Origin of the sequence: Ktedonospora formicarum (assembly GCF_016587355.1) — a bacterium.
In the GTDB taxonomy this organism is placed as follows: domain Bacteria; phylum Chloroflexota; class Ktedonobacteria; order Ktedonobacterales; family Ktedonobacteraceae; genus Ktedonobacter; species Ktedonobacter formicarum.
This window is the reverse complement of record NZ_BNJF01000001.1, coordinates 2,988,719-3,102,944: the sequence shown is the minus strand read 5'-3', so window position 1 is coordinate 3,102,944 and position 114,226 is coordinate 2,988,719. Positions and strand designations below refer to the sequence as shown.

115 protein-coding genes, 8 tRNA genes and 2 pseudogenes (2 of these 125 cut by a window edge) are annotated in these 114,226 nt (G+C 49.8%); 46 read left to right on the top strand and 79 right to left on the bottom strand.

Annotation, left to right across the window (positions count from 1 at the left end; all coding sequences use genetic code 11):
• Positions 1-413, top strand: the 3' portion of a protein-coding gene (locus K3T82_RS13420; RefSeq protein WP_220193945.1) for a DUF4352 domain-containing protein. It extends 121 nt beyond the left edge of the window; the window shows 413 of its 534 coding nt (coding positions 122-534); the start codon falls outside the window, past its left edge; it ends in the stop codon at positions 411-413.
• A gap of 246 nt (positions 414-659) precedes the next feature.
• Here K3T82_RS13420 and K3T82_RS13415 read toward each other — a convergent pair whose 3' ends face one another.
• The 18 genes from K3T82_RS13415 to K3T82_RS13330 all read right to left on the bottom strand — a co-directional run bounded on the left by K3T82_RS13415 (position 660) and on the right by K3T82_RS13330 (position 13,202).
• Entirely contained in the window at positions 660-1,685 is a 1,026-nt protein-coding gene (locus K3T82_RS13415; protein WP_220193944.1) for a hypothetical protein, read from the bottom strand.
• Between the two features lie 56 nt (positions 1,686-1,741).
• Positions 1,742-2,002, bottom strand: coding sequence for a hypothetical protein (locus K3T82_RS13410; protein ID WP_220193943.1), 261 nt, complete (start codon positions 2,000-2,002; stop codon positions 1,742-1,744).
• A 2-nt stretch (positions 2,003-2,004) separates the two neighbouring features.
• Positions 2,005-2,973, bottom strand: a complete 969-nt coding sequence (locus K3T82_RS13405) for a PD-(D/E)XK nuclease family protein (protein ID WP_220193942.1) — start codon at positions 2,971-2,973, stop codon at positions 2,005-2,007.
• Entirely contained in the window at positions 2,974-3,207 is a 234-nt protein-coding gene (locus tag K3T82_RS13400; protein ID WP_220193941.1) for a hypothetical protein, read from the bottom strand.
• 24 nt (positions 3,208-3,231) lie between these two features.
• On the bottom strand, positions 3,232-3,432 hold the full coding sequence (locus K3T82_RS13395; RefSeq protein ID WP_220193940.1) for a hypothetical protein: 201 nt from the start codon (positions 3,430-3,432) through the stop codon (positions 3,232-3,234).
• Entirely contained in the window at positions 3,429-3,707 is a 279-nt protein-coding gene (locus K3T82_RS13390) for a hypothetical protein (RefSeq protein ID WP_220193939.1), read from the bottom strand. Before K3T82_RS13390 ends, K3T82_RS13395 begins: the two co-directional genes overlap by 4 nt.
• Complete coding sequence (locus K3T82_RS13385; protein WP_220193938.1) at positions 3,708-3,908, bottom strand: hypothetical protein; 201 nt, start codon at positions 3,906-3,908, stop codon at positions 3,708-3,710.
• The gene (locus tag K3T82_RS13380) at positions 3,889-4,734 is read right to left on the bottom strand and encodes a toprim domain-containing protein (protein WP_220193937.1); all 846 of its coding nucleotides are present in this window, start codon (positions 4,732-4,734) and stop codon (positions 3,889-3,891) included. Before K3T82_RS13380 ends, K3T82_RS13385 begins: the two co-directional genes overlap by 20 nt.
• 220 nt (positions 4,735-4,954) lie before the next feature.
• On the bottom strand, positions 4,955-5,224 hold the full coding sequence (locus K3T82_RS13375; RefSeq protein WP_220193936.1) for a hypothetical protein: 270 nt from the start codon (positions 5,222-5,224) through the stop codon (positions 4,955-4,957).
• An 11-nt stretch (positions 5,225-5,235) separates the two neighbouring features.
• Complete coding sequence (locus K3T82_RS13370; protein ID WP_220193935.1) at positions 5,236-7,383, bottom strand: DNA polymerase; 2,148 nt, start codon at positions 7,381-7,383, stop codon at positions 5,236-5,238.
• Positions 7,384-7,400: 17 nt separating this feature from the next.
• On the bottom strand, positions 7,401-8,246 hold the full coding sequence (locus tag K3T82_RS13365) for a metallophosphoesterase (RefSeq protein ID WP_220193934.1): 846 nt from the start codon (positions 8,244-8,246) through the stop codon (positions 7,401-7,403).
• A gap of 133 nt (positions 8,247-8,379) precedes the next feature.
• Positions 8,380-8,997 carry a P-loop nucleotide/nucleoside kinase family protein gene (locus K3T82_RS13360; RefSeq protein ID WP_220193933.1) on the bottom strand — a complete coding sequence of 206 codons (618 nt, stop codon included), beginning with the start codon at positions 8,995-8,997 and terminating at the stop codon, positions 8,380-8,382.
• Positions 8,998-9,345: 348 nt separating this feature from the next.
• Positions 9,346-9,708, bottom strand: a complete 363-nt coding sequence (locus K3T82_RS13355) for a hypothetical protein (RefSeq protein WP_220193932.1) — start codon at positions 9,706-9,708, stop codon at positions 9,346-9,348.
• Complete coding sequence (locus K3T82_RS13350) at positions 9,692-9,913, bottom strand: hypothetical protein (protein WP_220193931.1); 222 nt, start codon at positions 9,911-9,913, stop codon at positions 9,692-9,694. The genes K3T82_RS13355 and K3T82_RS13350 overlap by 17 nt, the downstream gene beginning before the upstream one ends.
• 291 nt (positions 9,914-10,204) lie before the next feature.
• The gene (locus K3T82_RS13345) at positions 10,205-11,200 is read right to left on the bottom strand and encodes a DnaB-like helicase C-terminal domain-containing protein (RefSeq protein WP_220193930.1); all 996 of its coding nucleotides are present in this window, start codon (positions 11,198-11,200) and stop codon (positions 10,205-10,207) included.
• Entirely contained in the window at positions 11,190-11,597 is a 408-nt protein-coding gene (locus tag K3T82_RS13340) for a hypothetical protein (protein ID WP_220193929.1), read from the bottom strand. The genes K3T82_RS13345 and K3T82_RS13340 overlap by 11 nt, the downstream gene beginning before the upstream one ends.
• Before the next feature lie 58 nt (positions 11,598-11,655).
• Positions 11,656-12,396 (bottom strand): Rad52/Rad22 family DNA repair protein, encoded by a 741-nt coding sequence (locus tag K3T82_RS13335; protein WP_220193928.1) that lies wholly within the window; start codon positions 12,394-12,396, stop codon positions 11,656-11,658.
• 104 nt (positions 12,397-12,500) lie between these two features.
• Entirely contained in the window at positions 12,501-13,202 is a 702-nt protein-coding gene (locus K3T82_RS13330; protein WP_220193927.1) for a helix-turn-helix domain-containing protein, read from the bottom strand.
• A gap of 152 nt (positions 13,203-13,354) precedes the next feature.
• On the opposite strand from K3T82_RS13330, the gene K3T82_RS13325 reads away from it, so the two are divergent.
• On the top strand, positions 13,355-13,789 hold the full coding sequence (locus K3T82_RS13325) for a hypothetical protein (protein WP_220193926.1): 435 nt from the start codon (positions 13,355-13,357) through the stop codon (positions 13,787-13,789).
• On the opposite strand, the gene K3T82_RS13320 is transcribed toward K3T82_RS13325, so the two are convergent.
• The 15 genes from K3T82_RS13320 to K3T82_RS13250 all read right to left on the bottom strand — a co-directional run bounded on the left by K3T82_RS13320 (position 13,763) and on the right by K3T82_RS13250 (position 21,977).
• Complete coding sequence (locus tag K3T82_RS13320) at positions 13,763-14,332, bottom strand: hypothetical protein (RefSeq protein WP_220193925.1); 570 nt, start codon at positions 14,330-14,332, stop codon at positions 13,763-13,765. The two genes, K3T82_RS13325 and K3T82_RS13320, sit on opposite strands and share 27 nt — an antisense overlap.
• The gene (locus K3T82_RS13315; RefSeq protein ID WP_220193924.1) at positions 14,329-14,661 is read right to left on the bottom strand and encodes a hypothetical protein; all 333 of its coding nucleotides are present in this window, start codon (positions 14,659-14,661) and stop codon (positions 14,329-14,331) included. The genes K3T82_RS13320 and K3T82_RS13315 overlap by 4 nt, the downstream gene beginning before the upstream one ends.
• Before the next feature lie 69 nt (positions 14,662-14,730).
• Positions 14,731-15,111, bottom strand: a complete 381-nt coding sequence (locus K3T82_RS13310) for a DUF2958 domain-containing protein (RefSeq protein ID WP_220193923.1) — start codon at positions 15,109-15,111, stop codon at positions 14,731-14,733.
• A gap of 129 nt (positions 15,112-15,240) precedes the next feature.
• Positions 15,241-15,591, bottom strand: a complete 351-nt coding sequence (locus K3T82_RS13305; RefSeq protein ID WP_220193922.1) for a hypothetical protein — start codon at positions 15,589-15,591, stop codon at positions 15,241-15,243.
• Positions 15,592-15,701: 110 nt separating this feature from the next.
• Positions 15,702-16,031 (bottom strand): hypothetical protein, encoded by a 330-nt coding sequence (locus K3T82_RS13300; RefSeq protein WP_220193921.1) that lies wholly within the window; start codon positions 16,029-16,031, stop codon positions 15,702-15,704.
• Between the two features lie 966 nt (positions 16,032-16,997).
• Positions 16,998-17,327: a hypothetical protein gene (locus K3T82_RS13295; RefSeq protein WP_220193920.1), complete on the bottom strand. Its 330-nt coding sequence runs from the start codon at positions 17,325-17,327 to the stop codon at positions 16,998-17,000.
• Between the two features lie 19 nt (positions 17,328-17,346).
• Positions 17,347-17,535 (bottom strand): hypothetical protein, encoded by a 189-nt coding sequence (locus tag K3T82_RS13290; RefSeq protein WP_220193919.1) that lies wholly within the window; start codon positions 17,533-17,535, stop codon positions 17,347-17,349.
• Positions 17,536-17,802, bottom strand: coding sequence for a hypothetical protein (locus tag K3T82_RS13285; protein ID WP_220193918.1), 267 nt, complete (start codon positions 17,800-17,802; stop codon positions 17,536-17,538).
• Positions 17,802-18,161 (bottom strand): hypothetical protein, encoded by a 360-nt coding sequence (locus K3T82_RS13280; protein ID WP_220193917.1) that lies wholly within the window; start codon positions 18,159-18,161, stop codon positions 17,802-17,804. The genes K3T82_RS13285 and K3T82_RS13280 overlap by 1 nt, the downstream gene beginning before the upstream one ends.
• Positions 18,161-18,832: a hypothetical protein gene (locus K3T82_RS13275; RefSeq protein WP_220193916.1), complete on the bottom strand. Its 672-nt coding sequence runs from the start codon at positions 18,830-18,832 to the stop codon at positions 18,161-18,163. The genes K3T82_RS13280 and K3T82_RS13275 overlap by 1 nt, the downstream gene beginning before the upstream one ends.
• 79 nt (positions 18,833-18,911) lie before the next feature.
• A complete protein-coding gene (locus tag K3T82_RS13270) occupies positions 18,912-19,175 on the bottom strand; it encodes a hypothetical protein (RefSeq protein WP_220193915.1) in 264 nt (87 codons plus the stop codon).
• Positions 19,176-19,247: 72 nt separating this feature from the next.
• The gene (locus tag K3T82_RS13265; RefSeq protein ID WP_220193914.1) at positions 19,248-19,511 is read right to left on the bottom strand and encodes a hypothetical protein; all 264 of its coding nucleotides are present in this window, start codon (positions 19,509-19,511) and stop codon (positions 19,248-19,250) included.
• Positions 19,512-19,514: 3 nt separating this feature from the next.
• Positions 19,515-19,691: a hypothetical protein gene (locus tag K3T82_RS13260; protein ID WP_220193913.1), complete on the bottom strand. Its 177-nt coding sequence runs from the start codon at positions 19,689-19,691 to the stop codon at positions 19,515-19,517.
• Between the two features lie 33 nt (positions 19,692-19,724).
• A complete protein-coding gene (locus K3T82_RS13255; RefSeq protein WP_220193912.1) occupies positions 19,725-19,868 on the bottom strand; it encodes a hypothetical protein in 144 nt (47 codons plus the stop codon).
• Between the two features lie 1,386 nt (positions 19,869-21,254).
• On the bottom strand, positions 21,255-21,977 hold the full coding sequence (locus K3T82_RS13250) for a hypothetical protein (protein WP_220193911.1): 723 nt from the start codon (positions 21,975-21,977) through the stop codon (positions 21,255-21,257).
• 387 nt (positions 21,978-22,364) lie between these two features.
• On the opposite strand from K3T82_RS13250, the gene K3T82_RS13245 reads away from it, so the two are divergent.
• The 21 genes from K3T82_RS13245 (at position 22,365) to K3T82_RS13145 (ending at position 38,384) form a co-directional block, all read left to right on the top strand.
• Positions 22,365-22,433: transfer RNA gene (locus K3T82_RS13245), tRNA-OTHER, on the top strand.
• A 107-nt stretch (positions 22,434-22,540) separates the two neighbouring features.
• Positions 22,541-22,612, top strand: a tRNA-Glu gene (locus K3T82_RS13240).
• Positions 22,613-22,846: 234 nt separating this feature from the next.
• Positions 22,847-22,919, top strand: a tRNA-Pro gene (locus K3T82_RS13235).
• 4 nt (positions 22,920-22,923) lie between these two features.
• Positions 22,924-22,996 (top strand) — tRNA-Asp (locus tag K3T82_RS13230).
• Positions 22,997-23,000: 4 nt separating this feature from the next.
• Positions 23,001-23,324 (top strand): hypothetical protein, encoded by a 324-nt coding sequence (locus tag K3T82_RS13225; RefSeq protein WP_220193910.1) that lies wholly within the window; start codon positions 23,001-23,003, stop codon positions 23,322-23,324.
• A gap of 63 nt (positions 23,325-23,387) precedes the next feature.
• Positions 23,388-23,459, top strand: a tRNA-Asn gene (locus K3T82_RS13220).
• A 124-nt stretch (positions 23,460-23,583) separates the two neighbouring features.
• A complete protein-coding gene (locus K3T82_RS13215) occupies positions 23,584-25,029 on the top strand; it encodes a terminase large subunit domain-containing protein (protein WP_220193909.1) in 1,446 nt (481 codons plus the stop codon).
• Positions 25,030-26,496 (top strand): phage portal protein, encoded by a 1,467-nt coding sequence (locus K3T82_RS13210; RefSeq protein WP_220193908.1) that lies wholly within the window; start codon positions 25,030-25,032, stop codon positions 26,494-26,496.
• Positions 26,465-27,091, top strand: a complete 627-nt coding sequence (locus K3T82_RS13205; protein ID WP_220193907.1) for a hypothetical protein — start codon at positions 26,465-26,467, stop codon at positions 27,089-27,091. The genes K3T82_RS13210 and K3T82_RS13205 overlap by 32 nt, the downstream gene beginning before the upstream one ends.
• 3 nt (positions 27,092-27,094) lie before the next feature.
• Positions 27,095-27,445, top strand: a complete 351-nt coding sequence (locus K3T82_RS13200) for a hypothetical protein (RefSeq protein ID WP_220193906.1) — start codon at positions 27,095-27,097, stop codon at positions 27,443-27,445.
• A 62-nt stretch (positions 27,446-27,507) separates the two neighbouring features.
• On the top strand, positions 27,508-28,461 hold the full coding sequence (locus K3T82_RS13195) for a phage major capsid protein (protein WP_220193905.1): 954 nt from the start codon (positions 27,508-27,510) through the stop codon (positions 28,459-28,461).
• A gap of 14 nt (positions 28,462-28,475) precedes the next feature.
• Positions 28,476-29,060 (top strand): head-tail connector protein, encoded by a 585-nt coding sequence (locus K3T82_RS13190; RefSeq protein ID WP_220193904.1) that lies wholly within the window; start codon positions 28,476-28,478, stop codon positions 29,058-29,060.
• The gene (locus tag K3T82_RS13185) at positions 29,057-29,476 is read left to right on the top strand and encodes a hypothetical protein (RefSeq protein WP_220193903.1); all 420 of its coding nucleotides are present in this window, start codon (positions 29,057-29,059) and stop codon (positions 29,474-29,476) included. The genes K3T82_RS13190 and K3T82_RS13185 overlap by 4 nt, the downstream gene beginning before the upstream one ends.
• A complete protein-coding gene (locus K3T82_RS13180; RefSeq protein WP_220193902.1) occupies positions 29,476-29,916 on the top strand; it encodes a hypothetical protein in 441 nt (146 codons plus the stop codon). The genes K3T82_RS13185 and K3T82_RS13180 overlap by 1 nt, the downstream gene beginning before the upstream one ends.
• Positions 29,917-29,930: 14 nt before the next feature.
• On the top strand, positions 29,931-30,902 hold the full coding sequence (locus K3T82_RS13175; protein WP_220193901.1) for a phage tail tube protein: 972 nt from the start codon (positions 29,931-29,933) through the stop codon (positions 30,900-30,902).
• Entirely contained in the window at positions 30,902-31,321 is a 420-nt protein-coding gene (locus tag K3T82_RS13170) for a hypothetical protein (protein ID WP_220193900.1), read from the top strand. Before K3T82_RS13175 ends, K3T82_RS13170 begins: the two co-directional genes overlap by 1 nt.
• A 107-nt stretch (positions 31,322-31,428) precedes the next feature.
• The gene (locus tag K3T82_RS13165; protein WP_220193899.1) at positions 31,429-31,569 is read left to right on the top strand and encodes a hypothetical protein; all 141 of its coding nucleotides are present in this window, start codon (positions 31,429-31,431) and stop codon (positions 31,567-31,569) included.
• Complete coding sequence (locus tag K3T82_RS13160; RefSeq protein WP_220193898.1) at positions 31,569-34,532, top strand: phage tail tape measure protein; 2,964 nt, start codon at positions 31,569-31,571, stop codon at positions 34,530-34,532. The genes K3T82_RS13165 and K3T82_RS13160 overlap by 1 nt, the downstream gene beginning before the upstream one ends.
• Positions 34,533-34,535: 3 nt before the next feature.
• Positions 34,536-36,080, top strand: coding sequence for a hypothetical protein (locus tag K3T82_RS13155; RefSeq protein WP_220193897.1), 1,545 nt, complete (start codon positions 34,536-34,538; stop codon positions 36,078-36,080).
• Between the two features lie 686 nt (positions 36,081-36,766).
• Positions 36,767-37,891 (top strand): hypothetical protein, encoded by a 1,125-nt coding sequence (locus K3T82_RS13150; protein ID WP_220193896.1) that lies wholly within the window; start codon positions 36,767-36,769, stop codon positions 37,889-37,891.
• A 196-nt stretch (positions 37,892-38,087) separates the two neighbouring features.
• A complete protein-coding gene (locus K3T82_RS13145; RefSeq protein WP_220193895.1) occupies positions 38,088-38,384 on the top strand; it encodes a hypothetical protein in 297 nt (98 codons plus the stop codon).
• Here K3T82_RS13145 and K3T82_RS13140 read toward each other — a convergent pair.
• The gene (locus K3T82_RS13140) at positions 38,381-38,557 is read right to left on the bottom strand and encodes a hypothetical protein (RefSeq protein WP_220193894.1); all 177 of its coding nucleotides are present in this window, start codon (positions 38,555-38,557) and stop codon (positions 38,381-38,383) included. The two genes, K3T82_RS13145 and K3T82_RS13140, sit on opposite strands and share 4 nt — an antisense overlap.
• An 89-nt stretch (positions 38,558-38,646) precedes the next feature.
• Between K3T82_RS13140 and K3T82_RS13135 the strand changes: the two genes are divergently transcribed.
• Together K3T82_RS13135 and K3T82_RS13130 are read left to right on the top strand one after the other, a co-directional pair.
• The gene (locus K3T82_RS13135) at positions 38,647-39,690 is read left to right on the top strand and encodes an N-acetylmuramoyl-L-alanine amidase (RefSeq protein ID WP_220193893.1); all 1,044 of its coding nucleotides are present in this window, start codon (positions 38,647-38,649) and stop codon (positions 39,688-39,690) included.
• A 30-nt stretch (positions 39,691-39,720) separates the two neighbouring features.
• Positions 39,721-40,050, top strand: coding sequence for a phage holin (locus K3T82_RS13130; RefSeq protein ID WP_220193892.1), 330 nt, complete (start codon positions 39,721-39,723; stop codon positions 40,048-40,050).
• 20 nt (positions 40,051-40,070) lie between these two features.
• Here the strand turns inward: K3T82_RS13130 and K3T82_RS13125 are convergent, their stop codons facing one another.
• Both K3T82_RS13125 and K3T82_RS13120 read right to left on the bottom strand, forming a co-directional pair.
• On the bottom strand, positions 40,071-40,514 hold the full coding sequence (locus K3T82_RS13125) for a helix-turn-helix domain-containing protein (RefSeq protein ID WP_220193891.1): 444 nt from the start codon (positions 40,512-40,514) through the stop codon (positions 40,071-40,073).
• Between the two features lie 356 nt (positions 40,515-40,870).
• Positions 40,871-40,943: transfer RNA gene (locus tag K3T82_RS13120), tRNA-Arg, on the bottom strand.
• Positions 40,944-41,307: 364 nt separating this feature from the next.
• Here K3T82_RS13120 and K3T82_RS13115 point away from each other — a divergent pair.
• Positions 41,308-42,522 (top strand): IS110 family RNA-guided transposase, encoded by a 1,215-nt coding sequence (locus K3T82_RS13115; RefSeq protein ID WP_220193890.1) that lies wholly within the window; start codon positions 41,308-41,310, stop codon positions 42,520-42,522.
• Positions 42,523-42,530: 8 nt separating this feature from the next.
• On the opposite strand, the gene K3T82_RS13110 is transcribed toward K3T82_RS13115, so the two are convergent.
• From K3T82_RS13110 to K3T82_RS13100, 3 genes are all read right to left on the bottom strand, one after another.
• Positions 42,531-42,704 carry a hypothetical protein gene (locus K3T82_RS13110; protein ID WP_220193889.1) on the bottom strand — a complete coding sequence of 58 codons (174 nt, stop codon included), beginning with the start codon at positions 42,702-42,704 and terminating at the stop codon, positions 42,531-42,533.
• A 311-nt stretch (positions 42,705-43,015) separates the two neighbouring features.
• On the bottom strand, positions 43,016-43,381 hold the full coding sequence (locus K3T82_RS13105; protein WP_236031298.1) for a CHAP domain-containing protein: 366 nt from the start codon (positions 43,379-43,381) through the stop codon (positions 43,016-43,018).
• A 647-nt stretch (positions 43,382-44,028) separates the two neighbouring features.
• On the bottom strand, positions 44,029-44,319 hold the full coding sequence (locus K3T82_RS13100; protein WP_220193888.1) for a hypothetical protein: 291 nt from the start codon (positions 44,317-44,319) through the stop codon (positions 44,029-44,031).
• Positions 44,320-44,591: 272 nt separating this feature from the next.
• On the opposite strand from K3T82_RS13100, the gene K3T82_RS13095 reads away from it, so the two are divergent.
• The 5 genes from K3T82_RS13095 (at position 44,592) to gcvPB (ending at position 50,840) form a co-directional block, all read left to right on the top strand.
• Positions 44,592-45,485 (top strand): DUF6585 family protein, encoded by an 894-nt coding sequence (locus K3T82_RS13095; RefSeq protein ID WP_220193887.1) that lies wholly within the window; start codon positions 44,592-44,594, stop codon positions 45,483-45,485.
• Positions 45,486-45,750: 265 nt separating this feature from the next.
• A complete protein-coding gene (gene gcvT / locus K3T82_RS13090; RefSeq protein ID WP_220193886.1) occupies positions 45,751-46,875 on the top strand; it encodes a glycine cleavage system aminomethyltransferase GcvT in 1,125 nt (374 codons plus the stop codon).
• An 89-nt stretch (positions 46,876-46,964) separates the two neighbouring features.
• A complete protein-coding gene (gene gcvH / locus K3T82_RS13085) occupies positions 46,965-47,360 on the top strand; it encodes a glycine cleavage system protein GcvH (protein WP_220193885.1) in 396 nt (131 codons plus the stop codon).
• 640 nt (positions 47,361-48,000) lie between these two features.
• Entirely contained in the window at positions 48,001-49,353 is a 1,353-nt protein-coding gene (gcvPA, locus tag K3T82_RS13080) for an aminomethyl-transferring glycine dehydrogenase subunit GcvPA (RefSeq protein WP_220193884.1), read from the top strand.
• Entirely contained in the window at positions 49,350-50,840 is a 1,491-nt protein-coding gene (gcvPB, locus tag K3T82_RS13075; RefSeq protein ID WP_220193883.1) for an aminomethyl-transferring glycine dehydrogenase subunit GcvPB, read from the top strand. Before gcvPA ends, gcvPB begins: the two co-directional genes overlap by 4 nt.
• A 48-nt stretch (positions 50,841-50,888) precedes the next feature.
• On the opposite strand, the gene K3T82_RS13070 is transcribed toward gcvPB, so the two are convergent.
• Complete coding sequence (locus K3T82_RS13070) at positions 50,889-51,746, bottom strand: putative RNA methyltransferase (RefSeq protein ID WP_220193882.1); 858 nt, start codon at positions 51,744-51,746, stop codon at positions 50,889-50,891.
• A gap of 353 nt (positions 51,747-52,099) precedes the next feature.
• Here K3T82_RS13070 and K3T82_RS13065 point away from each other — a divergent pair, with 353 nt between their 5' ends.
• The 4 genes from K3T82_RS13065 (at position 52,100) to K3T82_RS13050 (ending at position 56,753) form a co-directional block, all read left to right on the top strand.
• Positions 52,100-53,404 carry an NAD(P)/FAD-dependent oxidoreductase gene (locus K3T82_RS13065; RefSeq protein ID WP_220193881.1) on the top strand — a complete coding sequence of 435 codons (1,305 nt, stop codon included), beginning with the start codon at positions 52,100-52,102 and terminating at the stop codon, positions 53,402-53,404.
• 353 nt (positions 53,405-53,757) lie between these two features.
• A tRNA-Pro gene (locus K3T82_RS13060) sits at positions 53,758-53,834 on the top strand.
• Positions 53,835-54,270: 436 nt separating this feature from the next.
• Positions 54,271-54,816 carry an HNH endonuclease gene (locus K3T82_RS13055; protein WP_220193880.1) on the top strand — a complete coding sequence of 182 codons (546 nt, stop codon included), beginning with the start codon at positions 54,271-54,273 and terminating at the stop codon, positions 54,814-54,816.
• A 455-nt stretch (positions 54,817-55,271) separates the two neighbouring features.
• Positions 55,272-56,753 carry a DUF3536 domain-containing protein gene (locus K3T82_RS13050; RefSeq protein WP_220193879.1) on the top strand — a complete coding sequence of 494 codons (1,482 nt, stop codon included), beginning with the start codon at positions 55,272-55,274 and terminating at the stop codon, positions 56,751-56,753.
• 87 nt (positions 56,754-56,840) lie between these two features.
• On the opposite strand, the gene K3T82_RS13045 is transcribed toward K3T82_RS13050, so the two are convergent.
• The 4 genes from K3T82_RS13045 to ffh form a co-directional block, all read right to left on the bottom strand.
• Positions 56,841-57,632 (bottom strand): DUF6585 family protein, encoded by a 792-nt coding sequence (locus K3T82_RS13045; protein ID WP_220193878.1) that lies wholly within the window; start codon positions 57,630-57,632, stop codon positions 56,841-56,843.
• A 274-nt stretch (positions 57,633-57,906) separates the two neighbouring features.
• Positions 57,907-58,974 carry a DUF6585 family protein gene (locus K3T82_RS13040; RefSeq protein ID WP_220193877.1) on the bottom strand — a complete coding sequence of 356 codons (1,068 nt, stop codon included), beginning with the start codon at positions 58,972-58,974 and terminating at the stop codon, positions 57,907-57,909.
• A gap of 230 nt (positions 58,975-59,204) precedes the next feature.
• Positions 59,205-60,869, bottom strand: coding sequence for a L,D-transpeptidase (locus K3T82_RS13035; protein ID WP_236031137.1), 1,665 nt, complete (start codon positions 60,867-60,869; stop codon positions 59,205-59,207).
• Positions 60,870-61,413: 544 nt separating this feature from the next.
• Complete coding sequence (ffh, locus tag K3T82_RS13030) at positions 61,414-62,910, bottom strand: signal recognition particle protein (protein WP_420799303.1); 1,497 nt, start codon at positions 62,908-62,910, stop codon at positions 61,414-61,416.
• 479 nt (positions 62,911-63,389) lie between these two features.
• Here ffh and ubiG point away from each other — a divergent pair, with 479 nt between their 5' ends.
• Complete coding sequence (ubiG, locus tag K3T82_RS13025) at positions 63,390-64,127, top strand: bifunctional 2-polyprenyl-6-hydroxyphenol methylase/3-demethylubiquinol 3-O-methyltransferase UbiG (RefSeq protein WP_220193874.1); 738 nt, start codon at positions 63,390-63,392, stop codon at positions 64,125-64,127.
• A 57-nt stretch (positions 64,128-64,184) separates the two neighbouring features.
• Here ubiG and K3T82_RS13020 read toward each other — a convergent pair whose 3' ends face one another.
• From K3T82_RS13020 to K3T82_RS12935, 18 genes are all read right to left on the bottom strand, one after another.
• Complete coding sequence (locus tag K3T82_RS13020) at positions 64,185-64,778, bottom strand: helix-turn-helix domain-containing protein (protein ID WP_220193873.1); 594 nt, start codon at positions 64,776-64,778, stop codon at positions 64,185-64,187.
• A gap of 108 nt (positions 64,779-64,886) precedes the next feature.
• Positions 64,887-65,630, bottom strand: coding sequence for an RNA polymerase sigma factor (locus K3T82_RS13015; protein WP_220193872.1), 744 nt, complete (start codon positions 65,628-65,630; stop codon positions 64,887-64,889).
• A gap of 467 nt (positions 65,631-66,097) precedes the next feature.
• A complete protein-coding gene (locus K3T82_RS13010) occupies positions 66,098-67,051 on the bottom strand; it encodes a PfkB family carbohydrate kinase (protein WP_220193871.1) in 954 nt (317 codons plus the stop codon).
• Positions 67,052-67,158: 107 nt separating this feature from the next.
• Entirely contained in the window at positions 67,159-68,112 is a 954-nt protein-coding gene (gene jag / locus K3T82_RS13005; protein ID WP_220193870.1) for an RNA-binding cell elongation regulator Jag/EloR, read from the bottom strand.
• A 181-nt stretch (positions 68,113-68,293) separates the two neighbouring features.
• A complete protein-coding gene (gene yidC, locus K3T82_RS13000; protein WP_220193869.1) occupies positions 68,294-69,346 on the bottom strand; it encodes a membrane protein insertase YidC in 1,053 nt (350 codons plus the stop codon).
• A gap of 26 nt (positions 69,347-69,372) precedes the next feature.
• A complete protein-coding gene (gene yidD, locus K3T82_RS12995) occupies positions 69,373-69,603 on the bottom strand; it encodes a membrane protein insertion efficiency factor YidD (RefSeq protein WP_220193868.1) in 231 nt (76 codons plus the stop codon).
• A complete protein-coding gene (gene rnpA, locus K3T82_RS12990) occupies positions 69,600-70,043 on the bottom strand; it encodes a ribonuclease P protein component (protein ID WP_220193867.1) in 444 nt (147 codons plus the stop codon). The genes yidD and rnpA overlap by 4 nt, the downstream gene beginning before the upstream one ends.
• 23 nt (positions 70,044-70,066) lie before the next feature.
• A complete protein-coding gene (gene rpmH / locus K3T82_RS12985) occupies positions 70,067-70,201 on the bottom strand; it encodes a 50S ribosomal protein L34 (protein ID WP_220193866.1) in 135 nt (44 codons plus the stop codon).
• Between the two features lie 230 nt (positions 70,202-70,431).
• Positions 70,432-71,082 carry an FHA domain-containing protein gene (locus K3T82_RS12980; RefSeq protein WP_220193865.1) on the bottom strand — a complete coding sequence of 217 codons (651 nt, stop codon included), beginning with the start codon at positions 71,080-71,082 and terminating at the stop codon, positions 70,432-70,434.
• Positions 71,083-71,339: 257 nt separating this feature from the next.
• Complete coding sequence (locus K3T82_RS12975) at positions 71,340-72,578, bottom strand: vWA domain-containing protein (protein WP_220193864.1); 1,239 nt, start codon at positions 72,576-72,578, stop codon at positions 71,340-71,342.
• 191 nt (positions 72,579-72,769) lie between these two features.
• A complete protein-coding gene (locus K3T82_RS12970) occupies positions 72,770-74,716 on the bottom strand; it encodes a PP2C family protein-serine/threonine phosphatase (RefSeq protein WP_220193863.1) in 1,947 nt (648 codons plus the stop codon).
• Positions 74,717-74,728: 12 nt separating this feature from the next.
• Positions 74,729-76,765, bottom strand: a complete 2,037-nt coding sequence (locus K3T82_RS12965) for a protein kinase domain-containing protein (RefSeq protein WP_220193862.1) — start codon at positions 76,763-76,765, stop codon at positions 74,729-74,731.
• Between the two features lie 174 nt (positions 76,766-76,939).
• Positions 76,940-77,803 (bottom strand): PP2C family protein-serine/threonine phosphatase, encoded by an 864-nt coding sequence (locus K3T82_RS12960; protein WP_220193861.1) that lies wholly within the window; start codon positions 77,801-77,803, stop codon positions 76,940-76,942.
• Between the two features lie 425 nt (positions 77,804-78,228).
• Positions 78,229-79,644, bottom strand: coding sequence for a ribosome biogenesis GTPase Der (gene der / locus K3T82_RS12955; RefSeq protein ID WP_220193860.1), 1,416 nt, complete (start codon positions 79,642-79,644; stop codon positions 78,229-78,231).
• A 265-nt stretch (positions 79,645-79,909) separates the two neighbouring features.
• Positions 79,910-80,860, bottom strand: coding sequence for a ribose-phosphate diphosphokinase (locus K3T82_RS12950; protein ID WP_220193859.1), 951 nt, complete (start codon positions 80,858-80,860; stop codon positions 79,910-79,912).
• Positions 80,861-81,088: 228 nt separating this feature from the next.
• Positions 81,089-81,571: a YggT family protein gene (locus K3T82_RS12945; RefSeq protein WP_220193858.1), complete on the bottom strand. Its 483-nt coding sequence runs from the start codon at positions 81,569-81,571 to the stop codon at positions 81,089-81,091.
• 220 nt (positions 81,572-81,791) lie between these two features.
• Complete coding sequence (locus tag K3T82_RS12940) at positions 81,792-83,531, bottom strand: DUF2079 domain-containing protein (protein ID WP_220193857.1); 1,740 nt, start codon at positions 83,529-83,531, stop codon at positions 81,792-81,794.
• 127 nt (positions 83,532-83,658) lie between these two features.
• On the bottom strand, positions 83,659-84,261 hold the full coding sequence (locus K3T82_RS12935; RefSeq protein WP_220193856.1) for a metal-dependent hydrolase: 603 nt from the start codon (positions 84,259-84,261) through the stop codon (positions 83,659-83,661).
• A gap of 307 nt (positions 84,262-84,568) precedes the next feature.
• Between K3T82_RS12935 and K3T82_RS12930 the strand changes: the two genes are divergently transcribed.
• The gene (locus K3T82_RS12930; protein ID WP_236031135.1) at positions 84,569-86,440 is read left to right on the top strand and encodes a chloride channel protein; all 1,872 of its coding nucleotides are present in this window, start codon (positions 84,569-84,571) and stop codon (positions 86,438-86,440) included.
• Positions 86,441-86,719: 279 nt separating this feature from the next.
• Entirely contained in the window at positions 86,720-87,634 is a 915-nt protein-coding gene (locus tag K3T82_RS12925) for a PhzF family phenazine biosynthesis protein (RefSeq protein ID WP_220193855.1), read from the top strand.
• Positions 87,635-87,689: 55 nt separating this feature from the next.
• Here K3T82_RS12925 and K3T82_RS12920 read toward each other — a convergent pair whose 3' ends face one another.
• From K3T82_RS12920 to K3T82_RS49890, 9 genes and pseudogenes are all read right to left on the bottom strand, one after another.
• A complete protein-coding gene (locus K3T82_RS12920; RefSeq protein ID WP_220193854.1) occupies positions 87,690-88,013 on the bottom strand; it encodes a Rieske (2Fe-2S) protein in 324 nt (107 codons plus the stop codon).
• A gap of 3 nt (positions 88,014-88,016) precedes the next feature.
• The gene (sufU, locus tag K3T82_RS12915) at positions 88,017-88,430 is read right to left on the bottom strand and encodes a Fe-S cluster assembly sulfur transfer protein SufU (protein WP_220193853.1); all 414 of its coding nucleotides are present in this window, start codon (positions 88,428-88,430) and stop codon (positions 88,017-88,019) included.
• A gap of 44 nt (positions 88,431-88,474) precedes the next feature.
• Complete coding sequence (locus tag K3T82_RS12910; protein ID WP_420799266.1) at positions 88,475-89,752, bottom strand: cysteine desulfurase; 1,278 nt, start codon at positions 89,750-89,752, stop codon at positions 88,475-88,477.
• A gap of 199 nt (positions 89,753-89,951) precedes the next feature.
• Positions 89,952-91,409: a Fe-S cluster assembly protein SufD gene (gene sufD / locus K3T82_RS12905; RefSeq protein ID WP_220193852.1), complete on the bottom strand. Its 1,458-nt coding sequence runs from the start codon at positions 91,407-91,409 to the stop codon at positions 89,952-89,954.
• Entirely contained in the window at positions 91,402-92,226 is an 825-nt protein-coding gene (gene sufC / locus K3T82_RS12900; RefSeq protein WP_220193851.1) for a Fe-S cluster assembly ATPase SufC, read from the bottom strand. Before sufC ends, sufD begins: the two co-directional genes overlap by 8 nt.
• Before the next feature lie 334 nt (positions 92,227-92,560).
• Positions 92,561-93,076 carry an RrF2 family transcriptional regulator gene (locus K3T82_RS12895; protein ID WP_420799265.1) on the bottom strand — a complete coding sequence of 172 codons (516 nt, stop codon included), beginning with the start codon at positions 93,074-93,076 and terminating at the stop codon, positions 92,561-92,563.
• Positions 93,077-93,383: 307 nt separating this feature from the next.
• Positions 93,384-94,100, bottom strand: coding sequence for an alanyl-tRNA editing protein (locus tag K3T82_RS12890; RefSeq protein ID WP_220193850.1), 717 nt, complete (start codon positions 94,098-94,100; stop codon positions 93,384-93,386).
• 138 nt (positions 94,101-94,238) lie between these two features.
• Complete coding sequence (locus K3T82_RS47685) at positions 94,239-94,499, bottom strand: hypothetical protein (RefSeq protein WP_236031133.1); 261 nt, start codon at positions 94,497-94,499, stop codon at positions 94,239-94,241.
• Positions 94,500-94,612: 113 nt separating this feature from the next.
• Positions 94,613-94,948 (bottom strand): annotated as a pseudogene (locus tag K3T82_RS49890) (class I SAM-dependent methyltransferase); the annotation flags it as partial.
• 449 nt (positions 94,949-95,397) lie between these two features.
• On the opposite strand from K3T82_RS49890, the gene K3T82_RS12880 reads away from it, so the two are divergent.
• Positions 95,398-95,649, top strand: coding sequence for a helix-turn-helix transcriptional regulator (locus tag K3T82_RS12880; RefSeq protein ID WP_236031131.1), 252 nt, complete (start codon positions 95,398-95,400; stop codon positions 95,647-95,649).
• A gap of 154 nt (positions 95,650-95,803) precedes the next feature.
• On the opposite strand, the gene K3T82_RS12875 is transcribed toward K3T82_RS12880, so the two are convergent.
• Together K3T82_RS12875 and K3T82_RS12870 are read right to left on the bottom strand one after the other, a co-directional pair.
• On the bottom strand, positions 95,804-97,564 hold the full coding sequence (locus K3T82_RS12875; protein ID WP_220193848.1) for a DUF2079 domain-containing protein: 1,761 nt from the start codon (positions 97,562-97,564) through the stop codon (positions 95,804-95,806).
• Between the two features lie 602 nt (positions 97,565-98,166).
• Positions 98,167-98,595, bottom strand: a complete 429-nt coding sequence (locus K3T82_RS12870) for a PPOX class F420-dependent oxidoreductase (RefSeq protein WP_220193847.1) — start codon at positions 98,593-98,595, stop codon at positions 98,167-98,169.
• Positions 98,596-98,789: 194 nt separating this feature from the next.
• Here K3T82_RS12870 and K3T82_RS12860 point away from each other — a divergent pair.
• The 3 genes and pseudogenes from K3T82_RS12860 to K3T82_RS12850 all read left to right on the top strand — a co-directional run bounded on the left by K3T82_RS12860 (position 98,790) and on the right by K3T82_RS12850 (position 102,447).
• A pseudogene (locus K3T82_RS12860) lies at positions 98,790-100,213 on the top strand (amidase).
• Positions 100,214-100,521: 308 nt separating this feature from the next.
• Positions 100,522-101,433 carry an IS982 family transposase gene (locus tag K3T82_RS12855; protein WP_220193845.1) on the top strand — a complete coding sequence of 304 codons (912 nt, stop codon included), beginning with the start codon at positions 100,522-100,524 and terminating at the stop codon, positions 101,431-101,433.
• 138 nt (positions 101,434-101,571) lie between these two features.
• The gene (locus K3T82_RS12850) at positions 101,572-102,447 is read left to right on the top strand and encodes a DUF2785 domain-containing protein (RefSeq protein WP_220193844.1); all 876 of its coding nucleotides are present in this window, start codon (positions 101,572-101,574) and stop codon (positions 102,445-102,447) included.
• A 95-nt stretch (positions 102,448-102,542) separates the two neighbouring features.
• Here K3T82_RS12850 and K3T82_RS12845 read toward each other — a convergent pair whose 3' ends face one another.
• Entirely contained in the window at positions 102,543-102,995 is a 453-nt protein-coding gene (locus K3T82_RS12845) for a response regulator (protein WP_220193843.1), read from the bottom strand.
• Between the two features lie 212 nt (positions 102,996-103,207).
• Between K3T82_RS12845 and K3T82_RS12840 the strand changes: the two genes are divergently transcribed.
• Positions 103,208-103,278 (top strand) — tRNA-Thr (locus K3T82_RS12840).
• A gap of 149 nt (positions 103,279-103,427) precedes the next feature.
• Here the strand turns inward: K3T82_RS12840 and K3T82_RS12835 are convergent.
• The 3 genes from K3T82_RS12835 to K3T82_RS12825 all read right to left on the bottom strand — a co-directional run bounded on the left by K3T82_RS12835 (position 103,428) and on the right by K3T82_RS12825 (position 105,389).
• On the bottom strand, positions 103,428-104,066 hold the full coding sequence (locus tag K3T82_RS12835; RefSeq protein WP_268886658.1) for a tyrosine-type recombinase/integrase: 639 nt from the start codon (positions 104,064-104,066) through the stop codon (positions 103,428-103,430).
• A 486-nt stretch (positions 104,067-104,552) separates the two neighbouring features.
• Positions 104,553-104,810 carry a hypothetical protein gene (locus tag K3T82_RS12830; protein ID WP_220193841.1) on the bottom strand — a complete coding sequence of 86 codons (258 nt, stop codon included), beginning with the start codon at positions 104,808-104,810 and terminating at the stop codon, positions 104,553-104,555.
• A 237-nt stretch (positions 104,811-105,047) separates the two neighbouring features.
• Entirely contained in the window at positions 105,048-105,389 is a 342-nt protein-coding gene (locus K3T82_RS12825) for a hypothetical protein (RefSeq protein WP_220193840.1), read from the bottom strand.
• 323 nt (positions 105,390-105,712) lie between these two features.
• On the opposite strand from K3T82_RS12825, the gene K3T82_RS12820 reads away from it, so the two are divergent.
• Positions 105,713-106,987 (top strand): lactate racemase domain-containing protein, encoded by a 1,275-nt coding sequence (locus K3T82_RS12820; RefSeq protein WP_220193839.1) that lies wholly within the window; start codon positions 105,713-105,715, stop codon positions 106,985-106,987.
• Positions 106,988-107,031: 44 nt separating this feature from the next.
• Entirely contained in the window at positions 107,032-109,626 is a 2,595-nt protein-coding gene (locus tag K3T82_RS12815; RefSeq protein WP_220193838.1) for a metallophosphoesterase family protein, read from the top strand.
• A gap of 61 nt (positions 109,627-109,687) precedes the next feature.
• On the opposite strand, the gene gyrB is transcribed toward K3T82_RS12815, so the two are convergent.
• Both gyrB and K3T82_RS12805 read right to left on the bottom strand, forming a co-directional pair.
• Entirely contained in the window at positions 109,688-111,718 is a 2,031-nt protein-coding gene (gene gyrB / locus K3T82_RS12810; RefSeq protein ID WP_236031129.1) for a DNA topoisomerase (ATP-hydrolyzing) subunit B, read from the bottom strand.
• 614 nt (positions 111,719-112,332) lie between these two features.
• Positions 112,333-112,911 (bottom strand): zinc ribbon domain-containing protein, encoded by a 579-nt coding sequence (locus K3T82_RS12805; protein ID WP_236031296.1) that lies wholly within the window; start codon positions 112,909-112,911, stop codon positions 112,333-112,335.
• A 762-nt stretch (positions 112,912-113,673) separates the two neighbouring features.
• On the opposite strand from K3T82_RS12805, the gene K3T82_RS12800 reads away from it, so the two are divergent.
• Positions 113,674-114,226, top strand: the 5' portion of a protein-coding gene (locus K3T82_RS12800) for a glucosaminidase domain-containing protein (protein WP_220193836.1). The gene runs 410 nt beyond the window's last position; only the first 553 of its 963 coding nucleotides appear in the window; the start codon lies at positions 113,674-113,676; the stop codon falls past the right edge of the window.

Here is a 114,226-nt window from a genome sequence, read left to right as displayed (position 1 = left end):
ACCAGCAACAACCAGCAAAACATTTTAAGGTGGGTGAGACGGTAAAGGTTGGGGATACATGGGAGATAACAGTTAATAAGGTATCGACATCTAGTGGTGCTGACTTTATAACACCCCCTGCCGGAAAGAAATATTTGCTGGTTAATGTGACAGTAAAGAACATCAGTAACAAAGAGCAGGTCATCAGCAGTATCGCAAACTTCACATTGAAGAACGCCGATGGAGAAAAGGCAAATAATTCGATCCTTGTTGGTGGTAACACGACCCCCGCCCCTGATGGCAAAGTAGCCGCAGGCGACAAGGCGAAAGGTGATTTAGTATACGAAATTAAGCAATCAGATAAGAATTTCACCCTCGCGTTTGAGGCGGATATCATTGCTTCTGGTCAAACGATTTGGGATTTGAAAGCGTAGCAGCATCCCAGGAGGGAAAGATGAGAGGGAGATTCGACCTCACAGATTATCTTATCCTCGCGTTCGTTGGTATCGTTTGCTTGGCTTTAGGCGTCCTTATAGGTACGGTGATTATCGGCCCTCATTGGTTCGTCAGCCAGAATTGCGCATATTATCCATTTTTATTAGTAAATCCAAGTCAATATGTAGCTTGTAAATTACCATAAATAAGAAAGGGCGCTCCCTTCGGGGAGACGCCCATTTATTTTATATGCTCTCTTGCATTGCCTCTGTCAACTTCTCCACCCATGATACGAATGTACGTTTATCCATGCCATTCCTTTGCGCGAAGTCTGCTTTCCTCTCAATCAAGTATTCAGAGTCATGCTTCTTGAGCAACTTCCAGACTACGACCGCTTTCGGGTTGTCCTTGTACGGGTTAGGCATTGGTAACATCTTCTGCTCATTCGGCACTTCTGTAACCTTCACACCCAGACGCTCATTCTCAAGCTGCTTCTTCAGGCTACCACTACCACCACCCACAACCTCGTCAAGAATGTTTTCATAGTGGATACGCGCCGCAATCTTGAATTGCTCAGACTTAGCAGCTTCATCGGCCTCTGAGTGTACATGCTCGTCATACTCTGCTATGGCTCTGCGCTTCACACTCTCCGTTCGGATTGCTGTCTCAACCTTGTTCACCGACAAAGCGCTCGCAACATCCTCAATGTTCATCGTCTCACCAAGCTGGAAGAATACCATTACGAACGAGGGAACGAACGCCAGTGCAACCGAGAGCACCTCGTTATAGGGGCTAACTACATCCTTGAAAAGCATAGACCAAAACAAGTGACCGACGATCATTGAGAGGGCAGACGTTACCAGGATAGAACCGATTGAGACCAGAACCATAAGCTTGCCAGCGTTCCGCTTTGACTTGAGCCGCTTATCTAGTGCGTCAATGTCTGCGTTGCGCTTCTCCTTCTTGGCCTCAATCTCTGCTTCCAGTTCCTTACGCCTAGCCCATACTGCGCGCGCGCGGTTACAGGCCATGATGGTAGAAGTCTCGACCAGGATAGCAAGCAGAGTACCAACCAGCCCGAACACAGCCAGGAACGGGGTAGAGTAGTGAGCAGCATAGCCAGCAGAGACCAGACCCGCGCCGATAGCGAACGCTGAGAGAGACACCGCAATAAGAGCGCCGCCACTCGTGAATGCCGCCACGTACTGAAAGTAGAAGCGGTTTATCTTCAAAATAAAGTTATCCAGGCTCAAGCCTTTATTCTTGCTCATTGTATTACCTCCCTGTAATTGATCCGACCCCCTCGAAAGGGGGCCGGGTGAACGCTTTATTTCTTGAGTGTCGGTCTATCTTTAAGCAGTACAACAATGACAATTCCCAGGACCAGGAAACCAACAACCCCGCTCGCGCTTATCATGTCCATTGGTCGCGCATTGAATAGAGGGGGCATACTGGCATTCCAGAACAGCATGATAATGGCGCTCAGTAGGGCGACAGCTCCCAGGCCAACGACTAACGCCCCCAGGCCGATGCCTGCAAGGTACGCCAGTCGCTTGAGTGACTTCAAGAGTCTCGCGTTGTCAATCATTTTTATCCTTCCTTATGGCAGGCATCGTAAACGGGGCAACGCTCACAACGCCAGTAATCATCTTCATCTGGCTCAAACGGCTTTGGCAGGTTTTCCTCTGCCGCTATCAGTTCCTCAATCTTGGCTTGCACGTAGCTGTACGTGGTGTGTAGCGGTAGAAGGGTGATAGCATCGAGTACTATGTCCTCCCACTCTTGCGGCCTGCTCCGCTTGGTCATCTTCCCCTTATCGGATAACTCACCCTCGCTGACAAACCTCCGAGCTTTCTCCATAGCCGCATAGCCGACCTCCAAGCCAACTACATTGACAATCACCGATTTACCGACCAGTTCGGGAAGATACTTGTGTATCTTCTTCACCGATCTACGTGTTACCAGGTCAAGCTTCTCGTCCTCTGGGTCAGCGAGCAAATAGAGCGGTATACACTGAGCGGCTACTAGCCCGTACATGTTCACCTGCATCTGATGCTCTCGGTCGGCCTTGAGCTTGCTGTGCTCAATCTTGGATGTACTCTTGTAGTCCAGTACACGTATGTCTAGCTCGGTCACTTCGTCGCCGGGGCGTGTGTCAATCACCTGGATACAATCAGACTTTGCTCGAAACTGCATCGTGCCGTACCTGGTTTTGATAGGAATGCTCATACGGACCTCGCGGATTGCACCGAGCCAGCCAGGAACAGGGGGCGCACCCTCCATCAGAGCATGAAACATGTGTCCTCGAACCATCGGATACTGATTTTTCATGATGATGTAGTAGCCATGCTGCTGCATCAATACCCGTTGCCTGGAACATCCCAGGATACGCGAGGGGCTAAACGTCTGTTCATCCGGCTCATTGAATCCCTCACCGCGCATCATCGCAACGAGGTCGCTAGGCCAAGGGCAGGGGTGCAACGGCTGAGCCGCGCACTCCCTACAATCGTCGAATGACACCTGACCCCTCACGCACTCCACACCCAACGCTCTGCCCATTTACGACTCCTTTGGTAGTGCCGAGAATTGCCCCCGGCTATAGATCCACATAAGTTCTAGGTTCTGCTTATCCGCCTGCGTCTTCAGTTCGTCGAGTTGCCCCTCTAGCTCCGTTACGTTGTAGTCGTCTGACCCGTATGCGAACGAGAGGAGGTTAATTTCTTGTTTCAGCTTCGTGGCCTGTTGGAGTAGGCTAGCAGTGTCGTTTACAAGCGTCGTTTTCTTTATCGGCATTCTATAACTCCTATCACGGAAAGTTTACTCACAGGATAAAAGATAAAACCCTTTACTTCCGTACTCAACCGCGAAACCTAAGTCCTCTAGCTCCGCGTCAATGAATGCTAGGCGTATCACAGGGTCGGGGATGGCGGCAAGCTGGTCGCTTTCGGCGAGGGCTTTGTACTCTGCGAGGAGTTTCGTCGCCTGCTCGATTTCTTGTGCTGTAAAGACTTCTTTCATACGGGTGTCCTCTGAATCGGGTTCTTTATACCCTCCCTGTCAAATTCGGCTTGTAGCTCGTCCATCGCTACCTTTATCTGCTTCAGCTTATCGTGAAGTGTGTAGGAGGCCGCAACTAAAGCATCTTTATGATCGAAGTACAGATCGTGACCAACGACCAGCATTTGACCCTCTTCAGAGTAAAACACCATCTCATGCGGCCCCTCGTCCACAAACACCGTTTTAAGGCGGAAGTCCGGCCCAACAGTGTACCCTCTCCGTCTCATTCCTTCCATCTATAGCTCCTTTCGAATAAGCGCGATGATTGCCTTACCAACCAGGACATGACCACTAGCGGCTATCGCATACGCGAACGTCTGAGCCGCCATCCGACCCGGTTGGGTGTCCATGTCAAGCACTAGCTTGCGCCCCTGAACACACCATCCGAGCAGGTCAAGTTCCTCCTGTTCTTCACTACTAAGCTGCAAGTCTTCCATATACGTACCTATCTATATCAAGCGTGTACCCGTGTTGGTGGTACTCCGTTACATCTTTGCCTTGTTCGAGTTCCCAACGTATCCGCTCGGTGGTAAACCCCTGTTCTGGTGCTGCTTCTGCCAGTTGTCTCGCACCCGCTTCCCCTGGTTCGTCCATATCGCTACAGATGAAAAGCCGTTTGAAGTGAGTGGTGAAATCGAACTGTCTGAGCAGCTTCGGGACTTTCCACAAGTTACCCGCGCCGTTCGTTGGGCTGACTGCTGGTATACCTTTCTGGATTAAGAGCAGAGCATCAAGCTCGCTCTCGACTACCACCAAATAATCCTCTTTCCAGTGTGGCAGCCAGAACTCCCCATACAAGAACAATCCGTTTCGTCCATGTGTACCGCTATACTTTGATTTCTCCCGGCGCGTACCCTCGATCTCATCGCCATCTTCATCTTCCTTCCACGTCTCTGTACCGTAGTAGTCGTCTCTGCGATGCCTGATCGTGAGTAGCTTCCCTGTATGATCGAATAGCGGTATAGTGAACGTTGTCACTGCATGACCGAGACCAGCCCGGTATATCGTATCTCGTGTGAGACCTCGCTCTAAGAGCCATACAAGCCTATGCTCGCGTGTAGTAAAGAGTACCTCTCGGTACATCTTAGCCACCTCTATGTTCATCGGCTCTTTACGAACGTTGATCTCGACACGCTGACGGTAGGCATCAATGTTCTCTACCGTGTACTTGCTGGCTACCTTAATAGCCTTGTTTACTGCCGCTTGTGTGTGCTCGCCCTCTTTCCCATCCCACAGCTCTAGCAGGTACGCAAGAGTTTCCATTCGTCGCTTAATGTGAAAGCCGCAGGCCATACAATGAAGGTGGTCGGGGTAAACGGCTAGGCTAGCGGTGCTATCACTGTGTTTTCCTGTCCTGCATTGAGTGTGAGCGGGAAGGTCGGATACTGGCGAGTCAGTGACCGCAAGCCTGCAATCTACTTTCTTTGTATCGACTCTTCCCATAGCTATCTATCTACATGATAACACAAAGTGTACTAAAAAGCTAGCCTAGTAGACTCTTTATCCAGTAAAGAACACCAACCAGGACTACGAGACCGATCACCGTCGAGGTTATTCTGTAGCCTGCTTCATGGTATGACCTGCTTGTACGATCTCCACCATTGAGTACCCAGATTATTAGGTTGTTTACGAAGGTAAACAGTACACCAACCATGAGCAGCCCCGGTTGGGAAACGTGGTACGAGAGGTACACATAGAACGCGATTGAGATAAGAGTGCCAATGATGTAGGCCCCAGGATAATAGCTTTTCATGATGTACTCCTTTACTTGACCCAATGATCCGCTTTTTCAACATGTGTAGGAGGAACAACGACCGTCTTCAGGAACAACTTGCACGCCTTATCCATCGCTTCAGCCTGGATTCTAGCCGCTTCCTCTGCGTAGTCCTCAGTCGATTCGATCACGATTTCATCGTGTACGACCGCCACAACCGCCGCACGGGTGTAGTCGAGATGCTCGTGGATGAACACAAGCGCCCATTTCGTAATGTCTGCTGAGAGGCCCTGAATGGGGCTGTTACCAAGCTGGCGCTTGATTGATTCGAGTCTGAACTCCCACGACCGTTTCGCGTCTCTCCATTCCTTGATTGCCTGTGGTGTCCGGTTGTTGACCGGGAAGACAGGCTCAGGCCCGATTTCGTCGATATAGCGCTTACGTCCAAACTTGGTGAGCGAGTAGCCGTACTTGAGGCCATCACGTTTGACCTTCTCAAGCCATGCCGCTACCCCTGTATAGGTATCGAAGTACAGCTTGATAATGTTTGCTGCTTCCTCGGTGCTAACGCCAAGCTGATCGGCTAGACCGTATTCCGTCGTGCCATACACGAGCGCAAAGTTCAATGTCTTAGCAGCAGAACGGTAGGGCATAGTAGTGCCAGGTATGCAGGCTGTTTTGACATCTACCGACCTGTCCAGCTTCCACATGTTATATGCGGTTTCTGAGTGAAGGTCGAGACCGTCAGCGAACATCTTCAACAGAAGCTTATCCTGGGAGAGTTCCGCTAGAATGCGAAGCTCGATGTTACTGAAGTCAGCCGTGAGCATCACCATTCCAGGCATCGATTTGACCAGTGAGCGGAGTATCTGACCAATACCCTTGCTAGGTATCTGCTGCCAATTCGGATCTTTGCAGCTCATACGGCCTGTAGACGCACCAATCTGTACGTACTCCGGGTGAATGCGACCAGTAGCCGGGTCGATCTTTTCGAGCAGTGTATAGCCGAATGACTGAAGAAACTTCTCGGCCTTGCGGTACTTCAGGAATATCTTGATGAACTCGTGCTTACCTGTGAGCTTCTCAAGCGTCTTCTTATCAGTGCTCTTTACCTTGATACCGAGTTCCCATAATGCCATCTTTACCTGTGGCGCACTATTCAGATTCGGCTCTGAGTTGTCCTCGTGTGGCACTGGGATGGTTGGGTGCTTTTCCTTCCAGGGGCTACCCTTACCCATGTGTTTCTTCTGGTACTGCTGCCATTTCAAGCCCTCCGGGTCTATCGTGTACTGCTCTCGCAGGTACGCCTCCCGTTCGGCTTTCGCGGCCTTAAACGCGGCCCACTCCTCTAGCTCCTGGTCGTAGATGCGCGCGCGCGCTTTCATCAGAGGTATTTTCATTGTCTTGACGACCTCTGTATAGAGCGCCTCCGCTTCTGTCTTCTGCCCCTCGATCACTACCGCCCACTCGTCTCGATCTACCGAGATACCAGCCAGTTCGACGTGCGCGAGCACCGGGGAGACCTTCAATTCTAGGTCTAGCACCTGCATCATTTTCCGTCGCTCAAGCTCCGCTTTCTGGCTTTCCATAATCTCGCAGAGCTTAGCCACGTCACGCGCACCGTACTGGACAATGTTCTCAGGGTAGGGGGCGTTGTACTCATCCTCTCGCTCAGTGAGCTTCACGAACCAACTACGCTCTTTCTTATCCATTGGTACGCCGTAGTAGCGGTGCATGATACCCTTCAGGCTCATCGGCTTGCCTTTGTCGTCTGCGTCCGACTGCCCTAGCCCCTCGATCACTTGATCGGCGAGAATGACATCCCACATCTGATTTATCTTGATACCGCACTGTTCGTACAGCATCTTATAATCGAACTTCAGATTTGCGCCTACGGCTAGACAACGCTCGAATAACGGAAAGAGTATTTTCCCGACAGCTTTAAGGTTCCCACGATGCGGCCTACAGTCGAAAATGACGACCTTTTCGCGGTCTGCCTGTAGGAACTGCATCATGTGAAGCGAGTCGTGCCTGGGATTGAAACCATCCGTTTCTGTGTCGAACGCGACCGGACTACCATCTTTCGCGTATACTGCCACCATCCACTTGAGCGTTTTCAGGTCGCTCGTTACCATCACAGGTACATCGGAAAGTGAGAGAGCCGAAGCTCTCTCATCAATCTGATAAGCTACAGCCATGTTATCCTCCCTGTTGGTTAAGCCGATAGGTTTCCGAGCGCCCACAAGCGTCGAATACTGTCGCCTTTCTGGAATCCGATAGGTTGACCGTCGATGATGAACCAGTAGCCTTGACTCATCTCTTGACCCGGCATTGGCTTGGCATGAATGTACTCGATGAAATCGGTATTGAAGAATCCGCCAGTTTCCAGCACAGTGTACTTGTTGTTCACGCTTCTGCCCATTGCGAACTGATGGCTGTGTCCGGTTGCTACCGAGCATTCCCATTTCGCGGAGAACTTTCGAGCTTGTGCGAGAGGTTGAGCGGAGTAGACGCCGGGATGAGTAAACTTCCACCTGCCATCAAAGGCGCTTATTGTTGGGTTGTCTAGTGCAAATAATCTCTTGTCGTCGAGTCCTTCGAACCACTCATCTTCCGGTACATCATCACCGAGCCACTTACCCAGGCGACAGAGCCGAGCCAGATCGGCCTGTGTGGTCCTGTAGTCAAGCTTAGCTTTCATTCGGCGGTCGTGGTTTCCCTCTGTCCAGTACTGATGATTAACCGCCTTAAATCCCTCCTCCACAATAGTTTTAATCATATTATGTTCAGTATCTACATTCAGGTTGTGCTCCGTCACGCCCCAATGTGACCAGAAATGACCGTCAGCCAAGTCGCCAAGCCATACAATAGCTTCGATATGCGCAAGTTCACAGTTCTCAAATGCCTGCGCAAGCAACTCAACGTCGTCGTATGGTGCGTGTACATCGGAAAAGAGCGCGATTCTTTTCCAGGGGATTGCATGGATAAGTCCGTAGTTCGTGCGGGTAACGCCATTTAATGCCGCCGACAACCTGAGTTGATATTCGAGTGCTCTACTCATATGTGTACCCCTTTGAGGCGTTGTGTGTGCTGGCTCAGCGAGGCCAGCGAAATCATAGGATATTGCGCTAGTATGTGTCTGATAAACCCGCGCCGCTTCTGGCGCTTATATTCAATTACGATTTTTAATACCTCTATCCAACATCCCACGCATAACTTTGCGTTTGCACACCCCGATCCTGTAAGTTCCGCGTCACAGTTCTGGCATCGGTACATATGCGTATCACCTCGTCTACCAGGAGATTAATCTGTCCGACACACTTCAATCGGTACTGACCAACATCCCCTATACCTGCCTCCGTCGAATGTTTCGAACGTTCCAAGAACGTTTCTAGTGGCAAGCCTGCGCGTCTCGCTCTAACATCATCCGGCACAATAAGCTCGATCACTGTAAAGCCCCTGCGTTGAGCTTCGCGTGCTTGAACTTCTGTTCGAACGTTATCAAACACGATGCCCCTGTACCACTCAATTGCGGTCTCGTCGATACATTGGGAAACATACGTGGGGTCGGTCTGCCATTCAATCATGTCGGCAAAGTGCTGTAGATGTACTCGGTAGTTTTCCTTGTTAGCAAGGATCTCTTCAACCGTTACGCTGTAGCCGATTGAGGAAAGCGCCCTACTGTACAACTCCTTGAGCCAGCCCGTAAAGTTGACAAGAACGAAACCGCGAGCTTCAAGCGCATGAGCCAGCGTCGTCTTCCCACTTCCCAGGCCCCCGGCGAGCGCTACCTTTATGGGAGAACCATTCATGCAGCACCCCCGTTCATGATTGACGTGAGTGAGAGCAATGCTCCATGATACAACCGGGTAGAGTTCCCGGCTATACCTTGAGCGCGTATTATCGAGGTGACTGTTTTACCTTGTGTAACACCTTCCAGTAAAAGACGATGCGCCCGTGATAGGCGCAACATTGCGGTTTCAATATCAAGCTTTGTATCCGCGTCAGCATTATCAAGGTCAGATAAAGCGGCGGCTACTTGGTGAGGTGTATAGTCCATCTACGCCCCTAGCTTACTTGTAGTATATGTTCTGATCGGCAACCTGTCAAGCCGAACGACTAGTAAAGATTAGAATCTGATTAAAATTCTAATCTTTCGATCAATTCCTCTCTGATTCGCTTAATAATTTCAACAACAGGTCATAATCGATCACTGCATATACCTGCTGCTGACCTTTCGGCTGGAAGAGTACAGCCCAACGCATACCAAGCTGTTTCGCATGTTTACACACGTTGTCAATCCACGACTTTTCTAGCGTGAAGCACTTCTCTCCCTTTGCGTTAAAGTGATAGGCACGAACTTTGCACTCTCCCAACATATCGCCGTTTAGTATTATGTCGTTGGGAAACTCCTTGAATACTCCACTACCCGGCTGTTTACTCGCGTCAACTCCGGCCTCATTCGCAAGCCTTACCGCTTTCCGTTCGAAGCTCGAACCGAGCGCCTTAGCTCTGTTTGACAAGTTCTTGCGCCTCCATTCCATCAAAGTAGTCCTCATAGGCAACCACATCAGGCAGAGCCGCAATGAGTGTAGACTTGACCCCCGGAGCACCACACGAGAGCGAGAAACCTAGATCTCCACCGACCGCTTTCAGTTCCTTCTTATACTTAGCGACCAGAGCAAGCGTATCCTTATCCGAGCCGGGATAAACGTGATAGAGTTTCATCTTTCTGCTCCTTCATTCCGTACTTGAATGTGTACTGCAACACCATGTCGTTAGCGGCCTGCGCGACTGCTGGACATCGCATAATAAGTTCAAAGGTCTCTGATTCTGTCTTGATAAGTCCGTTGTCTGCGAATATGCACTCCATATCGAACTGCTGAAAGATCGGCTCGCACTCCGAGCGGTTCAGGCCAAGCGTCTCAAGCTCCCTCCACTTGCCACGTCGGTAGAGTATCCATACAGCCCGTATAGCTGTGTCGAATCGCATACATGCCGGGTCGTAGAGTTCCCTGTTCATGCTGCTTCCCTCTCGAAGTCTGCTGCTTCTGGCGGAATATCGATATACCGGGCGTACCGCGCATCAAAGGCCAGTGTGATAGTCGCTAGCTCTCCCTCGCGTGCCTTACGGATAAGCAGTTCCACCACTTTCGGCTTGTCCCTCATATCCTCCGAGACCTGGACATACATATCCTCTCGATAGAGCATGTACACATTGTCTGCATCCTGCCCTATCCGATCCGCGCTCGAAATGTCTGCCAAAATTGGCCGTTTATCGTTGCGTAGCTCGCAGTTGCGGTTCAACTGTGCCAGGATTAAGCCCGGAGCAACCTCGAAACAAAGTTTCTTGATCTTTGTCGATATAGTAGACAGGCTGTTCGTCCTGTACTTCGGGTCGCCATCATCCGGCACAATGCCGATGTGGTCGAGCGCCCACCAACCACAGTTACTATCTACATAGCCCCTCTGACCGGGTTTGAGCTTGTTTTCTGAGTCAAAGCGTACCCATGTGTCAATCAGGTTGTAGTTCTGTGCTGCTGAGTAGTACTCAATCGGCAAGCTTGCTAGCTCCTGGTTGGCCTTAATGACCTTCTGTAACTCTCCCGGTCCGTAGTCGTGCTCCTTCAGTCGCCTCATCGATACACCGCTCATCCAGCTAACCATGCGCCTCTGAAACGTCTTCTCATGCATCTCTAGCAAGACAAACCGCACCACTTTCCCAGGCCGATGCACCTTGAACCACCGGGCCACATTAACGCCTGCGAACGCCGCGAATGCGCTCTTACCAACGTTAGGCCGAGCCGCCAGAACCGTCATTTCACCACTAGGGTTGTTCTGGATACCCATAGTAAGAAGGTCTAGCTGGCTCATCGATTCTTTAATCACGCGACCGTTCGCGTTGTACTCGACAGGAAACCAGGGGATACCTGTAAGCGGTGTGGGATTCTTCGCACCCTCCTCCGCCTCTCTGATGAGTTCCTGCGCTATCTCATAGCTGTTACTAACGCCCATTCGACTTCTCCCATTTCTTCATCGCTAACTCAGCCGCTTGTAGCTGTTTCAGGTAGCTCTTAGAGGGTGGCTTGAGTTCGAGAGCCTCTACTTCCCTCGATGCAGGACTTGAGTAAGCCGTTTGAGTACTAGCTTCTTGTTGTGGGGCTTGCTCCTCTCGCGTTGGCAATCCGAGCAGCTTGATTACTTTGTCCTCGACCTCGATCACTCCGGCCTTTACTAGCTCCTCTTTGGCGCGGTAGATGGACGACCGTGCGTTGAATCCGCAGAGGCCTACAAGCTCATCCACCTTATACTCACGCTCGGTAACACCATCTACCAGGGCGTTAATCAAGAGGACATTCATCAACGCTTGTGCTTTCGGGGTCAGTTCACGCACTACGTTTAAGCTCAACATGAGCGGGTCTCCTTTAGGTGAAAGAGTGAAGGGGCGCTTTTACACGCCCCTAGGTTTCTTAGAGTGGCATCGGTACGCGCTCGGTCGCGTCCTCGAACGAGATTAGATCGGCGTAAGGCGCGAGAGCCGTGTCTTTGTCCTGCATGTGGGAGAACAACCATTGCACATCCACATTCGTCATGCGGGGATCGTTGACCAGGGCGCTCGGATAATGTTTCGCCAGTGTGGGAATCTGAGCACCTTTCGGCTTGAACCTGCCGGAGAATGGTACGAAGTCCTCATCACTGATGGCTGGATCTGGTTCTGGCTTTTTGCCGTTCACGTTGCTTGATCGCTCATCACGTAAAGAGGACTTTGAAGACGCAGAACTACCTTGAGATTTCTTCTCTTTCGCCTCACGACCAATGTACAGGCCGAACGCATCACCCAACTGAGACAGAGCACGGACCAATGCCGAAGATGGAGCACCCTTGAGAGCGGTCTCGATCTGAGCCTTGCCCTCACGTGTAAAACCCATATCGTTCCAGCCAACACCGTCACGGAAGAAGGTTCGACCGTCAGCAGTATGCACCGTCACCCGAACCGTAGCAGTATAACCGTAGTCCTCACCGATCTGTACCAGCATTGGCCCCTCGCGTACCTCCACATCCAGGCCGCTAGGTCCGAAGATTTCGAGGGCACGAGTCATGGCGAACTCCCAAGGAATGTACGTAAATTTTCCATTCAGTTCCTCGGTAAAGCCGTCGTACTTCTCGTTAAGGGCCTGGGTGATTTCACTGATAGTTTTCAAGCCTTCCATTCGGCTATCTTCCTTTCTCATAACACATAATGAACTTCACATACATGAGTATATCACCGCATTCAGCTACCTGTCAAGCCGATCACGTTGACAAACTCAAAGTGCTAGATGAATTCGTACTCTTCCATAAGAGGCAACATAAAGTAGATATTTAGAATCTCTTGAACGAGTTCTTTCTGATGTGGAGAGACATACACCGGATAACCTAATACCTTGAACGAGAATGACATAGCCCGATCACAGGCATAAGCGAGGTGCGCGGCTGTATACACTGTAGGCTCTGTAATATCGCCCCTCTCGATGCGCGAGATGAGATTCTTCCCTATATGACCCGACTGCCTTGCTAGTTCCGGCTGGTTCCATCCAAGTTCTTCACGACGCTTCTTGAGAGCAGCACCAAAGTTTGAGAATGTTCTGTGCTCCAACCGATAAAACGGGTCTAGTTCGTCTCTTGGCTCTCCGGCCTCAACAGTAAATTGACGCCAAAGCTCTAGCCCTCTATCACGCTTCTCACGTAACTCTCTATCTGATAGCTTCTCAAGCTGCTCATGCTTATGTTGTAGGGTTCGCACTGGAAGCTTTAACTGTTGAAACATCTCTTCAGGGGTCACACGTAAAGCATACGCAACGATTGCCACTGTACCAATACGAGGGCGCTTCTGCGCATTCTCCAACCTGGACAAGTCCATTGTGTTTAAGAAGCCATTGACAGACGCAACAAGATTCTGTTGTGAGCCGTATAGTTTGATTCGCCTATCTCGTAGCCAGTCGCCCGATTCGGGTGGCTGTACATAGGCTCTCTCCATATCATCATCCTCCGTGTAGTTTCTCGTATAGTAACACGGAAGATGTAATTTTGACAGCAGTTTCAAGCTATAATTAGTAGTAGATACCCCCATAAACCCCCCTTTTATTCGGGAAAACTCCCCGATCAGGTAAAGTATAGGACAAACGTACTATGTCAGACAAACACCTCAAAGTAGTTCCCCTGGACAAAGCCCTCGAACGTGAGAAGAAATCAGGCCGACCGAAGAAGCTGGAGATGCCAGCGTTACCGCAGGCGCTTTTCGATGGAATGACCGAGCTTGAGAGAGCGCACTTCTTCTACTTCGTCGATGCCTACAGAGAGGAATACCCGGACTTAACCCCGACCGACGTGTTAAATCTGCATATGGCTGGACTTGAGTACATCTCGTACTTGCGTATCCAGGCTCAGCAGATCAGTACAGGCGAGGTCATATCGCAGGCAAGGCAACATCCAGGGGTACAAATGCGAGCGTTGCTCGATCAGCTTTCCGTGACCAGGAAGCAACGCCAGCAGCAGAACAAAGGTCAGGACGACCGAGACAAGCAGGCAGCACGCGAATTATTCGCTAGCCTCTCGCATGGTTGATACCAGGAACGACCAGTCAACCGCCTGGAAATACGAGAACAGTACCGCGTCAGCCATCCGAGCGAGCGGCCCCTCCTGGGTCCGTACATCGCGCTTCTCAACCCATTGCATTGCAAGGTCTATAACAAAAGACATCAATGCACAATCAACGTCGTCCATATCTAGCGCGGCTGTCCACTCCACTTGACCCAGGACACAGGCAGCTATGTATTCTAGCGTCCGGTCGTTGGGGTTGTTGCTTGTAGAGAGCCTGGTAAAGACATCATCCCAACTGACACCTGTTAAGCCGTGTACGATCACTCGGCTAGCTATCTCAGCTATCATATCGAGCATGAACACACGACGACCGACGCGCCAGTTTGCAAGACTGCCCTCGACAAAGCGCCGAATGAAGATAGTGGCTGTTTCATGCTCTGTCTTATCCACGATGGAATATGCTATGCACCGGGCGGCATGGTTGGTAATAACCGAGTGATACACCGCATACGTCGGATGATTGGGAAACCCGGCATGTGGTTGGAACTCTACGAGGGCCTTTTTCACCTTACGGTCCTTCCTGGGTTGTTGAGCATTGTTGCTGTAAGTTCACTTACAATGGCGTCAAGCCTGCGAGCTAAGAACGTGCGTAGTTCGGGGTCTGTGTTCTGTTTCGTGGAGGCAAGTCTCGCGCTCTGCTTCTGTAGACACTCGATGAGATACAGCACACGCCCCCGCGCCCGTTCCGGTTTCGTATCGCGTACAGCGAGGAAGAGACCAGCAACAGCACGCTCGTATGCTGCCATGTCTGCCTGCGCCTGTTTGTCGGAGAGAGGCCGCTTTTCGGCGGCCCCTTTCGCTTTCTGATACCGTGTATACAGTGTGTTGATGTCCATTCAATCACCTTTATGTTATCAACTAGCTATCTCCTTCATCACACAAATGTAACTTTACAGCCAGAACGATTAGTTGTCAAGGTGCTCCGCCTCCTCGTGCATTTGCTTAACTTCTGACATCCGTGTAGGTTTGAACGATGCGTCTCTAGCTACTCGTATGATGTGCGTAAAGCTATCTACAACCGCCTCTGTAGCCGGGTCGATCAATTGGATTTTTTGCGGTATCTTGATGTGTTCAAGCTCTGCGAGCGAGAAGTAACCAAACTCCTTTTCGAACCCAACGACCCAACCGAAGAATAGACACTGCTCCGGGTCGAACTCGTAGCCATACCACACCCAATCACTGCTAGGCAGTACAAACTTTACGTATACAATCGGGTCCGTCTCGTGTTCCTGGGAATAGAGAGCAGGCAGTTGAGCGCGTACAGAATCAGGTAAAAGCTTAGACATGAGTAATCCCTTTCCTTGCGTCTGAGAGCCACGTAGCACCGCATTCGGCTATGTAGCTGTGTGATTGGCTAGGGGCCATTTAAGAGACCCCTAGATTTCGTTTATAGCGTTCTAGATAGTCGATAACGTTTAGTTGACTTCAGTGTCATAGTTAGGCAAACCTAGTAGCCCCTTACCTATCACCTTTTCAATCTCCGGTAGTAGCTCGCAATAGCCAGCACACAACGTCATATGCCGCTCGTAATCCACAACCCAATCAGCATCGCGCTTGATGTCCTCTACTTGCAGCAGGTTATAGACTGCGTAGTATTCCAGGCTGAGACCGCTTTGAAAGTCAGTAAACGCGGCTACAATCGGGTAGCCATCACGCAAGTTGTACAGAGCGTTGCTTAACCGGAGAAGCTGATAATGGTTCTTACTCCCCTTTTCCATCCGGTCGTTTACGGTTTCGAGTAACTTCTCAACTTTGCTTGTGTCCATCGAATACCCTTTCTTGCGTCTGAGACGCGATTTTTAGATGTGGGGTTATGGTTGTACCCTTGCTTACTTTTAGAGGCTCTGGCGTGTCTCTGAACGACGTAAACTATACGTTATGCGCTAGCTTGGTAGTCAAACGGCGTAAGTTCAGCGACTTTCCGTACTCTGACCTCAACGCGAACGTGGTATGCAGTGATGAGGTTGTAGTTCGAGATGTAGAACTCACAGCACCCACCATCTGACGTGTATATGAAAAGCTTCTGCTGCTTCCACATGTGAAACATCACCGGGATACCAGGCACTAGCGTTATTTTCCGATTGACACCGGAGGGGAATTCTAGTACGCCTGAGAACTCCTCGTCTACCGTTTCGAGCATGACAGTCAATGCATAGGAGTCCTCGCCCCTGGTGACTTTCCGAAGATACTGGACGTGTAAGGACATGGTGATACCTCTTTCTAGCTCATCAGAGCATCTACAAGTGGGGGGTTGCTTGGTAGGTAGGGTTAAATTTTCAGCCGATTGAGAGAGGTGCCGATAGGCACCGATAGAGAAGAAAGAATTAAGATTAATAGTAACCTTAATTTGAATAAAGATATTAATTAATATTTATTATTATTAATATATAGGGGTGTTTCGGAAAAAATTCCTTGAAAAGTTGCCGTATAGCTACATTTCGGGGTGTTTTGTTGCAGGGTGGCTACACTTTGTTGCCGTATGGCTACAACCTAGTTGCACAGTAACAACCGACTGTTGCCACACAGCTACACTTGTTGCCGTATAGCAACACCTTTGTTGCCACACAGCTACACTTTTGTTACACAGGATAGCTTACGTGTCGGCTATGCGGTAACTTTTTCCTGAGTACCCGCGCATTGCTCACAATGGCATAGTCCAGGTGTGCTGCTTCCATCTCTGTACGTCTAAGCTTCGGCATGTTCGACGCCCTTACCAGCCAACGAGGTCTATCTCTTACCTCTGCATAGGTAACTTGCCCGTTTGCGTTGTCTCGGTAGACGATCAGCACCGATTGACCATAGAAAAACCAAGCAACGACCGCCCCATTAACCATGACATAGGTGATTCTTCCGCCCCTGTTCATAGCCTGTACACCCTTTCTGAGTAATAAAAGGGGCCTCCACTTCACAGCAGAGACCCCCAGGAAGATTAGAATTGTTCGGCTAGCCAGTCGTAAAATACCGGGTATTCCTTTTTCACCTTATCGACTGCCGTTATAGTGCCGCGTACATCGAATGAGCCGTTCGGACCTCGGATCGTCCACCATGCAGGTTTCGTGTGCCAGTTGTAAAGGCTGTACTCTCCAAAGTGAATTGTTTGCATCTTTGCACGTTCGACCCTGTTTTCGAGTGCTGCATAATTCATTGCGAAAACCTTTCTACTCAATCGGCTTTACATGTGGCGGTGATTTAGCCAGTTATCGACTCCGAACAGGTAGCGCGAAATGTCGCTTACAACCATGTAGTGGTCACTGGTCGTTGCGATGCCAGCCGCAGTATGTTTAGTTTCTTTAATCTTGTAACCGAGCAAGGCAGCTATGGCCCAATCAATCCGGTATAGTTCACCACGAACAATCACATAGAAGCTATAGGTGCGTGTGCCATAGCCGTTTGAGTAGTTGAGCATCGAATAGACGGTGGTTCCAACTTTGCAGTACTCCATAAGCTTCTCGTGTGCGTATCGTTTCGACTCTTCCGCAAGTTGTTTTTTCGTCATTGCCATTTTCTCTATCTCCCTCTATTTATGCGTGTTTTTTCAGGTATCCGAGCAGAACGTTTTCGACTTTTCGCGCTTTTTCGCGCTCTTTTGGGGTTAGGTGGGGGTCATTTACGCGCCTACTGGCGACGATCAGGGCATTATGGATAGTGTTATGGGTAGCCTTGCGACTACCCAATTTTTCAGCTTCCGTTATGATTTCGAATGCTCTCATCTATGCTGCTCCTGTCACGAGGTCAATCATTTTATCAAGAAAGGCGTCGATCTCTGCTATAGCTCCCTGGTCGTCTTCTTGTTTGTATCTCTTTCTCTCAGCCATCAAATACACTTCGATGCTTTCCAGGTTATGAGCGCGGCCCAGGAGGTCTAGAACCAGTTCGGTTACATCCTCCGCAGTCGTGAATAGTTCGGCATCTTCGTACCGCTCTTTTGCGAATGCATAAAGTTGACCGTATACACTTGGTTGTATGTATTTACCCATTAGTCGTTTACCTCCCTGTAGCACTCATCACAGCAGTAGAATAGATAGTTTTCATAGATGCAGTTGTCAGCATCGAACACGCCACCACAGCCAGCACACACAGCCGGGTCAATATCTTTCAGGGCCAATTCTTCCATCTCTAGGCAAGTTTCACAGTCGCACGATTGGTCATGACCGAATATCAGAGTCAGCAATTCATCGCTCACAATAGGCTCATCACAGCCGGGGCAAATAGCGTGCTGGACGAACGGGGTGGAGGGCGTACACGTGGTACGCGCCTCACAATTTGGGGTACATTCGGGGTGGAACATTGCGCCTTCGACCTCGATGGCTAGTACAGCATCTTGACGTAGCAGCATTACGCCACCTCCTCTAGTTCTTCGCAGGCAGCAGAGATAGCAGTAAGTACCGCGTCAATATCTCGCAGATTGACATTTAAGCCGAATGAGAACCAGCGTTTATACTTGTTTCGGAGATGCACCCGGTACGTCTCGACAAACTTTTCAACCTCGTCCATATTCTTAGCCTCAGTGATTGCGATATGGGCGCGTTGCCACGCTTGGCGCTTGCTCACAGATACCGCATTCAACAAGACTTCTTGTTCGTGCTTCCACTTCTTAGCCGCGCAAGTCTCACAGAGCCTATCTTCCCATTGCTTCTCTTTTTCGAGCTTGAGAGCCTCATCACCATAGATCTCGTTTGTACAATCTTCGCCAGCACACACAATCGAGTAAGGTTCGACGATTTCGTTATTACACCACCCGCAATTTTCGCCGTTCGTGCTGTCTAGCCGATCCTCAGTGTAGAATGTTATTTCGTTGCGGTATTCGTCCTCTAGGGGTCCGTGCCAGAACTTCACAACGTCGCGTTGTAACGTGCTATCCCACTTGATTTCTGCCTGACGAGTTTTACCCGTGCGTATCAATTCCAACATGCGTTCGTAGCTGTACTTACCGCCTATCGCGTTTTCAACACAGTCAAGGCACACAATGTCACCATTCATCGCAGCAGCAATAACTTCGTAGCTCATTTTCGGGACTCCTTTTCAGTGTGGGGGTGTGGAGGGGTTAGCCCTCCACTTACTAACTAGCCGATAACGTTTAGAGGATTTAGCACACAGCCAGGAATTGACGGTAAACCTCGCACATCGCGTTGCCATACTCGAATGCTTCCAGGTCGCCAGCCGCGAAACAGTTCGCAGTGCTCTTTTTCTTAGCTTGCAGCTTGTTTGTAATGGCTACGCCGGGTTGATACATGTAGTCATTCATCGCGTTTACGATGTCGGTTAGTGCCTCACGTTCGGGGGTGTTCGGGGTGGATTGTGCGAGACGGTTCGAGAATGTGAAATAGAGGGTGTCGGAAACAAACAACATGATTAGACCTCACTTTGTAAGGGTGTGGGGATTGAACCAACTACCCAACTAGCCTATAACAGTAAGTGAACTTTAGTAGCGAGAAGAACCGACCATAGTATTTAAGAACTGGCGAACCGTGTTCTCACGTTGAGAATCTTCGATGCTTTGTGCATACATGCGGCTTTTCGACATGATTTCGGTCAGCCTGCGTTCGGCTTGCCTCTGTACATCAGTCTCGTTTGTCGCGTGACTCACGATTGACTTGAGTTCGGTTATCTCCTGAAAAATAGCAGGAAAGTAGCGAGACGGTTTCAAGTCGTCAATGATTGTATGCAGGCGCTTTTTCCAACTCATGTGCTACTCTCCTAAAATGTCAGATACTACAGCGTGTATAGCCTCAACCTCATCATCGAATGGCAAACCATCATTGATAGAAATCCAGAGGTTGTTGAGTACCCGCATCTTAACGTAATACCCGTTCGGTGTCTCGACAACTCTGTACGTTCCATCGTCGAAAACTATTACCTCAGTCATGTTTGTAACTCCGTGAAATTAGATTTCGAGCGTTTACCCACTCGTCTCTACCAGCCAGCAAGCCGATTGACAGAGACCAAGGGGTAAAGAGGAAGCACCCGCTAATCCGCCCAATCTGTCGCCAGGTTCTAACGAATAGTCCTTCTTGCGCAGGCCCCGACCGTGAATGCTGCTCATATGAGTGTGTCATTGACGGTTAGCAGTGCGTTTATTCGGTTTTTAATGTGCTACCAATCCGATCCGCCCGTGTCACTCGACTACGTGACTGACTAGCAATCTTACTAGCCTCTAACACTAAGTACACTGCAAGGTTAAAATTTTTTGAGTCTTGCGACTCGCTTTTGCGTTCGGCTATCTGTCTAGCCGTTCGCGGGTTCATCATCTCACAGTCGCCTGATTCTGTCAAGCCCTTTTTCGACCAGTTTTTGAAACTCGTTTGAAACTCGCTTATCTCTGTTTCTCTTGATACCTCTACCGAGTAAAAACCCGATAGCAGGCGAACGTTTTTCGTTTATGGTGCTTGCACCCGACACTACCACAGAAACCTGTTGCTTACCGCGCCTCTTCAGCCTCACAAGCGTCTAGTTGCCTTGCACGTGCTAGGGATTAGTGACCGTGCCCCATATTCACCCGTGCAAGCTCTCTTGTGTTGCCTTGCCCTATCGCATACGCGGTAGTAGGTACGCTGGCGTTCAAACGATATTCAATTTTTAAAGTCTACTCTGTGTGATTGGCTATGTGTCTAGCCGTTCGATGGGCGTATCATATTACAACCCTTAAATCTTGTCAACACTTTTTCGAGGAAGTTTAAAAAATTGGTGGGGTTCGGAGTGGTGTAACACGGCTCTGCAAGCGCTCGGAATGAGTTTCTAAAACACGTAAAAACTCGTTAAAATTGGTGTATCTTGCCCTTATGCCTGCTTACTCTGTACTCTGTTTCTATGCCAGGGTGGTATGTAAATTTACTTTGTTCTAACTCACAAAACACTATTCTTGTGTGGGGGTGGAATAAATAAGGGTAAATCTAACCCGATCCAATCCGGTTTATTTTTGTTGCCATATGACTACACGCTGTAGCTATGTAGCACTATGTTGTAGCTGTGTAGCAACACACTCCTATAGAGGGAGGGTATACACAAAGATGTGTGTATGTAGGGTGTGTATATGACACTGTGTATTACATGTATGTATATGCTATATGCATTGTTATATGTATGTATGATGTATGTATATTAATACATATTAATAATAATGATAATTATGCATGATGATAATAAAGATGCATAGTATTTAATGGTTTACTATCGTGTTTCATTATGTGCCATGGTGTTGCTTCATTGCGCGTGCGCGCTCACGGGGCGGCGAGGTAGTTGTCTCTAAAATTAGTACGGAGTCAGAAATGGTTTCCTTATTTACATGTTTTTCCCATCTTGCAGGTAAACATATTCTGATTTCACGGTAATAAAGAAACCATTCCAGGCCAATATAGTAGCAGTTTCCCCGCACTTTCGCAACAATTTCACTGCCCCCGCGAGAATTATTTTCCCCCCAAGCCCCCCATACTCAAACGGCCTCATGATCACGCTTCATCTGCCTCAACATCTGCCATCCGAAGTATAGCAACCCAATCAGGCCTACAGCATATAAAACATCGCCAATGATTCCATGAATTGAGATGGTTATAAACAAACCTATAACCATAAGAAGAAGTGCAAATACTGAACCCAACGTATAGTACAAACTAATACGTTTATAACTTGTGATAAAATCGCTATAAAGAATGTTTCCACCTATGATTCTCCCTCTTTGCTTAATGTTATCCCAAGCTCCACTAGTTAGAACACTCACACGAATAGATTCACCTTTATTTAGCAGATATTCAGGGAAAATAACTGTATTGTTTTGTAGTCTAAGGAACACCTTCTGTATATCTGGTATCATAAGATCTTCAGGTTCAGTTGATAGTACCTCACCACTTATCACATCTCTATTTAGAAACTCAAAACTTACAGGTGTATCGTAGTCCTCTTTGGTTATTTCTCTATTTCCTGAGTTCCAAACTTTAATTACTACTACACGAGCATCCTTTACGGGCTTACCATCTAAAGTAACCTCAATAGTGCCTTTAGTGATTTTACTTACACTTACAACCGGAATATCGTAAACAAACTGGTAGGTCAGTTCTTTTTTGGTTTTCTCTTTAAAATATACCCAAACAGCGACGAGTATAGTAGAGAAAATACCTATAACTCCAATAATGTTTGATGGACTTAGCCAGTCGCTCATAGTGAATCCTCCATTCTTTTAAATCCTCTTATGCAGATAAACGAATAAGCACATGATTATTAAACCCATAAAATTCGTCGAATATCTGTAAATCAATCATATCTAGTATGTTATACTTTTAATAGAAGATAAAAATTCTTCCTTTCTCTCCCACAGATCAGTATTCCCACGACGCTACCCTCTTTGCGGCCTGTACTGGTCTGTATTTTTATCTCTTGTGCTGGCAAGTAGCAGTGTGGTCATGCTCTCTGAGACACGTGCGCCAAGGGGCGTGAGCGGATCAGGGCGATGAGGTTCGATTCCTCCGTGCCAGATGCAGGTTCAGAAGCGGATACCGGGCAAACCTCGTCGTCACTGACGGTCTGAATGTAGCAAACTCCGCTTGTTCCGTGTGTAGCTTAGTGGCCTAGAGCAGTGCCAGGGGCACAGACACAGGTTCAAATCCTGTCTCACGGTTATTTGTCTGGTTCTTAAAGGTATGTGGTAAGTGGTCCTCGATGAAGCTGCTAAGGCCATGCAGCAGAGAGGCGGCGAGGGGGCCGAGACCAATCCCCCGAATATTTGGCCTTATGGTGTAGAGGTAAGCATAGAAGACTTTCAATCTTCTGACATGGGTTCGATTCCCATTAAGGCTATATCAGTAGCAGGGTGTTTGTCAGAGAAGGGTTTAATGATGATCTACGGATAGACGACTGCCGAAATCCGCCGTAGACGGTTATGCAGTCGCCAGAAGTTCGAATCTTCTAACGCCTGAGTATGTAGCTTCAACTAGGGATGGACATACGAGCAACTGAAGCAACCCGGCTTAGTTCAACGGGTACATACTTGGCTAGTGCAGCCCGACCGGGACACGTCGTTAAATTGTCCGATGCGGAGTAGCGTAGCGGTCAACGCGCCCGGCCTGGGACCGGGAGTTCGTGAGTTCGAGTCTCACCTCTGCAACTATGCTCTCGTGATGTAGCGGCTAACATACCCGGCTGTCCACCGGGAATTCGAGGGTTCGAGTCCCTTCGAGAGCGCCGTTTGAATAGCAGAAAGGTTAACCGAGTGGATTACGACATCAATGCCCCTGTATGTATCGGTGATACTGTTCTTTACAACTATCATTACGAGTGGGATAGCTACGTGGGAGATGATATATACGGTAACCCCATTTACGAACATGTCGTTGAGGATCACCAAAGCGTCGGACTAGTAGTTAGTTTGCCTGACCAAGACACAGCAACGCTATTCTTCACCACAGGCACTAGTATGGGGTCTGCTGTCAACGTTACCAGGGGAACAGGGCCAGGCCAATGGAGACCCCGCGAGCAGCAAGGTAATGTCCCGGTTATCCAACCAGCATAATTATCCAAGTGAACTGTAGGCGACTACTTGAGCGCGAGTACAGACGAAGAAATGCCGCTACATTGTCAAGTAGCTCAGTGGTAGAGCGGGAGATTGTTAATCTCTAGGTCGGTGGTTCGATACCACCCTTGACAGCCTATTTCTTAGTGACCTGGGCAAGTCGTTAAAAGGCCCCCTCCCTTACTATGACGAAGCTCCTCATAGCCTCCTCAATCATCCTCATCTGTGAAATCATCATTATCCTCATTGACGGTCGAATATGCTCAAGAAAAACGCTAAACCACCTGCTTTATCCGAAGAAATTAAGAACGATCCGGTGGAGTTTGGTCGTAAGTTCTTGCGCAATCTGGATGGTTCGCCATTTGAGCCGCATGATGGTCAGATTGAGCTTCTTCGCAATATCACTAGTACGACTTGTGCTTGCTGTGGTCGTCAGTGGGGTAAGTCGGTCTCGATGGCAGTATACGCCGTCTGGTACATGGTTACGCACCCCAACCGACAGGTGTACATCATCGCGCCGACCCTCGACCAGTCGAAAATCATATTTAATGAGATAGCGCGGCACTTTCAATCTGGTCCTCTCTCCGTGCTGGTTGAGGGGAAAATCATTGAGACCCCCTTCCCTCGTATCACCCTTTCCAACGGATCACAGTGTCATGGACGTGGCGCTAACTCACCTGCCTACATTCGTGGTAAACCTGCTCACCTTATCATCCTCGACGAAGCTGCTTTCTTTAAGCAAGGAGTTATCCCCAATGTCATAGAGCCTATGCTCACTGTTACAGGTAAGATGCTGCATTCTGGCATCATTATGATCTCCACCCCATTCGGGCGCGGTGACTTCTATGACTACAGCGAGGCTGCCAGGAAAACCACAGACGGAACGATGAACTTCTTCCGGTATTCCTCCGAGAGCAACCCACACGTAGATCGCAAACGCCTGAACGCTATCAAGAAGCGGTATGGTGAGCAATCCCTTATCTGGCTGACTGAGTACATGGCTCAGTTCGTTGACGCAGACCTCGCGGTATTCAAATGGGAGGATATTAAAGCAGCTTATGAAGCATACCCAGGATACAGTAACGACGACGGTGCTAGTGTGCGATTTCCGCTCGCACCAACAGAGGGCCACAAGTACGTTCAAGGTGTCGATCTTGCCAACGTCAGGGACTTTTTTGTTAGCACTATTCTGGACATTACGAACCGCGAACGTCTTACTCTGTCGAGAATGGATCGTTTACAGAAGCGCGGTTACAGTGCCTATAAGGGCATCATCCGGTCGAACCATAAGGCATACAATTTTGCTCAAACGCTAGTAGATGCTACCTCGCTCGGTGAGTCGGTAGTAGAAGATTTGGCTGACATTCGAGCACAGGGCTACAAGTTCTCCAACCAATCAAAGTACGAAATCGTTCAGGAACTTTCCCGACTCTTCAATGAACGCCGTATCGCTATCCCCTACAACCGAGACATCATCGACGAACTTCGATACTTCCAATACGAATTCACTGATAGCGGCAACGTGAGGATGGAGGCCAGCCAGGGGCATGACGATATTGTTATGAGCTTAGCCCTCGCTGCGCATTTAGCTGCTATTCCTAACTCAATCGGCGTATTTCGTGGCGTCGATCTCACACCCCAACCACAGAGAGTTACACTTCCCCCGAATTATGACCCCTGGGCAGAACTGTTTAAGGACGATTAAATGCCAACACTCATCACTAAGGCGTTCACGGCTCTGGCGGAGCAGGTACGCAAAACAACGGCATCGCGGGGGTCAATATCCGAGTACTCATATGGTGCGCCTCATGTCTATGGTCAGCCTCAAAGCCGAAATGTAGACGGTCTAGGAGTTATCACCCCTGAGCGAAAGCGCGAGATAGCAATAAAGACGCCCACGCTGGCGGCATGTATCAACGCTATCATCGACTACGCCTCACCTGTAGAGCTACTCATCAGGAACATCGACCCTTCAAAACCTGCCAACAAAGCCAAAGTTCAATACGTCCGTGATTTCTTTAATAAGCCGAATGAGCGAGATACAGGAAAGCACTTCCTTGAAGCTCTTTATCGAGACCTGATCGTACTTGGCTACGGTGCTATCGAAATCGAGCGCAGTGCGAGCGGTAAAGCCGCAAATCTCCGTGTTCTCGATGCTGGAAAGCTCAAAGTAGACTACGACCAGCACGGTACAGTGCTCGGTTACAACATGCTTAACGCGCTCGGCTTTCCGATCATTGGCGAAGATGGTGTACATACATGGCTACCCAAAGACATCATTTTCTTCAAGCGTGACGCGAAATCGAGCAGTGTTTACCCTGAGTCGCGCTTAGATCAACTCTTTGTCTGCGCCGTTATCGAGTCCCTGATGCTCGCGTTCATCGGTGAGAAGTTCACAAGCTCGAATGTTCCCTATGGCGTGTACAATCTTGGCGACATCTCTGAAGAAGAGTTAAAGATTGCCGTATCGCAGTGGAACGAGCAGGCGAAAAGTAACCACCGCATTCTCTTAACAGGCTCGCGTGGCACGGCAACCTGGACAGAGTTCGGTTATGCACTCAAAGACCTGGAAGCGAAAAGCCTGCTAGCCGATGTACGCTCGAAAATCATGTCGATCACAGGCGTCACTGACAACGAGCTAGGCAATAGCGGCGACGTTTCGAAAGCAAACGGTTTCAATCTCTCCTATACCTTTAAAAAGCGTGGTGTTGAGCCAGTACTCCGCGAGACCGTCACCACTCTTACCAGGCGCTTCATATGGGATGAACTTCTTTTCAACGAGCTAGAAGCGTACTTTGACGAAATTGATACCCGTGATGCTCTCCTCCAAGGTCAAATTGATGAGCTGAATTTCAAGAATGGCTTTGAAAGCATCAACTCTATCCTCAACAGACGCGGTATGCCAAGCATCCCAGGCGGAGAAAAGCACTACGTAACCATCGGAGCAATGATTCTCCCGGTCGATATGATCGAAGCATACGCGAAAGCACAACTTGAATCATTGAAACCGCCTCCACAACCCGATCAAGCCCCAGGAACTAATCCCAACGGCATGAATCTGCGAACAGACACCCCTCAATCACCTCGCGGAGCCGTTCAGAAGCTCCGTAACACCGGATACCGCAAGGAAGACACCCACAATGAACCCAAGGCTACTAAAAGCAGTGGTTGAGACGGTTCGAGACCTGTATCTAGAGCAAAACACGGTCATTCAGAAGTCGTTTAACCCTATCGCGAAAGAATTCCGCATTGAAAAAGCCTGGAAACAGGACAATACGACCTTTGTGGAAGGTTGGGTAAGCACTGAAGACGAAGACTTGCAGAAGGATACAGTACCACCCGAATCGTTTCTAGGGGCCATCGACGACTACTTTTCACGCTCTGCTCCCCTCTCAATGAACCACGACCTTACCAAACTCCCCGTAGGCCATGCACAGAAAGCCGTACTCGTGCGAGATGGCAATATTCTTCATACGGCTCTCCATCCACGCGACCCCGCAGAGTTCGAGAACTTCGAAGCGAAAGGTACAGGACTTTACGCGAGGTTTGCAGTCACCGACCCCGATGCTGCTGATGCAGTTTTGAGCAACAACATTGGTGCTTTCTCGTGGATCGGTAACGTCACCCACTACACCCGAAAAGCGAATGGTGGCAAGCACTTCCTCAAAGTCTCTCCCTTCATTGAGAGCACACTTGCCGCGTATCCAGTCAATCAGAAAGCGGTTATCACTGCCGCGAAAGCATACGGCTTAGTGCCGGAGGAATAACACATGGAATTGAACGTTGAAGAGTTTTTGAACAAGCTGTCCGAGAAGCTCGAAACCCCTACCCCTGCCCCTGAGCCAGTTGCAAAAGGTATCACTGCTGACGAACTCAAGGCTACGCTTGGCGAATTCATACAAACAGTAAACGAAAAGATCGAATCTGTAACTGCTCAGAAGGCGCAGGAATTGACCCGTGAAGAAGGTACTGGCAGTAAAGCCGTTGTTACCAACCCTATGACCGCCGACCCCATTAAATACATTGTCGAAAAGGCGCAGAGTGGTAAAGAACTGAGTCATCAGGACAAAGAATTGATTTGGGGCTTGACAAAAGAAGTCATTGGTTACGGTCTCGAATAGTTTTCCACATAGTTTTCCACACTCTTCTCCACAATACCCCCACATAAGAAGGAATCCCCCGAATGCTCCCTACAGATGAAATTGTCCAGAAAGCCCTTACGAATACCACGACTGCCAATCTAGCGCCTATCATCCCCCAACTTTGGTCTGCTGAACTGGAAAAGAACCTCCGGCGCAATGCTATCTTCGAGCAGTTACTTGTCGAGAACACCGAACTGCTTGGCACTCCTGGCGACACTGTTTATATTCCTATGCTGCCTGACCTTGCAGACGCCGACGACCTGACTGAAGGCACAGATATGAACGTTATCGCGCTTAACAACGCGACCAGCGTACCAATCAAGCCGAATGAAGTCGGTAAGGCTGTCTCGATCACGCGTAAAGCACTCGACCGCATGAAGTACGACGGTATGAGCGAAGTCCTCGACCGCCTTGCCTACTCCATGAGCCGAAAATTCCAGGGTACTGCCGCGAAGCTGTACACAAAGGCTGTCCCAGGCACCGCTAACAAGATGGCTGTTATGTACCCGAATGGTAAGACATCTACCACCGTCACCACAGCCGAAACCTTCAGTGCAAACACCATCATCGACGCTATTACACAGTTGAAGCTTCTGGATAATAGCCCCTGGGAAGACGGTCTATGGCGTATGGTTATCTCAAACTACCAGTATGCCGATCTCATCAAAGATAGCTCTGTACGCCAAGACTTGCAGTATAGCGCCCCTAAGATTCTCTTACAGGGTGAGGTTGGTATCTTCCGTAACTGTCGCCTGATTGTCTCGAACTACGCCGATGAGGTGTTGGAGGGTTCCGGTAACACCACAAAGGTTTCCGTTGGCTACATCCTCGCCCCACGTTGGGCCTTTGTCTCTTGGAAGCGCCGCCCCGAACTAGTTGTTGACCCAACCTTATACGACTTCGGGCGTCGTCGCCAGATGGGTGTTACGGCTGATTACGCTATGGAACTTGTACATCCAGAACGCGCTATCGCTATCAAGACTGCTCACGCTTAGGAAGGAGGCCGCGTATGGCTATTGAGTATTGTACCTTACAGGACGTAAAGAACGCCCTAGACCTGCGCGGCACTTCTGACGATGCTTGGATTCAGACACTCATCACCCAGGCACGCAGCGCTATTGATACCTACATAGGCTATAACTTCCAGGTATTTACCGGAATGAAGCTATTCTCTGGTAAAGATAGCGCCCTTCTCATGACTGGCTACATTCAAAGCATCGACAAAGTAGAGGAAGTGGTATGGAATCCGGCCTACGGTAATTTTAGCTCAAGCGGCGTATTCGATATTACTTCCGAATGCTTCATAGGCCCCGATGATACTGACCCAGGATTTTACATCAGTCGCTACTCAGAACTTCCCTTCTACCGAGGTAACAAGAACTACCGCGTAACCGGAACGTTCGGCCTGCCTGAAGTACCGTTTGAAATCCAAAGAGCTGCTACGCGCCTTGCGGTTCACTACTTTAAGATGCGCGATGTCTCGTATGCCGATACCGTCTCGGAGCAAGGATCTATCCGTCAGAAGTATTCCAAAAACATGCCTGAAGACGTGATTGAGCTTTTAGAGCTACGCCGAAGGAGGTCGTTCTATTGATCGGCATTATTGCAGAGACAGCCTCCTCGATCTTTAGCGTGGACTTTGACAAAGAGATACGGCGCGGCCTGCATATGGGTGCTGGTGTGCTGAGAGACATGATGGAGATTCGCGTGCGCGTGAACACTCCGCAACTCACTGGCGCTCTTATTCAAGACATCAAAGGCACCTACGCAACATCAGTTAGTAGCGATACCCTCGCAGAAGTCCATGCAGAAAGCGAGCATCAGCTTGATACCTGGAAGCGTGTCTATGTCCAGTACGTTGAAGGCCCCCCACTTGGCTTAGCCACATACACAAATCCGCCCCGGCAAATGTTTAACCACATAGCCAACGATACCGGATTCATCGAGGATTGGGCAGTGCAATACACGCAGCTTACCCTCGATAACATCGTAAACGGAACTATCGTTTAATGTACTCCCCTCAAGATACCCTCATCGGGCCCATTGTTGACGAACTCGCAGATATCATTGAGAACCAGATCGAAGGAGTATCCCGCGTTTATCGGCTCGTGCCAGATAACAACCCCGAAAATAACTCTGCTGTCATTCCTCTGACTAAGTACGACGTTATCTCAGACACTAATGGGAAACTCTACCTCAAGATGCTGTTTGGCATTCGTCACCTTGTACGCCGCTCGCGCTTCGAAGACAACATACAAGACTGCTACATGTACCTCGCGCCTTACCTCCTCGCATTCTCAGCCTGGGATAACCAGACATTGAACGGCAAGTCCATGAGTGTAGAGGTCACACAGGGAGGCGTTACTCAGTACGTTGAATCTGGTCAAGTCTACACGGCTCTGGTCGTCAACGTCGCGGTCCTCACAGAATTCAATATCCCCACATCTTAGGAGCATCCCCTCACATGCAAGCTCTCTCTAAAAAGTCATGGCTTGCGCTCAATTTTGAACCCGTTCCTGGTACAGCTCAACTCACTACCCCCGTTTTTCACCCAACGAAAAGCGTCTTGAAGGGTACGAAGAAGACTGAGTACATGGACGATGAGCGCGGCACTCGTGACGCTAACTATAACTTCGTTGAAACGACCCGTGAAGGAGGTTGTGACCCGAAAGGTAATTGGTACAACGACACATCCCCCTACTTCCTCATTGCTGCTATGGGTGCTATTACAAGCTCTCAGCCTGACGCGACAAACGCCCCAACTGTCTACAAGCATAATATTGAAATGGCTGATACTCCGCCATCCCTCACGCTGATTAAGAGCTACCATAGCAAAATTTACTACATGGCATATAGCGCAGTCGAAAAGCTGACGCTGAAGTTTAGCTCAGACGGCAAATTACTAGAGTGCGATACGTCGATCAAGGGTCTTTTCCCCATTGAATACACGGGAGCATCTTTTACTCCTACCTTCTCAACCGTGCGCCCGTTCGCAGGCTACGCCCCAACGATCACCCTCAATGCTGCTGCATCGAAGGACATTTCAGAGTTTCAGCTTGAACTAAGCCAGAAGCTTGACCTGTGGCACGCGATTGATGGTAACCCTGACTTCGATGTCATTTACTACGGTGAACGTTCGGTCTCGCTGGACTACACGGCACGATTCGATACAGACGTGATTTATCAGAGGTTCTTACAGGGGCTCACCGATAGCATCAACATCAACATCAAAGGCGACAGGATCGCGCAGAACGGACCTACGAACTACTACCAGGAATTAGACCTCACCATCCCCAATGTCCACTACGACAGCATGGAGCACGATTTAGGCAAAGAAAATGTCTTGGTCAAAGCCAAGGCAACAGCCCTCGCACTACCAGGCGACCCGGTTTTATCTGCGTATGTGCAGAACACAGTTCAGAAATACATTAACTAATGAGCGAACAGGAAAATTTTTACTTTGACGAGTTTTTTGACGACGAGGACGATCCCGGCGTACCAGTTGAGTTAGACATTAAGGGCCGCAAGGTCACGATCTACATTGCTCGTGGTGTCTCGTTCCACGATAAACAGGCCGCGAAGAAGCAAGCCGTTCGAATGAAAGTCCATCCTGACGGAAAGATTTCAATTCTTGGTATCGATGAAGAAACGTTTGCGGTTGAAGTCCTCGCACGCACGATTAAATCGTGGCCGTTTAAATACCGCCAATCTGGTAAGACTGTTCCTATCACAAAAGATACCATTCGTAAGTTCCTCTCTGATGGCGCGGAGCAGCTTCAAGCTATTGTCCTCAACATGGTTCAGAAGCAGGAAGAAGCTCTCGATTTTTTCGAGAGTCCCTCAGAAGAGGGCTAATAGAGCAATCCTCAACCCCTCGTGTTCCTGCTGGTAGTTTTGCGTGGCGCATAGCCTGTTACGAGCAATTCGGTTGGTCCCCCCGGCAACTTAAAGAGCTTTCAGATATGGAAGCTGAGCGCCTAGCGATTTACTTCGAAGAAATCGGAGCATACCAGCAGAAACAGCTTAAAGAGCAGAATAGCGCCGCACCCTCATCCAGTGGTAGCCGCGAGACGGTCGAGATAGAAATAGGAGATGATGAATAATGTCGGTTGCATCAATCGGCTTACGAGTCTATCTCGAAGATACTGCATCAATTGGCCTGGGTGGTCTCACTGCCTCTATCGGAAACCTCAACCAAGTCGTCAACATGCTTGGCTCTAACTCAAAACAGGGTCAGGATAGTGTGAAGCAATGGGCGGCTGTAGCTGCTGGCGGCGCTATTGACTTCAAAGTATTCTCCGATGCACTTGGCTTTGTCGTCGATTCGTCGTCCGAACTCGAACAGGCGATGCTCAATGTAACGCTCTCCGTTGACGGTGCTCGTGAGCATTCCGATGAGATGCGCGCTACGCTGACAGAGCTAGACAACCAGTCGATCTATTCCTCCACCGAAATCTCGCAAGCTTTCGCTGCTCTCGGTCAACATGCTTTTACTGCTGAGCAAATCATCGGCGGTATGGGCAAGGCTGTAGTTGATCTAGGTGAAAGTATCCAGACAGGCCCGGTTCCTGCTGCTAACTTGCTTGGTTCTGCAATGGATATGTTCAAGGCTAAGACAAGCGAAGCAGGCGACTATGCCGATATGCTCTCGTATGCCTTGCATCATGGTATTCCAAGCACAGCCGAAATGACGCAAGCGTTAGAGGCCGCAGGCGCGCAGGCTCATACAACTGGTTTGTCATTTCAAGATTTCGTTGTTACCCTTGATATTCTCGGTCGTGCTGGTCTCTCTGGCTCTCAAGCTGGTACAGCGTTGCGCTACATGCTTGGTGCTCTGGCCTCGCCTACGAATAAGGCGGCTCAAGAACTGGCGAACCTGGGAATCATCACTGTACAGAACGTCACCCCGGCATTCCAAGAGTTTGAGGACAAATTGAATGCGGCGGCATGGGCGGCTGGTCAAGCTCCGATGCAGTTTGATGGTTCTACCCGGTCGTTGCAAGCCATGTACAAGCAGGCCACAGAACTCCATGTCATTAAAACGGACGAGTCTTTCATGGAATGGGCAGTCAAGGCTGGAATTCTGAAGAACGCCCTGTTTGACGCCAACGGTGAATTTAAGGGCATGAAGGGCATTCTTGACATCCTGTTACCTCAGATCGAGAAAATTGGCGACTCCCAGGACCAGCTAAATGCCATCAACAACCTCATGGGTGTGCGTGGTGGTAAGGCTCTGCAAATCTTCGCAGACGACCCGGAAAAAACAAAGCAAATTTTCGAGCAGCTTTCGAAGGGTGTAACAGATTTTAGGGATATGGACGGAGCGGCGCGTGATGCGAACGAAGCAACACATACCTTCCAAGGTACGCTTGAAGCTCTGAAATCGACACTGACCTCAATAGCTGCTGGCGCAGGTAAGCCGTTCACGGATGGATTAAAGGGTATGATGTCCTCCTTGAATGACTTTCTTGGCGTGGTTCGACAAACAAACCCAAATCTCACGCTCGCTGTAGGCGTATTCATACTCATCGGCTTAGTGTTGTCGAGTCTCGCGGTTGTAGTTGGTGTGGTAGGTGCTGGATTGGCAGCAATCGCTACAGCTACAGGTGCCGCGTTAGGTCCGTTGATTGGAATTATTGCGGCGGTCGCTGGCGGTATTATGCTGCTGGCTGGTGGAGGAGGTGTAGCTGCTCTTAACTGGACTACTCTTCAGGGAGCATTTCAGCGAGTAGGGCAAGCGCTTCAGCCTATCATCACCTTCTTTGCTCCGTTGTTCGCAATGCTCCGAGATACAGCCGTTCAGTCATTTTCAACTGCGTGGCAATCCTTAACAAAAATCTGGACATCATCAGTAGTACCCGCATGGAATGAACTTCTCTCAGCACTGAAGGATGCACAACCAGCATTTCAGGTTATAGGTGCGGCTCTCGGAATTCTGGCTGCCATTATTGTAGGCGTCCTCATCGGCCTGCTTAAAGGTGGCATTCTGGCGCTCGCTGTCCTGTTCGGAACGGTCGGAGCAGTAATAACGGGCGTTATTCACATAATCATCGGTGTAGTCAATATTCTCACTGGCAGCTTGCTTTTCTTCCAAGGCATCATCATGGCTGTCAAGGTTTTATTCACCGGAGGAGATTGGGGGCAAGTCGGTGCAACATTCGTAGCTGCATTTAAGGCTATGGGTGCGGGTGTCCTTGGTGTTTTTGGTGGCTTGGTTGGATATATCGCCGCGATACTTGGCGGCTTGGTTGGAGTTGTGTTTGCCTTCATAGGCGGCTTCGTTTCTGGCTTCATTGATTTCTTCAGGCATCTTTACGATGTACTCGTAGGCCATAGTATTGTACCAGAATTATGCGATGCCATCGTGAAGTTCATCTCTCAGCTTCCAAGCCGAGCACTTGGTTTCATCCGGGGTCTAGTCAATAGCGCTATATCGAATTTTAACAATCTGCTCAACCAGGGACGATCAATACTTGCTGGCTTGCCTGGAATTGCGGTCAATGCCTTTAACTCGATGATGAATAGCATTCGTAACGCTGGCGGAGGTTTGAAAAATGCCGCATCGAGCGCAATCGATAGCGCGAAGAGTGCTCTGACTGGTCTAGGGTCGTGGGCGCTTTCCTCTGGTCAGAACCTTATGTCCATGCTCGCGCAAGGTATCAAGAACGGTGTGTCCTGGGTCAACGATGCAATCAACTCGACGGTTGCGAGCATCAAGGACAAAATAGGTTTCCACTCTCCTACGAAAGAGGGGCCACTCTCTGACTCGGATACCTACATGCCGAACATGATGCGAATGTTTGCGCAAGGTATTCACGACAATGAATATCTCGTAACTGGCGCTATGGGCAATGTCGCTACTGGCATGAAGAACCAGGCACTTGTCACTCCTACAGTCAATCGGCTACAGGCTCAAGCAGCACAAGCCGGGGCTTACGGAACAAACCCGAACGCTGGTCAGACGGTTATTAACCTCAACGTCGAGGGCAAGACGGTCGCAAGCGCAGTTATGGATGCCATCACTGGCGAATTGAAAATGAACGGTCTCAATAGAGCATGGAGGTAACAAATGGGCTTACGAGTAACCCTCGCAGGCGTAGACATCACCAAACAGGTCGATGAATCCACCATCTCTATTAGCAATACATTGGGTCAAGGGGCTGGAACGGGAGGCGGCGGCTCCGGTAGGGCTGCTACCTGTACGCTCCGGTCCACACTCGGCCCGATCTCGCAGGCTGTTGGTGCTGGCACGAAGGTAACGACTCCTACGCTTGTACGGCAAGGCGAAATTCGCATCTATGACAGTAGCAACAACTGTATCTTCGGTGGATTTGCAACCAAGTTCACAGACGCTACGCTAAAAACGACCATCTATACCACAGTAGAATGTCACGACTACTGGCAGTCACTAGCGCGCGTCGTTATCAATGAGAACTTCGAGAATGTGACAGACATTCAGTTCATCCGGATAGTGCTGACTAAGTACGCGCCTTGGGTTGACCTGTCCAATCTTCCAACTAAAGCGAACTATCTGTTTCCGATCAGAACGACCAGGAACGACACCCTTCAGAAAGCCCTTCAGGATATTGCAGACATCACAGGCTTTCAGATGTGGATTGACCCGAACAAGAAGTTTTACTATCAATCCCCCTACCAGAACACTACGGCACCATTCTCTCTCTCAAATACGCCGAACTTCTTCAACAGCTTTAACCTCGCAGTAGACGACTATGAGTTCGATGATAACTCGATCATAAACCGGGTCTACTTCTATGGCGGCAAGAGGCCGACTGACGACTACCTACAGGACTTGAGCACACAGGTAAACGGTACGAACAAGACGTTTGTGCTCGCATACTACCCGCGCCGCGCCTCTGACCAGAAAATACACTGCTATCGCAATGGTCAAGAGATTAACATGGGTGTCGTCCTGGGTGATGGCCCGGAGAATACCTACAAGAGTAAAGGCGGCACTGCTGACGCTCTAATGAACGCTGACGCGAAAACAATCGAGTTCGATGTTGCTCCGCCTGCTGGCTCTACAATCCAGGCCAAGTACAGATATGAGCTTCCCCTTGTAGTTGTCCTCTCAGATAACAAATCAGTCGCGTACTTCGGAAACTTCTACGATGGCGTTATTAGCGACGAAAACGTTATCGATCCTCAAACGGCTGTGCAACGTTGCCGTATCCTCCTCCTACAACAATCTTATGGCCTTGTAACAATGAAGGTTCGATGTTGGAAACCAGGAATACAAGCAGGTCAAACACTGCGCATCGACCACGACATACGACAAATCCATAGCACATTCGTTGTTCAACAGGTAGACGTTGCTCCGCTCGGTGCTGGCAACTTTGTATACACGATTTCGCTCGGTGCATGGAACTGGAATCTCGTTGACATCGTGAAGCTTGCCGTTGCACACACCACCCCCATAGACACCCTCTCAGTTGAGCAAGTTGCTCCGGTGATTGCAGAGACAGACAACGAAAACTTCAATGTCTCATTCACAGTCACAACAAAGTCACAACCATTTGGCGGCTACTATGCAAGAGACACCCCACAGAATGATGGACACGACGCCTACCCCGGATTCTTCTCGATCACGTCTTGATCTCGCGTGCAACTGGCGTGTTAGAGAACGGCATGGTGACGAGTGGCACACAGTAGTAGAGAACCACAACCTTTTCACGGAGTACGGTCTAACAGGCTTAGCTAGCGCGGTGAGCGGTGGTTATATTGCAAATAACCTCGTTATCAATACGACACATGCTGTTATATCTGGCATAGACGCGCTTGGTGGTACATCTCTGGTATCTGTGGACCAGCCGATTGACCAGAATGGTGATACACAGCTTGTTCTTTCCCCGGAACTGCTTCGCAAGAGGTTGTCACTTTTACCTCTGTCGCGTTCGTCTCTCCCTACTATGTATACACACTCTCCGCGCCGATGATCTACAATCACTTAGGCGGTGACACTGTATGCAGACAAGTAACAATTAACGACACGCTCGCATCAATCGCTTCTGAAGCACAATACGACCCCATTGGAGACCCAGGAAACCGGGCTACGTCTGTAGCTGGCTATTCCCCTGGTCCTGGTCAATGGACGATTCAGTTTTATCTCACTGCGACTATGGCGCAAGTCTACATCGCATCAATCGGCCTAAGTGAAACAAACACAGTAGGCACGGGAAACCTCCACAACCACCTCGTTATCGGCTACGATCACACATCCGTTAACTCTGACCTCGCAATAGACGCCACTATCACCATCGTAAACATCTAGAAAGACATATCATGCCTCTCACTCGAAGAATAAACGGAAACGACCCTCAGAATTTAGTTAAGGCATCCTGGTTTAATGACTTTCTTGATTTATTGACTGGTCTCATGTCCGATCAGGTCGTAAAGATCAAGCACAATCTCAATCTCACACCAATATCAACCACACTTCCCGCCGCGCCTGTGCTGACGCTTATTACTGCTAGTACGGGGCTAAACCAGGGGACATATCAGTACGGTGTATCTTTTGTATCTGGTGATGGTGGTGAGATTATAGGCAACTTTTCAACCGTCAACACAACTTCTACACAGAAGCAGGTAGCTCTATCAGCCATTCCAATAGGACCAGCAGGAACGGTACAACGCAAGATTTACCGTACACCCGTAGGCGGCAATGGCACGAACATGGGTTTAGTGACTACGCTCAACGATAACACGACCACGACCTACACAGACGCCTTACCTGATACCTCTCTCGGTGCGCTTATTCCAACTCATAGTTCATTCGGTGGTAGCCTGATGCTTCCCGGCGCAAACGGCGCGGTTATGTTCAATGGAACATCGTCACAGGGAGAAGCACCTAATACCTTGTGGATGGGCGCGGTTGCTGGTGGAACTGGCCCCGATCTATATATTACCAACCAATCATCAGGCATCATTGTGATGCGTGCAGCAGGCGAGCGAATCAACCTCAGAAACGGCAATAACACACAGTTTGGAGAATTTACCAGAAGTAGCTCTGTGTTCGTTATCAAGAACACTGGCACGGGCGGTATCGGACTGAGAAATAACGGTGGTAGGCTTGCCGAAGCTCGCGCTAACGGTAACTTCACTATCGGAGGTCTAACGTATGACAACAATGGAACGGGTTTCGATGGTTTCGACGTTGCAGAATGTTATCGCGTAGACCAGGAGTATGAGCCGGGTACTATTGTCTGTCCTGTAGATGCTGCATACAACTACCCACTTGATTCCTCTGACCCCGAATCTACCCCGGCAGTACAGAGATGCACACACGACGCCTGTAACATGGCTATGACTATCTCAAACATCCCTGGTTTCTGTATGGGAGCAAGGAACGTACCGAGCATGGGGAAGATTACGACCCTGACAAACCCCTCGCGCAAGCAACGGCTCTAGCCGGACGAGTATTCGTAAAGACTGATTCTGACATCAAGGCGCGCGCGTATGTGTGCTCTGATGGAAAAGGCGGAGTGAGAGCGGTCGCTACAGGCGAATCTGTACTGTCAATCGGCGTGGCTCTGGCAGCATCGAATCAAGGTGTGGTCCCTATAGTCGTTCGTCCAACATTCGTGAGCCTTTAAGGAGTAAAGCAGTGTCACCACAAATAAACGACTATAACGACTTTCGCCAGATCGTACAAGACGTTGTAAGTCCACTCAAAGACCAGCTAGACCGCATCTACGAGAGTCTTAACAATGACTTTGCTCGAAAAGAACGAGTAGAGTTACTTGAAAAAGACCTTGAGCGCGAGCGAACCGAACGTAAGCAGGCACAAGACAAGTTAGAGGCGCAAGTCATGGGTACAACGCAGAAGATTGTACTCTACATCACGACCGGGTTAAGCATCCTTATCTCTATCCTCTCCCTCCTTGATCGCCTCCCACATTAATCTTTTTCATAGATTGCTGTAATTTGCTTGGCTCTCCCTAGAAATGCATCGGTTATGGTGCTGCTAACCAGCCTCCAACCCTCTTTTAGTTTCTTGTCGCAATCCTTCCGAAACTTTTGCGGTGCTGTCTTCCAGAAATCCGTGCGATAGTGAATGACTTCCTGGGTTGTCATAACCGACTCCTTCTATGCTTAGTTGCTTGCTTGCAATTATAGCACAGCAATTCAATCCCCCTCAGTCTCCCCTCAAGAAAGGTTTCCTCATGGCTATCTGGATTCCTAGCCCGAACTATATGTCTCGAAACGGCTGGAAACCGAAATGGATTATCTGTCATGGCACGGCAGGCTTCACCACCGCTCAGCAGGTTGGTAACTACTTTGCTCAGTCTTCCTCACAAGTTAGTTCGCACTATGTTGTGGGTCAGGATGGCACGGTAGTTCAGTGTGTTGATGAGCAATACGCGGCATGGGCAAATGGCCCGATCACTAGCGGCGCAGACTCATGGTGGTATTCAGTCGGTAACCCAAATTGGGCAACGATCTCAATCGAACATGTTAAACCACACACGGATAACTCAGACCAGCTTACCGACGCACAAAAAGCCGCTACCTTCAAACTCATTAAAGAAATCTGTGTGCGTTGGAACATCCCCTTTCACCAAGCCAACTCAAACGGTGGTATCACTGGTCACTTCAGTACCGACCCCGTAAACCGCTCACGATGCCCCGGACCCTTCCCCTGGAATGAACTTTTTGCTTTAGGAGTAGATGACATGCTTGATCTTACCGACGCCTTTGCAAGTGCTCACTTTGAGCAGGCTGGTAACAGTTGGAAATGTAAATCAAATGGTATCACTATCGGAGAGCCGTTTCTCAGTTACTATAGGCACTCAGACGGCGCTCTACGCCTGCCTGTGACGGTTGTACACACAGAAGACAATGGTGTTAGGTGGCAGCGATTTGAGAGCGGTATCCTCGCGTATGACCCGAAAAACGTAGACGATAATCCTGGTGTCAAAGATAGCAACGGTGTCTACGTTATAAAACTCACCTCTGACCTTGCGAAGAAATTGCTCTTTCAATCCTACCTCGATCAGATCAAAGTTGCTCAGGATGTTGTGACGCAGGCGCAGACGGATAACAAAGCCCTCAAAGATCAAGTTGCCGCACAGCAACAGAGTGTAGCCACACTGCAACAGCAATTAGCCGCTCTGCAACAGCAGCTTACCCAGGCGCAAGGTATTGATCATGCCCCCCCTCAAAGCGGCCCTCGAACAAACCGTCGCCTCTCTTCAAACGGCAATTAATACCCTCTAATTACGAAAAGGAAACCATACATGAACTTTCAACTAACTGATGCTGAGATTCAACTTATTGCGGCTATCGTTGTCCCGTTCGTCATTTCGGCGGCTGGCGCACTGTTCAAGCTCTTAATTGAGAAGCTGCCAAGTGCTCAGAGAGCAAATGCTGAGAAGCTTGTTGAGGTGGCTGTGAAGCAGGTAGAGCAGCAGTGTAAGGGGCTGGAAGGCCCGGAGAAGAGAGCAGAAGCAGTTGCACTATTGCAGACTCTTCTCAAGGCCGCACACATCAATGTACCTAGTTCCATCGTCGAATCCCTGATTGAAGCAGTTGTTTTTGAAATTAACAAAGACAAGCCTCAAGCGTAACTTAAACGATTTTTGTCCTCTTACTTCTGCGCTCTGCGGCGGTAGGAGGACTCACTTTTTGTTACGCCAGCGAGGTAGCCCCGGAGAACGTTTATAATGCTGTTATAATCCTCATCCGGCAAGGACATAACGGTAGGTGCGAGCATATCAAGTTCCTGCAAACGCGGGTCGTTCAAGTCATATCTGCCGTTTGACTCAAGTTCTTCGGGTCTATATCCAGCAATCTGCAACAACTTATTTACATCCAGATTCAAGGCATCGCACACTTGAGCGGTGTCAAATAAGCCAAGACGCTTATACGGACCCTGGAAGAAGCTATAAATAAAAGTCTGAGACTTTTCTAGCTCCTCCGCGAGTTTCTCTTTTGTAATGCCGCGCTTCTGAAGTCCGGTGTTAAGGTAGCTCTCCCAAGCATTGTTTACCTCTTCAGAAAAATTACGCGACGACTGTGGTATAACTCCCATGTACTTCTCTTTCTCTCTCCCGATATGATAAGATTGGTGAGGTGGTCTTACTGTGGAGTCATTTCGTTGAGCTATTTACCTTGCTCATCACGGACAATTGTACCTGATAAGGTAACGACATGTCAACAGTAGACTAACCGTACTTCAGTGAGTTCTTTTAGTGTGCTAAAAATTCGGAAAGTGGTACACTAAAAAGTGGAAAGTCCGTTTCTAGTTGATCGGTTATACCCTATGCGGCTATGAGTTATGATGTTCCGGCGATGAGTTATGAGTCATTTTAAGGGGTGTAGATCAAAAGTCGGTTTCGTAGGGGTAGTTACTGAGCAGACTCTACAGGCGGTTTTAGGTAGGGAAAGTGGGGATGAGAGGACTCGAACCTCCGACGCACGGTTTAGGAAACCGACGCTCTATCCACTGAGCTACACCCCCAACGCTCCAATCATACCATACTCGTCAATCATACTTCAATCCCCTTTGCACCTCCCATCACAGCTGACCATGTATCTAATCCTGTCACTAGCTTTTCCCCTTTTACAGTAAACTTTTACAGTAAACTACTAGCAGGCCTTCTCGACACAAGGCCACAGCAAGCAGTACACTTGCTGATATGAACGCTCGAATCTGGAAGGCGAAAGACTCGTTTCCCCATGTGGCTTGACCAATTGAGAAAGATCGCTCTTCGCCTTCCTGGGTTCCTGGAAAACGAATCATTGGAGAGTCGCGCCGTGAGCGCCGCAGTAAAAGGACCCTCTCGCCTCACCAGGAGCCGTTGTTTCAGCAGGAGGGCCTGCGTATGTGGTTTGCAGGAATCGATTGGGCAGATACCCATCATGACATTCTTGTCCTCGATGAACGAGGGCAAAAACTCACTTCGTTTCGGGTCATGCACACCTCGAAAGGCCTCGACGAGCTGACCAACCGCCTGACAGCCATCTGTGGTCCAGAGCACAAGGCCGAACTGGCCTGCATTGTTGAGACCACTCGTGGCTTGTTGATTACGTACTTGTTGGAAGCTGGGTTTACCGTCTATCCAGTCAACCCCAAAACGGTGGATCGCAAACGCTCGGCATCGGGAGCCAAGACGGACCAGATTGATGCCTATCTGCTGGCGAAACACGGCCGATCGGAGTTGGCTGATCTGCGGCGACTGGAACCCGATAGCCCCTTGATTGCCGAACTCAAAGCCTTGACGCGCGATCAAGATGGCTTGATCCAGATGCAAACCCGCCTGGTCAATCAACTGACCGCTTGTCTCAAAGCCTACTATCCGGTTGCGCTCACCCTGTTTACCAAGGTGCAGCAACCTTCGACCTTGCACTTCTTGCTCGCCTATCCGACCCCGCAGGAGGCGATGAACGCTTCGTGTGAAGCGATTGCTGAAGTGTTGAAAAGCGCTGGGCATCCAACGCCAAAGAAGACCGCGGCCTCGATTGTGAACCAGGTGCATCAACCCCAATTGGCTGCCGATGACGTGACATGCAGGACCAAATCGCGTTTGTTGATCGCTCTGATTCGTCAATTGCAGCCTGTGATGGAAGCGATTGCCGCCTATGATCAGGAGATCGAGCGTCTTTTTTTGATGCATGCTGACAGTCATCTCTTTCTCAAGCTGCCTCGTGCAGGCAAGCGGATTGCCCCACGACTGTTGGCAGAAATTGGGGATGATCGCTCGCGCTATCAAGGTGCGGCCAGTTTGCAAGCCTTGGCTGGGACCTCGCCAGTCCCCTATGAAAGTGGCAACTATGCCAAGCCGCATCGGCGCTATGCCTGCATCAAGCCGTTGCGCAATGTGCTGCAGCAGTTTGCCTGGCAAAGCATCCAGACCGAAACCTGGGCTAGCGAGTACTATGAGCGCAAACGTCGGGAAGGCAAAAGTCACAGCGTTGCTGTCCGTGCGCTGGCCAATGTCTGGGTCCGCATTCTCTTTGCGCTGTGGCTCAAAAGAGAAGCCTACCAGCCTGCGATCTTTGAACACGCTAGACATCAGCATGCGCCTCGTGCGGCATGAGGGCTGAATCAACCACAGAGAAACGAAACACTCGCGCCTCCCAGGCAAAACAGGGCCTGTTTTTGCCTTTCAACTCGGCATGCCTTTTTTTGACCACGCAAGCTCAGGCGTGTCAAGGAAAGCGCAGCGGCTTGACGCGCCTGAGCGACGTGGTACACTCCTTCATGCCGTGTTGGAAGCATCGTTCTTCCTCCTGTTCTCAATTGTTGCCTGGTTTCACATTGATCATTTGAGGACTTGACATAGAGAGTCTTTCTCTCAGGGGGGTTCTTTCTGCCATCTCATCCCTTCAACATTCGGGATGTTCCATGTTCTCTGGCCTTGGATAGTAAAACAAAAAACGTTCAATCCTCTAGCACAAGTGAAGAAATCCATTATAATATCGCTATCAAAGTGACGCTTTGGAGGGAAGCGGGATCGCGTGATAAAGGCTCATGCGATCCCTGATTCATAGATGCATGGGGTCTCATTTCGACATAATAAGGTATGGTCATTATGAAGGCTTAGCGAATGATACTCCCTGGCCCGTTTGATAGCGCTGATAAGATACGGCTGCAGGATTGGGCCACCAGTTCATAGAACTGGCAATGACTGATCCATCATCAAGCACTCGCTCCACTATCCCAACATGACCCGCGCTACCCGCACCTTGTACACCACTCTGAAGTATAATTATAGATCCTACTGATGGTGTAGCGGAGACGTCCCAGCCATATTCAGCCGCGCGAGTAGCCCACTGCCAGGCCATCGCGTTATTATGCCAGGGAACAAAATAGCCGTAGAGTTCGTGAAAACGATTATCGGCATACCAGGTACATGTGCCAAAGGGGAAGCTGTTATAATCCTGAAAGTCATCGATATCTGGCTTGTTTGGGCGCTCAATTTGGGGGGATGGGGTCTCTCTATTCCAAAATCTCCATCCTCATGATCCAGGTCCAGAGATTGAAAATATGGCTGTTCACTCGATTGTGATTTAGTTTGAGCGATTTTAGCAATTCCAGGTTGATATGGGGAAGCAGTAGTGGCTTGAGCGTCTTGCATATTTAGACACAGAGCCACAGCTATTGAACAAACAACCAGTAACGCCGTCGCTCCTACTTTAACCATTATATGTATCATAGATGACCGGGTAATATCCCAGTTTTTCCGCTGTAATTGCAATGTATCCTCTTTTCTTTAGGCAATTTGCAGACCCCTGCAATAGTTTGTAGATCCCTTCAAACGCGTTATATGCAGCTGCATATTTTTAACCCGCTCAGGTTGGAATTCTCTGCCTAAAAATACTATACATCGCAACTTGTAAAAATAAATACCGATATGCCGACGTGCCAAAAGAAGCACGTCTATTCCTCGCTCATTTTTCCCAGGAATACGTATTTATAGGGGATCTCGAACTTTATACATACTTGCACACATCAGCAATAAAAATATCGCCTGCCTATTATGCTCGATAAGCTATAAAAGACAAGCGATTTTTTCTGTTTAAAGGATCTTGAGCACGCTCAATTAGAGACGCTGCTTGGGCTTCTTATGTATGAAAGGTGAAGCTTTCTCCTCGGAAGTAGGACGAGATTCAGGCTCACCGGTTTCCTGATTGTAAGCAACCTCTGCAACTTGCTCTCGGCGCAGCGGATTGACGGGCTTCATACCTGCAAGTGGGGGCGTTGAACGGGGACCCGGACGGGAGCTCGGCCAAGCAGGATAAATAGCTTTGACGCTCTCGGTGAGTACTTTATCACTGTCTGAGGCCTGTTCTTGCAGTGCGTTGGTAACGTTGGTAACTTTTTGTTTCGGCATGTGCATCCCTCTAATAAAGCGCAATTTCTCTTGATTATAAGGCCTTTTGCTACCCATGACAACAATGAACACAGCAAAATATTCGCTCCCTTCTATTGTACAATGCATGATCCAGACGTAGCACGGTTCATATCATAGCCTCTTTCTATAAGTGGCATGAAAAGGGGTGTTTTTGGGGCGCTAATCCATTTCAATGGGTAGAAATACATGTTACGATATACCTATTAATAGCAGCCGTATAACTGTGGCAATAAAGGACAATGGTACAATCTATGGTCCAACAAACACACAATCGGGGCTCAGGTCAGAGCGATCTCTCTGATCTTGGCACGTTACGCGCGACCTATTACCATACGATGCTTTCTAAAACTATCTTAACTCTTATAATCTGCTTCGTCGTGCTGGCTCTACTACTGTTTGGTTCGCGCTTCCTCTCACTTCCCCTTCTTACACTGACGCTAGCGGGGATCTTCTCTCTCATCTTTCTAATTGTCCTCATCTCTTGCCTGGTTCTTTTCTTACGCTATCGCTATATCACGGTACGCGTATATGAACATGGACTGGTGGCAACTAACCGCGAGGGCTGGACAGCTATGCGCTGGCGAGAGGTTGAGTATGTCTGGCACAAGGTCGATCTGCAGACGCCAGATCCAAATTTCGAGATCGATACGAACCGCCTGGCATACATCGCATATGATCATCCTCACTCGGCGTCGTGGAGTAATCTCGATTATGTAACCCACACAGAGGCCACCAAAGGATCAAGCATATTAAAACATGCCTATGTTTTACGCGCGTATAGCGGGCTCTCAATCAGTATTCCCTATCACTTTAGGCGCTGGACACGGCTCTGTGAGACCATTGATGAGGAGACAGCTCGGTGCCAGTTCCCAGCGGCTCGGTCGCTCTTTCAACAAGGAAAGCCTGTCTCCTTCGGCCCTCTACTGCTACATCGAGATGGAATGTACTACGGGCAAGATCTGCTCCCCTGGCATCTCTTTGGCGGCTTTTCTGTGGATGAACATTGGGGACTCATAACGATTACCGTGCGTGGCTATGCTAGACCCTGGGCATGGCTACTGCTAGCTCGCGTCCCTAATGTAGCACTTCTTAAAGGAATGCTCGCAACTATACGTGATACACTGGGGCGAATGCGCTTATCATGAGCATCATTGTCGCGACTTATAAAATCTGATATAGTGAGATTAGAGCTTTGCATGCCTGGATTTTCACTATATGTTTAGTCCTTATGCGAAGACTTAAGTATGCTAGGGTTAATACGAAAACCAGTGTCACTATCGTTACTGGCACTCTTTTTGCATAGGGAGGTCACTCTGGTCTTGATAGAGGCATTGCGATGGGTAGCAGTCCTAGTTCATAGAAGACCTTAGCCAGCAGCCCACAATAGTGCATGCAATGGGAGATTTTTGTATGACCACACATGACAGTGCGACCCCTAGTTTAAAACGAACTCCGCTCTATGAGCAGCATCGTGCATTGGGCGCACGATTAGTAGAGTTCGGCGGCTGGGAAATGCCTGTACAGTATAGTAGCATCATTGAGGAGCATCAAAATGTTCGCGAGCGGGCCGGGCTCTTTGATGTGAGCCATATGGGCGAGTTTAAGGTCGAGGGAAGCGATGCCCTGGCTTTCCTCCAATATCTCGTACCAAACGATGTGGCGCGGCTGGCGCAACAACAGGCGCTCTACACACAGCTTTGTAAACCAGACGGTACAACCATTGATGATTTGCTAATCTACTATCTGGCAGACAATCACTACATGCTCGTTGTCAATGCAGCCAACATTGATAAAGATTACGCCTGGATTGAGAGCCATGCGCAGAAGTTTGCTAACGTGACCCTCTCCAATCAGTCGGAAACTACAGCCCTACTGGCCTTACAAGGACCTCTGGCACATTCCATCCTTCAGCCCTTGACCCAGATACAGTTGGGTGAGATTCGCTACTATCACTTCGCGCCTGGTGAAGTGGCTGGTGTTCATTGCATTATTTCGCGCACTGGCTATACGGGCGAGGATGGTTTTGAGCTTTATGCCCCCTCCATAGACGCAGCGCATCTCTGGAACACGCTGCTAGAAGCAGGGAAAGCACAGGGCATCCGACCAGCAGGTCTGGGAGCACGCGATACTTTACGTCTGGAAGCCGCTTACTGCCTCTATGGGCATGAGTTGGATGAAGAGACAAATCCTCTGGAGGCTAATCTAGGCTGGACCGTCAAGCTCAAGAAAGATGCCGATTTTATCGGACGGGCGGCGCTCCAGCAGGCAAAAGAGCAGGGCTTGAAAAAACGCCTGGTAGGTGTAATGTTGCAGGAGCGGGGTGTGCCTCGTAGTGGTTACGCCCTCTTTGCCGATGGGCAGCGCATTGGCATCCTGACCAGTGGTACCCACGGCCCAACGATCCAGAAGAGTATCGGCCTTGGTTTCGTTGATATCGCACACGCGAAGGTGGGAACACTAATTCAGGTGGAGATCCGTGGCAAACAGGTTGCGGCTCAAATTGTGTCGCTGCCCTTTTATAAGCGTGCACAATAGAATTACGCAAGACAATCATATGTCAGAGCTTTCACATATAAACACGGGCACATACATAGGATATTCATATGAAGGGAGAATAACTTACGATGGCAAATCTCAACCATCCAGATAATCTCAAATATACCAAAACTGACGAATGGGTACGTGTAGAAGGCGACCAGGTCGTCATTGGCATCACCGATTACGCTCAGGACCAGCTGGGCGATATTGTTTATATTGAACTTCCCTGGGACGCAGGCCAGAGTCTCGCAAACGAGGATAAATTTGGCGATATCGAGTCCGTTAAAGCTACCTCCGAGCTTGTAGCACCTCTTAGTTGCGAGGTCATCGCCTCCAATGAGGATTTAAAAGAGCGTCCAGAGCTGATCAACGATAGCCCTTACGATGAGGGATGGATGCTCAAAGTTAAACTCGCCAACACAGCAGAGCTTGACCAGTTGATGAGCGCCGAAGAGTATTTACAATACCTGGAAGGTCGCTAGCGCTTCTCGCTAGTGCTCATGAGTGGTCATCTAGCTACACAAACCTGCCACTTCACAGCGCTCAAGCGCTTCGTATGAACATGGGATGAGGGCATTGCTATCTCGCAACCAGGCACAACTTTCATGCCTGCCTTACTCAAAGGGCGATTTGCAATGCTCCCATCCCATGATGCTAGTGAGTCATAGTAGGTGACGAAAATTCCTGAGTAGGTACAATCAGACAATAACCAGGAAGACCACTTTTTTACGCACCTATCCATTTTGGCTATCGTATCCATCGATGCGGTATAATCAGGATGTCTAAAAAGAGTATTAGCTCTTCCGTACAAATGTCTGTGGTTGTTGTGGCTTCTCTGCGCGCAAGCCGATAGAGAAGTGTAATAACACAGCGGTAATGAGGGGAGAGTTTTACCTTGTTACTCCGGGATGAGCAAAACCTATTTTGCGCGCCTCCAGGCCCCTTCATCCTATTTTTATAAATTTCGATTTTTATTATGCCTTTGGCTGTAACTTGCATGTCCTTCGGACGCGACTTGCATGTTATTGTTATCCGAAAACTTGAGCGCGCCAGCGCTAGCCACGGCAGTGGCTTTGGTTTTCGTAATAACCCTTTTAGATCTCCAGGGAGAAATACAAATCCATGAGTTATGTGCCTAATACTCCTGAAGAGCAGCAGGAGATGCTAGCAAGCATGGGCCTCTCTTCAATAGAAGACCTGCTGGCTCCCGTTCCTGAAGATGTTCGGCTGGGTCATCCACTGGACCTGCCACCGGCTCTTGCAGAACCGGATCTTCGCCGCCTGGTCTCGCGCATGGCAGCCCGTAATAAGAGCCTCGATACCACAATCTCATTTTTAGGTGCTGGTACATACGATCACGCTATTCCTAGTGTGGTCCCACATCTCCAGCGCCGCTCTGAATTTGTGACCTCCTATACCCCCTACCAACCCGAGGTGAGCCAGGGAATTCTCCAGGCAACATACGAGTTCCAGACGATGGTTTGCCAAATTACCGGCCTGGACATCGCCAATGCCTCGCTCTATGATGGCGCGACCGCAATGGTAGAGGCTGTCTTTATCGCCCTTGGTCCTGGCGGACGCGGCGAGGTAGTCATTTCGCAGGGAGTTGATCCCCAGTATAGACGTGTCCTTCAGACGTACGCCTTCGCACGCGGCTTTACCATCAAAGAGGTTGCTACTGAAAATGGTGTGACCTCACTAGAAGAGCTTGATGCTGCCGTTACGCCTTCCACTGCGGCAGTTATCATACAACAACCAAACTTCTTGGGTTGCGTTGAGGACGCTCACGCCATTGAAGCTATCGCCCACAAAGGCAAAGGCATCTTTATTACGACGATTACCGAGCCAGCCTCCCTTGGCGTCCTGGCTTCCCCTGGAGAATACGGGGCGGATATCGCCGTTGGTGAGCTCATGAGCTTCGGGAACGCGATGAGCTATGGCGCACCCGCACTGGGTTTTATGGCTGCAAAGCAGAAGTTCATGCGCCTGCTGCCCGGACGTCTCGTCGGGCAGACAGTAGAGGAAGGTGGGAAGAAGCAGACCGGGTATGTTCTAACGCTACAGACGCGTGAACAGCATATTCGCCGCGAGCGTGCAACATCCAATATCTGCACCAATCAATCACTTCTTGCCATTGGCGCAACAATCTATATGGCGGCAATAGGTAAGCAGGGCTTCCGAGAACTAGGAGAACTCTGTCTACGCAAGGCCCATTACGCCTTCCGCCAAATTACGGCAGTCCCAGGATTTGAGCCAGTCTTCCAGAGCCCATTCTTTGATGAATTTGTGGTGCGATCTCCCATCCCTGCCTCCAGGCTTGAACGACATCTCGCACAGGCTGATATCATTGGTGGCTACTCTCTGGCAGAGAGCTATCCAGAACTAGAAAACTGCATACTCTTCTGCGTGACAGAGACACGCACACGAGAAGAAATTGATACCCTGGTCGCAGCGCTGAAGGAGGTACAGGCATGAGCGTCGAGAAGCTGATTTTTGAAAAGGGTGCCCCAGGTCGGCGCGCTACGAATATGCCTGCGCTGGATGTGCCTATGGAGGAGTTGGACGAACTCTTGCCATCTAAGATGCTCCGTAGTGAGCCAGCACCACTGCCCGAGGTAAGCGAAATCGAAGTGGTACGCCACTATACCCACCTCTCGCAACGGAACTTCGGGGTCGACAGCGGCTTCTATCCGCTCGGCTCCTGCACAATGAAATATAATCCCAAGATCAACGAAGATATGGCAGGACTACCCGGTTTTGGGCATATCCATCCTTTACAGCCTGATACAACTGTTCAGGGCGCGATTCAACTTGTCTATGAGCTGGAACGCTACCTGGCGGAGATATCCGGCATGGTCCGCGTGACCCTGCAACCATCAGCAGGCGCACATGGTGAGCTAACCGGTCTAATGTTGATTAAGGCATATCACCAGAGTCGCAATGAAGGCTCACGCAATCTGGTTCTGATTCCCGACAACGCACATGGCACCAATCCTGCCAGCGCGACCCTCGCAGACTACAAGGTCGTTGAGGTAAAGACGAACCCCCAGACAGGAGGCGTGGATCTTGAGCACCTGCACACACTCCTGGAAAAGCATGGTCCCAGCGTCGCCGCCATTATGTTGACAAATCCAAATACCCTGGGTCTCTTCGACTCCAATATCTTGGAGGTCGCGCGCCAGATCCATGAGGTTGGTGGGCAACTCTATTATGATGGAGCGAACGCGAACGCCGTTATGGGCATTACGCGCCCCGGCGATATGGGTTTTGATGTCGTTCACTTCAATCTACACAAAACATGTAGCACACCACATGGTGGTGGTGGTCCTGGAGCCGGCCCTATTGGAGTCAAGTCACATCTCGTCCCCTTCTTGCCCGGCCCACTGCCAGCGAAGCATGGAGATGGCACCTACTCCTGGGAGGATGCGGGTCCACAATCTATTGGCAAGGTGCGTGCGAATAAGGGCAACTTTGGCGTTCTGGTTCGCGCATACACATATATTCGCTCCAATGGTCCTGATGGTCTGCGTAGCGTCTCGGAAAGCGCCATTCTCAACGCCAACTATGTGAAGCATGGTCTCGCCGAGGAGTATGAGATCGCCTATCCGCTTATCTGCCAGCACGAGTTTGTGGCAACGGCTCGCCGTCAAAAACAGGAGGCAGGAGTTACAGCGACGGATATCGCCAAGCGCCTGCTTGACTTCGGGATGTATGCACCTACGACCTACTTCCCACTGATCGTTCCAGAGGCGCTAATGATCGAACCCACCGAGACTGAGACACGCGAGACTCTTGATGAGTTCATTCAGGTCATGAAGCAGATCGCCGAGGAGACACGAACCACTCCTGAAGTAGTGAAAACGGCTCCGCACACTACAGTCATCGGACGCCTGGATCAAGCACTGGCAGCCCGTAAACCCAATCTGCGCTGGGAACCCGGACAGGAGGTCACTCACGCTTAATTAAAGCATGCGTACAAGCGGCGGGACTGTATCTCGCCGCTTGCCTCGTTATTTCTTGCGCAAGAGTAAGCAGTGAAACTCAACATCGCAAGGCTGCCTCTCAATCGCGCTCAGACGCTCCTCAATAGCATCCGTCATATGCCAGTAGTTGGGAGTCATACGCACCAGTTGGCGCAACGCCTCCTGATCCAGGTCAAGCGTATACGCAACATCATGCTGTTCCAGCAAATCAAAGTTTGCGGTAACCTGTGAGAGAACGTGCTGCCGCTTATTCTCCTCCAAATTCAGTAAACCCAGTTCTGCACGTGCTTGCGCCAAATGATGCTCTCCAGGGATGACTATAAGCAGTTCCCCCTGTGATACCAGCACACGCGCGAACTCGGAGATATTGCGTGGAGCAAAAACATTGAGGATAGTCTGAACGCTGGCATCGCGCAGGGGCAGGTGCTCCTTAAGATTAGCAACGATAAACTGGGCCTGGGGATAGCTTTTTGCCGCCATCCGGATCGCATCTTTCGAGATATCGAATCCCAACGCGCAGGTATACGAATTGGCTTCGAGCTGTGCCAGTAGATAACCAAGATAATAACCGTTTCCACAGCCCGCATCAAGAATAGTAAATGGAGAGGCGTTCTCTACCGACCTCTCGCGTAGGCGGGCCATCAGCAGCTCGGTCAATCTCTGTGCCAGAGGAGCGTAGTACCCTCGCTCCAGAAAGGCCCGCCTAGCCTCTAACATCTCCTTCGTATCCCCACTGGCCTTCTTACGCAACAGATAAAGATAGCCCTCGCGCGCGATATCAAAGGTGTGTCTCTGCTCACAGAGCAGGCTTCGAGCCTCAACATGAAAGCTACCTTGACAGAGGGGACAGGTTAAAAGGTTCAGGGCGCATGTCTTAATGGTCACAGCTTCTCCCATTCGCTGGCATAACAAATAGATACGCTCATAGAGCGGAACATGTCCAGAGCCATAGTATAACTATCTCATAGCAACACAACAAGGGCCCAGTTAGTCCCCCACAGTAATCAGAAATGACTATCTATGTTAGAATAAGGCAGGCTAAGCGCTATTGAAGCACACGCCCATGAAGGCCGATATATTTGGCTAGACCTCTTGTTTGTCTAGGCCCATGTTGGCCCGAGAATCGAAGCCATTCGTTTTCCAAACATCATTCACAAAACGAGTAGTGTTCGCTTTCCAAGACGAGCAGCAATAATGCATGCGTTGCACACAAGAATATATTGTTGAGGAGAATACACATGGAATATGCGGTCCTTGGAGGGGGCGCTTTAGGGCTGATGACGGCCTATCGTCTGGCTCAGGCCGGGCACTCGGTCATGCTCTTCGAGAAGGAACCAATGGCTGGCGGATTAGCCTCAGGCTTTCGCGTTGGCGACTCCTGGCTAGATAAGTTTTATCACCATATCTTTCGCTCTGATACGACCGTCATTCGCATCATCAAGGAGTTAGGGTTAGAGGACCAGCTTGAATGGCTACGACCCCGCACGGTTAGCCTGATCGACAACAAAATCGAGCAGCTTGACTCTCCTCTCACTCTGCTCAAGTTCAAGCCCTGGCGGCTGGATGAGCGGCTGCGCGTGGGCGCGGTTCTGGCATTTCTCAAGATCGCTCCTCCCTCGTGGTTCGAGGGTAAAACCGCTATCCCCTGGCTCAAGCGCTGGATGGGGAAGCGTCCCTATGAAGTGCTCTTTGAGCCACTCTTCACCGGTAAGTTTGGCGACCTGCGCGATAAAATTGCCCTTCCCTGGATCTGGGCCCGACTCCATGATCGCACAACTCAGCTTGGCTACCTGCGAGGTGGCTTCCAGTTGCTCTATGATCGACTTAGTGAGCGTATTCAGGAGCTAAGTGGCAAGATACTTCTGGGAACCAGTGTAGACCAGGTTCAGCATGACAACGGACGCTGGCATGTACATACCAACCAGGGTTCATGGGAGTTTGATCAGGTGATATCAACGCTACCCACGCGCCTGACCTGCCAGTTAATACCAGAGCTTCCTTCTGACTATCGCCAACAATATGACGGGGTGCAAGCATACGGAGCCCACTGCCTCATCCTGGCACTGGATCGTCCTCTGACAGATATCTACTGGATGAACATCTGCGATCCAGGTTATCCCTTTATGGCCCTGGTTGAACATACCAACTATCGACCAATTGAGGAGTACGGTGGACGCCACCTGATCTACCTGGGCAACTATCGCCCAATGCATGACCCTCTCTTCACTCAAAGCAAAGAGGAGGTCCTGGCAGCCTTCCTTCCACAGGTCAAACGCATTCAGCCTTCCTTCGATCCTTCATGGGTCACCGAGAGTTGGATATTTCATGCCCCCTTTGCTCAGCCAATCGTAACCGTTGATTATCGTGAGCATATTCCACCTCACCGGACACCATTGCAAGGTCTCTGGCTGGCGAATATGTTCCAGGTCTACCCTCATGACCGAGGTCAGAACTACTCACTTGCACTTGCCGAAGACCTGATCCAACAGGTCCTACATGAAGCAAAATCGCACACAGAGGAATCAGGCGCTGCAGGCGAATAGCCTGTGCGCTGGCTCCCCGGGCTGAGATCAATTTGATCGATCCATGCTAAATTCAGCCATAAACCTATTGTCAAATAGCAAGAGGTATGCTATACTAGCCGTTGAGCAGTATAATAATTCGCTCCGGCTACTTGGGCCGGGAAGAAAGAAAGATTGTCGGTTTCGTAGGTTACAGCTTCGTAGTCGGATATCATACCCGTCTACTCCTTATGTAAAAACCTGAGCGCGTTAGCGCTAGACACGCCAGTGGCGTTGGTTTTCTTATAAGGTTTTAGTGGTCGAACCTGGAAATTGAGTAAGCTTGCTCAAAACGGATAAGTGCGGTGCGATAAAGCATTTGCATGGAAGACTTTCGGGGTGTGGCGCAGTCGGCTAGCGCGCAGCGTTCGGGACGCTGAGGTCGGAGGTTCAAGTCCTCTCACCCCGACCAGGTAAGGCACATACTCTTCCCCTTAGGTGATAAGGGGAGCGAAGGAAGTATCGATGTATAAGGTCGATAAAACAGAAAACTGTTCCTTCAGTGTGATGAGTATGTGCCGCTTTTTTTTTGCAGGCACTAAGGAGTTTTCCTAACATGCGGGTTCTCAGGTTGTGTACAATGCAGACCGATTCTATGGTCTGCACCATCACTTCCCCTCATGCCATTTCGGGTATCATGCATACCAGGGATGGTATAGGTGAGATACACCCTGTTGTGCCTGTCCTTCCTGGACATGCAAGATTTCTTCACCCCTATCCGCTTGGTCGTCATAGACGGCGGTAGAAGCGAAAGGGACTGGAAGTATTCTCCATCACTTCCATAACCTTTCTGCCTCTCCTCGCTGTCTGTGTATGTGTCGGCTCTGACAGAGAGGAAAGGAATATTCATGCCTGTTCTTGTATTGAACTCCTCGCTACAGCCTCTCTCGGTCATTCCAGAGCGCCGCTTAATTGTCTTGTTGTCGAAGCAGAAAGTTACCTTCGTCGATGAGAGTGTGCGCTCCCTGATCGAGGAAAGCATTAGCGCCCGTCGCCTGGAGCTCGAACGCCCTGTTATCGTTCAGCTACTTGCCAACGTGCGCATTCCGCGTATGGCTCTCCAGCCAACACGCGCGAATATTATGCTACGCGATGAAGAGACTTGTCAGTACTGCGGCAAGCGCACGCGCGAATTGACGCTTGATCACGTCATTCCACGCTCTCGCGGCGGACAGAGCACTTGGGAGAATCTTGTCGCGTGTTGCCGATACTGCAACGGCAAAAAGAGCAACCACCTGCTGAAGGACGTCAACATGCGTCTGCTGCATCAACCTCGTCCGCTGACAACAGAATACGCAGGAGTCTTCCTGTTGCGCTATCCGAAGCTACGCGCCGCATATGAGGAGTTTCTTACGACATTTCATGGAGGATCTGCTAAAGCATTTAGCGCCTGAGTAGGGTATCCTAATACATTTGCGTGATGTAGCAATGCATACATGAATGTAGTCTGCGTTTATTACTACGATCTTATTCGTCTTCTTTGGTAGGGAAGAAAAGCTTATTGCTCTTCCCCCTACCCAATCAATCTGCATCTACCAAGACTCTTCAATACGTATTTGCTATGAGGGCAAACACAATCATTGGTGAAGATGGGCGACCCATTTAATAGTTATCCGGGTCGCCCAAAACGCCGATTAGCCTCCCAATATTGGTAGATTGATTGTCCCATTGTTCTTGACTCTGCTACCATTATTGATGAGTGACGTTATTGTAGAGTAAGTCCAGGTAGACGAACGCTGTTTCGGCTCTGGACCAGTAGTTCTTATGCGAAAACTTGGCATGCTAATGCTAGTGACGCCGTTCCCACAAATAGGGATAGGTTTTCGCCTGGGACCTAAAAGGTGGTTGCATGATCGAGAAAACACTTCCCAATGGTTCAATATCGCGTTCCAAGCTGGGTTCCACTTACCTCTGCTTACATGGCCATTTCTATCAACCCCCTCGCGAAAACCCTTTTACACATGAAATACCTATAGAGTCTGGTGCTGCTCCATTTCTTAACTATAACGAGAAAATCACTGCGGAATGCTACCGTCCTAATGCAGAAGAGGGGAATTTCGCTGAGATCAGTTATAATCTAGGTCCCACGCTCGCAGCCTGGCTCGAAGCACATGAACCTGATGTCCATCAATTGATTATTGATGCGGACCGAAAGCATATGGAACGCTATGGTGTTGGCAATGCCATGGCACAGGCCTATAATCATACAATCTTGCCCCTGGCAACAACGCGTGATAAGCACACCCAGATCCTCTGGGGCCTGCAAGACTTCCGCCACCGCTATGGACGTGATGCTCATGGGATGTGGCTGGCGGAAACAGCTATCGACCTGGAATGTCTCGATATTCTAGCCCAATATGGAGTAACTTACACGGTACTAGCTCCCTGGCAGGCAGCCACAGCAATTGATCCGACAGAACCCTATACTGTGCCGCTCAAGAGTGGGCGCTCGATGACGGTCTTCTTCTACAATGGCCCACTCTCAGGTGGAGTCTCCTTTGATTCGGCCTCTACCAGTAATGCCGATGTCTTTGCGTCTTCCTACCTGCCTGGGCATCTTGTACGCGAGAAGATCGATAACGGAGAGCCGCAACTGATTCTCATAGCGACTGATGGCGAGCTCTATGGACACCATAAGCCCTGGCGTGACAAGTTTCTCTCACATCTGATCCAGCATGGAGCACCTGAAGAGGGCTTCGAGATCTGTACTCTTGAACGCTATATGCTATTGCAGCCCCCAACAAAAGAGGTTCAGTTACGGGTGCCGAGCGCCTGGAGTTGTGAGCATGGAGTAGCACGCTGGGGTACAGGTTGCTCTTGTACCGAGGGAGAGAGCAATTGGAAACCCGTCCTACGGCGTGCCCTCTCACGCCTGGCTGAACGCGGTGATCTGCTCTTCGAGCAATATGCTTCCGAGATTCTAGAAGATCCCTGGGCGGCGCGTAATGATTATCTGGCGCTCCGCAATGGCTGGGAGAGCGAAGAGAGCTTCTGGACGCGGCACGGGAAGGGCGGTCAGCGTCCCTCAGCCTTGCTCGAATATCGAGCCCAACGGCTATTGGAGGCTCAGTACTATCAACAGTATAGTTTCACCAGTTGCGCCTTCTTCTTTGAGGATCTTGATCGCATTGAGCCCCGCAATGGAATCGCTTTCGCACGTCGCGCGATTAGCCTCATCTGGCAGGCTATCGATGTTGATCTCCAATATGATTTCTTGCAAGATCTCCTTCCAGCACGTAGCTGGCGCACCCAGAAGAATGGTGTCGATCTCTACAAGGAGTTACCAGCCGTCGAAGATGGCCTGCTCCCCCCTTTCCCTCTTCACTTCTAAGCACTTAGAGACACATAGAAGGGAGCTATCCCTATGGGGTAGCTCCCTTCTATGTGTCTAGCTCTTATAGGACGTCCCAGCGCGATATTAGCGCATCGGCGGCACGCTACGTAACCCATTCGCCACCAATTGCATCATCACAGGCAGATTGGGGACATCAGCAACCTGGACCGTCGCGAAGTTAATCATGTTCCCTTGCCTCTTGACCTGCACCTGTCCATTCACAATCACTACATCTTTAACTTCCGGCCAGGGTAATAGTTTGTCTCTGAAACCAATTCCCTGCATACCAATGCTCAAATTGCCAAAAGGAACAGGGGCGCCACTATTGTACACTTGCTGAGCCAATGGGAGATGGCGTTTCGTCACCTCGTTCAGAATTGCATCACCCAATTCCCGCACCTTATGTACATGGCTGCTAATAACCACCTGAGCACCATCTGGGCGCTTAACAGTATAGGTGCTACGCGTGGACCAGATAGAGTAGCTCACCTGCTTCTGCCAAACAGCCTCTACATGGTCCCAGCGCACAGCATGAAGTTGTGAGCCGTTAGCATAGATGAAACCTTCCTGGTAGAGATAGGCTTTATGATTGTTGCTTCTAATAGCGTTCACAACATAGACAATCAAGAATATAGGTACGATGAGTAGGTATATGCTTATCCGGTCGGCCAACCACAGCGCGAACATCAGCCCAAGATCTAGAATCAGGACACCAGCGGAAATTGCCAGAGCCACCCAGATACTAGTAGGTTTGAATACGCGAATAAGCGATCCAAGACGCTGCATTTCGGCCTGTTGATACACCTCGCCAGGCACTGCTCCCTCAGTTGCGCCGGGAGCCTGTGCGTAAGGCTGCTGGTACATTTGATTAGACATAATAATTCCTTACTCCTCTAAAAAACACTCTCTTACCAAGATAGGCAATAAACAGATTCATCCAGAAAGCAAATATGCACATATGAGGAAACCCCATGTGCGGCCTTTCAGTCGTCTGGGCGATGTTAGCCGCCTACTGGCGGCGTTGATGACTGTCTTACAACATGTCTTCAGTTGCCTGAGCGATGCTAACCATCACTGACAAATAATCTTACAAGTTATAGATTATTATAATATCATGTGTGTCAGATCGATATGAATTGCATCACATATTTTACCGAGGCCCATTTTGGAGCACATATGCCACCACATCGCGCAACTGCTCAAGATTGGTTATCTCCCACAATGAGACGACATACCATTCATATGTTTGCTGCTCCCTCTGACGCGCTATCATCAGTTCGCTCGCTCCAATACCAATCGCTCCAATCTCTTGCCAGGGGAGAGTAACTGGCTGTTCCTGCTCAATCTGTATACCTTGCTGACTTATTCTTAGCTTACCAAAGGAAAGCGGTCGACCAGATATATAGGCGGCAACATATGGTTTAGCACTTAGAGCGCGTTCCTGGCGTGCATAGGCTACAAGTTGGCGAAGAATATGCATATTGGGAACACGAAACGCCTTGATGCGCGCTGCTGGTTTGCTTAAGTGCTGTTCGTGAACTATTATATTTTGCGGGTCTATAACCAGTTCGCCCAGATTTTCCCAGAGGAGCATCCGCTTGCTAGCACTCAAGCGCAGACCACGCTTGCTCACAACAATCTCGTCAAAAGAGACGTTCGCGCCCACGCGGTACGCGGCTAGCGCGCGTGGTAAGAGGCGCCGTGTAAGCTCTTGTTCGATTGCTTTTACTAGATACTCAACTCCAGCAAGCTCACTACCAAACGACAGTAAGGTCTCATCACTCCGACGCACTATATAACGACGCCTGCCCTGGGCTTTCCCATCACTTTCCTGCCACAATCGCTCCAATTGATCCCACCTCACTACCTCAAGTTTATCGGAAATGAAAATAAGCCCCTCAGGACACATATAGACATGAGGTTGGGGATAGACATGAGGAGCCAGCAAGACCCAACCACCGAAGATGAACCACGACACACCTATAAGGGGAATAAATAATGCCTGCCAGAGCAGCCACCAGCTAAAGAGTTGCCCATATGCCACAATAAAGATCAAGATGATGAGGCAACCAATGAAGAGGCTAGCAAAGCCGATAAAACGAAAGATCAACGGCTCTCCACGCGTCTCAAACACTTTTTCTGGTATGCCAAGACGATACGCTATCGCCGCGCCCAGGATATCAAGCGGCACCTGTTTCTGAGATGTAAGATGGCGCATACGTGGGCGGCCTCCCGGAGGAACAACCAATCTTTCCAAGGTCTTCTGCGAAAATCAACGCCGCTCTCGCTGCGCATTGTGAGAAGACACGCTTCGCTCAGTCCACCCTATATTAACGCAACAAAATATACAAAAATGCAAGAGTGACAAAGAGTCGCCGAGAATGCGCATTCTCAGCGACTCTTCCAAAGGAAAGGACCTGTAATGTTTTTTAAGAAACAAGTGGCCCGCTAATAGATCACGATACTGGTATTCCAATCGCTATTCGCCAACACCCAATCGGCTTGTTCTGGTGGCATGTTGATACAGCCATGCGTGCCATTCGACGCGCTTTCATTCCCACTCCCATCAGTATGAGGGAATTGAGTTCCAGGTCCGTAATTCCAGCGCCACGGAGAATCATGGAGGAAGTAGCCGCCTGCATGATAGCCAATAGCCACCTTGATTGGTGTATCTTCATACCAATAGGGAGAACCCTTAGGATAGGGCGACTTAAACACAATATCAGTCTGCCGACTGAGCACAGTCCAGAGTCCGGGTAGCGCGGGAAGCTCCTGCCGCCCAGACGTAATGAGGAAGGAATAAATCAGTTTGCCATTCTTGTAAAAGCGGAGCGCTTCCTCAGTGAATGAAACTACTATCGCGGTTGAGTTATTCAACTGGTAGCGATTGAGTAGTTGCATATCGGTCTGATGGACCTGATCAGAAGGAGTCTTATCGTTATAATTCTGCTCTAGCATCTTATGATGGAAGATAGCATTCTGGATATCATTCAGCGCGGTCTGATATTCTTCTGTTGTCGAAGCATTCGCCAACTCAGCATCAAGATCCTCGCCAATGCCTTGAGCCATGTAGCCAACATTCAGGTAATAGGCACCAGCGACTAGATGGCTATTGCCCCACTTATTGACCTCGTTATGGAAACTCTTGAGCAACTTGCGTGCCTGGACCATCACCAGATCCTTCTGCATCGCGCTCAAGTCCTTCTCTATTTGTGTGCTCAATTTCTTGTAATCATCAAGCGTTTTCGTCTTCTGCTGAAGCTCGCGGGCACTCGTCAGGTTCTTCTCATACTTGCTGACATCTACGCCCTCGCCTTTCAGCTGCTTAATTTTGGAATCTAAATCATCGACTTTCGATTTCGCGATATACGGGATGGCTTGCGTGAAGCTCGTCGCAGCCTGCTGATACTGGGCTTCAATCGTTTTGTTGATATCCTGAAGATCCCCAGGCTTTGTGGCCTTCGCCATTTCATCCTGATCGCTCTTATATTGTGATTGGAGCGTCGTCACATCCATTTTGCCTTCGGCCATCAGATCTATCGTACCCTTAAAGGTCTTCAACTTATCGCTGGTCGTAGGCATCATATTAAGGGTTTGCGTAGCGTCGTTTACCTGGCGACTAACCGCAAAGAAATCCTTGGGGAGCTTAGCGGTATGCATTGTATTGACATTTTGCTCATAGAGCTTCTGGATGGTATCTACTGGATAGCCTTTGGAGCGCTGCTGCGCAATGGTAATTTGCAGCTTTTGCAGATCATTTTGGGCCTGGTTATCCGAGCGCTCGGTAGTAGCGCTAATGAGTCCTTGCAATTGTAACGTTAGCTGATCATAACGGGTCGCGGTATTGGTATAATAATCATTCACAAGTTGAGCATTAAAAGGGTTCCAGGGGGCTGAAGATGTATCGAGGGCATCTTTCTGCTTCAAAACAGGCTGTAATGTCGTGGCAGGAATACCTATGCTTTTCGCATGTTGCACGAGTTGATTGAGTTTGTTGCGGCTCTGGCTGCTCTCTTGCTGCACCCGGGGGTCAGAACCACAGGCACTCAGCAACGATAAGAGCGAGGCTAGTAAGACTATCAGCAAACCCAGATGCGTTACGCGCTTACTCAAAGTCTGCGCTCCAGTCCGTTTTCTCGTAACAAAAGGCGAGAAAGACACCGGCGCAATATCATCAGGCGAATGTGGAGGTTGCATGGGGAACTCGCCCTTTCTCTGTGGTATACATTGCATCTTGTGTGTCCTTGAAAAAACAATAGAACTTTATATATTTATTTGGTCGCGAGACCAGGCAAAAACATAAAAACATTTCGATATAGCGTAGAGATTGAGCACAGAATATCTATGTTTGGATATGTTCCTGACATAGAGACGATACATAACTGAGTTTTTTGCGGTACTCAGTACTTTTATATATTACAATTCGTCGAGAAAGCTAAGAATATCACAAAGTCCGCTCGCAGAGAAGCGTCTTTCTCATCCTTTCTATCTATTACATCGCGATATCTCTCAAATCATAACACGAAAAGCCCTGAATTTCTTTCAGCACGACAAATTCAGAGCTTTTCGCCATCTAAGGCAATTTGAGAATTCACAAAGAGAAGCCGATCAGGATGCTCATTCCTGACCGGCTTCTCTCTAGCATATAATGAGGCTCTTAGCGCCTGCCTCCGCGCGCCTTTTGCTTCTTGTGCTTCTCTTTACGCGCAGCCTTGCCTGTCTTCTTGCCACGAGGCAGCTTTGGCATCTCTGGCATACCGGGGAAGCCACCCATACCATCGGGGAGGCCGGGTATTCCCTGGCCTCCCGCGCCTCCAAACTGGCGCATCATTTGCGCCCAGGGTCCTTTACCAGAGCTCATCTGACGAATCATAGTTCGCATCTCATTAAATTGCTTGAGCAACTGGTTCAGCTCTTCCACTTTGGTACCACTACCCAGAGCGATACGCTTGCGGCGGCTACCATTAATAATCTCTGGGTTTCGTCGCTCCTCTTTCGTCATTGAGAGAATCATCGCCTCAACGTATTTGAGCTGATCGCCCTCAAGCGCCTCGTCCATCTCCGGCATCGAGGTGAGCTTATTAAAGCCTGGCATCATCTCCATAATCTGGCGTAGCGGTCCCATCTTCTTCAGGCGGTGCATCGCATTTAAGAAGTCTTCCAGATCGAACTTACCCTGCTGCAGTTTCTGCTGCGTCTGAAGCGCTTCCTCTTCATCGATGGCATCGCGTGCCTGATCAATGAGGGTCATAACATCGCCCATACCCAGGATACGCTGTGCCAGGCGATCGGGATAGAATGGCTGGATAGCATCCAGCTTCTCACCAAGGGCCATAAATTTCACTGGTACACCCGTGACAGTGCGAATCGAGAGCGCGGCGCCTCCACGTGCATCGCCATCCATCTTAGATAAGATCATACCAGTTAGCGAGACGGCATCATTAAAGTCCTGCGCGACGCGCACAGCCTCCTGACCAGTCATGGCATCAGCGACCAGCAAGACCTCGTGCGGGCGCACGCGGTCACGGATATTGACCACTTCTTGCATCATGCGCTCATCGATGTTGATACGACCAGCAGTATCTAGAATGATCGTATTACACGCCTGTTCACGCGCATAGTCGAGCGCATGTACACAGATATCAACAGGATCAGAGCCAGCAGGCTCTGAATAGACGGGAACTTGAATCTGTTTGCCCAACGTCTTTAACTGATTGACAGCAGCGGGGCGATACATATCCGCCGCGACCAGCAGAGGGCGTGAGCCATGCTGCTTACGCAGGTAGTTAGCCAGTTTGGCAGCGGAGGTCGTCTTACCGGCGCCATTTAGACCAACCAGCATAATAATATTCGGGTTACCACTTAAATCAAGCTTATTCTTGTCATCCGACCCACCCAGGACCTCAACGAGTTCTTCCTGAACGATAGAAAGAACCTGCTGCGCGGGCGAGAGGCTTCCCATGACATCCGCACCGATAGCTTTCTGCTTTACCCGATCAACAAACTGTCGTGCTACTTTTAAATTGACATCCGCCTCAATCAGGGCGATACGCACCTCGCGTAGGGCGGAGTTAACATCATCTTCCGTTAGTTTTCCCCGACCCTCAAGGTTTTGAAAGATACCCTCAAGGCGCTTGGTTAAGCTTTCAAACATTGCCATATGCTTTATTTGTTCCTCTCTCCGCCGAGCAGATAATGCCTCTGAGACGATTCCAGTGCCGCAATTGTGAAATGAAATTGGTAAGATCGTTAGAGTTCTGCGACTCGTTTCTGCTATCTATAGTTCTGGCAAGATTATACTCTATTTTACAGGATTATGAATGATTGTAAAGCCTCATAACTACTCAAGACCCTTGTTACACTCTGGAGGCTTCAGATTTGAGTGACTCAGGACATTATCAAGAATGGTAAAAGGGAAAAATTTGCAATAGGAAATCTGATATCTCATGAGCAATCTTCCCACATCCCCGAGCCACAGACTCCAAATAAGCTCTTGGCACTGCAAATTGGAGTCACCAGCGTATTTCACTACTCTTCTTCATCGACCATTGAATACACTATATAAAGGCTAATTTAGCGCCTATATATGATACAATAAGCGGAATATGTAGTTCAGAAGCAATAAGAGGTATTATGCGGATATTAGGTTTCAAAACGGCACCTAAACAAACGCAGGAGAATATCTTTTCTGCGTACAACTGGTGGGGCAAGGGCTCTTTGCTCCTCCACATCACGCAAGAACGCTGTGACTATATCCAATCCCGTGTGGAGCGCATTTTTGGGCGTGAGGCCCTCAAGCAACAAGAGGTTCTGGAAATTGGCTGTGGTGGCGGCTTGATCTGCCTGAACCTAGCACAGCGAGGCGCGGTTACCTTTGGTATTGATCCATCTGTTGGGGCATTACAGATAGCACGCGAGAAAGCGCACCTGGAAGGTTTGGGGCAACAAACCTTCTTCGAGCAAGGCTACGGTGAGCAGTTGCCATATGCCAACAACAGCTTTTCCGTGATCGTGTGCCTAGATGTTTTGGAACATGTACAAGATTTAGATACGACCATTGGTGAGATTGAACGTGTGCTGGCTCCTGGTGGTATCTTCATCTTTGACACAATTAACCGCACACTGCTAGCTCGCCTGACACTTATCTGGATTGGCGAGCGCTTCTTCCATGAGAGTGGGCTTGTACCCGGTCTTCACGATTATCACAGCTTTATCAAACCGCATGAACTCCAGGCGGTTCTGACCAAACACCATTTGCGAATCCATGAAATGGTTGGCTTCACACCCCGTCTCGTCAAAGGGCGCCTGACGCTGGGTGTGGGTGGGCCAAAACTGGTTTCTTATGTCGGGTACGCAACTAAGGGACGTTAATCAATCACACAACGCGTAAAGGAACTTTTGGGCTGGAAGCCTGGAAGGGTAAGAGACTCAATCTTCCTCTTCCAGCCAGAAGTGCTGATCTTCGCGAGACATAGTACTACGAGCTACAGCCTCGGCGAAACTCTGCCTCTGCGGCCCCTGCTCCGGCTGACTTGCGCCATGCGAGGTCTGACGACGATTGGCGGTCAACACGGGCTGGCTATTCCCAAGCAGATTAGAGAATTGGTCAAAGGTGATCTGAAAGTAGTCCGCGAAACGCTCAAGCTGGCGTTGGCTTAGACTCGCCAGTTCGATAGCTCCCGCCTCAAACTTATTCCAGACATCAACTGAGAGACGAAGGGCCTTTGCGACCTCGATTTTTTTGAGGCTTTTCTGCTTTCGTAACTCACCCAGGGTTGCCACCTGCGCTTGAGGCGCGAAGACCCGTTCAAGCGCAGACTGATAGGCACGCCTCGTAAGGGGCAGGAGAGTCGCGTTTTCCTCTAACTCACTTACGCTGGTAGCATAATAGCCAGCAATGAAATCGGTTAACGCAGCCTGTTCTTCAGGGTGATCTTTTAAGAGCCGGAGTTGCCCTTCAGCATCACCAGCCTCCTTCGCGGCCAGCCAGGCCATTTTCAACTGTTGCAACGTCGTGTTCATCTTATAACATCCTTTCGCGCCTTGCTCGACCCTGCTCTTTAATGCGAAAATCTGGGCGTATGAGCGCCAGCCACCATCCAGGCGGCATTGTTTTTCATAGAAACCTTCTTATTGCGAAATCATTGGTGGATATGCAAGTTGGTGTTCACGCGCAATACATTCGCGTAAATAGCCCCGAGCGCGCTCATAACGCAAGCGTACGGTACGCTCAGTGCGCTTACAAACGACGGCGATATCATCCCACTTCATCCCCTCTATCGCGCGCAAGACCATAATCATGCGATCCAGGGGATCACTCAGGTAGGTTAAAATGCGCTGGCTCTCATCAATAGCATGCATCTGTTCATACTGGTCATGTGGATCGGCCACGTCAGCATTGGGTGAGCTTTCATCATCAGATGCGGCAGGGCGTAGCGATTCCACCAGTGAGCGCGGGACGTGCTGGGGTCGACCAGATGGACGCCCTTCTTCATCACGGCGATAGTAGAGACCTTCCTGGCGCAGGACACGATTGAACTCATCAACGCAGAGACAACGCAAATAGTGAATGAAGTTCTGGGTAATAAACACCTCTTTCGGATCGAGGGCCTCTCTCAACAGATGCTCACTCATGTTCGAGATCACCTCTTCACGCAAATCGGGACGATGGCGCAACCCCTGAGAGTGGCGCTGAAAGAGTGGAGCACAACGCTGTAGTAAGACTTCCGCCAGCAGGTGCACACCGGTGGTATTGCCCGCCGACTGAAGGGCTCGCATACTCTTTACCAGTTCGATCTCGCTGATTTCATAGCGCCCTTCCGGAGTGCGGCGCAACAGACGCTCTTGAAGCGTAGGATCATTCAGATCGATCATCCGTCTCCCTCTACTTTAATAATCCTGGCAGGCTAGCACGTACCAGGTGTATCTATCACTCTATTCCTCTAGCAGTGAAAAAAGCGGTAATGATTTCTGGCTGATAGGCACAAACTACACGACAAACATCACTTCGGCCTTCCAGTCTCATGAATCTCTCGTCTAAGCATACCAGAATCCAGAAAGGCTGAAAAGCATATTCACACAGCAATCAGATCTTCACAATCGGTTCAGACAATAGAATCGGTTCGCTTCGGGGAGAACAAATTGATTGAGCCGTGTCCACTCAGACCATATAACCTCTCTAAATATTATCGTGATAACATCGAAGATCGCCTATAACCTAAATTGTTTTCGCGATAACCATTCGCACAGTAAAGCCTTGACGTTTCGAGTGGGTCAAAGGTGTAGGGCATAATAGCATCGTTTAGGAGGATATGATCAATCCCTACACGCTATTTTTCCCCTTACAAAGTTCGTAGGCGTTGCGCAATCTGATCGAGCGTTGGGATACCACTGATGCCGGGCCGCTCAACGCAGAAAGAAGCGGCACAGTTAGCAAAGTTGGTAGCTTGAATGGGGTCGCCGTGCCAGTGCAAGTGTGTAAGAAAAGCGGCAGCGAAGACATCACCCGCGCCAGTTGGATCGACTTCGCGTATAGCATATGCGGGGAAGCTAGAGGGCTTCCCATGCTGGAAGAGAGTGGCTCCATGGCGACCATCGGTAGCGACAAGCAAGGGAACATGCTGACTCCAATCGGCCAGGATAGCATCCGCTTCCGTACGGTTCCCATTGGAGAAGGGAAGCAAGTCGTCATGGCTGAGAATGAGTACATCGAGCAACGGCAACACCCGCTCAGCCTCCTGCCAGGGGGTCGGCCAGATACGACCATCCGCATCCCAGCGACGCAACCACCCCTGGGGAGTGGCCGCAAGAAGGCGACCTGGTTGACGGGACAGCAGCGACAAGACATCTGCTTGGATTTCCTGAGCCACTGGCCCTAGAAGGGTAATAGGGAGATCACGCCAGGCGGCAGGCACATGACTGGCCGCGATCTGACTGGCCTGCGCGCGCAAATATTGGGTACGAAAGCCATCATCATACAGATTCACAAAGGTAGTGCTCTCAGCAGATGAAGTGGCATGGACAAATACAGAGGGGAAAGTCGAGGTCTCTGGTGCTAGTGATACCTCAGCATCAGCAGCCAGTGTGACATGAGCAGCCGGAAGGAATTCGGGAAGCGAAGCCAGCAAATGTGGATCGGCTGAGGTAACCACAGCAGGTGCCAGCCCGAGACGATAGGCTGTGTAAGCGGCGAAGGTAACGGTACCTCCAAGTGAAAAAGAGCCATCAGCACGGAGATCCTTCGTAATATGGCCGATAGAAAGAAAATCGGGAGAAGCAGAATAGGAATGCGCCATAGTAAAATATTAAAGGGCGATTCACTACATGGAATCGCCCCGCTCCTTGTTTCCTGAAGATAGATTGTAAGATCAAGCAATCACAAACGATCTGCCAGCGGTCTCAACTAGCGCCCAGGACGCTTGAGCGAGATAACTACGCGCCGCTGATCTCCCTCGCCAATGCTCTCAGTACTGATATCGCCGCTTTCAGAGAGAGCCAGGTGAACAATGCGCCGCTCATGTGGAGGCATAGCTTCCAGAGCAATAGAACGTCGATAACTACGCACCTGTTGAGCGACCCGCTGAGCGAGCGAGCGAAGGTTCTCCTCGCGCCGCTGGCGATAATTTTCAGCATCGACAATGATACGCATACGATGGCGGGTTCGATGGCTGACAATCAAGTTGACAAGCAGCTGGAGGGCAGCCAGAGTTTCTCCTCGGCGGCCGATCAGCAAACCAAGGTTCTCATGCATGCCATGAATATTCAGCGTAAGGGGGCTAGTAGAGCGCACCTGAATAGTGGCACGGATATTCATGTAACGCAGGATATGCTGCAAGACATCAACAGTAATCTCAATGTCCTCACGCGAAGGATTCTCAACAAGCGGAAGCGCACCGCCTGCTTGCTCAGCAGGTTCCTCTTGCTCAGCTAGAGAGACTGGGGAAGGGAAAGTATTAGAGGGAATAAAAGGCATCTCACCCTCTTCATCCTCCTCCTCCTCTTCGTCCTCAAATTCCTCATCGTCTTCATACTCGTCGACCAGGTCATCCTCGACATACTCCTCATCCTCCTCGCCTTCATCCTCATCTTCATAGAGTTCGACATCGGCGAGATCGTTATGGGAGCCGAGAATGGCATCGGCCATCTCGGGAGTGATGACCGCCCCGCTTGGGGTGGTGGCAGAGGAAGAGCGAGCAGTCACGCGAACACGCGCATCTTTGCTTCCCAGGCCAAAGGTACCACGAGAAGGCTCTTGCAGCACCAGCACATCAACCTCATCACGGCGTTTGCCCAGACGAGCCAGGGCCTGCTGAACAGCATCCTCTATGTTCTTGCCACTAGCCTCTATACTTTCCACAGTTTCCTTGCCTCCCTAAATAACGTCAGAAATAAACTTTATAAGTAAAGATTACAACCTACCCCACTGTGCAATCCAGAGCAGTAGGAGGTAGGCTGCAATCAATCAAGCTTAACTACCTATTCGAAAACCTGAGCGCTAACCGCGCGCCCGAGAAACGGGCTAGTTTTCGCATAAGATCTTAGCCTCGCGAACGTTGAGCGCTACCACGGCGGCGAGCAGAAGCGCTATTATTGCGTGAGCGTCGACGCTGCGAATTCTGATTTGCGGAACCATTGGAAGAGCGCATCTGACTGGCAACTGGGCCGCGAGCGCTCTCTGTCTCCTTGGATGCATCGGTTGACTCAATGTTGGAGCGGCGCAATAGATCCTTTTCACGCTGCTTCTTACTGGAAGTCTCACTGGATAGCGATCCCTCAACTACAGCGGGAGCAACTTTTGGCTCAGTAGAAAATTTAGGTGTAGTGAGCAGGGCACCCCAACCAGTGACGAAGTACTGCTGAACGGCCTGGAAGACCGAAGAAACGGTCCAATATAATGCCAGGCCAGCCGGGAAGCTCCAACCAATAAAGATGGTCACAAATGGCATTACATACTGCATGGTCTGCATTGATTGGACCATGGGATCAGGTGTGCTCTTGGATTTATCTTTGTTCGCCTGGGCATTACGAGGCTGAGCCATGCGCAGGGAGACGAAGGTCGCAAGGCCAGCCAGGATTGGCAGGATGTGCGTTGGATCAGGCTGCCCCAACGAAATATGCCAGGCGGGATTGATGAACGTGAACCAGTTCAGGTCAATATTGGGAAGTTGCTTAAATGGCGTAATGAAAGGATACAGTTCGCTATTAATAACATTTAGCTTGGGATCGCGCAGAATCGCGCCGACGGCATAGTAGAGGCCCCAGAGCACGGGAAGCTGAATCACCATGGGCAGACAACCCGCCATAGGCCTCACGCCATGCTCTTTATAGAGCTGGTTCATAGCCAGCGACTGCGATTGAAGGTCGCCCGGATGCTTCTTCTTGATTTCAGCGATCTTTGGCTGAAGCACCTGCATCGCCTTGGAGGAACGCAACTGCGTCAGAGTCAGAGGGAATAAGATGAGCTTGATAAGGACGGTAAGGACAATGATAGCCAGGCCAAAGTCGCCGAAGAGGCGGTAGAGCACCACCAGGGCATTGACGATGGGGAACGAAAAGATTATGTTAAAAAGATGACCGATAGCCTCAAACACGAGTTTACTCCTGCGTTCCTCTCCCCCTACTTAACCGGCCAGACTTCTGGAACGGGATCGTAGGGATCACCGTGATAAAAAGGTTGACAGCGTCCGATGCGCTTTATGGTCAGCCATCCTCCACGGAAGAAGCCGAAACGTTCAATTGCCTCATATCCATAATGGGAACACGAGGGTGTAAAGCGGCACGATGGAGGCATGACAACCGACAACGTGCGTTGATACAAGCGAATCAAGCCAAGTGCAATGTATTTCACAGCTGGGAACCTTTGGGATGCTCATGAAAACTTGTATCGCTCACCGCTGAAGCAGTGACCAAGAGATGCGCTCTACGAAGCAAGAGACGAATATCCTGTTTCAACGTAGAAAGATCGGTAACGACAAAGCGTTTGCCCGTGCGAGAGTCAGTGCTCACAATTTGAGGACGCGCACTCAAGACAAGATCGAGACCCTGAGGGATCTCATGTCCGAGTGACCTGACTGCCTCGGAGAGCAAGCGTTTAATATAGTTACGGGTGGTCGCATTTTTGGCGATGCGTTTGCTCACCACAAAGCCCACCCGGCTAATAGCCAGAGTTGAGTCGCCACAGGGCGACCAAGCGAGTATAAGCAGCCGAGACGAAACGCTTTGCCTCCGCTGCCTAACCCGCTGAAAATCACCATTTTTGCGTAAGCGTCCAGCACGAGGAAGGGCCATTCAGGCTATCCTACTAGCTAGAGTTAAACCGTCAGGCTCCAGCGACCTTTAGCTCGACGAGCTTTGAGGACGCGGCGCCCATTACGGGTAAACATGCGTTTCAGAAAACCATGTTCGCGCTTACGCGGGATGCGCTTGGGTTGCCAAGTACGTTTCATAAAACCTCCGTCGTGGAGACTCGCCAGAATCTGCACTCTAAAAGGGGGGCCGAATCTGGCCAGGTCCAGGCTTACACGAAGGCAAGCTTATCCTCTCTGAAAGGATCGGGTTCCTGAACCTCCACTTTCAATATCCCGTAGATTATAGCGAGTATTATGTATGCTGTCAATTCTCTGCGCCGAGAGTGAAACTACGGCGCATCCCATAAATAGGGAATTGAGACAAGCCTTTAAGAGTTCTTGAAACGCAGCAAGACACGCCCAAAACGTAGCTCGTCGTTGTCATGAAGAGGTGTTGGCGTTTTCGCAGCCAGGCGTTGGCGATTCAAGAACGTAAAGTTGGTGCTGTTCTCATCTTCGACCATATACTGACCGTTCTCAACGAAGATGTGAGCGTGCAAGCGCGAGACTCCACCCTCTTCTCCGCCATGTGCAGTGAGATCAACATCAGGATAGATATTGCTCACGGCGTCCTCGCGGCCAACGGTGACATTATCTTTGCCACTCAAGTCAAACTCCTGATTGTCGGCTTCCACAATCAAGCGGGCTTGAAGCCCTTGAGGCGCGGCAGCTGGTTCAGATGGCGCGGCAGGCGCTGGCTGAGGAGGCTCAGATGGCGCCGACGGCGGTGTCTGAACAGGAGCGGGGGTTCCCTGAAGGCTGGCACCACAGCTCGAACAAAAGGCTTCCCCAGCCGGATTAGTCGCACCACAGGCAGCACACACCTGCGTTCCAGCAGAGGTATCTACCGGCGCGGGAGCTGGAGCCGTCGCGGTTGCTGCGGGAGCGCTGGGCTGCGCGCTGCTCAGCGGTTCTCCGCATTCATCGCAGAAAGCAGACCCATCTGGATTTTCATGACCAAGAGAACATTGTACTGACATTGTTGTTCTGTCCTTCCTCTTCTCTATGTGTGTATCGGCATATCTGTTGTAAGGTTAAGGTCTCATACAAAACCAACGCCACTTTCGTGGCTAGCGCGAACTCTTCGTTCGAATACCTGAGCGCGCCTGCGTTAGCCGCCGTCCAGGCGGCATTAGGATTCGTAAGAGCAACCGCGCTCAGGTTTCGTAAGATTCAGGCATATGTGACCTTTGGAGGTACGCATCTGCGCGAAAAAAACTGCGTACGATGCCAATGCTTACGGGAGCAAGTCATCGAGGCGCTGAGTAAGTTTACGGGTCTTATTACCAATCGATTTAACCTGCTCCTGCGAGATTGACTGGCCCTGACTTAATTGTTCGAGGGCTGATTGAGTCTCCTGATCAAGCACACGGGTCACATTGGGAGCAAGTTTCGTTGTGGCCTTGCCAGTGCGCTTATACTCGTCCAGCACACGGGTCACCAGACGATTGGCATTAGCCTTCTCGGCATAGTTCATGACGAGCGCGTTTACCTGAGATGTCTGGTTGGCATCATTAGAGAAGCTCACAGTGATATTCTGACGTATACGCTCGCCAATAACATTGGTGATCGGCACATCGTATGAAAGCTCAGCCTGAGCGATACGGAAGAGACCAGCCGGGCGAGGGTCAAGCATTAGCTCAACCAGGACTGCCTGCGGGGTATCCCTCTCCAGATCTCCTAACGGCACAACAACACGGCGGTCAGAGAGCGCAGAAGCATCAATATCGCGAATGAGTGGCAGGACTTTCACGGCCTTGCGTGGTGAGACGCCCGCAGGAAGATTAAGCGTTAGCACAGCGTTTCGCACAGCAACGGCGACCGCGCTCTGTACCTGCTGCTCAAAGATGTTCATGGCATCATTTGGAGAACGAATAAACTCCGCTGGCATGCCACCGCTCAGTTGCCCAACGTCATCTAGCAGATTCTCATCCCAGTCGGCACCAATACCCAAGGGATAAATGGAAATTCCAGCGGCGGCGGCATCACGTGCCAGCTGGCGGCAACGGTCGGTATCGCCATAGGTGACGCCATCGGTCAACAAAATCATGCGGCTCACGGCATTCGGAATATTCCAGCGGCGGAGTTCGCCCAGGCTCTGGATCATACCTAATGACATTGTTGTGCCACCCGCATCTTGAATGCGGTCAATCGCGGCCTTCATCCCCACTGGATCATTGGCTGGCATGGATGGAATGATGACTTGTGCTGTATCATCAAAAATGATGACTGAAATGTAATCGGTAGGCTCCAGGCGATCAATAACAAGTTTGACAGCTTCTTTTACATTGCGTAGCTTGGCCCCTTTCATCGAGCCTGAATGGTCGATGACCAATGAGAAATTGAGGGGCATACGCACCTGAGCCATGACATCCGAGGGTTGTGTCTCGAACAGGACATAAGCAAGCTGGCTTCCGCCAGTGACGGGCATATATTCTTTCCCTACTTGCGATGTTAGTGATACCTCTCCGGGCATATCTATCAGCTCCTTTCGCCTTCGGCTGGTCCATAGTATATCATAACACGCTTCTCGAGCGTATCGGCATGAATCCTCTTGCTCCCCACTCGCAAACCAGATCATGCAGCGCTAACCACAATAACGGGCTTTACGACCTCTAAAGAAAGCGCAGTGGCAGCATCCCTGGTAAGCATAAAAGCTTCGAGGCATTAACGCACAAACACCGTGACAGCGCTTACATTATCTTCGCCCCCGTTAATGTTGGCGGTCTCAATCAAGTGTGAACAAGCGATCTGTGGATCGGGTGCATTATTTAAGATCTCTTCAATCTGTGGGTCGCGCACCATTTCCCAGAGACCATCCGAACAGCTCAGCAAGACATCACCTGGATGTACCTGCTGCTTGATAATATCGATCTGTACGTTGAGCTTATCGCCCAGGCTACGGAAGATCTGATTACGCTGAGGATGGGTATATACCTCGTCTGGCTCAATGATGCCACCAGCGACCAACTGCCCCACAAGCGAGTGATCAGTCGTGAGTTTGTAGAGTTTGCTGTCACGCAGAAGATAAGTGCGACTATCCCCTACATTGAGAATATACGCAAAATCCCCTACCAGCATAAAACCAGTGATGGTGCAACCCATATCACTCTGCTTGGCCTCATTCACCTGGCAAATGCTGGCATTAGCGTTCTCTACCGCGTTATGCAGTAACTCAACCAAATCATTCTCATCACGTTGCTGGGGCTCCTGAGTAGCATCATCTGTCGTGAGTGAGGGCAACAAGAGCTCGCGCGTGATGAAATCACTGATTGTACGGATAGCAATCCGGCTGGCGAGCTGGCCTTGATCGTGACCACCCATTCCATCAGCGACGATATAGAGGCCCAGCGGAGCCGAGAGAGATTCATGGACGCGCTGCAACTGCAATACGAGCGTACTATCCTCGTTAGGCTCGCCACGACGCATATTGCCCGCGTCTGAATCGCAGGCGGCTAGCACATGTACGCCAGTTGGGAATGATGCTTGCAAGCTTTGCTGCTGCTCGATAACATAGGTATGTCCATTTGCGGTGAAAGTATCAAGTGATGAACCAGACCCAGAGGGGGTATCAACCTGCTCCTCCGTAGAGGCAAGATACTCACGCACATTATAGGTAGCATTCAGTAATTCCGCGCCGCAGCTAATGCAAAACTCATCATCTTTCAGGTTATCGGTTGAGCCACAGTTCCAGCAGCGCTTATAACCTTGACGGTCCACAGCCTTGTAGAGACGACTCTGCTGGTCTTCCGCAAGCAGTTCGGTAATCTCATACCGCTCATTCAAAAGCGTACCTGCCACCAGTGCCGTATTGCTCTCTTGGGAAATCTCTTCGTTATTGCTCTGTGGAGTTTCCTGCTCAGGCGGTGGGGGGGCAGGAATACTCTGTGGTTCCTGCTCAGTTGGACGATCCTCATAAGGTGGTGTCACCTGCTCCATTACAACCTCTGCATTTCCAGTGGAGGGTGTAGCGCTTGGCGCCTGCGCCTCCAATTCATTATTATCCTGATCTGTAGTAGCCTCGCCGCCAGTGGCAGTGGGAAGAATGGGAACAGTACTATAATCTTCCGCAAGTGCGCGAGGGACGGAGGGGCTCTCAGAGATATCCATCAAGATGGTAGGTGCCTCAGAGATATCCTGTACTGAGATATCAGTTAATATCTCGGATGTTTCGTTCGCGCTCGCTTCCTTGGGTGCTGGTGTAATCAGCATAGTTGGTATATCGGAGATGTCCGCTCCCCCAACGTGAGGTTGACGTTCCAATTCTTGCTGCCAGCGGCGTGTCTGGTATTGCACCATTTTATCTGGTGAGAGTATTTGCGTCGGTGCCTGGCTGAGGTCTTCCTCCTGCTCCTGGGGGGCAGGCTCTGACACGACTACCTCAATCACCTTGTCGTCCTCTTCGCTGGAAGCGAGCGTCTCATCCAATTCCTCCACAGGCATAGCTGGGTGAGATGCCTCCGCTACAGGCTCAGCGGGCGCAGTGTTGGGTGCAGGCTGGACAGCCTCAGAGGGCGCAATCTCTTGAGCCTGCTCGGCTGGCAAAACCTGCCCACAACCCTTACAGAATTTGGCATTGGCGCGATTGGGTGTATGACATGACGGACAGAGCATTCTGCCCTCCTTTTAAAGCTGTTTTACTAGTCGCAAGGCTTCGGTATTGTTGCGATCACGTTTGAGTGTCTCATCAACCATCTGGCGGGCCTCAGCCTTTCTATTCAACTTGAGGTAACAGTTCGCCAGTGAACTATAAATGAGAGGCGATTGAGAGCCAGTCTGGCGAGCACGCTCCAGAGCACTGACAGCATACTTCCACTCTTTCATACGCATATGGGCGCGCCCAAGTTGATACCAGGCATCCCAGGATTCCGGCTCCGCCTTGACGGCACGCCTCAAGACCTCAATCGCCTCTGGTACGCGCCGAGTTTCGGAATACAGCCTGCCAAGCGTAACCATCATCAGCACATGTTCAGGGCTGAGACGCATACCCTCACGCAGGTAGGACTCTGCGTCACGATATGATCCCTGCTCTAGAGAGGTCAAACCTAGTTGGTAATAGACAGCCGCATCATCTGGAGCCAGCGAGAGCGCTTTCTTGAAAGATTGCACGGCCTGGGTGAGCAGTTCCAGATCACGGTAGCACATGCCTAACTGGAAGTGAGCATTGAACGCTGAACTATTATGGCGCAGAGCTTCTTCGAACTGTTCAGCGGCATACTTCATATTCTCTTGCGAAAGCTTCTGATCGATGCCACGTACTGAGAGGCCATACTGACGATAGGCACGCCCAAGGCTATACAGGATATCATAGACTGGTCCACCTTGTGCCTGTGAAATTTTGAACTGGTTAACCGCCTCGGCATAGTTCTTACTATTTAAGTATTGCAGACCTGCCCGATAGGGTATCATCGGGTCACGCGTGGCAGTGGCTCCATTGGAGGGTGAAACCGGGCGAGCCTGGATACCCCGACTGTTGGTCACTGGACGCGCGAGAATAGAGGAGGAGCGAGCCTGAAGCGGCTGGCGAGCTGGTCGCGCCTGAATTGGTTGATGTGTCCGTGTCTGAGGTGGAGGCACAGCTCCCTGCACCAGTTGATAGCCATCACGTTTACAGAACTTGGCCCCTGGACGATTCTGAAAACCACAGCGGGGACAGACAGGCCCGGATGCCGGTGCGGAGAGGGATGGTTGCGCTTTCACCACAACAGTCGCAGCAGGCGACATCGCTGGTATCTGTACAGTTGGTGAGGCTACCCGCGCTTGCACCTCAGCGGGTAGGCAGGAGAGCAAGGCGTTGCGCATCGCGTCCGCGCTCTGAAAGCGCTGCTCACGCTCCTGTTGCATAGCCTTGATAATAACCTGCTCAACAGGGCAGATACGCTTACCATTCACCTCACGGGTTAAAAGTTTGGGATTCTTTGCCAGAACGCTACCGGGAGCAGGTGTCTGAATTGGATCAGGCTCGTAGTTTGTCAGCAAGTGATAGAGCGTCGCACCCAATGAATAGACATCGGCCCGCGCATCAGTCTGCACTGGTCGACCAGGGTTGTGCGCGGAGCGGCGTTGTCCTGGGGCTGTGATCGAGCCCAGATGCTCTGGGGATGCGTATGAGATTGTGCCAAGATTCTCTGTATTAGTCCGCTTGTTGGGGTCAAAACGACGCGCGATTCCAAAGTCAATAAGTTGGACCTCATTATCAGGCGTAATCATAATGTTGCCCGGCTTGAGATCGCGCAAGATGATGGGTGGATTTCGCGAATGAATATAGCTCAACGCCTCACAAACCTGCATCATCCACTTGATGGTCTGTTCCTCTGGTAGCGGCCCTTTACTATCCTCAAGAATCTTCTCCAGGCTGCGACCCGGCACAAATTCCATGGCGAAGTAGTAGTTCCCACGGTCCTGAAATGGTAGCATCAAGGCCGCAATACGCGGATGCTTCAGGCTACGTAGCAGCGCAATCTCCTTGTTAAAGCGCTCAATGGATTGATTACGCTCTTCCTCGCTGGTGTTGGAACTGATGAGTAGTTCTTTCACTGCATAATAGTAAGGAGGATTTGTCCCAAGCTGCTCGACCTTATAGACGGTTCCCATACCACCTTCGCCAAGGATCTGCGCAACCTTAAATTTACCATCGAGTATTGTACCGATTGGGAGAGCCATACTCCACGCACTAAACCTTTCTTCACAAAGCTCTACACTATGACAGGTTACATCCTATTTGAAAGCCTGAGCGCGATTGTTGCTACAAAAACCAACACTGCCTTCACAGCAGCTAGTGCTCTCGCCTCACCGAACACCTGAGCGCGTCAGCGGCATTGGTTTCCACATAAGACCTTAGTGAGCACCAACCTGAACCACAATGGCTGTGATATTATCCTCACCCCCGCCAGCGTTCGCCTGCTCTATAAGTCTATCGCAGATAGCTTGCGGGCTAGCTGACATTTTCATGGTACGCTCTAACTCCTCATGGCGTACCATCTCCCAGAGACCATCCGAACAAAGCAGGAAGAGGTCTCCTGGCTGTACGGTCTCATGAAAGACATCAACAATAACGTTGGAGCGATCCGCGCCCAGCGAGCGATAAATCAAATTTCGTTGCGGATGCGTATAAGCCTCTTCAGGGGTTATCTGCTTAATCTCTACCAGCCTGGCAACCCGCGAATGATCTTTGGTAATTGGAGTGAGCGTCCCACCACGCAATATATACGTACGACTATCCCCAACGTTGCCAATATAAGCGAGGTCATTCTGAATCAAGAGGGCTGTAACAGTGCTTCCAAGCCCGCGCGCATCACTGTGCTGGCCACCATAGCGCACAATCGCCTGATTTGCCTGTTGAACCGCGTTCTTTAGCTGATTCTCGATTGCACCAGCTAGTGTTGCCTCCGATAATCTGTGCGTATCGGCTGGCGAAGGCTGGGCACCCGAGGGCTGTGGACGCAACATAGCACGGTCAATTCTGACTGTAGGTTGGTCATGAATAGGCTTGAAAAAGGTATCCAGATTCTTATTGATGGTTTCGACAGCAAGTCGACTGGCAACCTCACCAGCTTTATGACCTCCCATGCCGTCCGCGACTATAAATAGACCACGATCCCCATCTTCAGCGGATTCAATTCTTTTATAAGGTCTATCTTCATTCTGTTCACGTTGTTTGCCGACGTCAGTCTTATCAGCGGCAGCAAGTTTTATATGCATAGGTACGTACCTCACAGGAGCAGGAATGCGAAATGTTGTTTTCCATGCTCACTATAGCATATAGCAGTATTGATGACAATTAAGACATTGCAGATAGATTGATAGATGAAATCTGCTTACTTTTCTTAAGTAGTGAAATGGCATACGCTGGCAATGTTGGTAGAGAGTTTTTATCAAGCCTATCATAATTCGGTATATATACATATGTACGCGTCTTTACTCATATATTGATATACTTATCCCACCCGCTTGCCTGTGTTCTTTTGCATATACGTGTTAACTAGCTGCAAGGTTAGAAAAAAGCTGGATATTTCTTAGTGTTCAAGCACTTCGAGGAGATGTGGAGGTGCTGACGGGACCGCCAATTGCGGTCCCGTCAGGGGAATTCTCCAATCCCATGGGGGAGGGAGGAGATACGAAAGAAATTAGCGTTCCTCTTTGGATGAGCGAGCGCGGAAGAAGATACGGATACCAGTTCCGTAGAAGCTAAAGGCTTCGCGTAAACGATTCTCCAGATAGCGCTCATAGGAGAAGTGAACCGAACGCGGATCATTTACGAAGAAGACAAAAGTTGGCGGATTAACGCGTGTCTGGGTCGCATAATAGACACGCAAAGGCTTCATGGCGGTCACCGCCGCTGGATGATGGCGACGGACAGCCTCCTGCACGACCTCGTTAAGACGTGAGGTAGGTACACGCAGATAGCGCATATCGCTAATCTTAAGCGCGGTCTCCAGGATAGATTTGATATGATAACCTGTCTTCGCTGACGCGAAGATGATAGGGGCGTAGGGAATAAACTTAAGCGCTCCCATGAGCGCCTTGCGATAGCTCTCAGCGCTCTGGATCTCATCATCGGGATCAGGATAAATCCCCTCGCGCTCAGCGCGAATCTGCTCCTGAGCTATGTCCCATTTGTTGACGATCACAATTACGCCTTTGCCCATCTCGTGAATGATACCAGCAATATGGGTATCCTGGGCCGCAAGACCTTCGCTGGCATCGATCAGCAAGAGCGCGACATCACAACGCTCAATCGCGCGCGTCGAACGCAATACGCTATACTTCTCGACGCCAACCCCAATACGACCACGCCGACGAATACCAGCGGTATCAATCAGCTTGATCTTCTGTTCCCCAAACTCGACCTCAGTGTCAATAGCATCGCGAGTCGTGCCTGGAACATTGCTTACAATAGAGCGTTTGAAGCCCAGAACAGCGTTCAGCAACGAGGATTTGCCAACGTTAGGACGGCCAACAATAGCGATACGGGGTATATTCTCGTCCTCTTCCTCTTCCATCTCAGAGGCTGGTGGCAAAGCTTCCACAATGCGATCTAGTAAATCGCCTGTTCCAGTCCCCTGAATTGATGAGATATCGGTGGGTTCGCCAAGCCCCAGACCATAGAATTCAACGACATCCAGGCGGCGCTCGGCGTTGTCGGCCTTATTCGCGGCGACAACCACTGGCTTGGTACTGCGGCGCAACAGATCTGCGACCTCATCATCAGCGGCGGTGATGCCTGAACGTGCATCAACCATAAAGATGATTACGTCGGCTTCTTCGATGGCTAGTTGAGCCTGACTCATGACATGGTCCATCAGATCACCGGGCTGGCCTGTTAAACCAACCTGACCTACCGGAATACCTGAACCCAGTTCAAGACCACCAGTATCAATTAACGTAAACTCGCGTCCGTTCCAATCTGTATCACCATACAAACGGTCGCGAGTAGTACCGGGCATATCCTCAACAATGGCGACACGCTCGCCAATCATGCGATTAAAAAATGTAGACTTGCCGACATTTGGTCGGCCAACGATGGCAACAAGTGGCTTCATGGTGTCGCCCTTCCACCCTTTCTTCTGTACACAACAAAAGATGTATGAGATCGAATCTTGACGCAGGCATTATAGCATAAAGTACGTTCGCTGGGGAATTCAGACTCTCAGGGCTCCTGGACCACCCAGGATATTCTAGTTCTGCGTAGATGGGAATTGGCCCACTTCGCGGACCCCTGAGTAAAAGAGTGCGGTAAAATGTTGCGCTCAACATTTTGCCGCACTCTTTTACTCCACTAATAGATCTAGATAATAAAGCGCCTTCCTAATAGAAGAGCTCAGAAACAGAACGACCATCGTGGATACGACTAATCGCGCCAGCAAAGAGGCCCGCAACCGAGAGCGTTGTCAGGTTAGGCAGGAGTTTGATGTCGGGAGCAGGAATAGAGTTGGTCACAACTAATTCCCGGATGGGAGCAGCATGCAGGCGCTCAATGGCAGGTCCGGAGAAGACTCCATGAGTTGCGCAACAGTAGACCTCACGCGCACCCTGCTCGCACACCAGGCGCACAGCCTGAGTAATCGAGCCAGCAGTATCAATCTCATCGTCGACGATGAGCGCGACACGCCCTGCAACATTACCGATGATCCCCATTGCTTCGGTAACCCCTTCATTGCCCAGGCGGCGCTTCTCTACAATAGCTAAAGGCGCGTTGAGGCGATCCGCGAGCTTCCGCGCGTTCTTGGCAAAGCCTTCATCGGTAGAGACCACTGTCAGATCTGGAAGTTGTTTACTAGCAAAGTAATCGGCCTGGATCGTCTGGGCAGTGAGTTCATCCACTGGAATATTGAAGAATCCCTGAATCTGTCCAGCATGCATATCCATAGTGACGACACGATGTGCTCCAGCAACTGTGATGCAATCGGCGATGAGGCGAGCGGTAATCGGTACGCGTGGCTGATCCTTCTTATCAGTACGACCATACGCATAATAAGGGATGACAGCGGTCACCTGCGAAGCCGAGGCTCGTTTCAGCGCATCAACCATAATTAATAATTCCATGATCGAGCGATTCACAGGTGAACTAAAGGGTTGCACTACAAATACATCATTCCCACGCACATTTTCATTGATTTTAACAAAAATATTTTCGTTACTAAATTGAAAAACGTCAGCCTTACCCAGTGATATACCCAGATGCTGGCATATCTCTATCGCAAGCTGACGATTCGCGTTTCCACTGAAAATGCTCAGTTCACTAGCGACTGGGTTCAAGTGGCACCTCCTGAGTTCCTCCGATTATATCATACGAGGAAGCGGGCCCGCAGAAGCATGTCCAGAGCGCTATAAAGCTTTTCCACAGTGAGTACGCTTTAATGTCGGCATTGACAATCCTGGCAAAATGAGACGCCACTACCCAATAAGCACGTGGCGCCGATCCAATCGAGTTAAACATGCCAGGAGAGAGGTTACGGCATCAGCGCCATACCTATAGGGGAGCTCCTACTCAGCGTTATCGTCAGGTCCGGTGACCAGGATATGTAGGAAGCGACGAATCGCCCAGAAGGTCAGGAAGTAAATCAGCATAGCAATCAGCGTAGACCACTCAAATGCCTGATCTCGGCGAACCGAGAATGGATGAATAAGTGTGCTGAAAGGATAGAGGACAATATCTGTCAGCGAATAGAGGAACCCGGCAAAGAGGTTATTCGGATCTGCACCGATTAGCCTGAGCAGAAAACGTATCGCCAGCGTGACCTCAAGAACCGCCATAAACCAGCGCAGGAAGTCATTTAGCTTACCTATAGCATATTTAACGGTTCGCGCCTCTTCCTGACGTGTCTCCGCGATTTCTATATCAGGATTGGGCTCATCAATGGGAGCGGACGGGGGAGATGCTTGCTTCATGGGGATGTCCTCCATGCGTCCAGTTCGTGTGGCTTGTACGCTAGTAGGCTCATCGGGATAAGGATTATTATTGCGCATCCGGCCATTCCTCCAACAACTATTTCCTCAAAGCGAAGAATCAAGCGCTTCAGCAATTGTTCGCCTGCATGAATTATATCATTTAGTGCCTGTGAAAAGCTATAGTTTCGCTAGCGAAACTATAGCTTTTCACAGGCACTAAATGACTTTGAGCGGAAGGCTTCGGGAGGCATCTCGCGCCCCCACAGAGAACCATTGCACCGAATTCTGGTCTTTTACTTTAACTTGTACTACACACACCATCGCTCTTGACAAGGAGCAAAACCCCATCATATTGCTTGAGAGTGCAGAACTGACGCGAGTTACGTACCTGATTGAGCATACGCACAGTGCTATCCTTATCCTCTTCAGGAACTATATGATTAAGGTCAACGACGATATAGTCGACTGTGCGCAGGTTCTTCTGCTGGTCAGTATAGGTAATCAACGGAAATACAGTCACATAGGAGCGCTCTGAGAGGTGTGGATTAAGCGTTCCACTGGCTGAGACTGACGCTGTAGACGGAATAACAGCTAAAAGCTGATTGATGCCCTGTTCACGCTCCCCCGGCAGGTGATCAGCCCGCAAGACATTGAACCAGGGAATCATAATCACAAAATTGAGCAGCACCATACATACAATCCAGAGCGAGACAATCCATTGTAAACGATCAAGCGAAATCGTGCGTGCCAAGTCTATCAAGCGCTCGTTAAGGCTACGCCAGCGACTCTCACGCACCCGCGAGACCACCAGCAAGCCAGGTCGCACAAAGGCCAGCGGTCGTCCCACGAAGGCAATGGTCATAAGAAGCTTAATACGTATGTTATCGAGACGCTGCGTTAATACATCCAGACGTGCCTGCTCACGTAACACATGCTCTTCATCAAGCAGCACAGACTCCACAGGCTCACTACGCCACTGTTGCCAGAATGCAACCAGGCGTGCCAGACCTATGATAGCCGACATAGCAACAAAAGGAATGAGAGGAGCATTATAGTGATAAATGCCGCTATAGAGCAGCGAGTTGTTATTAGGCAACAGGTTCAGAGCCAGGTTGGGCAGCGCTGGCAGCAACCATTCAGGCGCCAGCAGGCTTGGAAAACCATAGCAGCGTAGTAGCCCGGCTAGATAGTAGAGGCGCTCAAGGGTTAGATAAGTCAGGGGCAAAATCCAGGGATGCATCGCAATATTGACGATAGCATCGGTTGGTGTCGCTCCCAGGTAGGCATAGCGATACCAAAAGTTATTCCCCTGGTTACCAGGATAGAAATGCTTGATGGCGGTCCAGGCTACTATGCCATACAGCAGGCCACCTATTATTAATATCAGACCCAGGCGCGGTGCCTGATACTTCCAGAGCACCAGGAAGCCAAAAAGCATCACAACAAAAGGGATTTCCTCCTTGCATGTGGCAGCAAGCACACAACAGATCAAGCACCAAACGAAGCGTCGCCGAGTCAGGGCCAGAAAAGCATAGAGGAAGAGGGGTGTTACCAACGCGACGGGATGGAAGTCAAAGAGATTAACGCCTATCAGTGCTGAGGAGAGCAAATATCCCAATACCAACGCCCCAGCGACCAGGGGCCAGCGGGGAAGGTAGTGGCGAGACAGCAGAAAGATTGGGAGCGCGCCGCTAGCTAATACAAGGGTTTGAAAGATCAACAGAATACGAGGGTCAGCGCCAAAGGCATACAACAGCGAGAGGGGAAGCAAAATTGGCTCAAAGTGTTGCGCGAGACGAATTGGCGGCCCAAACCAATCGACGCCTTGATTGGTCCACTGAAAAGGGTGACCATGCAAAGTATTCCAAAGCACCTGATCCATATTTCCCAGATCAAACGCCGTCGAAGTAAAAGTATTATAGCGCAACACGGCCTCAAAGCCCGTGATCAGCGTATAAGCGAGCATTCCTGCTACTAGCAGGAACCAGGCCAGATACACCTGAACGCGTGGTGTCAGACGGAAACGTAAATAGAACAAGCGTATTCGTCCCATGCAATTAGCTATTCAAGGTAAAATGCGCGGGGAGCACAAAGAGACATCAGTCCACTGTATTCATATCTCTCCGCCACAGGCAGCCACCTTGCATACGAAGTTTGACAAGCTATTAAATGATAATGAGAGCTTTCCAGATACAGAAAACTACCATGATCATAAAACTCCAGACAATGAGATGCTCCGGCCAGGTACCCGTGCGGAAGCGCCAATCATTTTCCATGGGAATGCCAAAACGCTTCTTCAGCGGCCAGAAAAGGGGAATACCACCATAGGTCAAAGCGTCGCAGAAGAGATGCATCACACAACCAAACAAGATGCCAAAGAAGACAAGATGTGAGAAGCCCACAACATGCGCGGGAGCGGTATATCCCTGTAAACTCAGTAAATATATTACCACTTGCTCTAGCCCTATCGCCAATAAACATCCCACTGCTAACCCGAGAAGGCTATGAAACACAGTGCGATGTCCCGCGAGTCCCTGAATCGTCTTGCTAACCCAACCAAACTTCTGTCCAAGGGTGCTACGCGCGTTATCGATGTCAGGGAGAAGAGCACCAAAGCCAACCGCGCTATAATAGACGGCTTTGTTCACCAACAAGGCTAGCGTGACCGTTCCTCCAGTGGCAGTCAACGGGGCACCCGAAAGGTGGGCGAAATGATCGAAGACGACTCCTGCCGTCAAGCCAATCAATAGATGCGAACGACCTTCCATGCGTTATCTTTCACTCCTGAAGTGATCTCATACTCCTACTATTCTCGACCATTGTAGAAAGAACTTACAGCCGTTGTCAATAGCTGTTTTATTTCGAGAGTGATACAAAAAATTCCGCGGGAACCTCGATGGATAGCTTCGATATCCTTCCGCCCATTCCTTAACTTCACACTTCTACCGCAAGGCTTTCTCTTTTCATTTGTATAGCATCACGCTACAATATGCATAACACAGCCACCATCACATATAGAATAGGTGCTGGATTGATAAGAAACAAGCATTATATAGCTAAAGGAGGAAAGTGGGTTTGTTAACAAATGTATGGCGGAAAAGTACATTATCAGACAAGGAGTCTAAACAGGCAAACAATCGGCAGGCTAAAGAGCATCTGAGTGATTTCACGACAACACCGCGTATGCTTCTCATCGCGCTGATAGCACTATGCATTGGCGTTATCAGTACCTTTGTAGCCTTACTCTTATTGAAATTGATCGGGCTCTGCACCAATCTCTTCTTCTATTTGCGCTGGAATACAGAGATAGCCAATCCCGCAGGTAGCCCCTTTGGTCTCTTTATCATTTTCGTACCAATCATTGGTGGCCTTATCGTTGGCTTAATGGCTCGTTATGGTTCCTCAAAGATTCGCGGGCATGGTATCCCTGAGGCAATCGAATCCATTTTAATTAACGGCAGTAAAGTTGAGCCTAAAGTGGCTCTCCTCAAACCCATCTCAGCAGCAATATCTATCGGCTCTGGCGGCCCCTTTGGTGCAGAGGGACCAATTATTATGACTGGGGGCGCTATTGGTTCCTTTATTGCGCAATTCTTTCACTTTTCTAGTAGTGAGCGTAAAACCTTACTGGTAGCAGGTGCGGCAGCAGGCATGTCCGCAACCTTTTCAGCCCCTGTTGCGGCAGTTTTACTAGCAGTTGAATTGATGCTCTTCGAATGGAAGCCGCGTAGCCTGATCCCTGTGGCATTAGCAAGCTGCACGGCAGGCATTCTGCGGCACTATCTGATAGGAGCAGGGCCAATCTTTCCAGTACCAGCACACGCAGCGTTTCTTGACCCAATAGGTTTTGGCGGCTGTATTCTGCTTGGTCTATTAGCAGGATTGGCCTCAACGGTCATGACGCTACTCGTCTATGGCTTTGAGGACGCTTTTGGACGCTTACCTATCCATTGGATGTGGTGGCCTGCTATTGGTGGTCTGGGCATTGGTATTGGAGGCTTGATTTATCCGCGTGCGTTGGGAGTAGGTTATGACGTGATTGGTCAATTGTTGGCGGGCGACATTTCGCTGCAATTGATCCTTGGTGTCCTGTTGGTTAAGGTATTCATCTGGTCTTTTTCGCTGGGATCAGGCACTTCTGGTGGTGTTCTAGCTCCATTATTGATGATCGGCTGCGCATTAGGTGCAGCTTTGAGCCATGTATTCCCAAATGAAGGTGTTGGTTTCTGGGCACTTATCGGCATGGGGGCTATGCTGGCTGCTACTATGCGTGTGCCCTTCACTAGTATGGTCTTCGCACTTGAACTAACGCACGACTTCAACTCCTTCCTACCATTACTCTTGGGAACCTTGGCCGCATATAGTGTCAGTGTGCTGCTGATGAAGCGCTCCATATTGACGGAAAAGATCAGCAGGCGTGGTTACCACTTAAGCCGCGAATATGCTACCGACCCGCTCGAAATTCTCTTTGTACGCGAAGTGATGCGCACCAGTGTCGTCGCAATCCCAGCCAGTATAACACGCGATGAGCTACATCACTTGTTGCATGATGGGCAAGCCCCACGCGGTATTCAGCATCTCTACCCTATAGTAGGAGAACAAAACAATCTAGAAGGCGTAGCAACACGCCAAGATCTGCTTCACCTCGTTCGCGATGAACCCGATAAACGCCAATTAGCAGATTTCATCAAGGCCAGCCCGGTTGTCGCCTATGAGGATGAAAGCTTACGCAATGTCGTCTATCGCATGGCAGAGACAGGATACACTCGCCTGCCAGTCTTAAAAGAGGGCAGAGCAGATGAATTGGCAGGCATTGTCTCGCTTCAGGATTTACTAAAAGCCCGCTCTCGCAATCTGACCGAAGAACGTCAGCGCGAGCGTGTGCTCCATATGCGCCTGCTCTTCCCTAAACGAGCCAGGGAACTCACCAAAGATGAGGCAAGCTAAACACCAATAGACTCTTTCGCATACGCTATATATGAAAGGTATATATACTTATTCTAACTATAGCGAGTTCTGAGCGTTCCAAGCAGGACTGATATTCTCATCCTGCTTGGAACGCTTTTTTCGTGTCCCATCTACCTATGCCACACATTCTGGTAGTGCATAGTAATACAATGCAACGCCAGCACATTCTATGGTCCTACGAGAATCAAGAAATCTCCATTTGTAATAGCAGCAAAACACATTTTATAATGAAGCAACTAACGGAAAGGAAGATGCTTAATGAAGAAGCTACGCTATATCTTAGTGGATGTATTTACTAATCAGGCCTTTGGCGGTAACCCGCTCGCAGTTTTTCCTGACGGGCAGGACGTAACTGAAGCCGAGATGCAGGCTCTGGCGAAAGAACTCAATCTCTCGGAAACAACCTTTGTGCTGCCTGCTACACAAGAACAACACACCTACCAACTACGTATCTTCACGCCAGCCCGCGAATTGCCAATGGCGGGTCACCCTACACTGGGAACCACCTTTGTGCTGGCACGTGAGAGCATGATCTCATTGCAAGATGGCACTACCAGCATTACCTTGGAAGAGAAGGTGGGACCTATTCCAGTGACAATTCAGTCGCGCGATGGCATTATCGATATGATTGAGATGCAACAGCCACTGCCACGCTTCGGAGCGCACTTTGAGCGCCGCGAGGCAATCGCGGAGATGCTCTCGCTCACACCTGACGACCTGGACGCGCACTTGCCCATACAGGTTGTATCCTGTGGTGTTCCCTTTCTCTATGTACCCATCAAGAGTCTGGAAGCTGTTAAGGATGTACGTTTCAAGCGCGACGTGTACGAGCGCGAGCTCATGGACAACGAGGCGCAGGGCGTCTTTATCTTCGCGCGAGGTGGAGAGAGGAACGGAACAACAATACATAGTCGGATGTTCGCGCCCGAAATGGGGATAGTGGAAGATGCCGCGACAGGCGCAGCCAGTGGCCCGCTTGGTGCGTACCTCACGCGCTACAAAGTAGTTGAGGGTCAAGATGGGCTGGTCGAAATCGTCAGCGAGCAAGGCTTTGAGATGGGGCGTCCCAGCATCGTGCATATCCGTATCGAGCGCCAGGGGGAAGAGTTCTCACGCATATTAGTAGGTGGGCAATGCCACTATATGGCTGAGGGCGCCTTTACACTAGCTTAGAGTTCCAACAAAGAGAGGTCATTGACGCATTTTGACGCATCAATGACCTCTCTTTTCATTCTTCGTTGGGTGGCAGACCAATAAAAATACTCTCACCTTCGATCTTCACAGGATACGTATGGAGATCCTGGCGCGCGGGGCCGCGCAAGACCTTACCCGTTCGCACATCGAACTGCGCACCATGCCAGGGACAGGTTACCATGCAGCCCTCGAAATCCCCCTCATTCAGGGGACCACTGATGTGTGTGCAGTTGTCGGTAAAGGCAAAGATCTGATTATCGATCTTTGCCAGGCACACAGGCTCACCATCAACCTCTACGGGATGGAGCTCCCCCTCCCGCACATCAGATACCTCCGCCGCCTTGTAATACTCCATCATACCTTACACATCCTCTTCCTCGTCCTCATCGAGATTGGGATGCTCATAGCCTGCGATTGCCAGACCACGATGTAGTACACGCAACGAGAGGAAGGCACACTTGGTACGTGCGGGACTAATAGGAATACCCAGCTCCTCCAGCACATTCTCTTTGCCAAGCTGCACAACCTCTTCAATCGGCTTGCCCTCAATCATTTCGGAGAGCATCGATGCCGACGCCTGGCTAATAGCGCATCCACGCCCCTTGAAACGTACTTCCGCAACGTGCCCATTCTCGACGATCAGATCCATAGCAAGCTGATCGCCACAGAGTGGATTAGAATCTTCCGAATGTACATCGGGATTCTCCAGTGTGCCAAAGTTGCGTGGATTGCGATAATGATCCAGTATATATTCGCGATAATAATCCATTGCCATATGTATATAGTCTCCAAGCCCCAAAGGAAGCTCTACTGAGAATACTAGAAGCTGAAGATTTGCTGCGCCTTCTGCAAGCCCTGCACCAGAGCATCGACATCTTCTGTCGTCGTGTATACATAGAAGCTGGCTCGTGCGGTCGCGGCCACATCATAGCGCTCCATTAGGGGCTGCGCGCAATGATGGCCTGCGCGAATCGCGACACCAACCTCTTGATCCAGAATCGAGGCCAGATCATGAGGATGAATATCGCCCAAGGTAAAGGAGATGACACCTCCCCGCTGCTCAAGGGCTCTGGGTCCATAGATCGTCAGACCAGGAATCTCTTGCAGGCGTTCCAGAGCATAAGCCGTAATTTCATGCTCATGCTCGATTACCCACTCCATTCCCAGGTCGTTGAGATAATCAACAGCGGCTCCAAGACCAATCGCCTCGGCAATCGCGGGGGTACCAGCCTCAAATTTCCAGGGTAAATCATTCCAGGTTGAAGCCTGCAACTTGACGGTACGGATCATATCCCCACCACCCATAAAAGGTGGCATCGCTTCTAACAGTTCACGCTTCCCATAGAGCACACCAATACCTGTCGGACCAAGCATCTTATGGCCACTAAAGCAATAAAAATCAGCATCAAGCGCCTGCACATCGACCGGCAGATGTGGAACGCTCTGCGCGCCATCGACCAGCACTGTCGCGCCGACGGCATGCGCCCGGGCAATCATCTCCTGCACTGGATTAATAGTTCCCAGAACATTCGACATATGCGTAAAAGCAATCAGACGAGGATGGTATGTTAGCAACTCGTCGTAGATATCCTGACGCAGCAGGCCATCCTCAGTCACCGGCACAAACTCCAGGCGCGCCCCCGTACGCTGAGCAAGCAACTGCCAGGGAACCAGATTGCTATGATGCTCCATCTCGGTCAGCACGATCAGGTCGCCAGAGTGGATATTAGCGTTTCCCCAGCTATACGCAACCAGATTGATACTCTCGGTCGTATTGCGTGTAAAGATAACTTGCTTGCTATGGCGCGCGTGAATAAAGCGAGCAATCTTAACGCGAGCCCGCTCAACAGCCGCGGTAGCTTCTTCACTGATCTCATATACGCCACGATGCACATTGGCGTTATAAGACTGGTAATAGGTATTCATGGTCTCAATAACCGATTGAGGCTTCTGCGAACTGGCCGTGCTATCGAGATAGACCAGTGGCTTTCCATGTACCTGACGCGCGAGTATAGGAAAATCAGCGCGAATCTCGGCAGCGGAACGCGCACGGTGTGTTGTAACCATCTCTTCTCTTGGCTTCTCAGATGTTGCCATATTACTTCCTCGCATGGCAGAGAGTGCAACCGGATCCACTTCCTCTCCGAAAACCAGAACCCCTAACTTCTCTCTAGAGAGTCGGTTTATCGTCAAGAATGTATCAAGCCTGCTTGCATCTCGCCATTAGCCTCTATAGAGGATCAGGACACCCACCGGGTTGGGGGTGTCCTGATCCTCTATAGAAGATGGATATCTTCTAGTATTCGTCCAACTCGATCTCATCCGACTTGGGCCGTGTAGAGTCATCCAGGTAGATAGCCCCCTCATCGACTCCTTCAATCTCCCAGCGCTCCTGAGCATCAACCCAAGTATCGGCCTCAGTCTCATACTCACCACTCATGCGCGAGATGATGCTACGACGCAAGCGGATACGTAGATTCTCCAACGGGATGCGCTGTAAGACTGGTTCAAAGAAACCCTGCACAATAATGCGCTCGGCCTCTGGGCGCGCGATACCACGCACCATCAGGTAGAAGAGTTGTTCCTCGTCAATCTGCCCACTGGTAGCACCATGGCTAGCGCTGACATCATTCGCGCCAATTTCCAGGCCAGGAATGAACTCGCCACGCGCCTTCTTGCTCAGTAGCAGACCATGAGCCGCCAGGAAAGATGCTGTCTGCTGCGCCTTCGGGCGAATGCGAATCATGCCATCAAACTCAACACGTGATTCGTCAGTCAACACGCCCTTAATCATCGTCTCGGCATTGGTTGAGAGCCCAACATGATCCGAGAGGGAGTTAATGGCATAGCGCTGATCGTGGTCGGTGAAGAAGACGCCTACCAGTTCCGCCGCGCTGGCATTACCATGCAAACCAGCCCCGATGGTATTCAGATTCAGCTTCGCACCAAGGTCAGCCATTACAAAAGTAACGCTAGAGTCATTCTCATGGATGGCATTCTTGTTCGTGATATTCCAGGTATGCTGGTCCAGGTCTTGCAGATTGCTAAACTCAACAATTGCCTCGCGCTTGGCGAAGACCTCAGCCACGTCGCTGACCAGGCTGGGCCTCTCGCTCTCAACGCTTGAGGTAAACTCCTGCGCAAAGCGGACACTGCTCTGAGAAGACGCGATCACCAGCGAATGGGAGAAAATCGCAGCAGCCGAACTATCAATCCAGACTTGGGCTAGAATCGGAGCCTCAATTTCCACACCCTCGGGAACGTAGAGGAAAACACCACCAGTCCAGAAGGCTGCATGCAGTGCCGTATACTTGCTTGCATCGACAGGCACGCACTTCGTCATAAAGTACTCTTGCACAAGCTCAGGATACTCACGTACAGCGCTCTCCAGATCTGTCAGGATCACGCCTTTCGCTTTCAGGTCCTCATTAAGCTGTGTATAGACCACTGACGAGTTATGCTGAACAATCAGCCCCGAGCGCTCGTTGACCAGGGATTCCTGTAGAGACTGTTGAATAGCCTCGGGCAATGCCTTGTCCTGCGCAGGAACAAAGGGGCTCAGTTGTTGAAATTTGAAGCGAGAGAGAGCCTGGAGTGTACCCAGATCGCCACGACGGCCCAGGGGTGCAGGTGTCTTTTCGTATACTTCCCAGGCTTGCAAGCGCTTCTGTAGCATCCACTCAGGTTCCCCTTTTTGACGCGACAGTTCAACAAGCGCATCTTTTGTGAAACCTGTAGTTAGAGCATTAAGCATTCGTGGTCACTCCATTCTCAGACACGGTAGCCTTCAGCCACTCGTAGCCCTTCTCCTCAAGCTCAAGAGCCAGTTCCTTACCACCTGACTTAATGACACGTCCCTGATACATTACATGCACGTAATCAGGAGTGATGTAGTTAAGCATTCGCTGATAGTGCGTGATAAGCAGAACACCGAGGTTGGGCCCGCGTAGCGCGTTCACACTCTCGGAGACAATCTTGAGCGCGTCAATATCAAGACCAGAGTCGGTCTCATCCATCAGAGCGATTTCAGGCTCTAGCAAAGCCATCTGAAGAATCTCAGCGCGTTTCTTCTCGCCACCCGAGAAACCATCGTTAATTGAGCGGTTAATAAAGCTGTTATCAACCTTCAACAGCTTCATCTTTTCTTGCAGCAGGCGGCGGAACTCACCAGGAGGAACTGTTCTGCGTTTGCCCATTTTGCCTGTTGGATTCTCACCCTCTTCGAGAGGCTTGTTTCCCTCACGCACAGCCTCCAACGAGCGGCGCAGGAAGTTCGCTACGCTCACACCAGGGATAGACATGGGATACTGGAAAGCCAGGAAGAGGCGCATACGCGCGCGGCGGTCAGGCGAATACTCAAGAATGTTCTCGCCCTTAAACCAGATCTCACCATCCGTAACTTCATACTTGGGGTTGCCCATGATGACGTTCGCCAGCGTGCTCTTACCGGACCCGTTAGGTCCCATTAACGCGTGCACCTCACCCTGGTTTACAACGAGATCGACGCCACGCAGAATTGGCTTACCTTCAATATTCGCATGAAGGTTCTTTATAACGAGTTCAGATCCCATTATCGCTTAATACCTTCCTCAAACTATAGTCGAAAGAGCGCATCACTGTCCACATGATAATTTTCAAATGATCCGCTTTATCTCTTCGTAGGTTTACTATCTATACAGCCACAAAGTTTGGATACCGCTCCATGAAGCCATATCCCGGCTACTTTGATAACTATCGGCATAAATACTGGCAGAGCAAATGGCCGCGATGAGCCCTGAATAACAACGCGCTCCTTATTTGGAAACCCAGACACGTTATAAAATCCGCAATGCCAGAGTGACTGGCACATTAGTGCCAGGAACCATCTAAGAAATTCGCGCTAGCCGCCGCTTGTGTCTTAAAACATTATTCCGTTGTAAGCGCGGCAGCTGAGACATCTGCGTTAAGACCAACATGGATATCGGAGAGCGCGATAAATTGTCCCACCTGCTGAGAATTCTCTGTATGAGCAACTAACTCCTCCAGAGTAATCGAATCCAGCGTCTGGGCCACGGCATCCCGAACTTTCGCCCAGAGATACTTGGTCTTACACGAATCCATGAAACCGCACACCTGACTCATCTCACCTTCAGTCGCGCAGATCATAGGCGAGATCGGTCCCTCAAGTACGCGTACAACTTCTCCCATGGTAATCTCAGCAGGATTGCGACTGAGACGGTAACCGCCATGAGCACCTCTCGTACTGGCTACCAGCGGCGGGTCTGCATCACGCAAGAGTTTGACGAGTTGCTCTAAATACGCCAGCGGCAAGTTCTCAGCCTGCGAAATGTCGGTTAGTGAACGGGGGCGGCCACCATAATGACGAGCCAGATCGACCATAATGCGTACACCATACTCGCCTTTTGTAGATACCCGCAACATTGTGGTCTCTCCCTTTCTCTATGCTCTTACCCTCTGCTTCAGCACTACACGAAATTAATCCGACCTAATCACTAGGAAATATTCTAGCACCTGGGCCAGCATACGTCAACAGGGGGAGATACACCTGGTAGGACATTCCAACATTCAGGAAATCCCCCTTGTTAAAGGCACATTAGTGCCTGTATATTGAAAGACAAGGGATATATGGATGGGAAGTAGTCTCTTTACTTCCCATCCATATATCCCTTACCCGCAGGTCTGCAGAGCGGATAATGACAGGCAAGTTAGAAAATTTCGCATCCAATATTTAGCGAGATTCAACGGCAATCTCTAGCCGTTTATTAATCTTCCCTTTGCTCTTATAATTGACCACGCGGATGCGCTCAACCTCACGCGTATTAGCGACATGAGTGCCACCATCAGCCTGGATATCCAACCCCTCTATCTCAAAGATACGTACTGTCGTCATTGCGGCAGGCAGCAGACTGACCTTGGTACGAATCAGATCAGGATTCTGATCGGCCTCGGCACGGGAAAGAAAATAGACTCGCGTGGAACGCGCCTCGGCAATCTCAGCATTGATTCGTGCTTCGATTTCCTGGACGAGTTCCGCACGTAGGTTTTCAAACTCAAAATCCATACGCCCACGCAACGGCTCCATATTTCCGCCTGTGACCTTCGCACCATAATCACGCCATACAACACCACAGAGAATATGCATAGCCGTATGTGTGCGCATCAATGCATAACGTCGTTCCCAATCCAGCACACCATGCACCACACTTCCAACAACTGGCGCATCCCCTTCAAGCAAATGCCAGATGTAGCGTTCATCCTTTGATACCTTCGTCACCAACCAGGACCGGGCGCCCAAAGTAATTGTGCCCATATCGCATGGTTGACCGCCACCTCCAGGATAAAAGGCGGTTGTATCCAACGCGACCGCGTTACCGTCTATAGCCACCACTGTGGCATCAAACTCCTTGATATAAGCATCGGTATGATAGAGTGCCTGCGTCTCCATGATCTACTCCTTGCTAATATGAGGATGCCAGTCTACTTAAAACGATGTAGCCTGGATATTCTTCAACACACATCTAACTCTACTTGATGCATCTTATTATAGCCGAAGATAATCAGAGCGAGGTGATAGGCCAGGCTATTAAGCGCGAGGTTTGCGACCAACTACAATCTGACGTGTCCCTTTGCCAAAGGGCTTCCAATCATAGCCTCCATAGATAGCCTCGATACTAAAGCCACTCGCCAGGAAGAGAAGCTGTAACTCACGTGGGAAGAAGGCATGCATATCCAGACGAGACAGGTAGCGCTCATTCTCGCCTGTCTCGAAAAACTTCTCATGAGTCCAGGTAATATGCTGCAACTGCTCAATAGCATCGTATTTACGCGTAGTATAGAGTAGCATAGTAAAATCCCCTCGGGAGATTCAATCTCATCCTCCAGGTAAACTGTAGAAGGGCGATTCAGGGCATTGCTTAAATAATCAATATCCGGCAAGAAGACATCAACAACAAAGCGTCCACCAGGAGCCAGGTGATCCATAGTGGCTTTGAACGCTTCAAATTGCTGTTCAATTTCATAGAGATGACATATGGAATTAAAAGGGAGGAAAATCAGATCATATGTACCCTTTGTGGGTAGATCGTAGGAGCACATATCGCCTTCAAACAATGTCACCCGTTGCCGCTTCTCATCTGGGAGTGCTGAGAGCTTGCGCTCGTACACCTTCAACATCCCAGGCTCTAGATCCAGACCATCTAGCTGAAAGGCACCTGATACATTGAGTAATTCCAGGCCGATGCGCCCGCTACCGCATGCCAGTTCCAGTACACGCTGGGGGATATAGCGCACCATTAATTCCTGCCAGAAAGGCACATCCTGCTCTGACTGACCCTGATATTCCAGATCGTAATCGTCGACTCGTTCGTAATATTCGCCCATCTCGTAAGGCATACGTTTAGAAACCTCGTTTGCTAAGATCTTCTGCGAAAACTCACGTGCTGCCGCGCCCCTGCATGGACGTCACGGTTAGCGCTCAGTTTTTCGAGGAGAAAACTATTTGATACGCACCATTGCTTACTAACTTACAACCCACACTCACTACATCTAAACAAGCCTATATATAAATGAGTTCATAGGCCCAGTAGAGCTTAACATAAAGTCAGCAATAGAAACAAGAATGCGAGCAAAATTCCTCTCCCGACAGAGACTTTGCAGCCATAAAGCTTGATATATGTTGTATTATTACAACGATACATATAATTTACACAACAGCACTGTCGGAGAAAGCGAGGCAGCAGCACATGGAGAAAGAGCCAACCATTTACAATCGCATCCCTACCCTCCGAGCTGAACGTGATATCTCACGCATGGAGCTAGCACAAGCATTAGGCATCAATTACCAAACCATAGGATATATCGAACGCGGAGATTATAACCCCGGCCTTGAATTAGCCTTCCGCATCAGCGAGTACTTCGGTCTGCCCATTGAAGCCGTCTTCTCACGCGCCCCTTTCAAGCCACTCTCAGAAGAGCGTTATGGTCAGAGAATGTGAGCGCCTCATAAGGACATTTTGGAAGTCTGAACATGAACCGTGAACTCAAAAGGAATATGCGGCTCTAATGAAATAGAGAGAGGCTGATCCCCACACCAAGTGATGCGAGTGGTCAGCCTCTCTCCTTAATACGTTATCTCACTAATACGTTATCTCACTGTGAGGATGATTGCCTAATCAAACCTGTATTTGAGGGAGGCGTTTGTTCAGGAGGAGTAGGCGTTAGTGGTGGAGGCGCATACTTCTCAATCATTTTTAGAGCCGGTGTAAAATCCTTTACTGGGGCGCCCCGCTTCATTAGAATGAAACCATCCTCCAAATCGACCAGGCCATAGTTACCGCCTTGCAAGGTTGACTGCACCGTCGCGGCATAGGCATCATATCCCTTGAAAGGATAGCGATACCCAGTCGCGTCAAGCAGAATGTAATCAGCATGCCCAATGGCATATGGGAAGAGATATACATTCTTGCGCTGGCTGAGATGAGGTATCAGCGAGGTTTGAGTGGAGACCGAAGCATCAGCAGGAATCTGATCCAGGAAGCGCGACGCCAATTTATTGTGGGATGTGACCGAAGGCCAAATAAAGCCATTTGTATAGAACATCGCGCTATAGGTATCGTACTTCCTGGTACTGATCGAAACGCAAGCGACAATGTAGCAAAGAAGCAAGGTAAGTGCGCCGACACGAAGCAGCAACGAAAGAGAGAGGGAGGGTTTGGATGTAGCCAGCGGCTGAGATTTCGTTGCGAGTTCTGGCTGAACCTCATCGCGCTCAATCTTCAAGCGGCGAAGAGCCCAGCGAAGCACCCACATAAGCACCACTACCCCCTCAATGGCGGAGAAAACCAGAATAGGCACAATCTCAGCGCTATACTGGAAATGGCCGCTATACATATTCGGCGTATTACTGAACAGATTAAGCGCTAGTGTCGGTGCCGCTATCACTAGTATCCAGGGTGCGAGAAGAGGTAGTCCTCCCGAAGGCGTGAGCAGTCGCCGAATATAGGCAAAATGCGAAGGTTCAAAGATATGATCCTTGATGATACTCCTTGGATGGAGAAGAACATTCAGTGCCATATCCACTGGTCCGTTACCCAGATACGAGTAACGCGAAGCTAGCATTGATTTGCCAACCGGGCTTGCGTAGTGAACAATGAGAAGCCCAACGCCCATCCAGGCCAGGGCCACCACTATCAGACCCAGGCCAACCCGCCAACGCCCCTGAAATACGAGAGTCCAGAGACCAACCATGGCAATAATTCCAGCCAGTTCCTCTTTACATGCCAGACTTAAGATAGCAAACACAAAGAGCCAGACTGTCCTGCGCGTATAGGTAAAATAAAGCACGAAGAGCAGCAGGGCTGCTGTCAACGTCACAGGATGGAAGTCAAAATTGACAGCATACTGTTGCGCAGGATACAACAAGAAAAGAAAGGCAAATGGAATGCCGGCCCAGGAATTCCGCAAGCGCAGACGAGCCAGCAAGAAGGCTGGGAAAGCACCACTTGCGACGACGAGCACCTGGAAAATCAACAGAGCTTTGGGGTCAGGCCAGATCAAATAGAGCAGCGAGATGGGGAAGAGAATAGGCTCGTAATGGATTGCGAAACGATTGACACCATCTAAGCCATAGCAGTTAGTATCTGTCAACGAATTACAGATTGTTTGGTGAAACATTGACCCATGAAGGAAGCTCCAGATAGCCTGGTCCATGATCCCCATGTCTTCACCATTGGTCTTAAATGCATCTTGCTTGGTTGTCAACAGGATACAAAAATAGACGCAATATGCCAGAACAAGCAGAGAGACTACCCCCAGCGCAATCCAGAAAGAGCGATTTCGTGGAAGGGGTTGGGGCTTGGTATAAACCCCTTTCTGCCAGGTCAACTTTGTCAGTTTTACAAGTTTATTCATAGGTACACATCAATACTGCAACTGTGACACTGCTACAATTTTCAGGGCCTTGCGTTGGTTTGATCAGGAGCTTCATACATTGCAGCGCATAGATACATCATTGTAACCACACATACACCATCGAAAAAGGCTTCTGCCATTGTTTGATTGAGAGGGAAACATTACATGCGGGTCCTCTGGCAGCTCTAGCAAACATAACTAGATCAATTTATGTACTCGCCCCAGCGAAGCCATTTGCAGCAAGTCATATTCTTTTGCTACGAATTCATCAATATTTTTCACTATAACAAAGGGCTTTTAAAAAAGCAAGCAATACACTAATTGGAGTACATATGCGTAGCGAGACACCTCTTGCGCCAGGGTATGCCAGATTTGTATCCTTCCCAGCCCTCACTGGAGTCCATAAAACCTCTCTCTACTACTACACAGACGCCAAGTCGTGACTAATGTTAGAGAAATCCATGCAGGTGATGGTGTGATATATCTTCAGCTAGTATCCCAACGACGATAATACCACAATATATTTCTTCTTACAACTTAAGAATTAAATCCTGCATTCATAACTACATAAACGCAATACATTAATGAGTTTAGAAGCACATCTATTCAGCAACCTTCTCTTCAAAAAGCACTTTTTGCGGATGGATACGAACCACAACTTCTCCTGGAGCGCTGTTGCGCTGACCATAATCCCTGGCATGCTCCTGACCCATATATCGCCCACCAATCCTGGTTGCCCAGATAAGCAATTCTTTGGAATCTTCACTAAACGAGACATTGCCCTCAATCTCAACATATGCATATGGAGGGTGCTCGTCATCTACACACATAGCAACGAGACCATCGCGACGGAGGTTTTTGGCCTTAAGCGAATCTTTCCCTGTGGTAAAAACGATCTCATCACCATCCAGGTTAAACCAGACAGGAACTACGTGGGGCCTGTGATCAGAGCGGACAGTAGCAATTTTGCCTGTGCGCGTGCCATCCAGCAAGAATGAGCGGACCTGAGGTGTAATATTCTTTGTTTTCATAGCGCTTGTAACCTTTCCCTATACAATCGAATAACAAACAAGATTTACTCATCCCTTATCTTTACTATACTCCACTATTCTGTTGGATAACCTATCCCTCTATCTAGAAAAACCTGCTACAATTATGGATAAAATGCGCAGACTTCCAGAAGACAAACTATTTAGACGAAAGAAACAAAGGAAATATCGCTCTTATGCCATATACCTCTATCCGCGAGACCGCTGAAGAACTCCGCTCAGGCATAATCACGCCAACCGAACTCGTAACCGAGATATTTGAACACATAGACCAGCAAGAACATGAGACGCAAGCCTTTATCACCCTTATGCGCGAAGAGGCCTTGCATGCAGCCGAGCAGGCGGAAAGGGAGATGAGAACAGGGCTCTATCGAGGGACTCTACATGGAATTCCTCTTGCTATTAAAGATCTCATAGCGGTCAAAGGTATTCCCACGACAGCAGGATCGAAGGTTCTGGCTAACCATACGTCTGAAATAGATGCTACAGTAGTTGAACAGTTGCGCCGAAGTGGAGCTATCATGGTGGGCAAATCCTGGACCTATGAATTTGCCTACGGTCCCTACTCCCCCCTACACGCAATCCCTGGAAACGTGAGCATACGACAGGGGGGTCCAGTGGCGGCTCGGCAGCAGCCGTTGCAACAGGGATGAGTCTGGGAGCAATTGGGACTGATACAGGTGGCTCTATTCGAGTGCCCTCGGCCTGCTGTGGCATCACAGGTTTGAAGCCAACCTATGGGCGCGTGAGTTGCTATGGCGTTGTTCCACTTAGCTGGTCACTAGATCATGTTGGTCCGATGGGACGAAGCGCCGAGGACTGTGCCATCATATTTGATGCTATCGCCAAATATGATCCACGCGATCCCAACAGTGTTTCCGGCCCCTCGATAACACCTGGAGGTTCTACCAACACAAGCGCTTTAATCGCTGGGCCAGAAGGACGTAGCCCCCTCTCACTCCAAGGTCTCAAGCTGGGAGTTCCCCAGGAATCATATGTGACACCTCTCCATCCGGAAGTACGTGCGGCATGGAAGGCCGCGCTACGAGTTTTTGAGGAAGAAGGGGCCAAGCTCATCGATGTTGAATTGCAGCGACCAACCATGGCACTCTATCGCACCGTTCAGAAACCTGAGGCTTCGCTCACGCATAATCAGCAGGGGTGGTATCCCGAGAAAAAGGATCTCTATACTGATCTGGTACGTACGCGCATAGAAGAAGGCTCACAAATTCACGCCATCGACTATTTACGAGCCCAACAAGAGCGCCGAGCTCTTGCCGGGAGTTTTCGCTCGCTCTTACGAGAGATTGATGCCTTGGTGTTACCAACCATCCCTATTCCAGCACCACGGGCCGATCAAGCTGGAAAGGATATCGAAATTGATGGCATTGGTGAAAATGCGACTGATGCCTTGCTTCGCCTGACGATGCCTTTTAATCTCACGGGGCTGCCCGCCGTTTCGTTCCCATGTGGCTTCAGTTCTGAAGGTCTTCCCATCGGTTTACAGGTCGCGGGTAAACCCTTTGAAGAGGCAACCATATTGCGCATCGCTCACGCCTATCAACAGCTTACGGACTGGCACCGGAGAGACCTGCCTTAAAGCACGTCTTCATGGTGAGAAACAAAACGCATATAGAGCCTGTTGTACTCTTCAAGGAGATTATTGCGATATTCAAATAAGAGCAAGACATCGCGTGAGTTAAGGAGGTACTTGCTTTCCATATTCAGGTCGATCAATTTTCATTGAGTGAAATTTATGGTCCGGAGTTTTATAATGCATATAAAGACCTGGGAGCAGGCAAGCTAGCTTGAAGAGATATATACATACGCTTTGTGCTAAAGGCTGAAAAAGAAAGAGAACTGTAGTACGCTTTGGTTTGTAAGCAAAAACAACCAAGGAGCGTACCTATGATGCTTGACAAAGCAACAGTTCTCACCACCCTTTTTACCATAGTTGACGATACAATGAAAGGGTCAACCGTGATCCAAGAAGCCTTACAGCGGCCTGGAAGAGCGCCACATCTCTCCGATAGCGAGTTGGTGACCATCGCGCTCTATCAGGAACTCATTGGCGAACCACGAGAGGACCACTTCTTCCGACTGTATCAAGCAACGCTGCGAGTCTTCTTTCCTGGACTCAACGAACGTAGCCGCTACAATCGTCGCAAGCGTGCGCTCTGGTCAGTGATTCTCGCCATCCGTTCAAGCTTGCAACTGGTGCAAGAGGGCCTCTTGTTGGAAGAGACGGCTGCCATTGACTCAGCTCCTGTTCCCTGCGTGAGCTACAAACGCAGCAAACGAGCAAGCGATTTTGTTGGTCATGCCGATTATGGGATTTGTAGCAGCAAAGCCATGAAGTACTTTGGCTTCAAATTGCATACCGTCGTGAGCCTCACTGGTCTCATTCTCGGCTTTGTGCTCACCAAAGCCAGCCTCTACGATAATCAGCCAGTCGTCGATGTGCTGGACTCGTTTCCTCATCACCTCCAGCGATTGTTGGGAGATGGAGCCTACAATGATGCCGCTCTTGAGAGGTATCTTGAACAGCATCGTTCCCTTGTTTTGTTGTCTCCTGCAAAAAACAACCAGACGGCAAAACGGGCAGAGGCTGACCAAAAGCAGCTCAACCGGTTACGCTTGATCTGTGAAACCGTCAATGCTCAGTTACAAGAACAAATGCATCTCTCCAGACACTCTGCCAAAAGCCTCTGGGGGCTGATCACCCGGATTGCAACGAAGGTCACTGCACAGAGTGCTGCGATGATGGTCAACGTCCTTTTAGGGAGGCCTGCCCTCCAATTAGCTGATCTGGCTGTCTAAACCATTAGCACAAAGCGTACATGTATCCCTAAAGGCAAACATCCAAGCATATGTTTTACCCAGGCAAAGACACGCAGCCTGAGAGTTATGGGAACATGGACGCATTTGTTTTTCACTGGCACTAGAACAGGAATTTCGATGGAAGCAACAAACAGCATAAACAACCCCGAAGATCTGGCAGATGATAAACAACTTCTACGTTCTATCGTAAATAACGACTATGTTATTCCCAAAGCTATTGACAGCTTTGAATTTGCGCAGGCTTTACTCAAGCAACTGGGTTCGTCTGATGAAGAGTTGCGCGATGAATTTAGTTATATGATTCTGGCGCGTGGAATTCTCGAGCAGAATAAACTCACTGGAGAGCAGCTTGAGCAACTCCTTGGTCAGGTACTTAGCGATAAACATCTCTTCTATCACATAGGAGAAGCAGGCAATGATACAGTCTTTATGCGTAGCTTCTCCAACCTGATTATCGCGGCTATACTTTATACCGATGCCTCAAAGCCAACGCTTTCCAAGCAACACATTCAACAGGTCAAGCAAGCCCTGACACGTTACGCACAAGAAGAAAAAGACTGGCGCGGCTATATCGAGGGTAAAGGTTGGTCACATAGTATGGCCCACCTTGCTGACGCGCTCGATATCTATGCTCAGCATCCGCATACAACTGGAGAGAATCGTAAAGACGTACTTGTCCTTCTCAGTCAGTTGATTAAAAATTCAGCTCCCCTCTTCTCGGAAGAGGATGTGCGTCTAGCAACGGTCGCCTATCACATCATTCTGGGCAAACAGGTAGATACAGAATTCATAAAAAACTGGCTACAAGCATGTTCAGTACAGCGTGGAGCAGATATTCGCTCCTGGCGCAGAGCGACAAATGTTAAGAACTTCCTTCGTAGCCTCTACTTCCTGCTTTTGTGGGATAGCATTGCCGTCCCTCTCATGGATGCTATCGCAACCATCCTCAAACAACAAGATGCGCCTTTTGCAGACATTGAAGATAATTTCTAGCACAAAATAGTAAAGCCTGCCTTGTTCCATTAAAGTTACAGGCAGGCTTTAACATTTCCATTTTAACGGGAGGCATCGCCTATGTGGGAGATTTTTTAGCATGCTAATAACAGGTCTATCTTATCTAAGAACTCATCCAACTCAAAAGGTTTACTAATGGCAACAAGATTCCGCTGGCGAATCTCCTGTGCTGGCGGCAAAAAGGCGCTCATCAGAATCGTAGGAATGTTAGCATATGCCTGCTCGGCAGAGAGACGATCATGCAATTCCAGCCCATTCATAGACGGCAGGCAATAATCAGTAATCAACAAACACGGCCTGGTATTATGAACAGCTTCCAAAGCCTGCCAGGCGTCACTGACAAGAATAGGGTAATACTGAGTCTCTTGCTTTAGTGTTTCCACCAGAATAGTCCCTATCTGATCATCATCTTCCACAATAAGGATAGTTTTATCCCTGGACATCTGGGGATATGTTGCCATCAGCTCTTCGGTCACAGGTTCCTGATACCAAAACGTATTTTCAATAGAACTGGCGATAAACTGCATACATACCCTCCTTACTTCATCAATACACCCAAACCAAGCTCATGCATCTTGTAGAACACTTAGAACACGACAAAAAGCCGCTTTTAGTTTCGCCCCAAACGAAAATGCCCCGGAATTATTCCTTCTGAAAAGCGAGATAAAGGCCATTTGAAAATATCCAGCAATTCTTGCTTGACAAGAGAAGCGGATCCCTGTATAATTTCTTGCAGTAAGCCGACGTAGCTCAGTGGTAGAGCAGCTGTTTTGTAAACAGCTGGCCGGGGTTCGAGTCCCTTCGTCGGCTTTTGTCATGCCCTCTTCCCCTCACTCCACATGAAAAGCCGCTTCAAGCACTTTCCCACCACAGACAGAAAATCACTCAAAACGGCCTATTTTTCACATGCCTTCTGATGGGAAACGCCACTTTTCAAAACAATAACTTCTGGTATAGGATCACTCGTCAAGCATATCTGTACTACTCTTCTTAAAATTGCCTTTTGGTCTTCCCAACTTGAGATGAGCAATAGGTGAATGTTTCGACTGTACGCGCCTAGCTGATCTACTTTCAAAGTCCTTCAGGTAGTTCTCAATGACAACCACGCTACTATGGCCCAGAAGAACAGACAACTTGTAGACATCGCCTCCATTCTCTAGAAACATACGGGCGAAGGTATGCCGGAACGTGTGGGGCGACACCCGCGCGCCCTTAATGTTGGCACGCTTTCCAGCCTCTTGTACAAGTTGCTGGATACCATTTATGGTTAGCGGCTCTCCGTTCCGACTCAGGAAAACAGCCTTTACATCCTGATCTCTTGGATGGCGATGCACATTAACATACTTCCAGAGCTGCTGCGCAACTTCTGAGATCAGGCCGACCTCCCTTTGATGGCGTCCCTTGCCCAGCACCTTAACAAATACCTGATCGGCAATGGAGAGAAACACGGTATCCAGGGTTAGCCCACATAGCTCTCCAACACGAATGCCTGTATCCAGGAGCAAGAGAATAATCACATAATCTCTAAAACCCATCGAGGTATCAGGGTTGCAGCAGGCCGGCATAGCATTGATTTGCTCAGGGCTAAAAGTTTTGATGACGTAGCGCCCAACCCTGGGGTTTTCCAGGTAAAGTCAATTTAAGGGCACTTTTCGGCACACAGAGGGGGGGTGTTACTTACCCGTCCCCCTCGCCTGCTACATAGCGTCTTCAAAATCATCGTTGTACTCCTGCATCTGATTGCGCAACGCTTCAAGCTCCTGGATATGCTCCTCAAAGGTATGAGAAAAGCCACAGAGACCAACGATTGGTGTGTGGGTTGCGTGTGCTCGTTGGGGGCTTACTTGATATGTAGGTTGGACAATTTCGTGACATTCTACGAATAAGGGTGCTCCACAACTTTTTGCAACGCTTAGAAAAGATGAACACAAGGTCCCTCTTGTTTGCCTTCTTGCTCCTTTTAGGATATATTTAATTATCATGTAAATCTCGCTCTGGCTCCTTTGCGGTTGTAGACGGAGGAGAGCGACAGCTTCACAACGTCAACGAACTCTGGAGGGAGTTCCTGTGACCACCGACCCGAGTCAAGCGGCAATCAACAATCTGGACACCAAGCGCAGGGCGGCGATCAACGGGCTACTCCGGCTACTAAGTGAGGGGGCAATCTCCCCCACGGAGTACAAGAAGCGGGTCGACGCGGCGAACAACAAGTTCGACCAGGGGCTCGACGAGCTGGGTGTCCCGAAAGCGGAGTCGTGAGGGCGGGCCGCCCAGGCCTGCCAGAGCAGCACAGCAAGACGATGGTGAAGTAAGGAGTGAGGACTCAGGACCCGTGTTCGCACGAGTCCTGAGCACCTCCTCTTCGTCGTAGCCCTTCAACATCTCCCCATAGATAGCCCTAACATTTCCCCTCTATACAAAAAGATGTGGCGCACCCTACGAATAACGTGACATATGCCCGTTGTGCATGTACCACAAAGCGACGGATTGGGCCGCCGCGCTGAGACACGCAATCGTTCGCCTACATGTCCAGAGCTTACCTAACGCTACCAAAGACTCGCTCAAAGGCTCGCGCACGCCTACCTACCACACATTTCTTTGAGACGCTGAGAAACCTGCAGGCGCGTGATTTCTAGCCCCTGGTGTGCAAGTTCCCGATCAGAGAGGGCAAGAGCCGATAACCAACCAAGAGTAAAACCAACGCCAAAGGCGAATGGAGGTTGCTCTAAGCCATCTGGGGTCAAGTTCTCAGCGACTTCTGTTATGGCCTCAACATAGGTATAGGGCTCTTGACGCTGGGTGCTTGTTCCGTCTGGATGAAACTTCCAGAGACCATCAAAAAACGTCTCAAAACCGACTTTACAACTTTCGTCGTACTCCTCATGTTTGCGAAGCAGCAAGGGGGCCGATGCAATGAGCAATTCTGGTGTATAGTCAACCTCGACGAACGCGACAGGAGCCAGGGGAGTTACTGCAGCAAGGAAAAGAGATAACTATGGTTTCGGCACCAAGTGTATATTTCGCAAAAACCACTCAAACGGCTTCTTATTACGGAATTTCTGGCATCTAATCTTAACCATTCCAATAATGGAACTAGAGCTTTTTGCTCAATACCAGCAAGCCTCTTCCATCAACGCATGATACAATGCAAGAGACATTTGTAATCTCGAAGAGGGATTTACAAGATGCTTCTTGTGATGCTTTTAATCTGCATTACACAGAAGTTAGAGAGGACTGCGAGACAATGGGTATAGGCATAGGCTATTTACAGCAAGCACTCAAAGAAGATGAGATGCGCCAGATTCTGGTACAGACCTTTCAGGAAAGCGCACTCGACGGTAAACGCGTCCTGGTCATCATTCCAGATAGCACACGTACAGCTCCCATTCCCTTAATGTTCCGGGAGCTATATAACCTTCTCGGTCATAAGGTGGCACGCCTGGACTATTTGATCGCACTGGGCACACACCCTCCTATGTCAGAGGAAGCCATCGCGAAACTCGTAGGCGTTGACGCACATGAACGCCAGGAACACTACCCCAACGTTTCGATTTACAACCACCACTGGTCTGAACCAGGCGTGTTGAAGACCATTGGTGTTATCACTCGCGAGGAAGCCGCACAACTTACTGAAGGACTTCTTGCCGAGGAGGTACCCGTCCGACTTAATGGTATGATCTTTGAATATGATCAGCTAGTCATCTGTGGTCCAGTCTTTCCCCATGAAGTAGTTGGATTCTCAGGGGGGGCAAAATATCTTTTCCCAGGAATCGCGGGTGCCGACATTATCAACTTTACGCACTGGCTAGGCGCACGCCTGACAAGTACTCTAACCATTGGCACAAAGGATACCCTTGTGCGGCGGGTCATTCATCGGGCTGCGGAATTTGTGGATCGCCCATTGCTTTGTCTGGCTCTGGTGATGCAAGGAGAGCATCTGCATGGGCTCTACACCGGCGACTATATTGACGCATATAACCACGCCGCAGACCTATCAGGTCGCCTCAACGTGCTTCCAGTAAAGCACCCTTTCAAGCGTATTCTTTCTATGCCTTCGACACGCTATGATGACCTCTGGACAGCCGCAAAAGCCATGTACAAAACGGAAGCGGCGATTGTTGATGGCGGTGAAGTTATCATCTATGCTCCCCATATCAGCGAAGTTTCCTACACACATGGAGCGCTCATCGATGAAGTAGGCTACCACGTCAAAGACTACTTTCTCAAACAATGGGAGCGCTTCAAAAATGTGCCTGGCTCAATTCTAGCCCATAGTACTCATGTAAAAGGGACAGGGACATATGATAGCGCGACAGATATCGAACAGCCACGCATCCAGGTAACCCTCGCGACATCAATCTCTGAAGAGCGTTGTCGCAAAATCAACCTGGGATATCTCGACTACCGAACTATCAATCCAGATGAATGGGAAGGACGCGAAGACGAGGGCTTACTCCTGGTACGGCACGCAGGTGAAATGCTCTACTACAGCCCCGAAATCAAACAAGCAGTCAAATAACAACATTTCACTATTCACCGTCAGGAGGAAAGAAAGTTCCGCGTATGCCCTGGACATCATTGACCAACCGTATTCAAGATCTACCACTGATTCTTGCTGGACCTATTTTGCGCCGGACGGAACCGGGATCAATCACTGTTTGGTTAGCCCTCAAAGAAGCTTGTCTGGTCACTCTTCATATTCTCGAAGGCTCCAATCAAGACCAGATGCAAGAGCAATTTCAAGGCATACACAAGACGGTTCGTCTGGGAGAAAACCTGCATATCGTAGCAGTTACCGCGCGTGCGCAATCCACTCAAGAGCACCTGAATTGGGGGTCATCCTATTATTACAATCTCTCATTTCAAACTGTTGAGGGTAACCCGCAAGGTGATCTCCATACACCAGGCATTCTGCAACATGAGCCAGATGATACGCTATCCTCGCTTGCCTATCCTGGTCATCCCTTTCCAGGTTTCGTTCTCCCAGCCGAAATGCTGGAAGACACAAGGGTCTTTCATGGCTCATGCCGCAAAACACATGGGACGGGACAAGAAATGCTGGCTGCCCTCGATCTACTCTTAGAAAAGGCGGCGCTTGAAGGGCAGAACGCAGCGGTAAAACGGCCTCAACAACTCTTTCTTACCGGCGATCAAATCTATGCTGACGATGTGACACCACCTATGCTCTTTGCGCTTATAGATGCCGGGCAAGCACTCCTCGGAGACAACGAAGAATTGTTACCGGGCGTTTACCAACCAGCCTCACATTACGCTCCAGGTCTACGGCGTGATATCGTTCACCAACAAGCGATGTTCACGACCAAGACGCCTTCCAGCCACATACTCTCACTAGCTGAATACGCCGCTATGTATTTGTTTAGTTGGTCAGATCAACTCTGGTCCTCAGATCTCCCTGGATGCGAAGAGGTCTGGCACCGTTATCCAACGAGTAAGCCTGCGACTTTCGCGCAACAAGATCACGAAGATCAATACTATCAGGAGTGGAACACCCAACTGGCGAGCTTTCGCGCGCACTTACCGCATGCGCGGCGAGCACTGGCGAATATCGCAACCTATATGATTTGTGATGACCACGATATTACCGACGACTGGTTCCTCGATGGAGCCTGGTGTAAAAATGTGTTGAGTAGCCAACTCGGCTACCGTGTCGTGCGTAATGGCCTACTTGCATACACCCTCTTTCAGGGATGGGGTAATGATCCTGAGCAATTCGAGCAAGCGTCAGGTCGCCTTCTACTGGCTGCTCTGGACAGTTGGCGGGGAGAGCATGGAACGCATACGGAACACTTAATCGATGAATTGATTGGTATGCCGCTTCCTTTCGATGGGCAGGGTGAGCTAGAGCGCTCTGAGCGCGCCTTACACTGGCATTACACCTATCAGGCTCCTTGCTATCAAGTCATCGTCCTGGATACGCGAACCCAGCGCCATTACAATAAACCCGAAGAATTCCCTGGCCTCCTCTCAGAAAAAGCTCTGCGTAAGCAAATTGCGCCTTACACACAGGCGCAATCCGAAGTCACTATCCTTGTCTCAGCAGCCCCGGTACTTGGTGTTGACTTCATAGAAGCTATTCAATTCTGGAGCCGCCTGCGAATCCATGACAATTATGCTTTTGATCGTGAGGCGTGGGGCCTTGAGTGGGGAGCATTTCAACGCTTCTTGAAAACGATAAGTAAGCTCAGGCAAGTCGTAATTCTAACTGGAGATGTTCATTATGCCTTTGGTTCCTATATGGAGTATTGGGACCGGCACACTGGCAAGACCGCGAAGATTGTCAACTTTACTGCCAGTCCGCTTTGTAACGAGGGAGCGGGTGAGCATATGGCAGCTCTGGCTGTAGGGTATCCACGTTTGCTTCAATTGCTTCGTCGTGGAAGAAATCCTTCCATGAGCTTCTTTGCCTGGGATATTCTTCCAGGCAACAATCTCATACCCAATTATATTCTGAGCAGTATTCGTAAGCGCCTTTTACGCTTCTGGTGGTCTATTCCACGTCTAGCAGCAGCTCAGCGCTCGAATAGAGAGATCATCCTCCCAGCGCATGGCTGGTTCTCAGGGACCTTCGATGCCTTCCCACCAGACCGAAGTTATCGTATCCACTACCTGCGGAATACGCTCTCCCCAGAGGTCAAGCAGCGCAAGCGTGGCCTACTCATTAGAGCCTACCATGCGCTACAACAACCTCAACGCCTCGCGTTACGAACAGTGTGGTTACTTGAAAGCATTGTACGTCGTATACGTCGTGGAATTATACGGCAATATAACATAGAGGCCCAAGATACCCGTGTGCTGCTGACACGCCCTTTGCATGCGATCACAAACGAGGTTATCCAAGAGAGTGAGGAGATTGAGCAAGCGCTAGAGAAACGTCGCGGGAAAATTATAAACACACTACTACGTAATCGAGAATGGTTAAATAAGTGGAAGGCAGGATCGCTCATTGTTGGATACAACAATATTGGTGAGATCAACTTTGAGAATATGGAGGTAAATGGAGAGCAGCAACATGAGGTCAGGCAGCGTCTCTGGTGGTGGAAGCAAGAAAGCACCGGCAAGGAATACATACTCCAGAATGCCGATTACCAGGCGTCTCTAGAGTTACCAATGACGACAAATGAGCCTCCGTTGCCATAAGAAAAGAAGAGGTGGGAGACCAAGGTTGATGATCTCTCCACCTTTTTCTTTTTAAAATGTCCTAGATGTCCAGGTTAGCATTGCGGGCATGGCTCTCGATAAAGCGGCGACGTGGAGCAACATCATCACCCATAAGCATACTGAAGACCTTGTCAGCTTCAACTGCTTCCTCAACAGAGACCTGAAGCACTGTACGGCGCTCAGGGTCCATCGTGGTCTCCCACAAGGTTTCTGGATTCATCTCACCCAGGCCTTTGTAACGACCCACTTCCGGCTCTTTGCCATTGTGTGTCGCTTTATATTCGGCAATCAAGGCATCACGCTCCTCATCGCTATAGACGAAGCGGACCTGCTTGCCAAACTTCACATGGAAGAGAGGAGGTTGGGCAATGAAGAGATGTCCACCAGAGATGAGTTGCGGCAAATGACGATAGAAGAAGGTCAGGAGCAATGTGCGAATGTGCGCGCCATCAACGTCAGCATCGCACATAATGACAATGCGACCATAGCGCAGGCGTGCCAGGTTCATCTGATCACCAATACCGATACCGACAGCGGTAATGATGTTCTTCACTTCTTCATTGTGTAAGATCTTGTCCAGAGTCACCCGCTCAACATTCAAGATCTTACCGCGCAGTGGCAAGATCGCCTGGAAGTGGCGGTCACGCCCTTGCTTCGCGGAGCCACCAGCAGAATCACCCTCGACGAGGTAGAGTTCACAGCGGTCCGCACGTCGCTCAGAACAATCGGCCAACTTACCTGGAAGTGTTGTATCCAGCACATTCTTGCGCTGAACAAGATCGCGAGCAGCGCGAGCAGCCTCGCGTGCCTTGGCCGACGTAAGACACTTACTGATGATGGTTTTGGCCTCGCTGGGAGTCTCCTCCAGGTAGCGAGTCAACATCTCGGCTGTGATGTTTTCAACGATAGGGCGTACTTCGGCATTATTGAGTTTACTCTTCGTCTGGGCCTCAAACTGGGGGTTAGGAATCTTGACACTCACAACAATTGTAAGTCCTTGGCGCACATCGTCACCCGTCAGATTGGGATCTTTTTCCTTGAGAAGGCCAGCCTTACGCGCGTAGTCGTTTAGAGTGCGGGTTAAAGCGCTACGGAAGCCCGTAATATGCATGCCACCATCAACAGTATTGATGCCATTGGCGAACGAGAACTCTGTGCTGGCCCAACTATCATTGTATTGGAGCGCAAGATCAACCTTTACCTTATCTATCTCGCGACTGGCACTCACTGGACGAGCCTGCAAGGTATTGCGATTCTTATTCAAGTAGCGCACAAACGATATCAGACCACCTTCGAAGTAAAAGGTTGCCTCGCGATCACTGCGCTCGTCGCGAATACCAATCGTCATTCCACGATTGAGATACGCCATCTCACGGAAACGCTGGGCCAAAACGTCAAAACTATAGTCGCGTGTCTCCATTACCGAAAGATCGGGTAAGAATGAAGTCCGTGTCCCTGAACCTTCAGCAGGGCCGACAGTCATCAGTTTAGTGACTGGGGCGCCCTTCTCATAACGCTGACGGTAGAGGAGGCCATCGCGCTTTACATCGACCTGGCACCACTCGGAAAGAGCGTTGACGACAGACACACCAACACCATGAAGGCCGCTACTAATCTGGTAACCGCCACCACCAAACTTACCACCTGCATGCAAGACCGTCATGACCACTTCCAAAGTGGAGAGTCCAGGACGCTGGTGGTGCTCCTCCACGGGAATGCCGCGCCCATTATCTTCAATAGTTACGGAACCATCATTATGAATCGTAGTCAAGATGGTGTCGGCATAGCCAGCCATCACTTCGTCGACACTATTGTCAACGACCTCGGTAATAAGGTGATGCAGGCCTCGCTGATCGGTTGCACCAATATACATGCCCGGACGTACACGTACAGCTTCTAAGCCTTCGAGAATCTGAATGTTCTGGCCGCTATAGCCATTGTCGCTATGATTCTGAAGAGTATCCCCCAGATCCACTTCATCGTCGCTGTATGTCGTAGTCTCAGGAGAGTTCAACGCCTCCTGCTCACCTGGTATGTGATCTGCCATTATTGATTCTCTCGTCTTTGCCATAGAACCTGTACATTCCTTTTGCTCGGTAGGCGCAGTGGCGGCTGAGGCCATTACGCCTGGATAGATTGTGGAAGAGCCACAATCTACACATATCAACATCCCATTAGTGACCACGACCCGCCTTACGATAGACCTGATCGATATAGGCAGGGTCATATGTCGTTACGGGAACGGGTTGTGGCTATAATGACTAGCCCCCAATTCTGCTAAAGGTGCGGGCCTGACCTCGCACGAGTATCGCCCTACGTATTACACCTAGACCACGCAGTTCGAGATGAGCGGTGATGTTTTTGTTGTGGAAGGCTAGCGATTTTCTCTGGTTATATATTCCGATTGAGCATAGAAAAAGTGGCAATGGAAGCCACAATGCGCCACATCATTATATCACATTTGGCTTGATAAACAAAGCAGAGAAGTGGGTTGAACGGACAACCGAAAGGGGAATGAAAGCACGCCTTTGAAGACGCAATCCGAACGGCGTTCGAGCCCCAAATAATGGTTATCGAACACCGTTCGGAGAATAAATGATAGTTACAGAACCAGCCTCAATAGGACAGTATTGATAAATTCTTCTACCACATGGAAGATGCGAGAATAACCGATCAGATCCAGACCTAATAGCGATTGCCCGGAACCGGTCCCCCCATAGGAATATTCGAGTTGGGTGCGCCAGCCATATTCGGGATACCAGGCATGCTAGGCATAGGACCACCAGCCAGATTGGTCGCGCAATATGGGCAGAAAGTCCAACGCAGTTCCAACAGACGCTCACACTTGGGGCAAGAGCGCTTGAGCTTCTGACCGCAGGAGGGGCAAGCCTGGAAATCTGACTCGATACGTGCGTGACAGTTGCTGCAAGTTTGGCGCTCAGTCATCTCAGCAAGCAAGGACTCTTCTTCCAACTGCCGCTCATAAATTTCCGCCAGCGTCTGACGTGGGCGAAGGATCATATATACGAACACACCCGCGATTGGGAAGATAGCTACAGCTACAGTTGAGATGATCTGCAATAAGAAATCTTGAGTACGCGCACGAATATCGCGGAATGTCCAAATAACGGTGCTCAGCCAGAACACAACCAAGAAGGCCACCAAACAGGCAACCGTTGGCCCGATCAGGTTTTGTAACGTTGTCAGCCACTCAGGCTGACCCGATCCAGAAGCCAGGAGGGCACTTAGATTTGCATTTACCATATTCACAGGACAGAGGCCCCTTTCAGATAAGAGATGAAGGTACTGTTCATTTTACATAGCATGATTTCGCGCTCGCTACATATCTTTACGTTGAAAATTACATACACTCCATTACAACGTCCAGTTATCTATTTTGATGACAGCATAGGACTATAAGTTGGCAGCGTTCTGCACTATCTTCGTTATATAATACTCTACAAATGCCACATTTTCACCTATGAATACCATCAATTTGGTCCGTAAGCGCGGATATACAGTTTCTTCCTTCTTCTTCTATTTCTATGGATAGAAGAGAAGGTGCCCCGGGTCTCATTCCAAGCGTCACTCCTACTTGAGGGCACGCCCTTTACGTTCGTTACCCCGCATCCTCGTTTTCTAAGTTACAGACAGATGTAGACCCCTCACTATATATATCGATAAGGCCGCAAAAAAGGAACATTTTTGCGCCTTCATCCAACCTTTCGGCTAGAAGCGCGCCCTTTATTGCTTCTTTCATGTGCAATATATTCTAAGCAAATTCTTATCTAGTTCGACAAAACGGGACTTATTTCTTATTCTTTGAGCTGTTTTTCAGGTGATATGATAGTTTCTAACTAGCTACATATCATTGTTGATGGCGACATACTCGCCAATAAAAGAAAAAACAGGAGAATATGGCCTCGCATACGCAGCAGCCAGGGTATCTACAGAGTCTTGTGCGCCCTCTGGCACTCTGCTACAATAGAACACTAGTTCAAACGCTCAGTAATAAGGAGATTGTTCATGGCGAGTGGTAATTACGCCAGGAAGCGCGCCTCACAAACGGCAGAAGTAACAACAACCCAAATCCCCCTGCGGGCCACACGAAATCTCCCGGCTGTTCAGCCAGCCGCAGGACCTTGGGATGATGAAGAGGTTACTACTGATATTAGGCCCGCTCGCACACGTACAACCGCCGTTACCAAGCGTGTTCAAAAGCCCAAAGCCAGACCCTTGGAATCTCGGCAGATATCAGTTCGCCGTCGCCCCAAAGTCATCGATGAGTATGCACCTCATCCGTTGCAACGCCATAGACCGTGGCTCAATCCACTCATCTATAGCTCGGCAATTGGGCTGATCTTCCTGGCCGTGTTGCTATGGGCTGGAATTGCCCAGCGCCCAGGGGTGCCACAACTGCTTCCCAACTACGGAGGTAAAGTTTACGATATTCAGGTTGGAGGCAACCAAGCAACCACATGGCAAACGCCCAAACCTATACCGACAAAAGTACCAACCTCTAAAGGTCCTTACTCAGTTCTGGGTAAACCAACCATTAGCGCGTCCTTCATCAATCGTG

What these genes read in the sequence shown, in the direction of transcription:
- K3T82_RS13175 (WP_220193901.1), top strand. Translation starts at nt 29,931, where the DNA reads ATGCAAGCTCTCTCTAAAAAGTCATGGCTTGCGCTCAATTTTGAACCC.
- K3T82_RS13020 (WP_220193873.1), bottom strand. Translation starts at nt 64,778, where the DNA reads ATGAACACGACGTTGCAACAGTTGAAAATGGCCTGGCTGGCCGCGAAG.
- K3T82_RS12970 (WP_220193863.1), bottom strand. Translation starts at nt 74,716, where the DNA reads ATGCTCTGTCCGTCATGTCATACACCCAATCGCGCCAATGCCAAATTC.
- K3T82_RS13385 (WP_220193938.1), bottom strand. Translation starts at nt 3,908, where the DNA reads ATGGAAGACTTGCAGCTTAGTAGTGAAGAACAGGAGGAACTTGACCTG.
- K3T82_RS13390 (WP_220193939.1), bottom strand. Translation starts at nt 3,707, where the DNA reads ATGGAAGGAATGAGACGGAGAGGGTACACTGTTGGGCCGGACTTCCGC.
- K3T82_RS13330 (WP_220193927.1), bottom strand. Translation starts at nt 13,202, where the DNA reads ATGGAGAGAGCCTATGTACAGCCACCCGAATCGGGCGACTGGCTACGA.
- K3T82_RS13345 (WP_220193930.1), bottom strand. Translation starts at nt 11,200, where the DNA reads ATGGGCGTTAGTAACAGCTATGAGATAGCGCAGGAACTCATCAGAGAG.
- K3T82_RS13135 (WP_220193893.1), top strand. Translation starts at nt 38,647, where the DNA reads ATGGCTATCTGGATTCCTAGCCCGAACTATATGTCTCGAAACGGCTGG.
- K3T82_RS13340 (WP_220193929.1), bottom strand. Translation starts at nt 11,597, where the DNA reads ATGTTGAGCTTAAACGTAGTGCGTGAACTGACCCCGAAAGCACAAGCG.
- K3T82_RS12820 (WP_220193839.1), top strand. Translation starts at nt 105,713, where the DNA reads ATGGGTATAGGCATAGGCTATTTACAGCAAGCACTCAAAGAAGATGAG.
- K3T82_RS12980 (WP_220193865.1), bottom strand. Translation starts at nt 71,082, where the DNA reads ATGTCAGTACAATGTTCTCTTGGTCATGAAAATCCAGATGGGTCTGCT.
- K3T82_RS12965 (WP_220193862.1), bottom strand. Translation starts at nt 76,765, where the DNA reads ATGGCTCTCCCAATCGGTACAATACTCGATGGTAAATTTAAGGTTGCG.
- sufD (WP_220193852.1), bottom strand. Translation starts at nt 91,409, where the DNA reads ATGCTTAATGCTCTAACTACAGGTTTCACAAAAGATGCGCTTGTTGAA.
- rnpA (WP_220193867.1), bottom strand. Translation starts at nt 70,043, where the DNA reads ATGGCCCTTCCTCGTGCTGGACGCTTACGCAAAAATGGTGATTTTCAG.
- ffh (WP_420799303.1), bottom strand. Translation starts at nt 62,910, where the DNA reads ATGTTTGAAAGCTTAACCAAGCGCCTTGAGGGTATCTTTCAAAACCTT.
- K3T82_RS13040 (WP_220193877.1), bottom strand. Translation starts at nt 58,974, where the DNA reads ATGCGCCATCTTACATCTCAGAAACAGGTGCCGCTTGATATCCTGGGC.
- K3T82_RS12960 (WP_220193861.1), bottom strand. Translation starts at nt 77,803, where the DNA reads ATGCATATAAAACTTGCTGCCGCTGATAAGACTGACGTCGGCAAACAA.
- K3T82_RS13290 (WP_220193919.1), bottom strand. Translation starts at nt 17,535, where the DNA reads ATGAGAGCATTCGAAATCATAACGGAAGCTGAAAAATTGGGTAGTCGC.
- K3T82_RS13140 (WP_220193894.1), bottom strand. Translation starts at nt 38,557, where the DNA reads ATGACAACCCAGGAAGTCATTCACTATCGCACGGATTTCTGGAAGACA.
- K3T82_RS13395 (WP_220193940.1), bottom strand. Translation starts at nt 3,432, where the DNA reads ATGAAAGAAGTCTTTACAGCACAAGAAATCGAGCAGGCGACGAAACTC.
- K3T82_RS13315 (WP_220193924.1), bottom strand. Translation starts at nt 14,661, where the DNA reads ATGGACATCAACACACTGTATACACGGTATCAGAAAGCGAAAGGGGCC.
- K3T82_RS13300 (WP_220193921.1), bottom strand. Translation starts at nt 16,031, where the DNA reads ATGTCCTTACACGTCCAGTATCTTCGGAAAGTCACCAGGGGCGAGGAC.
- K3T82_RS13160 (WP_220193898.1), top strand. Translation starts at nt 31,569, where the DNA reads ATGTCGGTTGCATCAATCGGCTTACGAGTCTATCTCGAAGATACTGCA.
- K3T82_RS13015 (WP_220193872.1), bottom strand. Translation starts at nt 65,630, where the DNA reads ATGATCGATCTGAATGATCCTACGCTTCAAGAGCGTCTGTTGCGCCGC.
- K3T82_RS12855 (WP_220193845.1), top strand. Translation starts at nt 100,522, where the DNA reads ATGATGCTTGACAAAGCAACAGTTCTCACCACCCTTTTTACCATAGTT.
- K3T82_RS13375 (WP_220193936.1), bottom strand. Translation starts at nt 5,224, where the DNA reads ATGAAAAGCTATTATCCTGGGGCCTACATCATTGGCACTCTTATCTCA.
- K3T82_RS13010 (WP_220193871.1), bottom strand. Translation starts at nt 67,051, where the DNA reads ATGGCGCATTCCTATTCTGCTTCTCCCGATTTTCTTTCTATCGGCCAT.
- K3T82_RS47685 (WP_236031133.1), bottom strand. Translation starts at nt 94,499, where the DNA reads ATGCTACTCTATACTACGCGTAAATACGATGCTATTGAGCAGTTGCAG.
- K3T82_RS13410 (WP_220193943.1), bottom strand. Translation starts at nt 2,002, where the DNA reads ATGATTGACAACGCGAGACTCTTGAAGTCACTCAAGCGACTGGCGTAC.
- K3T82_RS13250 (WP_220193911.1), bottom strand. Translation starts at nt 21,977, where the DNA reads ATGAGCGACTGGCTAAGTCCATCAAACATTATTGGAGTTATAGGTATT.
- sufU (WP_220193853.1), bottom strand. Translation starts at nt 88,430, where the DNA reads ATGGCAATGGATTATTATCGCGAATATATACTGGATCATTATCGCAAT.
- K3T82_RS13165 (WP_220193899.1), top strand. Translation starts at nt 31,429, where the DNA reads ATGGAAGCTGAGCGCCTAGCGATTTACTTCGAAGAAATCGGAGCATAC.
- K3T82_RS13310 (WP_220193923.1), bottom strand. Translation starts at nt 15,111, where the DNA reads ATGTCTAAGCTTTTACCTGATTCTGTACGCGCTCAACTGCCTGCTCTC.
- K3T82_RS13210 (WP_220193908.1), top strand. Translation starts at nt 25,030, where the DNA reads ATGCCAACACTCATCACTAAGGCGTTCACGGCTCTGGCGGAGCAGGTA.
- K3T82_RS13205 (WP_220193907.1), top strand. Translation starts at nt 26,465, where the DNA reads ATGAACCCAAGGCTACTAAAAGCAGTGGTTGAGACGGTTCGAGACCTG.
- K3T82_RS13415 (WP_220193944.1), bottom strand. Translation starts at nt 1,685, where the DNA reads ATGAGCAAGAATAAAGGCTTGAGCCTGGATAACTTTATTTTGAAGATA.
- K3T82_RS13325 (WP_220193926.1), top strand. Translation starts at nt 13,355, where the DNA reads ATGTCAGACAAACACCTCAAAGTAGTTCCCCTGGACAAAGCCCTCGAA.
- K3T82_RS13295 (WP_220193920.1), bottom strand. Translation starts at nt 17,327, where the DNA reads ATGGCAATGACGAAAAAACAACTTGCGGAAGAGTCGAAACGATACGCA.
- K3T82_RS13050 (WP_220193879.1), top strand. Translation starts at nt 55,272, where the DNA reads ATGATCGAGAAAACACTTCCCAATGGTTCAATATCGCGTTCCAAGCTG.
- K3T82_RS13055 (WP_220193880.1), top strand. Translation starts at nt 54,271, where the DNA reads ATGCCTGTTCTTGTATTGAACTCCTCGCTACAGCCTCTCTCGGTCATT.
- K3T82_RS12870 (WP_220193847.1), bottom strand. Translation starts at nt 98,595, where the DNA reads ATGAAAACAAAGAATATTACACCTCAGGTCCGCTCATTCTTGCTGGAT.
- K3T82_RS13170 (WP_220193900.1), top strand. Translation starts at nt 30,902, where the DNA reads ATGAGCGAACAGGAAAATTTTTACTTTGACGAGTTTTTTGACGACGAG.
- K3T82_RS13065 (WP_220193881.1), top strand. Translation starts at nt 52,100, where the DNA reads ATGGAATATGCGGTCCTTGGAGGGGGCGCTTTAGGGCTGATGACGGCC.
- K3T82_RS12910 (WP_420799266.1), bottom strand. Translation starts at nt 89,752, where the DNA reads ATGGCAACATCTGAGAAGCCAAGAGAAGAGATGGTTACAACACACCGT.
- K3T82_RS12945 (WP_220193858.1), bottom strand. Translation starts at nt 81,571, where the DNA reads ATGCGCAATAATAATCCTTATCCCGATGAGCCTACTAGCGTACAAGCC.
- K3T82_RS12875 (WP_220193848.1), bottom strand. Translation starts at nt 97,564, where the DNA reads ATGAATAAACTTGTAAAACTGACAAAGTTGACCTGGCAGAAAGGGGTT.
- K3T82_RS13275 (WP_220193916.1), bottom strand. Translation starts at nt 18,832, where the DNA reads ATGAGCTACGAAGTTATTGCTGCTGCGATGAATGGTGACATTGTGTGC.
- K3T82_RS13190 (WP_220193904.1), top strand. Translation starts at nt 28,476, where the DNA reads ATGGCTATTGAGTATTGTACCTTACAGGACGTAAAGAACGCCCTAGAC.
- K3T82_RS12815 (WP_220193838.1), top strand. Translation starts at nt 107,032, where the DNA reads ATGCCCTGGACATCATTGACCAACCGTATTCAAGATCTACCACTGATT.
- K3T82_RS13335 (WP_220193928.1), bottom strand. Translation starts at nt 12,396, where the DNA reads ATGGAAGGCTTGAAAACTATCAGTGAAATCACCCAGGCCCTTAACGAG.
- K3T82_RS13110 (WP_220193889.1), bottom strand. Translation starts at nt 42,704, where the DNA reads ATGCTTCCAACACGGCATGAAGGAGTGTACCACGTCGCTCAGGCGCGT.
- K3T82_RS13180 (WP_220193902.1), top strand. Translation starts at nt 29,476, where the DNA reads ATGTACTCCCCTCAAGATACCCTCATCGGGCCCATTGTTGACGAACTC.
- K3T82_RS13215 (WP_220193909.1), top strand. Translation starts at nt 23,584, where the DNA reads ATGCTCAAGAAAAACGCTAAACCACCTGCTTTATCCGAAGAAATTAAG.
- K3T82_RS12880 (WP_236031131.1), top strand. Translation starts at nt 95,398, where the DNA reads ATGGAGAAAGAGCCAACCATTTACAATCGCATCCCTACCCTCCGAGCT.
- K3T82_RS13305 (WP_220193922.1), bottom strand. Translation starts at nt 15,591, where the DNA reads ATGGACACAAGCAAAGTTGAGAAGTTACTCGAAACCGTAAACGACCGG.
- gcvPA (WP_220193884.1), top strand. Translation starts at nt 48,001, where the DNA reads ATGAGTTATGTGCCTAATACTCCTGAAGAGCAGCAGGAGATGCTAGCA.
- K3T82_RS13285 (WP_220193918.1), bottom strand. Translation starts at nt 17,802, where the DNA reads ATGGGTAAATACATACAACCAAGTGTATACGGTCAACTTTATGCATTC.
- K3T82_RS13100 (WP_220193888.1), bottom strand. Translation starts at nt 44,319, where the DNA reads ATGCCGAAACAAAAAGTTACCAACGTTACCAACGCACTGCAAGAACAG.
- K3T82_RS13370 (WP_220193935.1), bottom strand. Translation starts at nt 7,383, where the DNA reads ATGGCTGTAGCTTATCAGATTGATGAGAGAGCTTCGGCTCTCTCACTT.
- K3T82_RS12890 (WP_220193850.1), bottom strand. Translation starts at nt 94,100, where the DNA reads ATGGAGACGCAGGCACTCTATCATACCGATGCTTATATCAAGGAGTTT.
- K3T82_RS13360 (WP_220193933.1), bottom strand. Translation starts at nt 8,997, where the DNA reads ATGAATGGTTCTCCCATAAAGGTAGCGCTCGCCGGGGGCCTGGGAAGT.
- K3T82_RS13155 (WP_220193897.1), top strand. Translation starts at nt 34,536, where the DNA reads ATGGGCTTACGAGTAACCCTCGCAGGCGTAGACATCACCAAACAGGTC.
- K3T82_RS13045 (WP_220193878.1), bottom strand. Translation starts at nt 57,632, where the DNA reads ATGTCTAATCAAATGTACCAGCAGCCTTACGCACAGGCTCCCGGCGCA.
- K3T82_RS13255 (WP_220193912.1), bottom strand. Translation starts at nt 19,868, where the DNA reads ATGAGCAGCATTCACGGTCGGGGCCTGCGCAAGAAGGACTATTCGTTA.
- K3T82_RS13095 (WP_220193887.1), top strand. Translation starts at nt 44,592, where the DNA reads ATGGTCCAACAAACACACAATCGGGGCTCAGGTCAGAGCGATCTCTCT.
- ubiG (WP_220193874.1), top strand. Translation starts at nt 63,390, where the DNA reads ATGCGGATATTAGGTTTCAAAACGGCACCTAAACAAACGCAGGAGAAT.
- K3T82_RS12920 (WP_220193854.1), bottom strand. Translation starts at nt 88,013, where the DNA reads ATGATGGAGTATTACAAGGCGGCGGAGGTATCTGATGTGCGGGAGGGG.
- K3T82_RS13130 (WP_220193892.1), top strand. Translation starts at nt 39,721, where the DNA reads ATGAACTTTCAACTAACTGATGCTGAGATTCAACTTATTGCGGCTATC.
- K3T82_RS12845 (WP_220193843.1), bottom strand. Translation starts at nt 102,995, where the DNA reads ATGCAGTTTATCGCCAGTTCTATTGAAAATACGTTTTGGTATCAGGAA.
- K3T82_RS12975 (WP_220193864.1), bottom strand. Translation starts at nt 72,578, where the DNA reads ATGCCCGGAGAGGTATCACTAACATCGCAAGTAGGGAAAGAATATATG.
- gyrB (WP_236031129.1), bottom strand. Translation starts at nt 111,718, where the DNA reads ATGGCAAAGACGAGAGAATCAATAATGGCAGATCACATACCAGGTGAG.
- K3T82_RS13405 (WP_220193942.1), bottom strand. Translation starts at nt 2,973, where the DNA reads ATGGGCAGAGCGTTGGGTGTGGAGTGCGTGAGGGGTCAGGTGTCATTC.
- K3T82_RS12850 (WP_220193844.1), top strand. Translation starts at nt 101,572, where the DNA reads ATGGAAGCAACAAACAGCATAAACAACCCCGAAGATCTGGCAGATGAT.
- der (WP_220193860.1), bottom strand. Translation starts at nt 79,644, where the DNA reads ATGAAGCCACTTGTTGCCATCGTTGGCCGACCAAATGTCGGCAAGTCT.
- K3T82_RS13200 (WP_220193906.1), top strand. Translation starts at nt 27,095, where the DNA reads ATGGAATTGAACGTTGAAGAGTTTTTGAACAAGCTGTCCGAGAAGCTC.
- K3T82_RS13400 (WP_220193941.1), bottom strand. Translation starts at nt 3,207, where the DNA reads ATGCCGATAAAGAAAACGACGCTTGTAAACGACACTGCTAGCCTACTC.
- K3T82_RS13380 (WP_220193937.1), bottom strand. Translation starts at nt 4,734, where the DNA reads ATGGAAACTCTTGCGTACCTGCTAGAGCTGTGGGATGGGAAAGAGGGC.
- K3T82_RS13270 (WP_220193915.1), bottom strand. Translation starts at nt 19,175, where the DNA reads ATGTTGTTTGTTTCCGACACCCTCTATTTCACATTCTCGAACCGTCTC.
- gcvPB (WP_220193883.1), top strand. Translation starts at nt 49,350, where the DNA reads ATGAGCGTCGAGAAGCTGATTTTTGAAAAGGGTGCCCCAGGTCGGCGC.
- K3T82_RS13115 (WP_220193890.1), top strand. Translation starts at nt 41,308, where the DNA reads ATGTGGTTTGCAGGAATCGATTGGGCAGATACCCATCATGACATTCTT.
- K3T82_RS13265 (WP_220193914.1), bottom strand. Translation starts at nt 19,511, where the DNA reads ATGAGTTGGAAAAAGCGCCTGCATACAATCATTGACGACTTGAAACCG.
- K3T82_RS13350 (WP_220193931.1), bottom strand. Translation starts at nt 9,913, where the DNA reads ATGAAACTCTATCACGTTTATCCCGGCTCGGATAAGGATACGCTTGCT.
- K3T82_RS13365 (WP_220193934.1), bottom strand. Translation starts at nt 8,246, where the DNA reads ATGAGTAGAGCACTCGAATATCAACTCAGGTTGTCGGCGGCATTAAAT.
- K3T82_RS13260 (WP_220193913.1), bottom strand. Translation starts at nt 19,691, where the DNA reads ATGACTGAGGTAATAGTTTTCGACGATGGAACGTACAGAGTTGTCGAG.
- gcvH (WP_220193885.1), top strand. Translation starts at nt 46,965, where the DNA reads ATGGCAAATCTCAACCATCCAGATAATCTCAAATATACCAAAACTGAC.
- K3T82_RS13195 (WP_220193905.1), top strand. Translation starts at nt 27,508, where the DNA reads ATGCTCCCTACAGATGAAATTGTCCAGAAAGCCCTTACGAATACCACG.
- K3T82_RS12935 (WP_220193856.1), bottom strand. Translation starts at nt 84,261, where the DNA reads ATGGAAGGTCGTTCGCATCTATTGATTGGCTTGACGGCAGGAGTCGTC.
- K3T82_RS13125 (WP_220193891.1), bottom strand. Translation starts at nt 40,514, where the DNA reads ATGGGAGTTATACCACAGTCGTCGCGTAATTTTTCTGAAGAGGTAAAC.
- K3T82_RS12925 (WP_220193855.1), top strand. Translation starts at nt 86,720, where the DNA reads ATGAAGAAGCTACGCTATATCTTAGTGGATGTATTTACTAATCAGGCC.
- gcvT (WP_220193886.1), top strand. Translation starts at nt 45,751, where the DNA reads ATGACCACACATGACAGTGCGACCCCTAGTTTAAAACGAACTCCGCTC.
- sufC (WP_220193851.1), bottom strand. Translation starts at nt 92,226, where the DNA reads ATGGGATCTGAACTCGTTATAAAGAACCTTCATGCGAATATTGAAGGT.
- K3T82_RS12805 (WP_236031296.1), bottom strand. Translation starts at nt 112,911, where the DNA reads ATGGTAAATGCAAATCTAAGTGCCCTCCTGGCTTCTGGATCGGGTCAG.
- rpmH (WP_220193866.1), bottom strand. Translation starts at nt 70,201, where the DNA reads ATGAAACGTACTTGGCAACCCAAGCGCATCCCGCGTAAGCGCGAACAT.
- K3T82_RS13150 (WP_220193896.1), top strand. Translation starts at nt 36,767, where the DNA reads ATGCCTCTCACTCGAAGAATAAACGGAAACGACCCTCAGAATTTAGTT.
- K3T82_RS13280 (WP_220193917.1), bottom strand. Translation starts at nt 18,161, where the DNA reads ATGCTGCTACGTCAAGATGCTGTACTAGCCATCGAGGTCGAAGGCGCA.
- K3T82_RS12895 (WP_420799265.1), bottom strand. Translation starts at nt 93,076, where the DNA reads ATGTTGCGGGTATCTACAAAAGGCGAGTATGGTGTACGCATTATGGTC.